Source organism: Variovorax sp. Soil_C_26 (assembly GCF_057657075.1).
The window spans coordinates 443,652-558,994 of the sequence record NZ_JBDGJC010000001.1 but is presented as its reverse complement, the minus strand read 5'-3'; the positions used below and the strand labels follow the sequence as shown (position 1 = coordinate 558,994).

General features: G+C 69.4%; 87 protein-coding genes and 1 tRNA gene (2 of these 88 cut by a window edge). 47 read left to right on the top strand and 41 right to left on the bottom strand.

All coding sequences use genetic code 11. The features are described from left to right. The 7 genes in view from AC3A6G_RS02490 to AC3A6G_RS02460 are tightly spaced (at most 8 nt apart) and all read left to right on the top strand, a layout consistent with a single transcriptional unit that may run on beyond the window. Window positions 1–80: the 3' end of a thioesterase II family protein gene (locus tag AC3A6G_RS02490; protein WP_487863983.1), read on the top strand. 664 nt of this gene lie to the left of the window's left edge; only the last 80 of its 744 coding nucleotides appear in the window; the start codon falls outside the window, past its left edge; the stop codon is at window positions 78–80. Then, window positions 58–759 (top strand): 4'-phosphopantetheinyl transferase family protein, encoded by a 702-nt coding sequence (locus AC3A6G_RS02485; RefSeq protein WP_487863982.1) that lies wholly within the window; start codon window positions 58–60, stop codon window positions 757–759. Before AC3A6G_RS02490 ends, AC3A6G_RS02485 begins: the two co-directional genes overlap by 23 nt. Window positions 760–764: 5 nt before the next feature. Beyond that, window positions 765–6,035: an amino acid adenylation domain-containing protein gene (locus AC3A6G_RS02480; RefSeq protein ID WP_487873251.1), complete on the top strand. Its 5,271-nt coding sequence runs from the start codon at window positions 765–767 to the stop codon at window positions 6,033–6,035. Next, the gene (locus tag AC3A6G_RS02475; RefSeq protein WP_487872967.1) at window positions 6,035–13,084 is read left to right on the top strand and encodes an SDR family NAD(P)-dependent oxidoreductase; all 7,050 of its coding nucleotides are present in this window, start codon (window positions 6,035–6,037) and stop codon (window positions 13,082–13,084) included. Before AC3A6G_RS02480 ends, AC3A6G_RS02475 begins: the two co-directional genes overlap by 1 nt. Window positions 13,085–13,089: 5 nt before the next feature. Then, a complete protein-coding gene (locus AC3A6G_RS02470) occupies window positions 13,090–16,191 on the top strand; it encodes a non-ribosomal peptide synthetase (RefSeq protein WP_487872966.1) in 3,102 nt (1,033 codons plus the stop codon). A gap of 8 nt (window positions 16,192–16,199) precedes the next feature. Further along, window positions 16,200–23,951, top strand: coding sequence for an amino acid adenylation domain-containing protein (locus AC3A6G_RS02465; RefSeq protein WP_487872965.1), 7,752 nt, complete (start codon window positions 16,200–16,202; stop codon window positions 23,949–23,951). Then, a complete protein-coding gene (locus AC3A6G_RS02460) occupies window positions 23,952–31,337 on the top strand; it encodes an amino acid adenylation domain-containing protein (RefSeq protein WP_487872964.1) in 7,386 nt (2,461 codons plus the stop codon). A 78-nt stretch (window positions 31,338–31,415) separates the two neighbouring features. Here AC3A6G_RS02460 and AC3A6G_RS02455 read toward each other — a convergent pair whose 3' ends face one another. The 6 genes from AC3A6G_RS02455 to fhuF form a co-directional block, all read right to left on the bottom strand. After that, window positions 31,416–33,860 carry a TonB-dependent siderophore receptor gene (locus tag AC3A6G_RS02455; protein ID WP_487858114.1) on the bottom strand — a complete coding sequence of 815 codons (2,445 nt, stop codon included), beginning with the start codon at window positions 33,858–33,860 and terminating at the stop codon, window positions 31,416–31,418. A 205-nt stretch (window positions 33,861–34,065) separates the two neighbouring features. Beyond that, complete coding sequence (locus tag AC3A6G_RS02450; RefSeq protein ID WP_487858113.1) at window positions 34,066–35,094, bottom strand: FecR family protein; 1,029 nt, start codon at window positions 35,092–35,094, stop codon at window positions 34,066–34,068. After that, window positions 35,091–35,669 carry an RNA polymerase sigma factor gene (locus AC3A6G_RS02445; protein WP_487858112.1) on the bottom strand — a complete coding sequence of 193 codons (579 nt, stop codon included), beginning with the start codon at window positions 35,667–35,669 and terminating at the stop codon, window positions 35,091–35,093. The genes AC3A6G_RS02450 and AC3A6G_RS02445 overlap by 4 nt, the downstream gene beginning before the upstream one ends. Window positions 35,670–35,828: 159 nt before the next feature. Further along, entirely contained in the window at window positions 35,829–37,157 is a 1,329-nt protein-coding gene (locus tag AC3A6G_RS02440) for a lysine N(6)-hydroxylase/L-ornithine N(5)-oxygenase family protein (protein WP_487872963.1), read from the bottom strand. Continuing rightward, window positions 37,144–38,250, bottom strand: a complete 1,107-nt coding sequence (locus AC3A6G_RS02435; RefSeq protein ID WP_487863975.1) for a GNAT family N-acetyltransferase — start codon at window positions 38,248–38,250, stop codon at window positions 37,144–37,146. The genes AC3A6G_RS02440 and AC3A6G_RS02435 overlap by 14 nt, the downstream gene beginning before the upstream one ends. Before the next feature lie 65 nt (window positions 38,251–38,315). Continuing rightward, window positions 38,316–39,101 carry a siderophore-iron reductase FhuF gene (gene fhuF / locus AC3A6G_RS02430; protein WP_487872962.1) on the bottom strand — a complete coding sequence of 262 codons (786 nt, stop codon included), beginning with the start codon at window positions 39,099–39,101 and terminating at the stop codon, window positions 38,316–38,318. A gap of 168 nt (window positions 39,102–39,269) precedes the next feature. On the opposite strand from fhuF, the gene AC3A6G_RS02425 reads away from it, so the two are divergent. The 5 genes from AC3A6G_RS02425 to AC3A6G_RS02405 all read left to right on the top strand — a co-directional run bounded on the left by AC3A6G_RS02425 (window position 39,270) and on the right by AC3A6G_RS02405 (window position 43,360). Beyond that, window positions 39,270–39,503 (top strand): hypothetical protein, encoded by a 234-nt coding sequence (locus AC3A6G_RS02425; RefSeq protein ID WP_487858108.1) that lies wholly within the window; start codon window positions 39,270–39,272, stop codon window positions 39,501–39,503. Between the two features lie 91 nt (window positions 39,504–39,594). Further along, complete coding sequence (locus AC3A6G_RS02420) at window positions 39,595–41,274, top strand: cyclic peptide export ABC transporter (RefSeq protein ID WP_487872961.1); 1,680 nt, start codon at window positions 39,595–39,597, stop codon at window positions 41,272–41,274. Between the two features lie 169 nt (window positions 41,275–41,443). Next, entirely contained in the window at window positions 41,444–41,641 is a 198-nt protein-coding gene (locus AC3A6G_RS02415; RefSeq protein ID WP_487872960.1) for a CsbD family protein, read from the top strand. A gap of 99 nt (window positions 41,642–41,740) precedes the next feature. Continuing rightward, complete coding sequence (locus tag AC3A6G_RS02410; RefSeq protein ID WP_487858105.1) at window positions 41,741–42,361, top strand: hypothetical protein; 621 nt, start codon at window positions 41,741–41,743, stop codon at window positions 42,359–42,361. 21 nt (window positions 42,362–42,382) lie between these two features. Then, window positions 42,383–43,360 carry a magnesium and cobalt transport protein CorA gene (locus AC3A6G_RS02405; RefSeq protein WP_487858104.1) on the top strand — a complete coding sequence of 326 codons (978 nt, stop codon included), beginning with the start codon at window positions 42,383–42,385 and terminating at the stop codon, window positions 43,358–43,360. 12 nt (window positions 43,361–43,372) lie between these two features. Here the strand turns inward: AC3A6G_RS02405 and AC3A6G_RS02400 are convergent, their stop codons facing one another. From AC3A6G_RS02400 to AC3A6G_RS02370, 7 genes are all read right to left on the bottom strand, one after another. Continuing rightward, entirely contained in the window at window positions 43,373–44,221 is an 849-nt protein-coding gene (locus AC3A6G_RS02400) for a siderophore-interacting protein (protein WP_487872959.1), read from the bottom strand. A gap of 19 nt (window positions 44,222–44,240) precedes the next feature. After that, window positions 44,241–44,849, bottom strand: a complete 609-nt coding sequence (locus tag AC3A6G_RS02395) for a PadR family transcriptional regulator (RefSeq protein WP_487872958.1) — start codon at window positions 44,847–44,849, stop codon at window positions 44,241–44,243. Between the two features lie 94 nt (window positions 44,850–44,943). Continuing rightward, window positions 44,944–46,131, bottom strand: coding sequence for a PrsW family intramembrane metalloprotease (locus tag AC3A6G_RS02390; protein ID WP_487872957.1), 1,188 nt, complete (start codon window positions 46,129–46,131; stop codon window positions 44,944–44,946). Beyond that, window positions 46,128–46,688, bottom strand: a complete 561-nt coding sequence (locus AC3A6G_RS02385) for a hypothetical protein (protein WP_487872956.1) — start codon at window positions 46,686–46,688, stop codon at window positions 46,128–46,130. Before AC3A6G_RS02385 ends, AC3A6G_RS02390 begins: the two co-directional genes overlap by 4 nt. A gap of 63 nt (window positions 46,689–46,751) precedes the next feature. Beyond that, a complete protein-coding gene (locus AC3A6G_RS02380) occupies window positions 46,752–48,068 on the bottom strand; it encodes a sulfatase family protein (protein WP_487872955.1) in 1,317 nt (438 codons plus the stop codon). Between the two features lie 19 nt (window positions 48,069–48,087). After that, the gene (locus AC3A6G_RS02375) at window positions 48,088–49,083 is read right to left on the bottom strand and encodes a Bug family tripartite tricarboxylate transporter substrate binding protein (RefSeq protein WP_487858098.1); all 996 of its coding nucleotides are present in this window, start codon (window positions 49,081–49,083) and stop codon (window positions 48,088–48,090) included. 25 nt (window positions 49,084–49,108) lie between these two features. After that, window positions 49,109–50,104: a Bug family tripartite tricarboxylate transporter substrate binding protein gene (locus AC3A6G_RS02370; protein WP_487858097.1), complete on the bottom strand. Its 996-nt coding sequence runs from the start codon at window positions 50,102–50,104 to the stop codon at window positions 49,109–49,111. Between the two features lie 100 nt (window positions 50,105–50,204). Here AC3A6G_RS02370 and AC3A6G_RS02365 point away from each other — a divergent pair, with 100 nt between their 5' ends. Beyond that, entirely contained in the window at window positions 50,205–50,744 is a 540-nt protein-coding gene (locus tag AC3A6G_RS02365; protein ID WP_487858096.1) for a MarR family winged helix-turn-helix transcriptional regulator, read from the top strand. Here the strand turns inward: AC3A6G_RS02365 and AC3A6G_RS02360 are convergent. Next, window positions 50,716–51,738, bottom strand: a complete 1,023-nt coding sequence (locus AC3A6G_RS02360) for a Bug family tripartite tricarboxylate transporter substrate binding protein (protein WP_487872954.1) — start codon at window positions 51,736–51,738, stop codon at window positions 50,716–50,718. The genes AC3A6G_RS02365 and AC3A6G_RS02360 overlap by 29 nt on opposite strands. A 134-nt stretch (window positions 51,739–51,872) precedes the next feature. Here AC3A6G_RS02360 and AC3A6G_RS02355 point away from each other — a divergent pair, with 134 nt between their 5' ends. Next, window positions 51,873–52,820 (top strand): LysR substrate-binding domain-containing protein, encoded by a 948-nt coding sequence (locus AC3A6G_RS02355; protein WP_487858094.1) that lies wholly within the window; start codon window positions 51,873–51,875, stop codon window positions 52,818–52,820. Continuing rightward, window positions 52,817–53,998 carry a DUF418 domain-containing protein gene (locus AC3A6G_RS02350; protein WP_487872953.1) on the top strand — a complete coding sequence of 394 codons (1,182 nt, stop codon included), beginning with the start codon at window positions 52,817–52,819 and terminating at the stop codon, window positions 53,996–53,998. Before AC3A6G_RS02355 ends, AC3A6G_RS02350 begins: the two co-directional genes overlap by 4 nt. On the opposite strand, the gene AC3A6G_RS02345 is transcribed toward AC3A6G_RS02350, so the two are convergent. From AC3A6G_RS02345 to AC3A6G_RS02335, 3 genes are read right to left on the bottom strand one after another with little or no spacing between them, the layout of a single operon-like run. Next, window positions 53,964–55,043, bottom strand: a complete 1,080-nt coding sequence (locus AC3A6G_RS02345) for a mechanosensitive ion channel family protein (RefSeq protein WP_487858092.1) — start codon at window positions 55,041–55,043, stop codon at window positions 53,964–53,966. The genes AC3A6G_RS02350 and AC3A6G_RS02345 overlap by 35 nt on opposite strands. Then, entirely contained in the window at window positions 55,040–57,286 is a 2,247-nt protein-coding gene (locus tag AC3A6G_RS02340) for an FUSC family protein (protein ID WP_487872952.1), read from the bottom strand. Before AC3A6G_RS02340 ends, AC3A6G_RS02345 begins: the two co-directional genes overlap by 4 nt. Then, window positions 57,286–58,341, bottom strand: coding sequence for an inositol monophosphatase family protein (locus tag AC3A6G_RS02335; RefSeq protein ID WP_487863960.1), 1,056 nt, complete (start codon window positions 58,339–58,341; stop codon window positions 57,286–57,288). The genes AC3A6G_RS02340 and AC3A6G_RS02335 overlap by 1 nt, the downstream gene beginning before the upstream one ends. Window positions 58,342–58,459: 118 nt before the next feature. Between AC3A6G_RS02335 and AC3A6G_RS02330 the strand changes: the two genes are divergently transcribed. Together AC3A6G_RS02330 and cysE are read left to right on the top strand one after the other, a co-directional pair. Beyond that, window positions 58,460–59,212, top strand: a complete 753-nt coding sequence (locus AC3A6G_RS02330; protein ID WP_487863959.1) for an RNA methyltransferase — start codon at window positions 58,460–58,462, stop codon at window positions 59,210–59,212. Then, window positions 59,169–60,023, top strand: coding sequence for a serine O-acetyltransferase (gene cysE / locus AC3A6G_RS02325; protein ID WP_487858620.1), 855 nt, complete (start codon window positions 59,169–59,171; stop codon window positions 60,021–60,023). The genes AC3A6G_RS02330 and cysE overlap by 44 nt, the downstream gene beginning before the upstream one ends. Before the next feature lie 7 nt (window positions 60,024–60,030). Here the strand turns inward: cysE and cadR are convergent, their stop codons facing one another. Continuing rightward, entirely contained in the window at window positions 60,031–60,501 is a 471-nt protein-coding gene (gene cadR, locus AC3A6G_RS02320) for a Cd(II)/Pb(II)-responsive transcriptional regulator (protein ID WP_487858088.1), read from the bottom strand. Between the two features lie 65 nt (window positions 60,502–60,566). On the opposite strand from cadR, the gene AC3A6G_RS02315 reads away from it, so the two are divergent. Continuing rightward, complete coding sequence (locus tag AC3A6G_RS02315) at window positions 60,567–62,813, top strand: heavy metal translocating P-type ATPase (protein ID WP_487858087.1); 2,247 nt, start codon at window positions 60,567–60,569, stop codon at window positions 62,811–62,813. A gap of 10 nt (window positions 62,814–62,823) precedes the next feature. On the opposite strand, the gene AC3A6G_RS02310 is transcribed toward AC3A6G_RS02315, so the two are convergent. Next, window positions 62,824–63,405 carry a carboxymuconolactone decarboxylase family protein gene (locus AC3A6G_RS02310; protein ID WP_487858086.1) on the bottom strand — a complete coding sequence of 194 codons (582 nt, stop codon included), beginning with the start codon at window positions 63,403–63,405 and terminating at the stop codon, window positions 62,824–62,826. A gap of 108 nt (window positions 63,406–63,513) precedes the next feature. On the opposite strand from AC3A6G_RS02310, the gene AC3A6G_RS02305 reads away from it, so the two are divergent. Next, window positions 63,514–63,885: a winged helix-turn-helix transcriptional regulator gene (locus tag AC3A6G_RS02305; protein WP_487872951.1), complete on the top strand. Its 372-nt coding sequence runs from the start codon at window positions 63,514–63,516 to the stop codon at window positions 63,883–63,885. Between the two features lie 41 nt (window positions 63,886–63,926). Continuing rightward, window positions 63,927–65,210 carry a cation:proton antiporter gene (locus tag AC3A6G_RS02300; RefSeq protein ID WP_487872950.1) on the top strand — a complete coding sequence of 428 codons (1,284 nt, stop codon included), beginning with the start codon at window positions 63,927–63,929 and terminating at the stop codon, window positions 65,208–65,210. Here the strand turns inward: AC3A6G_RS02300 and AC3A6G_RS02295 are convergent. Further along, window positions 65,186–65,863 carry a winged helix-turn-helix domain-containing protein gene (locus AC3A6G_RS02295; protein WP_487858619.1) on the bottom strand — a complete coding sequence of 226 codons (678 nt, stop codon included), beginning with the start codon at window positions 65,861–65,863 and terminating at the stop codon, window positions 65,186–65,188. The genes AC3A6G_RS02300 and AC3A6G_RS02295 overlap by 25 nt on opposite strands. Window positions 65,864–66,184: 321 nt before the next feature. On the opposite strand from AC3A6G_RS02295, the gene AC3A6G_RS02290 reads away from it, so the two are divergent. Genes AC3A6G_RS02290 through AC3A6G_RS02275 form a run of 4 tightly spaced genes read left to right on the top strand, consistent with a single transcriptional unit; the run spans window position 66,185 to window position 70,946 of the window. Next, window positions 66,185–67,741 (top strand): glycosyltransferase, encoded by a 1,557-nt coding sequence (locus tag AC3A6G_RS02290; RefSeq protein WP_487872949.1) that lies wholly within the window; start codon window positions 66,185–66,187, stop codon window positions 67,739–67,741. Further along, complete coding sequence (locus AC3A6G_RS02285) at window positions 67,734–68,435, top strand: hypothetical protein (protein WP_487858082.1); 702 nt, start codon at window positions 67,734–67,736, stop codon at window positions 68,433–68,435. Before AC3A6G_RS02290 ends, AC3A6G_RS02285 begins: the two co-directional genes overlap by 8 nt. Continuing rightward, a complete protein-coding gene (locus AC3A6G_RS02280; RefSeq protein WP_487858081.1) occupies window positions 68,432–69,475 on the top strand; it encodes a glycosyltransferase family 2 protein in 1,044 nt (347 codons plus the stop codon). The genes AC3A6G_RS02285 and AC3A6G_RS02280 overlap by 4 nt, the downstream gene beginning before the upstream one ends. Window positions 69,476–69,533: 58 nt before the next feature. Then, entirely contained in the window at window positions 69,534–70,946 is a 1,413-nt protein-coding gene (locus tag AC3A6G_RS02275) for a polysaccharide pyruvyl transferase family protein (RefSeq protein WP_487872948.1), read from the top strand. 49 nt (window positions 70,947–70,995) lie between these two features. Here AC3A6G_RS02275 and mog read toward each other — a convergent pair whose 3' ends face one another. Both mog and yjgA read right to left on the bottom strand, forming a co-directional pair. After that, window positions 70,996–71,586, bottom strand: a complete 591-nt coding sequence (gene mog, locus AC3A6G_RS02270) for a molybdopterin adenylyltransferase (protein WP_487872947.1) — start codon at window positions 71,584–71,586, stop codon at window positions 70,996–70,998. 121 nt (window positions 71,587–71,707) lie between these two features. After that, window positions 71,708–72,364 carry a ribosome biogenesis factor YjgA gene (gene yjgA, locus AC3A6G_RS02265; protein ID WP_487858078.1) on the bottom strand — a complete coding sequence of 219 codons (657 nt, stop codon included), beginning with the start codon at window positions 72,362–72,364 and terminating at the stop codon, window positions 71,708–71,710. A 96-nt stretch (window positions 72,365–72,460) separates the two neighbouring features. On the opposite strand from yjgA, the gene pmbA reads away from it, so the two are divergent. The 5 genes from pmbA (at window position 72,461) to AC3A6G_RS02240 (ending at window position 78,002) form a co-directional block, all read left to right on the top strand. Then, window positions 72,461–73,831, top strand: a complete 1,371-nt coding sequence (gene pmbA / locus AC3A6G_RS02260; RefSeq protein WP_487872946.1) for a metalloprotease PmbA — start codon at window positions 72,461–72,463, stop codon at window positions 73,829–73,831. A gap of 95 nt (window positions 73,832–73,926) precedes the next feature. After that, the gene (locus AC3A6G_RS02255) at window positions 73,927–74,751 is read left to right on the top strand and encodes an SDR family oxidoreductase (protein WP_487872945.1); all 825 of its coding nucleotides are present in this window, start codon (window positions 73,927–73,929) and stop codon (window positions 74,749–74,751) included. A 3-nt stretch (window positions 74,752–74,754) separates the two neighbouring features. Then, window positions 74,755–76,083 carry a flavin-containing monooxygenase gene (locus AC3A6G_RS02250; RefSeq protein ID WP_487872944.1) on the top strand — a complete coding sequence of 443 codons (1,329 nt, stop codon included), beginning with the start codon at window positions 74,755–74,757 and terminating at the stop codon, window positions 76,081–76,083. A 15-nt stretch (window positions 76,084–76,098) separates the two neighbouring features. Next, a complete protein-coding gene (locus tag AC3A6G_RS02245; protein ID WP_487872943.1) occupies window positions 76,099–77,001 on the top strand; it encodes a bile acid:sodium symporter family protein in 903 nt (300 codons plus the stop codon). Continuing rightward, window positions 76,998–78,002, top strand: coding sequence for an SDR family oxidoreductase (locus AC3A6G_RS02240; RefSeq protein ID WP_487872942.1), 1,005 nt, complete (start codon window positions 76,998–77,000; stop codon window positions 78,000–78,002). The genes AC3A6G_RS02245 and AC3A6G_RS02240 overlap by 4 nt, the downstream gene beginning before the upstream one ends. Here AC3A6G_RS02240 and AC3A6G_RS02235 read toward each other — a convergent pair. Then, complete coding sequence (locus AC3A6G_RS02235) at window positions 77,989–78,894, bottom strand: LysR family transcriptional regulator (RefSeq protein WP_487858072.1); 906 nt, start codon at window positions 78,892–78,894, stop codon at window positions 77,989–77,991. The two genes, AC3A6G_RS02240 and AC3A6G_RS02235, sit on opposite strands and share 14 nt — an antisense overlap. Window positions 78,895–78,995: 101 nt before the next feature. On the opposite strand from AC3A6G_RS02235, the gene AC3A6G_RS02230 reads away from it, so the two are divergent. Continuing rightward, window positions 78,996–79,754 (top strand): sulfite exporter TauE/SafE family protein, encoded by a 759-nt coding sequence (locus tag AC3A6G_RS02230; RefSeq protein WP_487863949.1) that lies wholly within the window; start codon window positions 78,996–78,998, stop codon window positions 79,752–79,754. A 13-nt stretch (window positions 79,755–79,767) separates the two neighbouring features. Here the strand turns inward: AC3A6G_RS02230 and AC3A6G_RS02225 are convergent, their stop codons facing one another. From AC3A6G_RS02225 to nirB, 11 genes are all read right to left on the bottom strand, one after another. Then, a complete protein-coding gene (locus AC3A6G_RS02225; RefSeq protein WP_487863948.1) occupies window positions 79,768–80,241 on the bottom strand; it encodes an NUDIX domain-containing protein in 474 nt (157 codons plus the stop codon). A 2-nt stretch (window positions 80,242–80,243) separates the two neighbouring features. Next, on the bottom strand, window positions 80,244–80,693 hold the full coding sequence (locus AC3A6G_RS02220; RefSeq protein WP_487858069.1) for a GatB/YqeY domain-containing protein: 450 nt from the start codon (window positions 80,691–80,693) through the stop codon (window positions 80,244–80,246). Window positions 80,694–80,813: 120 nt separating this feature from the next. Continuing rightward, window positions 80,814–81,026, bottom strand: coding sequence for a 30S ribosomal protein S21 (rpsU, locus tag AC3A6G_RS02215; RefSeq protein ID WP_068628364.1), 213 nt, complete (start codon window positions 81,024–81,026; stop codon window positions 80,814–80,816). Window positions 81,027–81,135: 109 nt separating this feature from the next. Next, entirely contained in the window at window positions 81,136–82,371 is a 1,236-nt protein-coding gene (locus tag AC3A6G_RS02210) for a BaiN/RdsA family NAD(P)/FAD-dependent oxidoreductase (RefSeq protein WP_487863947.1), read from the bottom strand. 5 nt (window positions 82,372–82,376) lie between these two features. Next, on the bottom strand, window positions 82,377–83,162 hold the full coding sequence (locus tag AC3A6G_RS02205) for a YaeF family permuted papain-like enzyme (RefSeq protein ID WP_487858618.1): 786 nt from the start codon (window positions 83,160–83,162) through the stop codon (window positions 82,377–82,379). Continuing rightward, window positions 83,159–84,283, bottom strand: coding sequence for a sterol desaturase family protein (locus AC3A6G_RS02200; RefSeq protein WP_487863946.1), 1,125 nt, complete (start codon window positions 84,281–84,283; stop codon window positions 83,159–83,161). Before AC3A6G_RS02200 ends, AC3A6G_RS02205 begins: the two co-directional genes overlap by 4 nt. Window positions 84,284–84,383: 100 nt before the next feature. Next, on the bottom strand, window positions 84,384–85,199 hold the full coding sequence (gene cobA, locus AC3A6G_RS02195) for a uroporphyrinogen-III C-methyltransferase (protein WP_487872941.1): 816 nt from the start codon (window positions 85,197–85,199) through the stop codon (window positions 84,384–84,386). Beyond that, window positions 85,196–86,101, bottom strand: a complete 906-nt coding sequence (ybiB, locus tag AC3A6G_RS02190; RefSeq protein ID WP_487872940.1) for a DNA-binding protein YbiB — start codon at window positions 86,099–86,101, stop codon at window positions 85,196–85,198. Before ybiB ends, cobA begins: the two co-directional genes overlap by 4 nt. Window positions 86,102–86,148: 47 nt before the next feature. After that, entirely contained in the window at window positions 86,149–88,947 is a 2,799-nt protein-coding gene (locus AC3A6G_RS02185; protein WP_487872939.1) for a nitrate reductase, read from the bottom strand. Window positions 88,948–89,022: 75 nt separating this feature from the next. Beyond that, on the bottom strand, window positions 89,023–89,442 hold the full coding sequence (gene nirD, locus AC3A6G_RS02180; RefSeq protein WP_487872938.1) for a nitrite reductase small subunit NirD: 420 nt from the start codon (window positions 89,440–89,442) through the stop codon (window positions 89,023–89,025). Window positions 89,443–89,455: 13 nt separating this feature from the next. Further along, complete coding sequence (gene nirB / locus AC3A6G_RS02175; protein WP_487873250.1) at window positions 89,456–91,924, bottom strand: nitrite reductase large subunit NirB; 2,469 nt, start codon at window positions 91,922–91,924, stop codon at window positions 89,456–89,458. A 78-nt stretch (window positions 91,925–92,002) separates the two neighbouring features. Between nirB and AC3A6G_RS02170 the strand changes: the two genes are divergently transcribed. Further along, window positions 92,003–93,703 carry a bifunctional protein-serine/threonine kinase/phosphatase gene (locus AC3A6G_RS02170; protein WP_487872937.1) on the top strand — a complete coding sequence of 567 codons (1,701 nt, stop codon included), beginning with the start codon at window positions 92,003–92,005 and terminating at the stop codon, window positions 93,701–93,703. A 20-nt stretch (window positions 93,704–93,723) separates the two neighbouring features. Here AC3A6G_RS02170 and AC3A6G_RS02165 read toward each other — a convergent pair whose 3' ends face one another. After that, complete coding sequence (locus tag AC3A6G_RS02165; protein WP_487858062.1) at window positions 93,724–94,992, bottom strand: MFS transporter; 1,269 nt, start codon at window positions 94,990–94,992, stop codon at window positions 93,724–93,726. Window positions 94,993–95,249: 257 nt separating this feature from the next. Here AC3A6G_RS02165 and AC3A6G_RS02160 point away from each other — a divergent pair, with 257 nt between their 5' ends. Then, window positions 95,250–96,530, top strand: a complete 1,281-nt coding sequence (locus tag AC3A6G_RS02160) for an ANTAR domain-containing protein (RefSeq protein WP_487872936.1) — start codon at window positions 95,250–95,252, stop codon at window positions 96,528–96,530. A 31-nt stretch (window positions 96,531–96,561) separates the two neighbouring features. Here AC3A6G_RS02160 and AC3A6G_RS02155 read toward each other — a convergent pair whose 3' ends face one another. From AC3A6G_RS02155 to AC3A6G_RS02140, 4 genes are all read right to left on the bottom strand, one after another. Continuing rightward, window positions 96,562–97,368 (bottom strand): ABC transporter ATP-binding protein, encoded by an 807-nt coding sequence (locus AC3A6G_RS02155; RefSeq protein WP_487872935.1) that lies wholly within the window; start codon window positions 97,366–97,368, stop codon window positions 96,562–96,564. After that, the gene (ntrB, locus tag AC3A6G_RS02150) at window positions 97,365–98,264 is read right to left on the bottom strand and encodes a nitrate ABC transporter permease (protein WP_487872934.1); all 900 of its coding nucleotides are present in this window, start codon (window positions 98,262–98,264) and stop codon (window positions 97,365–97,367) included. Before ntrB ends, AC3A6G_RS02155 begins: the two co-directional genes overlap by 4 nt. 12 nt (window positions 98,265–98,276) lie before the next feature. Continuing rightward, entirely contained in the window at window positions 98,277–99,521 is a 1,245-nt protein-coding gene (locus tag AC3A6G_RS02145) for a CmpA/NrtA family ABC transporter substrate-binding protein (RefSeq protein ID WP_487872933.1), read from the bottom strand. A 250-nt stretch (window positions 99,522–99,771) separates the two neighbouring features. Continuing rightward, the gene (locus AC3A6G_RS02140) at window positions 99,772–101,052 is read right to left on the bottom strand and encodes a nitrate- and nitrite sensing domain-containing protein (protein ID WP_487872932.1); all 1,281 of its coding nucleotides are present in this window, start codon (window positions 101,050–101,052) and stop codon (window positions 99,772–99,774) included. A 90-nt stretch (window positions 101,053–101,142) separates the two neighbouring features. Here AC3A6G_RS02140 and tsaD point away from each other — a divergent pair, with 90 nt between their 5' ends. Then, window positions 101,143–102,204: a tRNA (adenosine(37)-N6)-threonylcarbamoyltransferase complex transferase subunit TsaD gene (gene tsaD / locus AC3A6G_RS02135; RefSeq protein WP_487863934.1), complete on the top strand. Its 1,062-nt coding sequence runs from the start codon at window positions 101,143–101,145 to the stop codon at window positions 102,202–102,204. On the opposite strand, the gene AC3A6G_RS02130 is transcribed toward tsaD, so the two are convergent. Continuing rightward, on the bottom strand, window positions 102,140–102,895 hold the full coding sequence (locus tag AC3A6G_RS02130; RefSeq protein WP_487863933.1) for an alpha/beta hydrolase-fold protein: 756 nt from the start codon (window positions 102,893–102,895) through the stop codon (window positions 102,140–102,142). The two genes, tsaD and AC3A6G_RS02130, sit on opposite strands and share 65 nt — an antisense overlap. A 251-nt stretch (window positions 102,896–103,146) precedes the next feature. Continuing rightward, window positions 103,147–103,518 (bottom strand): Hsp20/alpha crystallin family protein, encoded by a 372-nt coding sequence (locus AC3A6G_RS02125; RefSeq protein ID WP_487858054.1) that lies wholly within the window; start codon window positions 103,516–103,518, stop codon window positions 103,147–103,149. A 124-nt stretch (window positions 103,519–103,642) separates the two neighbouring features. Between AC3A6G_RS02125 and AC3A6G_RS02120 the strand changes: the two genes are divergently transcribed. The 14 genes from AC3A6G_RS02120 to AC3A6G_RS02055 form a co-directional block, all read left to right on the top strand. Next, on the top strand, window positions 103,643–104,935 hold the full coding sequence (locus AC3A6G_RS02120) for a branched-chain amino acid ABC transporter substrate-binding protein (protein WP_487872931.1): 1,293 nt from the start codon (window positions 103,643–103,645) through the stop codon (window positions 104,933–104,935). Between the two features lie 11 nt (window positions 104,936–104,946). Beyond that, complete coding sequence (locus AC3A6G_RS02115) at window positions 104,947–106,110, top strand: pyridoxal phosphate-dependent aminotransferase (RefSeq protein WP_487872930.1); 1,164 nt, start codon at window positions 104,947–104,949, stop codon at window positions 106,108–106,110. A gap of 10 nt (window positions 106,111–106,120) precedes the next feature. Continuing rightward, window positions 106,121–106,912 carry an AraC family transcriptional regulator gene (locus AC3A6G_RS02110; RefSeq protein WP_487858051.1) on the top strand — a complete coding sequence of 264 codons (792 nt, stop codon included), beginning with the start codon at window positions 106,121–106,123 and terminating at the stop codon, window positions 106,910–106,912. Window positions 106,913–107,007: 95 nt separating this feature from the next. Further along, window positions 107,008–107,937 (top strand): DMT family transporter, encoded by a 930-nt coding sequence (locus AC3A6G_RS02105; RefSeq protein ID WP_487858050.1) that lies wholly within the window; start codon window positions 107,008–107,010, stop codon window positions 107,935–107,937. 92 nt (window positions 107,938–108,029) lie between these two features. Beyond that, the gene (rpsO, locus tag AC3A6G_RS02100) at window positions 108,030–108,296 is read left to right on the top strand and encodes a 30S ribosomal protein S15 (RefSeq protein WP_487858049.1); all 267 of its coding nucleotides are present in this window, start codon (window positions 108,030–108,032) and stop codon (window positions 108,294–108,296) included. Window positions 108,297–108,514: 218 nt separating this feature from the next. After that, entirely contained in the window at window positions 108,515–110,830 is a 2,316-nt protein-coding gene (gene pnp / locus AC3A6G_RS02095) for a polyribonucleotide nucleotidyltransferase (protein ID WP_487858048.1), read from the top strand. Window positions 110,831–110,880: 50 nt separating this feature from the next. After that, window positions 110,881–111,879 (top strand): NAD(P)H-quinone oxidoreductase, encoded by a 999-nt coding sequence (locus AC3A6G_RS02090; RefSeq protein WP_487858047.1) that lies wholly within the window; start codon window positions 110,881–110,883, stop codon window positions 111,877–111,879. Then, complete coding sequence (gene tpiA / locus AC3A6G_RS02085) at window positions 111,873–112,673, top strand: triose-phosphate isomerase (RefSeq protein ID WP_487872929.1); 801 nt, start codon at window positions 111,873–111,875, stop codon at window positions 112,671–112,673. The genes AC3A6G_RS02090 and tpiA overlap by 7 nt, the downstream gene beginning before the upstream one ends. A 38-nt stretch (window positions 112,674–112,711) precedes the next feature. After that, on the top strand, window positions 112,712–113,119 hold the full coding sequence (gene secG, locus AC3A6G_RS02080) for a preprotein translocase subunit SecG (RefSeq protein WP_487858045.1): 408 nt from the start codon (window positions 112,712–112,714) through the stop codon (window positions 113,117–113,119). 120 nt (window positions 113,120–113,239) lie between these two features. Continuing rightward, window positions 113,240–113,324, top strand: a tRNA-Leu gene (locus AC3A6G_RS02075). A 67-nt stretch (window positions 113,325–113,391) separates the two neighbouring features. Beyond that, complete coding sequence (locus AC3A6G_RS02070) at window positions 113,392–113,751, top strand: NADH-quinone oxidoreductase subunit A (RefSeq protein WP_012748607.1); 360 nt, start codon at window positions 113,392–113,394, stop codon at window positions 113,749–113,751. Between the two features lie 15 nt (window positions 113,752–113,766). After that, window positions 113,767–114,246, top strand: a complete 480-nt coding sequence (locus AC3A6G_RS02065) for a NuoB/complex I 20 kDa subunit family protein (protein WP_280815972.1) — start codon at window positions 113,767–113,769, stop codon at window positions 114,244–114,246. A 12-nt stretch (window positions 114,247–114,258) separates the two neighbouring features. Continuing rightward, on the top strand, window positions 114,259–114,870 hold the full coding sequence (locus AC3A6G_RS02060) for an NADH-quinone oxidoreductase subunit C (protein ID WP_487872928.1): 612 nt from the start codon (window positions 114,259–114,261) through the stop codon (window positions 114,868–114,870). Between the two features lies 1 nt (window position 114,871). Next, window positions 114,872–115,343, top strand: partial view of an NADH-quinone oxidoreductase subunit D gene (locus tag AC3A6G_RS02055; protein WP_487858043.1) — the beginning only. It continues 782 nt past the right edge of the window; only the first 472 of its 1,254 coding nucleotides appear in the window; the start codon lies at window positions 114,872–114,874; its stop codon lies off the right edge, out of view.

Here is a 115,343-nt window from a genome sequence, read left to right as displayed (position 1 = left end):
CCGTGCTGGCCGCGCTGGCGCGGCACCTCGCGCCGGCGGTGATGGCGGGAGGCGTCGATGCGGCTCGTGCCCTGGCATGACCCCTTGCCGCAGGGCATCGCGTTGCACCGCATGGACCTGGACCTTGCGGCGGAGGACGGCGATGCCTGGGCCGACCTAACGCCCGACGAGCGCGCACGCGCCCATCGCTTCGCCCGCCGCGCCGACCGCGTGCGCTTCGCCCACACCCGCGCCGCCGTGCGCCGCCTGATCGCGCAGCACCTCGCCTGCCGTCCGGCGGACGTGCCGCTGCGCGCCGACGCGCACGGCAGGCCCTTCGTCGAAGCCGCTGGGGACAACGCCGCACCGCTCTTCAATATCTCCCACGCTGGCGATCACGCGCTCATCGCACTGGCCGATCCGGCACACGTGCGTTGCGTCGGCGTCGACATCGAAGCCTGTGCGCGCGATCTCATGGCCGACGCCGATGCGTTGCTCGCCATGGCCTTCACCGCACGCGAGCAACGCGAAATCCGCAGCGACACCGACCTGCCGCGCGCCTTTTACCGACGCTGGGTCGGCAAGGAGGCCGTGCTCAAGGCGGCAGGCGTCGGCATGGCCGAGCATCTGCAAAGCATCGGCATCCACCCCGAGGCCAACGGCGCGCTCACCGTCGACTGCGCCGTCCCCGCGTGGGCCGGCATCGAAGCGATGGCGCTGGCCGCGCCGCCGGGCTACGCCGCCGCGCTGGCCTGGCGCAACAAGGAACAACCCCTGTGAACCCGATGCATCCCGTGGACTTCGTGACCCATCTGCGCAGCCTCGCCACGCAGCGACCCGACGACGTCGCATTGATCACCATCACCGATCGCGCTGGCAGCGCGCTCGACACGCCCATCAGCTACCGCACGCTCGATGCACGCGTGCGCGGCTTGGCGGCGCACCTGCAGCAGACTTTCGCATCCGGTGGCCGCGCGCTCATCATGTTGGACAACAGCGACGACTACGTTGTCAGCTTCTTCGCCTGCCTCTACGCAGGCCTCGTCGCCGTGCCGGTGTTCCCGCCCGAGTCCACGCGCAAGCGCCACCTGGGCAAGCTCGAAGGCATCGCCGCCGACGCGGGCGCCTGCTGCGTGCTGACCCACGCCACCATCCGCGACGCGGTGGCCGGCGCAGACGCTGCCTTCGCGCAGGCCGTGTTCATCGCCGTCGACGCAATCGACGCCACGGGTGCCGACGCATGGCGCCCGCACACGCCGGCCGCCACCGACATCGCGTTCCTGCAATACACCTCCGGTTCCACCTCGGCGCCCAAGGGCGTCATGGTCACGCATGCGAACCTGATGGCCAATATGCGCGCGATCGAGGAAGGCCTTTCGGTCAGCCCCAGCGACACCTTCGTCACCTGGCTGCCGCTGAACCACGACATGGGCCTCATCGGCGGCCTGCTGCAGCCGATGCATCGCGGCGCGGTCGTGGCGCTGATGTCGCCGCGCTACTTCCTCGAGCGGCCCGTGCGCTGGCTCGAGGCCGTGTCGCGGCTGCGCGCGACCGTCAGCGGCGGGCCCGACTTCGCCTACCGCCTGTGCCTCGACCGCGTGTCCGATGCGCAACTGGCCACGCTCGACCTGTCGTGCTGGCGCCTCGCGTTCTCGGGCGCCGAGCCGGTGCGCGCCGACACGCTGCGCGCGTTCCAGCAACGCTTCGCGCCCGCGGGCTTTCCGGCCGAGGCGGCCTACCCGTGCTACGGCCTCGCCGAGTCGACGCTGTTCGTCACGGGCGGACACCGCGGCACCGGCATGGTCGCGCACAGCTTCGACAAGGCCCGCCTGGCACAGGGAGCCGTGGTGCGCGACGACGAGGGCGCCGTGCTCGTTGGCTGCGGTCGATCGGTGGCGCACCACGCGGTGCGCATCGTCGATCCGGCCACGCTGGCAGTCCGCGCGGAGGGGGGCGTCGGTGAAATATGGGCCTCGGGTCCGAGCCTGGGCAGCGGTTACTGGAACAAGCCCGAGGTGTCGCAGAAGACCTTCGTCGAGCACGAGGGCGCGCGCTGGCTGCGCACCGGCGACCTGGGCTTCGTGCACGAGGGCCAGTTGTATGTGGCCGGACGCATCAAGGACATGGTCATCGTGCGCGGCCACAACCTGTACCCGCAGGACATCGAGCGCGAAGTGGAGCGCGAGGTCGAAGCCGTGCGCAAGGGCCGCGTCGCGGCCTTCGCGGTCGACGGGCCGGAAGGCGAGGGCATCGGCCTGGCGGCCGAGGTGTCGCGCAGAATCCAGAAGCTGGTGCGCCCCGAGGTGCTGGTCGAGGCGCTGAGCGCCGCCGTGAGCGAACAGTGCGGCGAGCCGCTGTCGGTCGTGATGCTGCTCAATCCGGGCGGCTTGCCGAAAACCACGAGCGGCAAGCTGCAGCGCAGCGCCTGCCGCCAGGGCTGGATCGATCGCACGGCCGACGCCTATGCGATCTACGCCCACGGGGCGTTCGTGCTGGGCGGCGGCGCGCCTGCAGTCGACCCTTCCGAAACCTTGCTCGACGATGTCGAGCGGGCCCTGTCCACGATCTGGCACGAGGTGCTGCGCCGCCCCGCCGAACGACCGCTGGCGCGCGACGCGCACTTCTTCACCCACGGCGGCAACTCGCTCGCCGCCACGCAGGCGGCCGCGCGCATCGGCGAGCGCTGGGACATCGACTTTCCGCTGCGCGCGCTGTTCGAGCAACCGCGTCTGGGCGACTTCGCGCGCGAAGTGCGGCGCGTGCTGGCGCTCGGCCAGCGCCGCGTGCACCAGCCGATTCCAGCCCTGCCGGCCAAGCGCCGCGCGGGGTTGCTCGCGCTGTCGCATGCACAGGCGCGCCAGTGGTTCCTGTGGCAGCTCGATCCGAAGAACAGCGCGTACCACGTGGGCGTGGCGCTGCGCCTGTCGGGCGCGTTGCATGCCGATGCACTGAAGGCGGCCCTCGAAGGCCTGCTCGCACGTCACGAGAGCCTGCGCACCGTGTTCCGCACGGCGGCCGACGGCACGGTCGGCCAACAGGTGCTGCCGACCGCACCGCTGGCGCTCACCCGCATCGATCTGCGCGCGTTGCCGGCCGACGACCGCGAAAGCGTGGCCGCTGCGCACACGCGCGGGCTGCAGGCCGAACCTTTCGACCTCGCGGCCGGCCCCGTGCTGCGGGCCGCGTGGCTCCAGCTCGGCGACGAGCGCCACATCCTCGCGATCGTCACGCACCACATCGTGTCCGACGGTGCCTCGCTGCAGCTGCTGCTCGACGAGTTCGGTGCGGCCTATGCCGCACGCGCGAAAGGCGAAACGCCGTCGTTCGCAGCCCCGCGGATCCAGTACGCCGACTACGCCGCCTGGCAACGCGACTGGCTCGCCGCGGGCGAAGCCGAACGCCAACTGACCTACTGGCGCACCCAACTCGGCGACACGCACCCCGTGCTGGCCCTGCCCACGGACCGCCCCCGCCACGCGGTCGCGAACTACCGCGCGGCTTCGCATGCCTTCGAGCTCGACGCGGCCCTCGTCGCGCGCCTGCACGCCACCGCGCAGGCGCATGGCGCCACGCTGTTCATGGTGCTGCTCGCGGGCTTCCAGGCGCTGCTGCACCGCTACACGGGCCAGCCCGATGTGCGCGTTGGCGTGCCCGTCGCCAATCGCCACCGCCCCGAGACCACGGGCCTCATCGGCTTCTTCGTCAACACGCAGGTGCTGCGCGCCACGCTGAGCGGCCGCACCCCGTTCGCGCAACTGCTCGCGCAGACGCGCGAGGCCGCGCTCGGCGCGCAGGCCCACCAGGACCTGCCGTTCGAACAACTCGTGGACGCCCTGCAACCGCAGCGCAGCCTGAGCCACAACCCGCTGTTCCAGGTCATGTTCAACCTGCTGCGCGAAGACGCGGCCGTGCTGCGCGGCCTGCCGGGCCTGGCGGTGGAGGAGTACCGCATGGAGGACAGCGCCGCGCAGTGCGAGCTCGCGCTCGACATCCGCGAGCGCGCCGACGGCGAGGTGCGCGCGGTGCTCACCACCGCAGCCGAGCTGTTCGATGCCGCGACGGTTGCGCGCATGGCTGCGCACTACCACGCGCTGCTCGAGGCGTTGACAACAGACCCGGCCGGTGCTGTCGGCGATGCGCCGTGGCTTGCCGCCGAAGAACAAGCGCAACTGCACACCTGGGGCACGGGAACGTCGCTCGCACCCGCAGCGACGCCCGCACACCGACTCTTCGAAGCGCACGTCCGCCGCGCGCCAGATGCCGTCGCGCTGATTGCCGGCGACACCGAAATCTCCTACGCCGAACTGGACCGTCGCTCCAACCGCCTCGCGCACCGCCTGCTGCGCCACGGCGTGCGCCCCGACACGCTGGTCGCCGTGGCCGTTGATGTCCCGGTCGATCGTGTCGCCAGCCTGCTTGCCGTACTGAAGGCCGGCGGCACCTACCTGCCGATGGACCCGTCGCACCCGCCGCAGCGGCTGTCGCAACTGCTGACCGACAGCAGCGCAGCGCTGCTGCTGACGGGCAGCCAAAGTTCGGTGGGCGAGGGCGATGCCATCGCGCGCCTCGCAATCGATGACGCATCGCTCGGCGACGAGCCGAACGAGGCTCCGAAGGTCGCGCTGCAAGACGGTCACCTGGCCTACGTGATCCATACCTCGGGCACCACCGGCCGTCCCAAGGGCGTGGCGGTCGCACACGGCGCGCTGTCGATGCACCTCCAGGCCATGGCCGACACCTGCGGCTTCACGGTGGACGATCGATCGCTGCAGTTCGCGCTGCCTCACGTCGATGCGGCCATTGAACAGTGCCTGCTGCCGCTGGCCACCGGCGCCGCGCTGGTGCTTCAGCCGCAGTGGTGCTCGCTCGCCAGCGAACTCGACGCCTTGCTGCAACGCCACCGCGTCAGCGTGGTCGACCTGCCGCCGGCCTACGCGCGCCAGCTGCTGCAAGACCGGCCGCCGTTCCAGCACGCCGTGCGTCTCGCGCTCTTTGGCGGGGAAGCCTGGACCGGCGAAGACCTCGCGCTGATCCGACGCGTGCTGCGCCCCGCAAGCGTCGTGAATGCCTATGGCCCAACCGAGGCCGTGATCACGCCGATGCTGTGGTCTGCGCGGTCCGAGGCCATCGTGCAGGGCTACGCCCCCATCGGCCGCCCGGTCGGCCGCCGCACCGCCCATGTGCTCGATGCCGACCTGCAGCCGGTGCCGCACGGTGTTCCCGGCGAGCTGTACCTCGGCGGCGAAGGCCTCGCGCGTGGCTACCTCGGGCGCGCGGCACTCACGGCCGAGCGCTTCGTGGCCGACCCGTTCGATGCCGCAGGCGGGCGGCTGTACCGCACCGGCGACCTCGTGCGATGGCGCGCCGATGGCCAGCTCGACTACCTCGAACGGCTCGACCACCAGGTGAAGGTGCGGGGCTTCCGCATCGAGCTTGGCGAGGTCGAGGCGTGCTTGCGCGAGCAGCCCGACGTGCGCGAGGCGCTGGTATGCCTGCACGAGAGCGTGGCCGGCCCGTCGCTCGTTGCCTACGTCGCGGCGGCCGCGGGCGCATCGCTGGACGCAACCACGCTCAAGACGCGACTGGCGCAGGCGCTGCCCGACTACATGGTGCCTTCGGCGCTGATGGTGCTCGACAGCTTCCCGCTCGCCGCCAACGGCAAGGTCGATCGCCGCGCGTTGCCCGCGCCGGCCGCCGCTGGCACGCAAGCCTACGAAGCGCCCCGGGGCGACGTCGCCCAGACAGTGGCCACGATCTGGGCCGAGCTGCTCAAGGTCGAAAAGGTCGGCCTGCACGACAACTTCTTCGACCTCGGCGGCAACTCGCTGCTCGTGATCCGCATGCACCGGCTGGTGGAAGACCGCCTGCAGCCGGGCCTCGCGGTGGTCGATCTCTTCAAGTACCCGACCGTCGGCGCGCTGGCCCGGCACATCGAACAGCTCGCGCGCGGCCCCGCCGCTGCCAACGACGACGCCGCCGCACTGGCGAAGCAGCGCGCGCAGCAACAGCGCGCGGCCCTGCTGCAGCGCCGCCGACCCACGGAAAGAACCCTCTGATGCACGCGCAAGACGACACCCCGCTTTCCCCCGAAACCACGGGCCTCGAGATCGCCATCGTCGGCATGGCCGGTCGCTTTCCCGGCGCGCCCGACGTGGACGCCTTCTGGCGAAACATCCGCGACGGCGTCGAGTCGGTCACGGCCTTCAGCGACGACGAACTGCGCGCGCGCGGCGTGCCCGAGCGCGCACTGGCCGACCCCGACTACGTGAAGGCCGGTGTGCTGCTCGACGGCTTCGACCGCTTCGACGCCGGCTTCTTCGGCTACTCGCCGCGCGAGGCCGAGCACCTCGATCCGCAGCAGCGCATCTTTCTCGAATGCGCCTGGGAGGCGATGGACCACGCGGGCTGGCCGACTGGCCCGAAGGGCGGGGCGCCGGTCGGCGTCTACGCGGGCGATGGCCCCAACCTCTACCTCATGAAACACCTGCTGCCCGCCTTCGGTGTGGACGCAAGCACGGGCATCGCCGACATGCTGGGCCTCATGAGCGGCAACTCCGCTGGCTCGCTGTGCACGCGCGTGGCCTACAAGCTCGACCTGCGCGGCCCGGCCGTCAGCGTGCAGACCGAATGCTCGACCTCGCTCGTGGCCGTGCACATGGCCTGCCAGGGCCTGCTGAGCCACGACTGCGACATGGCGCTGGCCGGCGGCGTGTGGCTCAACCTGCTGCAAGAGGGCGGCTACCGCTACCAGAACGGCGCCATCCTCTCGCCCGACGGCCACTGCCGCGCCTTCGACGCCCAGGCCGCGGGCACGGTGATCGGCAGCGGCGCGGGCATCGTCGTGCTGCGCCGGTTGGCCGACGCACTGCGTGACGGCGACACCATCCACGCCGTCATCAAGGGCACGGCCGCCAACAACGACGGCGCCGACAAGATCGGCTTCACCGCACCGAGCGTGCAGGGCCAGGCCGGCGCGATCCGCGCGGCGCAGCTGATGGCCGACGTGCCCGCGCACACGGTCGGCTACGTCGAGGCGCACGGCACCGGCACCACGCTGGGCGACCCGATCGAGCTGGCCGCGCTCACGCAGGCCTTCCGTGCGGACGGCGGCGACGGCGGGCGCTGCGGCTACTGCGCCATCGGCTCGGTCAAGACCAACATCGGCCACCTCGATGCGGCGGCCGGCGTGGCCGGGCTCATCAAGGCGACGCTGGCGCTGCGCCATCGCACGCTGCCGCCGAGCCTGCATTTCGAGCAGCCGAATCCGCAGATCGACTTCGCGAACAGCCCGTTTCGTGTGAGCACCGAAGCGCGGCCGTGGCCCGAGGGCGACACGCCGCGCCGTGCGGGCGTCAGCTCGTTCGGCATCGGCGGCACCAACGTGCACGTCGTGCTCGAAGAGGCGCCGCCTGTGGTCGCGACAACCCCTGCGGCTGGCTGGCAGGTGCTGCCACTGTCGACACGCAGCGCGTCCGCCACGCGCCAGGCCGCGCAGCAACTCGCCGAGCACCTGCGCCTGCACCCCGCACTGCCGCTCACCGACATCGCCCACACCTTGCAGGCCGGCCGCCGCGCCTTCGATCACCGCAGCGCGGTCGTGGCCGACCACGTCGAAGGCGCCGTGCAGATGCTCTCGGCAGGCGAAGGCCTGGCTGTGCGCGCCGCGCCGGCGCAGGCGCCCGAGGTGGTCTTCCTCTTCCCCGGCGGCGGCACGCAGCACGCGCAGATGGGTCGCGCGCTCTACGAGGACGATGCCGCTTTCCGCGACGACATCGACCGCTGCTGCGCGCTGCTGGAGCCTGAGCTGGGCTTCGACCTGCGCACCATACTGTTCCCCGCACCCGGGGGCGAAGCCGAGGCCGATGCGCGGCTGTTCGACATCGCGCTCGCGCAAGCCGCGCTGTTCGTCGTCGAATATGCGATGGCGCAGTGGTGGATGCGCCGCGGCGTGCGGCCCGCGGTAATGATGGGCCACAGCCTTGGCGAGTACGTCGCTGCCTGCGTGGCCGGCGTGTTTCGCCTCGAAGACGCGCTGCGGGTCGCGGCCCTGCGCGGCCGCCTGCTGCGGTCGATGCCGCCCGGGGCGATGACCGCCGTGCCGCTGTCGCAGGCCGCGCTCGCGCCGTTCCTGGCACCGGGCTGCGACCTCGCCGCCGCCAACGCCGAGCAGCTGTGCGTGATCTCCGGCCCGCGCGAAGCGGTCGAGGCCGTCGAAGCGCGGCTGCGCGCGGCGGGCCACCTGCCGCGTCGGCTGCATGTGTCGGTCGCCTCGCACTCGGCGATGACCGAGCCGCTGCTCGCGCCGCTCGAGGCGCTCATCGCGTCGGTGCCGCGCCGGCCGCCGACCATTCCCTTCGTCTCCAACGTCACGGGACAGCTCATCACCGCCGAGGAGGCCATGAGCCCCGACTACTGGGCGCGGCACCTGCGCGGCACGGTGCAGTTCGTCGACGGCGTGCGCACCTTGCTGCAGGTGCCGGGCCGCGTGCTGCTCGAAGTCGGTCCCGGCGAAACACTGGCGGGCCTCGCGCGCCAGCATCCGCTGGCCGACACCGCCGCCGGCGTGTTCGCCAGCCAGGCGCACCCGCAGCAGCAGGCGCGCAACGCGCAGCAGATCGCACAGACGCTGGCCCAGCTGTGGGTAGCGGGCGTGGACATCGACTGGGCCGTCTGCCGCGCGGGTGCTGCACGTCGGCGGGTGCCGCTGCCGGCGTATCCGTTCCAGCGCCGCCGCTACTGGGTGGAAGCCCCCGATGGTGCGAAGGCGCCGCAGCGCACCAACCCCGACGCGTTCTATGTGCCCTCGTGGCGGCGCACGGAGCCGCTGGCGCTCGCGTCGTCGGCCGGTGCCAGTGATTGCCTGCTCGTGCTCGGCGACAGCCGCAGCCTCACGGGCCACCTCGTGCGGCAGCTGCGCGCGCAGGGCCGCACGGTGGTGCTCGCCGAGCGCGGCAGCGCCTTCGAACGCACCGGCCATGGCCACTGGACGCTGCGCCCCGGCGCACGCGACGACCACGCCCGTCTGCAGACCGAGATCGCGGCCGACTTCGGCGCCATCGCCGGCATCTACCACCTCTGGAGCCTTGACGAGGCGCTGCCAGCGCAGCAGCCGCAGGCCGAGCTGCTCGAGCGCAGCTTCTTCAGCCTGCTCGCGCTCGTGCAATCGCTCGAAGCCGGCGACCGCACCCTGCCGTTGGCCGTCGTCGCCAATCAGCTCGAAGACGTCACTGGCACCGAGCCGCTGTGCCCCGAGAAGGCGACGCTGCGCGGCATCGGCAAGGTGATCGGGCAGGAATATCCGCGCGTGCATTGCCGCGTGATCGACGTCGTGCTGCCCGCGCCCGAAAGCGATGCCGAAGGCCGGCTGGTCGCGCAGATCGTGGCCGAGGCCGCAGCGCTGCAGGCCGAACCCGGCGAGCCGCTCGTGGCCTGCCGCGGCGCGCACCGCTGGACCAAGACCTACGCGCCCGCGACGCTGGCCGCCGCCGCGCAGCCGCGTCTGCGCCGCGAGGGCGTCTACCTCGTCACCGGCGGCCTCGGCGGCGTCGGCCTGGCACTGGCGAAGCACCTGGCCGTGCAGTGGCAGGCGCGGCTGGTGCTGCTTGGTCGCACCGCGCCGCCGGCGCGCGCCGAATGGCCCGCGCTGATGACGGCCAACAGCACGCCCGCCGCGCTGAAGCTGCGGCTGCAGCAACTGCTCGAACTCGAAGCGCTCGGCGCGCAGGTGCTCACCGTATCGGCCGACGTGTCCGACGCCGACGCGATGCGCGCCGCCGTCGCACAAGCGAACGATCGCTTCGGCCCGCTGCACGGCGTTGTGCATGCGGCCGGTGACGCGGGCGGCGGCATGATGGCCGGGCGCACGCGCGCGCAGGTCGACACCGTGTTCGCGACCAAGGTGCGCGGCACGCGCGTGCTGTTCGATGCGCTGCGCGGCCAGCCGCTGGACTTCGTGCTGCTGTGCTCGTCGATCTCCAGCGTGGCCGGCGGCCTGGGCATGAGCGACTACGCCGCCGCCAACGCCTATCTCGACGCCGTGGCCGTCGCGCATGAGCGGCTCGGCGCGTTCCCCGTGTTCTCGGTCAACTGGGATGCCTGGCGCGGCCTGGGCATGGCCGCGCACATGGACGTGCCCGGCGACATCGGCATGGAAGGCCCCGAGGGCGCACGCGTCTTCGAGCGCATCGTCAACGGCCCGGTGCGCGCACAGACCGTCATCTCGACCGCCGACCTGGCCACGCGCCTGGGCCCGCTCGACAACGGCATGCTCGATCTGCTCGGCGACGAGGCCCCGGCAGCTGCCGCAGGCTCGGTGCATCCCCGGCCGGCGCTGCAGACCCCGTTCGTCGCGCCGCAGGGCGAGGTCGAGACCGCGCTTGCCGTGCTCTGGACCGAGCGCCTGGGCATTGCACCGATCGGCGTGGACGACAACCTGTTCGAACTCGGCGGCGATTCGCTCGTCGCCATCCAGCTGCTGTCGCGCGTGCGCAAGCTCTACGCGACCGAGCTGCATCCCAGCGAGTTCTTCAAGGCGCCGACCATCGCCGGCCTGGCCGCGCGGCTCGGCGTCGCCACGACCACCACCGCGCCGCAGCGCAGCGCGATGGAGATCACGCCCGTCGCGCGCGGCGGTGCGCTGCCGCTGTCGCCGATGCAGCGCCGCCTCTGGCTGGTCGACCGCCTCACCGACGCCGCCAACCGCAGCGGGCGTGCGGCCTACAACATGTCGGCCGGCCTCGCGTTGCACGGCGAGCTCGATATCGATGCGCTGCGCGCCGCCATCGACGCCATCGTGGCGCGCCACGAGGTGCTGCGCACCGTGTTCACCGAAGACGATGAGGGCGAACCCATGGCCTTCGTGCGCCCCGGTGCGCCGCTCGACATTTCAGTGATCGCGCTCGACGATAGCGCGCGCTACGGCCAGCTGTTCGACGAACTGGTGCGCGCACCGCTCGCACTGGCCCAGGGCCCGCTCATCAAGGCCACCGTCGTGCGCATGGCTGCGCGCGAGCATGTGCTGGTGCTCGTGGTGCACCACATCGTGTTCGACGGCTGGTCGATCGCCGTGTTCGCACGCGAGCTGGCCGCGTTCTACGAGCGTGCGCGGCGCGGCCAGCCCCTCCAACTGGCACCGCTGCCCGTGCAGTACGCCGACTACGCCGCCTGGTATGCGCGCGCGCTGGCCTCCGACGGCTTTGCGCCGAAGGCCGCGTTCTGGCGTGAGCGGCTGGCGGGCGCACCGCAGGCCTCGGGCATCAAGCCCGACCACCAGCGCCCGGCCGTGCCCACGCATGCCGGCGATTCGGTGCGGCTCGCGCTGTCGCCCGCGCTGTCGCAATCGCTCTCCGCGCTCGCGCGGGCGTCGGACACGTCGCTGTTCACGCTGCTGCTGTCGTCGTTCTTCCTGTTCTTCCACCAGGCTTCGGGCGCCGACGACATCGTCATCGGCACCGACGTCGCGGGCCGCGGCCACCCGGACCTCGAAGGGCTGCTGGGCTTCTTCGTCAACGTGGTACCGCTGCGCTCGCGTCGCGCGAAGGGAACAACCGATTTTTCGCAATGGCTGGCCGCCACCAAGGCCGACACCCTGGCTGCGATGGACCACCAGGATGTTCCCTTCGACCGCATCGTCGAGCTGTCGGGCGTGCCGCGCGCACGCGACCGCAACCCGCTGGTGCAGGTGCTCTTCGTGCTCCAGAACACACCCGAGATCCGGTTCGCCATCGAAGGCGCCGAGGTCGAGGTGCTGCCCCAGCAGATGAACGAATCCAAGTTCGACCTGGCGGTGTTCGCCAGCGAACACGACGGCGCGCTCACCGCCGAGTGGGTGTTCGCCACCGACCTCTACCGGCGGGAGACCGTCGAAACCTTCACCGCTTCGTGGCACGCGCTGCTGGAGCGGATCGTCGCCACACCCGGCCAGCCCCTCGACGCGCTGGCCCCCATGCCCTTGCAGGAATCCATCGCGATGACCCACGCTCCCAACGCCCGACCGGCTTCGAAACTCGACAAGCTCGACAAGCTCGGCAAACTTGGAAAGCTCGATGCCCTGGGCGCCGGCCGCGCACCCGTGCGCGCCGCTGCGCGACCCGCCGTGCAGACCTCGTTCCTGAAACCCGGCGCCGAGTTTCCCATCGTGCTGCAGGCCACCAGCCCCGAGCTCGACACTGTGGCCTGGGCCAAGGGCCAGGCCGACTACATCGAGATGCTGGTCGCCAGGCACGGCGGCATCCTGTTCCGCGACTTCGGCCTGAAGACCCCGCAGGACTTCGAGGCCTTTGCCGAGGCCATCGAGCCCGAGCTGTACGGTAGCTACGGCGACCTGCCGAAGAAGGAGGGCGGCAAGAAGACCTACCGCTCCACGCCGTACCCCGAGCGCCAGATGATCCTGTTCCACAACGAGAGCGCGCACCTGGACCGCTGGCCGCGCAAGCAGTGGTTCTTCTGCGAGCTGCCGTCGCCCGTGGGCGGCGCCACGCCCATCGTCGACTGCCGCGAGATGCTGCGCCGCCTGCCGGCCGACGTGGCGGCCGAATTCGAGCGCAAGGGCCTGCAGTACGTGCGCACCTTCACGCCCGGCCTGGACGTGAGCTGGCAGGACTTCTACAAGACCGAGCGCCGCGAAGACGTCGAGGCGCGCCTGGCCGCCACCGGCATCGAATGGCGCTGGTTCGACGGCGACACGTTGCAGACGCGCACCCGCTGCCCCGCCGTGATTCGCCATCCGCTGACCGGCGAGCGCGTGTTCTTCAACCAGGTGCAGCTGCACCACGTCGCCTGCCTCGAGGCACAGGTGCGCGAAGACCTGCTGGACATGGGCGGCGTCGAGCGCCTGCCGCGCCACGTGACCTACGGCGACGGTTCGCCCATCGCCGACGACACCATGGCCATCGTCGGCGAAGCCTACGAGGCCTGCGCCGTGCGCTTCGACTGGCGCCAGGGTGACGTCGTGATGCTCGACAACATGCTCGCCGCCCATGCACGCGACCCCTTCGAGGGCCCGCGAAAGATCGTGGTGGCGATGGGCGCGATGTTCGACCGCGCCGCGCTCGACGACGGCGCGCGCAGCGCCGATGCCCGCCTGACCGACGCGCAGGACGCATGACTGAAATGACGACCATGACCGGCCACTTCGACGACATGACCTTCCCGCTGAGCCCCGAACAACGCGCGGTGCCGGCCGATGCGCCGCGCCTGCTGCTGCGCGCCGACATCGAGGGCGCGCTCGACGCAGCGCGCCTGCGCGGCGTGGTGGCGCGCGTGCTGGGTGCGCACGGCGCCCTGTGCAGCGCCATCCGCGCCGTGCCGGGCTACCGCGGCCTGCGCCAGCAGTACACCCCGGGCATGGCACCGCTGGCCTGGGCGAACGCAGACCTGCGCGGTGCGCCTGATGCCGCACTGGCCCAATGGCTGGCGGACATGCAAGCCGCGCCGCTGGACATCGCGCGCGGCGAGATGGTCCATGCCGGGCTCGCACGCACCGGTGGAGCACGCCACACGCTGGCGCTTTGCGTTCACGCCTGGGTTGGCGACCGGGGCAGCCTGCAGCACCTGTTCGACCAGATCGCCACGGCCTTCGCGGACGAACACGCCTTCGATGCCGCCGAGGTGTTCCCGTATGCGCGCTTCGTGACCTGGCGCCAGGACCTGCTCGATGGCGAAGACGCTGCCGAGGGCCGTGCCTACTGGCAGCGCTACCTCGCGCAAGCCGCCACGCTCGCGCCACCGCGCCTCGTCGGTCGACAGGCTGTTGTCTCGCAGCATGCCGCGCGCGTGCAAGCCGAAGAATCCATCGACGCCGCTTTCGCAAGCCGCATCGCCGCCTGCGCCGACACACTGGGCGCACAGCCCGACACGCTGCTGCAGTCCGTCTGGTGGCTGCTGCTCGCGCGCCTGGACGGGACCGGCCGTTTCGCTGCTGGCTGGCAGCACGACTGCCGCCGCGACTACCCGCCGATGCAGGGCGCGGTCGGCGTGTTCGACAAGGTGCTGCCGCTTATCGTCGAGACCGCGTCGGAAACACGCTTTACCGACTGGCTTGAAAACTTCGACGGCACGCTGGCCGCGCACGTCGAGGCGCAGGAGTACTGGGCCGTCGAAGCACCGCCCATCTCCGCGCACCTCGCGGTCGGCTTCGCGTGCCACGAACGCCCGCGTCGCCACGGTGTCGATCCGCAATGGCAACTGGCCGCGCTGCCGGGGCCGCTGCCGGCTTTCGAACTGGCCCTGCAAGTCGCATGGGATGCCGAAAGTGCCGCGCTGTCGGTGCATGCCGACGCCGCGCGCCACAGCGAGGTGGCGGTGCAGCGCCTGCTGATGCAGTACCTCTGCCTGCTGAATGCTGTCGTCGAACGCCCCGACACCACGCTCGGCGCGCTGCCGCTGGTCGGCCCGCGCGAGCGTGAGTTGCTGCTTCGGTCGCAGGAAGCCGTGGCCGATGTCGGCACGCAGACCGTTACGCAACGCATCGCCCACTGGGCCGCCGAGACGCCCGAGGCGCCCGCACTCGAAGCTGGCGACCAACGCCTGAACTACGGCGAACTCGAACACCGCATCGGCCGCGTCGCCCACTGGCTGCAAGGGCACGGCGTGACACCCGGCACCATCGTCGCGCTGAATCTGCCGCGTGCGCTCGACCTGCCGGTCGCGATCCTCGCGGTCTGGCGCGCGGGCGCCGCCTACCTGCCGCTCGACCCGGACTGGCCCGAGGCGCGCCGCGCGGCGGTGCTCGCCGATGCGCAGCCTGTCTTCACCATCGACGCGGCGCTGCCCGATGCGGCAACGTTGCCCGAGGCGCAAGTCGCACCGCACATCGCCGCACCGAGCGACCTCGCCTATGTGCTCTACACCTCCGGCTCCACCGGCGCGCCCAAGGGCGTGGCCGTCGAGCAGGGCGCGCTGCAGAACTACGTGGCGGCCGCTTCTGCGGCGATGCAGCTCGACACCTGCCGCCGCTGGGCGCTCACCAGCTCGGTGGCGGCCGACCTCGGCAACACCGCGCTGTTCGGCGCGTTCTACAACGGCGCCTGCCTCGTCGTGGCGGCGCCGCACGAGGCGAAAGACGCAGAGGCCTTTGCGCGCTTCATGCGCGCGCACGCCATCGACGCGCTGAAGATCGTTCCCTCGCACCTCGAAGCGCTGCTCGAAGGCGCCACGCCCTGCCTGCCGCGCACGCTGGTGCTGGGCGGCGAGGCCGCGCCGCGCGCGCTGGTCGAGCGCATCGCGCGGCTGGCGCCGCAGTGCGCGGTCTACAACCACTACGGGCCGACGGAGGCCACGGTCGGCGTCTTGGTGCATGCCGTCGAGGCCGGTGCGCCCGTGCCCGAGCAGCTGCCGCTGACGCGCGTGCTCGCGAACAACTGCGTGCGCGTGCTCGATGCGACGAGCGGCCTCGTGCCGGCCGGTGGGTTGGGCGAGGTCTACATCGGCGGCGCGCAGCTGTGCCGCGGCTACCTGAACCGCGCGAATGCTGACGTGTTCGTCGCCGACCCGTTCCGCGCCGGTGAGCGGCTCTACCGCACAGGCGATCTCGCCTGGGTGCTGCCCGAAGGCGGGCTGCGGCTTGCGGGGCGTGCCGATCACCAGGTGAAGGTCCACGGCTACCGCGTCGAGCCGGCCGAGGTCGAGGCGGCGCTGCTGGCGCGGCCCGACGTGCGCCAGGCGGTCGTGCTGGCCGTGCCCGACGTGGCCGGTGCAACCACGCTCGCCGCCTTCTTCGTTGGTGACAGCGAGGCGGCCGACGGGCGCGCGCTGCGCGAACAACTGGCCGCGCTGCTGCCCGCGCACATGGTGCCCGCGAGCTGCACGGCCGTGAGCGCGTTCGCGCGCCTGCCGAACGGCAAGATCGACCGGCTCGCGCTGGCGGCATCGGCCCCGGCCGAGGCACCACAACGCCTTATCGCGGCGCCGCGCGATGCGCTCGAAGCGCTGCTCGCCGACGGCATGGCGACGCTGCTGGGCAGCGGGCCGGTCGGCGTGGAAGACGACTTCTTCGAACTCGGCGGCCACTCGCTGCAGGTCATCAAGCTGGTGGCGCGCATCCGAAAGCTGCTGCAGGTCGAGGTGGCGGCCGGCGTGGTGTTCGACCACCCGACGCCCGCGGCGCTCGCTGCCGTGTTGCGCGAGGCCAGCGCAGACGCGGTCGCGCTCGAACAGCTGGCGCAGACACACCGGTGCGACCTGGCGGACGAATCCGTGGGGGAGGCCGCATGAGCATGGCCATGGACGAGATCCCCCGCACCGTGCACGACGGCCAGGCGGTGCCGCTGTCGTATGCGCAGGAGCAGTTGTGCTTCCTGCAGAAGCTCGAGCCAGGGCTCACGGCCTACAACCTGCCGCGCGTGTTCCGGCTGACCGGTGCGCTCGACGCCGAGGCCCTGGCGCGTGCGTTCCGGGCGGTCATTGCGCGCCATGCGATCCTGCGCACGCACTTCGTCGAACACGACGGTGTGCCGATGCAGGTGGTGCAGGCCGAGGTGCCGTTCGCGCTGGAGCGCATCGACCTCTCGGACCAGGGCGCCGACGCGCAGCAAGCCGCGGTCGATGCGCTCGTGCGCCGCACCGCGGCACATGTGTTCGACCTGGGCCGTGCGCCTGCACTGGTGGCCCGACTCGCGAAGCTCGCCGACGATCGGCATGTGCTGGCCGTCTGCCTGCACCACATCGTGTCCGACGCCTGGTCGAACCCGATCCTGGCGCGCGACCTCGGTACGGCCTACGCGCTGGCGCTGCGCAGCGAAGACATGGTGCAGCTGCCGCCGCTGCCCGTGCAGTACGCCGACTTTGCCGTGTGGCAGCGCGGCCGCGTGCAGGGCGGGGCGCTCGCGCCGCAGCTCGCGCACTGGAACCGCCACCTCGGCGACGAGGTGCCGTCGCTCGACCTGCCGACCGACCGTGCGCGCCCCGCGCAGCAGACCTTCGCCGGCACCGCGCTGGCCTTCGAACTGCCGCCGGCTCTGGCGGCGGCGCTGCAGAAGTTCTGTCGCGCCGAACGCTGCACGCCGTTTGTCGTGCTGCTCGCGGCCTGGCAGGTGCTGCTATCGCGCTGCAGCGGGCAGGACGATTTCGCGATCGGCGTGCCCAACGCAGGGCGCCACCGCGAGGAGGTGCAGGACCTGCTGGGCTTCTTCATCACGACGCAGGTGTTCCGCGCGAGGCTCGCGCCCCGGCGCACGCTGCGCGAGGTGTGCCGGCAGGTGCGCGCCGACGCGCTGGCCGCGCTCGACCATGCCGACCTGCCGTTCGAGGTGCTGCTGGCCAGCCGCAAGGACCGCCGCGACCCCGCGCGCAGTCCGCTGTTCCAGGTGATGTTCGGCGTGCAGATGGCCGGCGAGGCCGTGGCGCTCGACTTCGCGGGCGTGCGCGCCGAGCTCGAAGAGTTCGACGACGCAGGCGCCAAGTTCGACCTGTCGCTGGACTTCTACATCGACCCGCGCGGCGTGCGCGGTCGACTCGAATACAACACCGACCTGTTCGAGGCCACGACCGCGCAGCGCCTGGTGCGCGCCTACCAGGGCGTGCTGCAGGCGATGTCGGACGACCCCGAACGCGTGCTCGCGAACCTCGTGCTCACCCACGCGGACGACGAGGCGCGGCTGCGCGCGTGGAGCGAGAACCTGCCGCACCGGCCGTACACGCAGCCCGTGCACCGGCGCATCGAAGCGCAGGCGCGCGAGCGGCCCGAGGCGGTGGCACTGGTGTTCGGCGACACGGTGCTGCGCTATGGCGAACTCGACGCGCGCGCCAACGCGCTCGCGCATCATCTGATCGGCCAGGGTGTGCGGCCCGACATGCCCGTGGGCATCGCCGCCGAGCGCAGCCTCGAGATGGTCGTGGGGCTGCTGGCGATCCTGAAGGCCGGCGGCGCCTACGTGCCGATCGACCCCGAGCTGCCGCGCGAGCGCATCGCCTACATGCTCGAAGACAGCGGCGTGACGCTGCTGCTCACGCAGTCGCATCTGCGCGAAGCGCTGCCGGTGGCGGCGCACGTGCAGTTGCTGGTGCTCGACGCACTCGACCTGTCGGCCGAATCCACCGCCTGCCCGCAGGTCGCGCTGCATGGCGAAAACCTCGCCTACGTGATCTTCACCTCGGGCTCCACGGGCCGTCCCAAGGGCGCGGCCAACCGCCACAACGCCCTCTACAACCGCCTGGCCTGGATGCAGGACGCCTACGCGCTGGGCGACGCCGACACCGTGTTGCAGAAGACGCCGTTCGGCTTCGACGTGTCAGTGTGGGAATTCTTCTGGCCGCTGATGCACGGCGCGCGCCTGGTCGTCGCCGCGCCCGGCGATCACCGCGAGCCGGCACGCTTGGTCGAACTGATCCGCGCGCACGGCGTGACCACGCTGCACTTCGTGCCTTCCATGCTGCAGGCCTTCCTGGCGCACGACGGCATCGAGGCCTGCACCAGCCTGCGGCGCATCGTCTGCAGCGGCGAGGCGCTGCCCGCCGAGGCGCAGGCGAAGGTGTTCGAGCGCCTGCCGGGCGCGGGGCTCTACAACCTCTACGGCCCGACCGAAGCGGCCATCGACGTGACGCACTGGACCTGCCGCGCCGACGGCCTGAACCATGTCGCCATCGGCCGCCCCATCGCGGGCTGCAAGACCTACGTGCTCGACGCGGGATTGAACCCCGTGCCGCCGGGCGCGGGCGGCGAGCTGTACCTGGGCGGCATCGGGCTGGCGCGCGGCTACCTGAACCGGCTGGGCCTCACGGCCGAGCGCTTCGTCGCCGATCCGTTCAGCGACACCGGCGAGCGCCTGTACCGCACGGGCGACCTCGTTCGCTGGCGCGACGACGGGCAGCTGGCCTACCTGGGCCGCATCGACCACCAGGTGAAGGTGCGGGGCTTTCGCATCGAACTGGGCGAGATCGAGGCGCAGCTGCTGGCGCAGCCGCAGGTGAGGGAGGCGGTCGTGGTGGCCGACGAGGGCCCCGGCGGCACGCGGCTGGTCGGCTATGTGTCGCCGCAGCCCGATGCGGCGGTGGATGCGGCTGTGCTCAAGGCGCGGCTGGCCGAGGTGCTGCCCGAGTACATGGTGCCGTCGCTGCTGTGCGTGCTGCTGGCGCTGCCGCTAAACGCCAACGGCAAGATCGACCGCAAGTCGCTGCCAAAGCCCGAGCGCAGCGGGGCACAGGCCTACGAAGTGCCAGAAGGTGCGGTCGAGCAGGCGCTCGCCGCGGTCTGGGCCGAGGTGCTCGGCCTGCCGCGCGTGGGCCGGCAGGACAACTTCTTCGAACTCGGCGGCGATTCGATCCTGAGCCTGCAGATTGTGTCGCGGCTGCGCACGGCGGGCTGGAAGCTCACGCCGCGCCAGGTGTTCGAGCGGCAGACCGTGGCCGGGCAGGCAGCCGTGGCAGAGCCCACAAGCGCAGCGGTGCAGTCTGAACAGACCGAAGCCGAAGGTGCGGTACCGTTGCTGCCGTTCCAGGCTGCGTTCTTCGAGGCCGATATGCCCGAGCGCCATCACTGGAACCAGTCGCTGCTGCTGCAAAGCCGCGAGGCGCTGGAGCTCCCCGCGCTCGAAGCTGCACTGGCGGCCGTGGTGCAGCACCACGATGCGTTTCGCCTGCGCTTCCATCAGGCAAGCGATGGCCGCTGGCAACAAGCCTACGAGGCGCTGCCGGCACGCTGGCGCGAGGAATGGCTCTGGGTGCGCGATGCGGCGAACCCCGCGCAGATCGCCGCGCTGTGCGATGAGGCACAGCGCAGCCTGGACCTCGCGCATGGGCCGCTGCTGCGTCCGCTGGTCATCCGCCTGCCGGGCGGTGACTGGCGCCTGCTGCTGGCGGCGCACCACCTCGTGGTCGATGGCGTGTCGTGGCGCATCGTGCTCGACGACCTGGCCGCCGCGTACACGCAGTGCCGCGACGGCCGGCCCGTTGCGCTGCCGCCGAAGAGTGCCAGCCTGCAGGCCTGGGCGCACGCGCTGCAGGCGCAATCCGCCGCGATGGACGATGAACTCGCGCACTGGCAGGGCTTCGCCGACGTGCCCGTTGCGCTTCCGTGCGCACGGCCCGACGGCGTGAACACCGTGGCGCGCCGTGCCAGTATCGCGTGGCAGCTCGACCGCGAGCGCACGCAGGCGCTGCTCAAGGTGGCACCGGCCGCCTACCGCACGCAAGTCAACGACCTGCTGCTCACGGCGCTCGGGCGCGCGCTGTGTGGCTGGAGCGGCCATGCGCAATTGGCGATCCTGCTCGAAGGCCACGGCCGCGAAGACATCCTGCCGGCGGAGAAGGCACTCGACCTGTCGCGCACCACGGGCTGGTTCACGAGCCTCTTCCCCGTGCGGCTCGATCCGCTGGGGGCGTGGGGTGATGCGATCAAGCGCGTGAAGGAAGACCTGCGCCGCGTGCCGCAACGCGGGCTCAGCCATGGCGTGCTGATGCACCTGGGCACGGACGCACAGCGGCAGGCACTGCGCGCATTGCCGCGTCCGCAGCTGGTCTTCAACTACCTGGGGCAGGTCGACGGTGCGGCTGGGGCTACGTGGTCGCTCGCGCCCGAAGACGCCGGCGAACCCGTCGCGGCGAGTGCGCCGCTGCTGCACGAATTCAGCGTCAATGCGCAGGTGCGCGACGGTGCACTGCAACTGACGGTGGACTTCAGCGCGGCGCGCCATGCGGCCGACGACGTGCAGGGCTGGCTAAATTGCTTCGGCGACGAACTCGAAGCGCTGATCGCGCACTGCACCTCGGGCGCTACCGGTGTCACGCCGTCAGACTTCCCGTTGGCCGGGCTCGACGCCGCGCAGTTCGACGCGCTGCCGTTGCCCGCGGCGCAACTCGAAGACCTCTATCCGCTGTCGCCGATGCAGTCCGGCATGCTGTTCCATAGCCTGGTCGATGCGCAAGGCGAGGCTTACATCAACCAGCTGTGCATGGACATCGACGGTCTCGATGTCGAGCGCTTCCGCGCCGCTTGGCAGCGCGTGCTGGCACGCCACGAGATCCTGCGCAGCGGCTTCCTGGCCGACGGCGCCACGCCGCTGCAATGGGTGGCGCGCAGCGCCGAGATGCCGTGGGTGATGCAAGATCTGCGCGAGAGCGCCGACCTGCCGGGCGCTCTGGCGCGGCTGGCCGAATCGCAGCGCGCGAGCGGCTTCGACCTCGCGCGCCCGCCGCTGATGCGCATCGCGCTGGCCCGCACGCAGGCGCAGCGGCATTGCCTCGTGTGGACCTACCACCACCTGCTGCTCGACGGATGGAGCGTGGCGCAGCTGCTGGCCGAGGTCCTGCGAAGCTACGCGGGACATGCGGTTGAGCCCGCGCCGGGGCGCTTCCGCGACCACATCGCGTGGCTCGCGGCGCGCGACCAACAGGCCGGCGAGGCGCACTGGCGCAGCGTGCTGACCGGCGTGGAAGAACCGACGCGCCTTGCCACAGCGCTGGTGACGCCCGCCGCACCGCGATCCGGAAAGGCCCGCCAGCGGCTGGTCTTCGACACCGAAGCCACGCGCGGCCTGCGCGAAGCCGCGCGCGCCGCGCACGTCACGCTCAACACTGTTGTGCAGGCAGCCTGGGCACTGCTGCTGGGCCAGCGCACGCGCAGCAGCACCGTCGTGTTCGGTGCCACGGTCGCCGGCCGCAGCGCCGAGATGCCGGGCGCCGAGCGCATGCTGGGCCTGTTCATCAACACGCTGCCCGTGGTCGCGCGCCTGCGGCCCGGCCAGCCCGTGGGCGACTGGCTGCGCGAACTGCAGGCGGCACAGGTGACGTCGCGCGAACACGAGCACACGCCGCTGCACGAGATCCAGGCCTGGGCCGGGATGGGCGGGCAGGGCCTGTTCGACACGCTGGTGGTGTTCGAGAACTACCCGGTCGATGCCGCGTTGCGCGACGACGCGGCGGCGGGCCTCCGCTTCGGTGCGGTGCGCACGCAGGAAGAAACCTCGTACCCGCTGACATTGATGGTGCATGACGACGCGGCGCTGCACATCGACCTCGTGCATGCGCTCGACCTGTGCGACGACATGCAGGCCGCAGCGCTCGTGGGCCAGTTGCGCGCGGCGCTGCTGGCGCTTGCCGGCGATGCGACGCAGGCCGTAGGCCAACTGACGCAGGTCGATGCGGCCGAGCGCGAACGGTTGTCGCGCTGGTCGTGCGGTGCGTTCACGCCGGAAACGGTCGTCTCCGTCCACCATCTCATCGAACAGCAGGCCAAGGCCCACCCCGACGCACTGGCGTTGGTCACGGCCGACCATCGCCTCACCTACGCCGCGCTCAACCGCCTCGCGAACCGCTGGGCGCACCGGTTGATCGCACAGGGTGTGCGGCCCGACATGCCGGTCGCGATCGCGGTCGATCGCTCGGCCGAGACTGTCGTGGGCCTGCTCGCCGTGCTCAAGGCCGGTGGTGCGTACGTGCCGCTCGACCCGGCGTTCCCGACCGAGCGGCTGGCCTACATGGTCGAGGACAGCGGCGCCTCGCTGCTGCTCACGCGCCGCGCGCTGATGCCGCGTTTGCCCGACGCAGCGAGCGTGCAGCGGCTGGCCTTCGACCTCGACGCGGCCGACGACGGCATGGCCGCCTGGCCCGACCACGACCCGGCGGTGCCGGTGCATGGCGAGCAGCTGGCCTACGTGCTCTACACCTCGGGCTCCACGGGCCGCCCCAAGGGCGTGGCGATGCGCCACGACGCGGTCGCGCGCCTCATCGCGTGGCAGCTGCAACGCCTGCCGGGCGCGAGCCGCACGCTGCTGTTCGCGTCGCCGTGCTTCGACGTGGCGTTCCAGGAAATGGTCAGCGGGCTGGCCGGCGGCGGCTGCCTCGTGCAGACGACCGATGCGCAGCGGCTCGACCTCGACGCGCTGGAAGAGCTGGTGCATCGCGAGGGCGTTGAGCGCATGTTCCTGACCTTCTCGGTGCTGCAGCACTTCGCCGAGCAGTCGCTGGCCTCGGGCCGGCGGCTGCCAGCGCTGCGCCAGATCGTCACGGCGGGCGAGCAGCTCAAGCGCACGCCCGCACTGGCCGAATGGCTGGCGCGCGAATCGCAGTGCCGGCTCCTCAACCAGTACGGGCCGACCGAGACGCACGTGGTGAGCGAGTTCGTGCTCGACGGTGCAGGCCCTGACGACCTGCCGCCCATCGGCACGCCCGCCTCGAGCGCGCGTCTGTTCGTGCTCGATGCCACCCTGCAGCCCGTTCCCGTCGGCGTGGCCGGCGAGCTGTGCGTGGGCGCCGAGGTGCTGGCGCGCGGCTACCTGCACCGCGCCGGCCTGACGGCGCAGCGCTTCGTTGCGGACCCGTTCGATGGGCACGGCGGGCGGCTCTACCGCACCGGCGACCTCGTGCGCTGGCGCGAGGACGGCCAGCTCGAGTACCTCGGCCGGCTCGACCATCAGGTGAAGGTGCGGGGCTTCCGCATCGAACTCGGCGAGGTCGAGGCGCAACTGCTCGCTCAGCCCGGCGTGCGACAGGCGCTGGTGCTGGCGCAGGAAGGGCCGGGCGGTGCGCGGCTGGTGGCCTATGCGGCCGGCGCCGAAGGCGCGCCGCTGCGCCCCGCGGCGCTGCGTGCGGGGCTGGCGGCGGCGCTGCCCGACTACATGATGCCGAGCGTCATCGTCGCGATGCCGCAGGGGCTGCCGTTGAACGCCAACGGCAAGGTCGACCGCCAGGCCCTGCCGCCGCCGGAAGCGGCGGAAGAACGCGCCCACGTGCCGCCGCAGGGCGCCACCGAAGCTGCTTTGGCGGGTCTGTGGGCGCAGGTGCTGGGGCTGTCGCGCGTGGGGCGTGGCGACAACTTCTTCGAACTCGGCGGGCACTCGCTCGCGGTGCTCAAGCTGCGGCAGCAGGTCAAGGCGCAGATGAGCATCGACCTGCCGCTGCAGCGCTACTTCGAGCTGCCCGACCTGGCGGCGTGTGCGCAGGCGCTCGACGCGCAAGGGCCGGCGCAGGCGCAGCAGGCCGCGCAGGCCGAGAGCGACCTCGATCGCATGGATGAATTGTTGGAAAGTCTGGGGGGTTGAGTGAGAAGTAGCACTGGCAGCAGCGAACGCAGCAGGGCCATCGCCCAACGGCTGGCAGGTTTGCCACCGGCGCGGCAGAAGGAATTCATCGCCGCGCTTCGCGCGCAGGGCATCGATTTCGGCCGCCTGCCGATCGTGCCTGACCCGGCCGCCGTGCCGGGCGCGCCGCGGCCCGCCTCGTACGCGCAGGCGCGCCAGTGGTTCCTCTGGCAGATGGACCCCGAGAGCACGGCGCCGCACATCACGGCCGCGCTCACGCTGCATGGCGCGCTCGACCTCGCGGCGCTGCGTGCGAGCCTGCAGGCGCTGGTGGTACGGCATCCGTCGCTGCGCACGCGCTTCGGCGTGAGCGACGCCGGCGTGCCGCAGCAGACCGTGTCGCCCGAGGCCGTGCTCGATCTGCGTGAGGCCGATCTGCGCGCCTACCCCGCGCAGGTGCGCGACGAGGCCGCGCGCCTTGTGCGCACGCCCTTCGATCTTTCGCGCGCCCCGCTGCTGCGAGTGGGCCTGCTGCGCACCGGCGAGACCGCGCACCTGCTGGTGCTGGTGATGCACCACATCGTGTCCGATGGCTGGTCGATGCAGTTGCTGGTCGACGATTTCGGCGCGCTGTATCAGGCACATCGCCAGGGGCACGACGCTGCCGTGCTCGCCGCGCCGGCACTGCAGTACGCCGACTACGCGGCCTGGCAGCGCAACTGGCTCGAAGCGGGCGAGGGCGAACGCCAGCTCGCCTATTGGACCGAACGGCTCGGCGGCGAGCAGCCGCTGCTGCAATTGCCTGCGGACCGCGCGCGTCCGCCGCAGGGGCCGTACCTGGCTGCACGCCACCGGCTCGATCTGCCGCGAGAACTGGCGCTCGCGCTGCGCCGCCGCGCGAGCGCCGAGGGCGCGACGCTCTTCATGGTGCTGCTGGCCGGCTTCCAGGCGCTGCTGCACCGCTACACGGGCCAGGGCGACATCCGGCTCGGCGTGCCCGTGGCCAACCGCGACCGGCCCGAGACGGCCGGCATCCTCGGCCTGTTCGTCAACACGCAGGTGCTGCGCGCCGAGCTGGCCGGCCACACCACGCTGGCCGAGGCCCTGGCGCAGGCGCGCGAAGCGGCGCTGGGCGCGCAGGCGCACCAGGACCTGCCGTTCGAACAGCTGGTCGAGGCGCTGCAGCCCGAGCGCAGCCTGAGCCACTCGCCGCTGTTCCAGGTGATCTTCAACCACCGGCAGCAGGACCTGGGCGCGCTCGACAGGCTCGAAGGCCTGCGCATCGAACCCTGGGAACTCGACGAGCAGGCGGCACCCTTCGAACTTGCGCTCGACACGCTGGAGCAGGCCGACGGCACGCTCGGGCTTGGCTTCACGTATGCCCGCGCGATCTTCGAGCCGGCGACCATCGAGCGCATGGCCGCGCATTGCGTCGCAGTGCTGCGTCAGCTGGCCGACGACCCCACGCGCACGTTGCGCGAGGTGGCGCTGCTCGGTCCGCAGGAACACGCCCAGCTGCGCGAATGGGGCGAGGGCCAGGACACCGCGTGGGACGAGGTGCCCGTGCACCGACTCGTCGAACGCCACGCCGCGCTGCGGCCCGAGGCCACGGCGCTGATCGTCGACGGCGTGCCGATGAGCTTCCAGGAGTTCGATGTGCGCGCCAACCGGCTCGCGCACGCCCTCATCGCGCAGGGCGTGCGGCCCGAGGAACGCATCGGCCTAGCGGTGGAGCGTTCGCCCGAGATGGTGGTGGCGCTGCTCGGCGTGCTCAAGGCGGGCGCGGCCTACGTGCCGCTCGACCCCGACTACCCGCCCGACCGGCTCGACTTCATGGCGGCCGACAGCGGCGTGCGGTTGCTTCTCACGCAGGCGCGTGTGCGCGATCGGTTGGGCGCGTCGATGCAGGCGCTGCCCGCGTTGCTGCTCGACGGCGGCGTGCTCGACAACGGCCCCGACGGCGCTCCCGATGTCGCGGTGCATCCCGAGCATCTGGCCTATGTCATCTACACCTCGGGCTCCACCGGCCAGCCCAAGGGCGTGGCCGTGGCGCATGGCCCGTTGAGCATGCACATCCAGACCATCGGCCGCGCCTACGGCATGACGCCCGAAGACCGTGAGCTGCAATTCGCCTCGATCAACTTCGACGGCGCGCATGAGCGCATCTGGACGCCGCTGGCTTTCGGCGCCACGCTGATGCCGCGCAGCCAGGAGCTGTGGACCGTGCACCGCAGCCGCGAGGAAATGCGGCGCCACGGCATCACCGTCGCCTGCTTCACGCCGGGCTACCTGCAGCAGATGGCCGATGAACTCGGTGAGGAAGGGCGCGTGCCCACGCTGCGCTCGTACACCGTCGGCGGCGAGGCCATGGGCCGCGTTGCCTGCGAGCGCGTGATGCAGACGCTGCAGCCGCCGCGCCTCATCAACGGCTACGGCCCGACCGAGACGGTGATCACACCGACCATCGCCAAGGCCTATGCCGACACCGCCTTCGACGCGGCCTACCTGCCCATCGGCGCGCCGGTGGGCGATCGCCGCGCCGTGGTGCTCGACACCGACATGAATCTGGTGCCGCCCGGCATGGCCGGCGAGCTGTACCTGGGCGGTGCGGGGCTGGCGCGCGGCTACCTGAACCGCGCCGGCCTGAGCGCCGAGCGCTTCGTGGCCGACCCCTTCGACACCGCGGGTGGTCGCCTGTACCGCACCGGCGATCTCGTGCGCTGGCGCGCCGACGGGCAGCTCGAATACCTGGGGCGCCTCGATCATCAGGTGAAGGTGCGCGGTTTCCGCATCGAACTCGGCGAGGTCGAGGCGCGTCTGCGCGCGCAGCCCGGCGTGCGCGAGGCCGTCGTGGTCGCGCGCCAGCGCGCGGGCGGTGCGCTGCTGCTGGCCTACGTGTCGAGCCTCGATGCGCAGCGCCCGGTCGAGGCCTTCACGCTGCGCGACGGTCTGGCGCAGGTGCTGCCCGAGTACATGGTGCCATCGGCGATCACCGTGCTCGCGGCGTTGCCGCTCAACGCCAACGGCAAGGTCGACCGCGCCGCGCTGCCCGAGCCCTTGTTCGCTGCCGCGGCCGACACCTGGGAGGCACCGCAAGGGGCGGCCGAGGAGGCGATGGCCTCCGTTTGGGCCGACGTGCTCGGCGCGCCGCGCGTGGGCCGAAATGACAACTTCTTCGAACTCGGTGGCCACTCGCTGTTGGCCATGCAGTTGCTCGAACGGCTGCGCCGGCAGGGCTTCGGTGCCCAGGTGCGCACGCTGTTCCAGAACCCGCGCTTCGCCGACTTCGCGCGCGCGACGCTGGAAGCCGGTGCCTCGCCGCGCCCGGCACCGGTGGTGCCCGACAACGCGATTCCCGACGGCTGCACGCGACTCACGCCGCAGATGCTGCCGCTGGTGACGCTCGACGACGCGCAGCTGCGCCGCATCGAATCCGCCGTGCCCGGCGGCGCGGCCAACATCCAGGACATCTACCCGCTCGCGCCGCTGCAGGAAGGCCTGCTGTTCCATCACCTGATGCAGGCCGAGGGCGACGTCTATGTGCAGTCGCTGCAGATGCGCTTCGACAGCGAAGCGCGGTTGAACGCGTTCATGGACTGCCTGAACCGCGTCATCGTGCGCCACGACATGCTGCGCACGGCGGTGATGTGGGAAGGGCTGGCGGAGCCGGTGCAGGTGGTGCACCGTCATGCGCCGGCCGAGGTCGAATGGCTGCCGATCGACGCCGCCGCGGGCGACGTCGCCGCGCAGCTCGAAGCGCATGTGCGCCCCGGCCGCTACCGCCTCGACGTGCGCCGTGCGCCGATGCTGCGCGCCATTGCCACGCACGACGCTGCGGGCGGCGGCTGGCTGCTGCAGCTGCCGAGCCACCACCTGGCGCTCGACCATGTGTCGCGCGACCTGCTGGTCGAGGAGATCACGCTGCTGTTGCAGGGCCGTGCCGATGCACTGCCCTCGCCCGTGCCGTTCCGCAGCTTCGTCGCGCAAGCGCGGCTCGGTGCCGACGTGGCCGAGCAGGAGACGTTCTTCCGCCGCATGCTCGGCGACGTGCGCGAGCCGACCGCGCCCTTCGACCTGTTCGATGCGCGCGGCGACGGTACGGCCGTGGAAGAAGCGCACCTCGAACTCGACGCGGCGCTGGCGCAGGCCGTGCGCACGCAGGCGCAGCGCAGCGGTGTCAGCACAGCCACGCTGTTTCACCTGGCGTGGGCGCTGGTACTGGCCAAGACCACGGGCAAGGACGACGTGGTGTTCGGCACCGTGCTGTTCGGCCGGCTCGCAGGCGGCGAGGGCGCGGGGCGCGCGCTCGGCATGATGATCAACACGCTGCCGCTGCGCGTGACGCTGGGCCGCAGCCACGCGCTGGCCTGCGTGCGCCAGACCCACGCCGCGCTGGCCGGCCTGCTGCACCACGAGCATGCGAGCCTGTCGCTCGCGCAGCGCTGCAGTGCGGTGCCCAAGGGCACGCCGCTGTTTTCGACGTTGCTGAACTACCGATATGTGGCGCAATCGCCCGCTGCGAGCGCCGATGCCGGCGGCTGGGAAGGCATCGAGACGCTCGGCGCGCAGGAACGCTCGAACTACGCCTTCGCGTTGTCGGTGAACGAACGCGCCGACGGCTTCGCGCTGACCGCGCAGGTCGATGCGTCGGTCGGCGCCGCGCGCGTGTGCCAGTACATGCACGACGCGGTGCGCCGCGTGGCCGACGACCTGGCGCAGGCGGCCACGCACCCGGTCGTGGCCTTCGACCTGTACACGGCCGACGAGGCGCAGCGCCTGCGGGCCTGGGGCGTGAACACGCCCGCCTACCAGGACACGGCACCCGTGCATGTGCTGGTCGCACGCCAGGCAGCGTTGCGGCCCGAGGCCACGGCGCTGATCTTTGGCGACCACAAGCTGAGCTACGCCGCGTTGGACGCGCGTGCCAACCGGCTGGCGCACCACCTAGGGCGCGCGGGTGTGCGGCCCGAAGTGCGCGTGGGCCTCGCGGTGCGGCGCTCGGCCGACATGGTCGTGGCGCTGCTCGCGATCCTGAAGGCAGGCGGCGCCTACGTGCCGCTCGACCCGGCCTACCCGCCACAGCGGCTGGCCTACATGGTGGAAGACAGCGGCGTCGCGCTGCTGCTGGCCGACGATGCCGTCGCGCTGGACCGCATCGGAATGCCGGCTGTGAAGGCACTGACGCTCGACACGCTCGATTTGTCGAACGGGCCGGCGCACGCCCCCGGCGTGGCGGTGCATCGCGACCACCTGGCCTACGTGATCTATACCTCGGGCTCGACCGGAAAGCCCAAGGGCGTGGCCGTGGCGCACGGTCCGCTGGCCATGCATGTGCAGTCCATCGGCGAGGCCTACGGCATGACGCCCGAGGACCGCGAGCTGCAGTTCGCGTCGATCAACTTCGACGGCGCGCACGAGCGCACCTGGGTGCCGCTGGCCTTCGGCGCGGCGCTGATGCCGCGCGACGAAGAGGTCTGGCCGGTGGAGCGCACCTGCGCCGAAATTGCGCGCCACGGCATCACCATCGCCTGCTTCACGCCCGGCTACCTGCACCAGATGGCCGAGCTGATGGGCGAGGCTGCGAGCCGGCTGCCCATACGGTCCTACACGGTGGGCGGCGAGGCGATGCCGCGCACCAGCTTCGCGCTGGTGCAGTCGGCGCTGAAGCCGCCGCGCATCGTCAACGGCTACGGGCCGACCGAGACGGTGATCACGCCGATGATCGCCAAGGCCGCGCCGGGCGAGGGCTTCGACGCGGCCTACATGCCCATCGGCCGCCTCGTGGGCGACCGCACGGCCTACGTGCTCGACGGCGCGATGAACCAGGTGCCGCCCGGCGTGGCCGGCGAGCTTTACCTCGGTGGCGACGGCCTGGCGCGCGGCTACCTGCAGCGCGCGGGCTTGAGCGCGGAACGTTTCGTGGCCGACCCCTTCGGCGCGCCGGGCGGCCGGCTCTACCGCACGGGCGACCTCGTGCGCTGGGAGGCCGACGGACAGATGGCGTACCTCGGGCGCATCGACCATCAAGTGAAGATCCGCGGCTTTCGCATCGAGCTCGGCGAAATCGAGGCGCAGCTGCTGGCGCTGCCGCAGGTGCGCGAGGCCGTGGTCGTCGCCAGTCAGGGCGCGGGCGGCGCGCGGCTGGTGGCGTATGTGTCGCCGCTCGCGGGCGAGCGCATCGAAGCTTCGCGGCTGCGTGCGAGCCTTGCGGCGCTGCTGCCCGAGCACATGGTGCCGGCCGTGATCGTGGCGCTCGACACGCTGCCGCTCAACATGAGCGGCAAGGTCGATCGCCATGCGCTGCCCGCGCCGGTGTTCGCCGGCGGCGACGGCTACGACGCGCCGCGCGGCACCACCGAGCACGCGCTAGCGCGCATCTGGTCAGAAGTGCTCGGCGTGGAACGCGTGGGCCGCGACGACAACTTCTTCGAACTCGGCGGCGACTCGCTGCTGAGCCTGAAGGTGATGGCGCAGGCGCGTCGTCTGGGCATGCCGGCGCTCGACCTGAAGTTGCACGACTTCCTGCGCGCGCCGACCATCGCGGGGTTGCTGGGCGGGCGTGCCAATGCGCCGTCGCTGGTCGCCCTGAACGCGGTGATGCCCGGTGCGGCGCCGCTGTTCTGCATGCACGCCGCGCTGGGCACGGTGTACGACTACGCGCCGGTGGCGCGCCGCCTGCAGGGCGTGCGCACCGTGTACGGCCTGCCGTGCCGCATGCTTGCCGACCCCACGCACCGCGACGTGTCGCTGGCGCGCATGGCCGACGACTACGCTCGCATGCTCCGCGGCGTGCAGCCGCAGGGGCCGTACCACCTGCTGGGCTGGTCCCTCGGCGGCGCGCTCGCGGCGGCCGTGGCGGCGCGGCTCGAGGTCGAAGGCCAGGCCGTGGCGTTTCTCGGCCTGGTCGATCCCTATGTGCCCGAGCCTGATGCGCGGATGCAGACGGTGGATGACGACGGCCGGCGTGACTTCGCCGACTTCGTTGCGTCGGCCTGGCCCGCGGCGCGCCTGGAGGGGCTGCTGGACATCGACGACTTCGTCTGCGACGAGGCGACCGTGGCTGCGCTGATCGCACAGGCCCGTGCGCAAGCGCAAGCCCGCGGCGACACGCTCGAGATGCCGGCCTACGCGAATCTGCCCGACGACGAGTTGGCCCGCATCTTCCTCACCGGCCAGCAGCTGAAGGCGATCGAGACCGAAGCCCTCGTGCCGCTGCGCTGCTGCGCCGAGTGCTGGTGGATCGCGCGGCGACCGGCAGCGGACCGGGCCGCGCTCGCGCTGCAGCTGGGTCGGTCGGACCTCGCGAGCGCCCCGGCGCTCGACGAGGACCACCATGCGATCCTGCGCAGCCCGGTGTTGTTGGCACAGTTGGGCGAGCGACTGGGTGAGGCTGAGGCCCTGGCATAGAAAAGCACGACCCGGAAGCCGGGTCGTGCGTCAAGGGCACCCTTCTGCCGGTGCCGCCCTATTTCATGTCGCTGGGTGTCAGAGCTTGTAGCTGAGCTTCAGCCAGGCGTTGCGCGGGTTGCCCTGCGTGTAGCCGTTGTAGCCGCCCAGGCCGTTGTAGTAGCGCTTGTCGCCAGCGTTCTCGATGTGCAGCGAGGCACTCAGGCGGTTGTTGATGTCGTAGCGCGCCATCAAGCCGAACAGCGTCAGGCCGCCTTGCGAGGCGCGGCCGAGTTCGTTGAACTCGTCGTAGTAGATGCCGCTCTGGTAGCTCACGCTGCCGCCGACGGTAAGCTTGCTCCATTCGCCGGGCAGGCGATAGCTGGTGCTCACGCGGAACAGGCGGCGCGGGTACTGCGGGTTGAGCAGCACGCCGTCGGCGTCACGCTTGGCGTGGTAGGTGTAGCCCGCAAGCAACTGCAGGCCCGGCAGCACTTCGCCGGCGGCGGTGAGCTCGAAGCCCTTGCTCTTGGCGCCTTGCACCGCGCGGTACGGAATGCCGCCGTCGGGCAGCAGCGAGCTGGCGCCGGTGTCGATCACGGCCAGGTTGGTTTCGCGCGTCTTGAAGATCGCGGCGCTGGTATTGAGCTTGCCACCGAAGTGTTCGCCCTTCAGGCCCAGTTCGATGTTCTTTCCGCGCTGCGGTGCGATGAGCGAGTTGTTGCGGTCGCGCACCGCATTGGGCTGGAAGATGTCGGTGTAGCTGCCGTACAGCGAGAGCTCCTTGCTCACGTCGAACACCACGCCCAGGTAGGGCGTGACCACGCCGTTTTCGCGCACCGAACCCACGCCGATGCGGCGCCAGGTGGTCCAGTCGAGCGTGGACGAATCGGCCTCGTACCAGGTGCCGCGCGCGCCGATGATGACTGACAGCGGGTCGGCCAGCCGCAGGCGGGTCGAGGCGTAGATGGCCTTCTCGGTGGTGCTCGATGGCGCCGTGTACAGCGGGTACGAGAACGAGGTCGGCTCGGGGAAGCTCTGCAGCTGGTAGAAGTTCAGGGGCCGGCGGTCGATGATGCGCGGCACGGCACCGCGCGTGTGGACCGTGGCGTCGTAGGTGTTGTAGTTCATGCCCACCACGGCTTCGTGCGTCCGGCCGAAGGCTTCGAACGGACCCTTCAGGTGGACGTCGAGGCCTTTGTTGGCGCCTTGGGCGGGGTTTTCGCGGATGTCGATCGTAGATGCGCCGGTCCGCTCGTTGATGGCGCGGTAGATGCTCAGGTCGCCCGAGGCACGCTTGCGCTCGCTCTTGAGGTAGCTTGCATCGACCTTCAGCTGCCAGCCGCCGCCCAGCTGCTGGTCGAGGTTGGCGAACAGCTTGTCGCTGTACATGTCCCAATAGCTCCACGGGGCGCTGGAGTTGAACGAGCGCGGCAGGTTGGTGCGCTGGCCGTTGCTGAAGAACAGCGGGCTCTGGCCGTAGTTGGCGCCGTCGATGGCGGTCTTCTGGTGCTCGAAGCCCACCGAGAGGCGGGAGCCCGCGGCGAGGTCCATTTCAACAATGCCGTAGAGCGCGTCTTCGGTGCGCTTCTTGTTCTCGATGAAGTTCTTGCCGTCGGTGCGCGAGGCCATAAAGCGGCCGCGCACGGTGCCGGCCTCGTTGAGTGGGCCACCCACGTCGATCTCGGCGTTGTAGCGGCTCCAGGAGCCGATGCCGCCCGAGATGTGGCCGGCGAACTCGGAAGTCGGGCGCTTGCGCACGAGGTTGATGGCGCCGCCGGGCGAGCCCACGCCGTTGAGCAGGCCGGCCGCGCCGCGGATCACCTCGACGCGGTCGTAGAAAGCGGTGCTGATCATGCTCGACTCGCCGGCCACGCTGTTGAAGCCCAGCGTGGGCACGCCGTCGACCATGGTGCTCAGCGCGAAGCCGCGCGACGAGAAGGTCACGCGCTCGTCATTGCGGTCGGCCACGATGCCGGGCGTCTGGCGCAGTACGTCGTCCAGGGTGACGAGGTTCTGGTCGTCGATCTGCTGGCGGCCGATGACGCTGATCGACTGCGGCGTTTCGCGCAGCGACAGGTCCATGCGCGTGGCACCCGCGGCGGCGCGCGTGGTGTACGAGCCCGTGCCTTCGGTGGTGCCGTCGGTGGAGACCTGCGCGGCCACGGTCACGGCGGGCAGCGAGGCACTGGCCGCGCTCTGGCGCTGGATGGTGACGCGCGTGGGGCCGTTGCGCACCGCCACGAGGCCGCTGCGGGCCAGCAGGCGGTCGAGCGCCTGCTCGAAGCTAAGGCGGCCCGACACGGCCGGTGCGGCCAGGCCCGAGACCACGTCACCGGCGGCGAGCACCTGCACGCCGGTCTGGCGCGACAGCTCGTTGAGCGCGGCGCCCAGCGGCTGGGCGGGCACGTTGATGTCGCGCGCTTGTGCAGAGGCCTGGTCGGTGCCCTGGGCGGCGACAAGGCCGTTCCAGCTGGCAAAGGCGGTTCCGAAGGCGGCGGCAAGTGCGGCGCTCAGGAGTCGGTGGCGAGGCGAGAAACGCATGGGTGAAGGCTCCAGACAAGTAAATCGGTGCGACATGAAAACGAGGGCGCGCTGCATCCTTCGATCGGATGCGGGGTGCTTCTGCATGTAAGACGTTTGAACTCGAAAAAGAGAGACAGGCCCGTGACACGCCATCGATCGCCGTGTCGATGCGGGTCGAAAAAACGAGAGGAAAAGGAGCGGCGTGCCCACGGGCACGCCCGGGTCAGCGCGCTTGCAGGCTCACGCTGCCGTCGGGCCGGGCGACCGCCACCAGCGGCAGGATGGCGGGCAGTGCGTCGAGCAGGCCGGCCGAGTCGTTGGTGCGAAAGCGGCCCGAGAGTCGCATCGCGTCGATGCGGGCGTCGGCGCCGGTGATGGGCGCGTTGCGGTAGCTGTTGACCGCGGCCAGCGCGTCGCCCAGCGGGGTGTTGTCGAACACCAGCCAGCCGTCGCGCCAGGCCGAGAGGGCGGCGGTGTCGGCCTGGCGCACCGGATCGGCGCGGCCGTCGCGCACCTCGAGCATGTCGCCGGCGCGCAGGTCGACCACCTGGTCGCTGCGTTCGGTGCCGGCCTGGCGCAGCACCTGCACGCGCACATGGCCGTGCTCGACGCCCACGGTGATCGGGCCGCCGCGGTCGCGCACGGTGAAGGCGGTGCCGACCACTTCGATGATGGCCTCGCGCGTGCGCATCACGAAGGGCCGGTCGGCGTCAGGCGCCACGTCGAAGCGGACCTCGCCGCGTGCCATGTAAACCATGCGGCGGCGGCGGTAGAGCGTGACGTCGACGGCGCTTTGCGGGGCGAGGTCGAGGCGGCTGCCGATGCCGCCGGTGGGCTCATCGGCCAGTGTGACCTTCAGCATCCGCGCGTTGGGCGTCCGATACGCCGCCTGGAACACGGGCTGCTGCCAGTACCACTGCACGCCGCGCCCGGCGACCACGCCGGCGCCGAGCAGCCCGGCGATCGACAGCAGCAGCTTGCGGCGCGAGGGACTGCGCGGCACCGGTGCGGGTGTGGGCTCGTCGAAGTGCGCACGCAGGTCGTCGGCCATGCCGCCCAAGGCTTTCCAGCGCTCGCGCGCCTCGCGCACGGCGGCGGCGTGTTCGGGCGAGCGGGTTCGCCACTGGTCGAGCGCGAGCCGGGCGCTGTTGGCGGCCGGGCTCGGCGGCGCGATCTCGTCTTCGACGATGAGCGCGAGCGCGCGTTCGATCAGCCGTTCACGCGAGACGACCTCGGCAGCCGCGCCGCTCATGAAAAATCTTCAGCCAGTGCCGTGTCGAAACCCGCGTGGCTGTTCAGCGCCTGCGGCTCGATCAATTCCTGGCGCAGCTCGGCGAACACGCGCGAGCAGTCGATGGTGGCGCGCAGCAGGTGCTTGGCGACCGCCATCTCGGTGATGTTCAGACGCTGCGCGATTTCAGCGCGCGAGTGGCCGTAGGCGCGGAACAGCAGGAACACCTCGCGCCGGCGCGGCGGCAGCTGTTCCATGGTTTCGACCACGCGGTGCAGCACGCGGTGCTGGGCCACGACATATTCGGACGACGGGGCCGTGAGGTGCGTGCCCACGACGGCATGCGAGACGGCCCAGTCCTGCGCCACCTTGCGATGGCGCGCTTCGTCGATGCACAGGTTGCGCGCCACGCGGAACAGCAGGGCGCGCGGCGACTCGATGGCGGCGCCGTCTCGCAGGCTGAGCGTGTGCGTGTACACGCGCTCGAAGCTCGACTGCGCAATGTCGGCCGCATGGTGCGGGTCGCGCAGGTCGCGCGTGAGCTGCCGGCGCAAGTCCGCGTAGTGAGACACAAGTTCCTGGACGAGGTCGCGCATCCGGTCGCCTTCTCGCAAGCATCGACAAAAGACCCCTGGGCCGATGGCTGGAGCGCGCCGGTGAAGAGGAGGCGAGGGCGCTGGCTTCGGTGACCCCGGGATGGGGTGAATAAGAACTATTCTTATTGAGTGTAGCACCGAAGCGTTGCGTTCCCGTGGCTAACCCACGGGCGCGGCGTGGGCGGGGCGCTCTGCGGCCGGCGCCTGCAGAGGCTGCGGAGCCTGCGCCGCGTGCCGTGGCGTGGCGTTGAGCAGCGCCTGCCCGATCTCGTCGGAACGGATGGCGGTGACCGACAGCAGCGTGTCGCTCAGGCCGTGGCTGGTCTCGCAGGCGCCCTGCAAGAAGATGCCCGGGCGCAGCGCCGGCGTGCCCTGCATGCGGTAGTCACGATCGACCGAGAAATCGCCCAGGTAGTGCGCCAGCGGCGCCAGCAGTGTGCGGTGCGCGTCGCGCGCGTAACCGGTGGCAAGCACCACGGCGTCGTAGGCTTTGTCGAGGCGCGCACCGGTGTTCAGGTCGTGCAGCGACAGGTGGATGCCGTCCTGCGCGGCATGCACGGCCGACACCTCGTGCCGCCGCAGGAAGCTGTGGCGCGTCGAGCCGGCCACGCGCTGGCGGTAGAACACGTTGAAGATCTGCTGGATCAACTCCAGGTCGGGCGCGGCGTAGTTGGTGTGCCAGAACTCCTCGAGCAGCTCGGCACGCTCGTTCACCGAGCGGTTGAACACGAAATCGGTGAAGTCGGTGTTGAAGATCTCGTTCACGAACGGGCTGTCGTCCGAGGGCTTGATGGAGCGTGCACGCATGATCAGGTCGACCTGCGGTTTCGCGGGGTGCGACTGCAGGTCCATGAAGATCTCGGCCGCGCTCTGGCCGGCGCCCACGATGGCGATGCGGTCGGCGCCGGGATGGCGGGCAATGGCTTCGAGGTAGGTGCTCGAATGGAACACCCGGCCGTCGTCCTTCAGCGGCTGGAAGCGCGCCGGAATGTTGGCGACCCCGCCCACGCTCACCACCAGGTTGCGCGCCAGGCGCTCGCGCACCGCACCGTCGGCATCGCGCGAACGCACGCGCAGCAGCGAGACCTCGCCGCCCTTCATCTCGGGCGCCACCTCGAACACGGCCTCGCCGTAAGCGCAGCGGTCTTCGAACTGCGCCGCGGCCCAGCCGAGATAGTCGTTGAACTCGTGGCGGCTCGGGAAGAAGCTCTTGAGGTTGATGAAGTCCTGCAAGCGCTCTTTCTCGTGCAGGTAGTTCAAAAAGGTGAAGCGGCTCGACGGATTGCGCAGCGTGGCCAGGTCCTTCAGGAACGAGATCTGCATGTGCGCGTTGTCCAGCAGCATGTTGCGGTGCCAGACGAAGCCCGGCTGCTTCTCGATGAACAGCGAGTCGACGAAGTGGCCCTTCTGGCGCTTCTCGTCGAGTGCGATGGCCAGTGCGATGTTGGACGGGCCGAAGCCGACGCCGATCAGGTCATGGATTTGCATGGATGTCCTCCAGGGATGGCTCGTGTCGACGAGCCGGGGCCGGCGAAGCGGCGGTGGGGTCGGCGCGCGGAATCCACAGCGCCTCGCCGAAGAAACGCTCGCGCCACAGCATGCCCAGCAGGGCGCGCTTGTGCGGAAAGTCGAACTCCTTCACGTGGGCGTAGCCGCAGCGGCCCAGGCTCCGGATCATTTTTTCGTTGTCGGCGCGCGGCTCGATCACCAGGCGCTGCGTGCGCGGGTCGTCCAGGAAGAGGTAGTGCGACACCGACGGCATCCAGGCCGTGAGAAAGGGCTTGCCGCGAAAGCGCGCCTCGCCCACCAGCGCGTGCCAGCCGCGGTCGTGGTCGGCGGCGTCATAGAACGGCGCGATGCGGTCTTCCTTCGCCCAGTAGGCCTCGAAGTAGCCGAAGGGCTCGCCGTCGAAACGGCCGACGAGGCCCGTCACGCGCGGGTCGGCCGCAATGCCTTCGAGGTACTGGCGGTGGCGTGCGAGGTCGCCTTCCTCTTCCCAGAAATGGGCGACCACGGGGTCGTTCATCCAGCGGTTGAAAACCGGCAGGTCGCGTTCGATGTCGACCGTGTCGAGCGTTAGCGTCTGGCCCAGCCACGGGATGTGGCGGCGGTACACGGTGCCTTGCGGCTTGGCAGGGCGCAGCGGGTGGCGCTTGCCTTGCGTGACAACGAAGCGCTGCGCGAAAGGCTCGCGCGGTTGCGGCAGCCATGCGCGCGGCCATTGCCAGAAGGCCTCGCGCGCGACGGTGGGCAGCGCGCCCTCGGCCGGCGCGACGATGCCCGCGTTCACGAGCCGCGTGCCGCTCGGCAACGGCGATTGCAGCGCCAGGTGCCGTGCGGTCGGGTGGCGCTGAAAGACCGCCTCGATCGCCGCCAGCAGGTGCGCTTCGTCCGGCTCGCCCGCGCACGCGCCCAACCATTCGAGGCGTGGCTTGCCGGGCTGCTCGCGCAGGGCCCAGGTGCTGCTGTGGCGGTCGCCGTCGTGCGGCGTCACCTTGAGCGCCGTGCCTTCCAGTCGGACGTCCAGCACCCGGCCTTCGGGATGCGCGTGAAAGCGCCATGCAGTGTCGTGGGCGGCCAAGGAAAACCTCCGTGCTGTGGTCGATGTGGGGATGCAGAAGGAAGACGCGGGCTGCGGCCGGATGTTTAGTCGGCGGTGCTGGCACAGCGCTCGCGTTCGAACTCCGGCGAGAGCGGGCACGCGCCGCAGTAGCCCAGACGCGGCACGAGGTAATAGAGGCAGCACTGCCGATACAGCGTGACCGGCGGCGCGCTGCGGTCGGTCACGCGCACCCCGCGGCGCGGGGGCATGAACATCGGGTTGTCGCGCAATTCACCGCACGGTTGCGGCCAGGTCGGGCGATGCAGCAGATGCTTGAGGTCGGCGGCCACGGCGGGCGACTGGCCGCTTATGCGCAGGCTTTCCTCGAGCACGGGCTCGAGGTAGCGCGCGGCGTTGCCCCACAGGATCTTGGGTGCCAGCCGCGTGAGCTGCGTCAGCAGTGCGAACAGCGGCGCGAGGTGCATCCACAGCAGCACGTCGTAGCGCGCAGCCGTGTCGGTGCCGGGGCGGGGCGTGCCGAGGTCGGTGATGTGGAAGCTCTCCGGGTCGCCGTCTGCTTTGTCGAGGCTAACCCAGACCTGCTCGGGACTTACCGGAAAGCCGTGCTGCAGCAGGCTCGCGGCCGCGGCCACGGGCGGCAGCAGCGCATGCAGGTAGTTCATGCTCCAGGCGGACGCGACTGCGCGCAGGTCGCGCTCCGGCATGTTCAGCGTGCGCGCCTTGAGGCGCAGCAGCGCCAGCAGGCGCGGCGGGTCGGCCAGCAGGTCGGCCACGCGCACGGACTCCGGCGGCGGGTGCGCGGCGCAAGCCAGCGTTTCGCCGTACGGCGCCCACTCGCCCTGGAAGATCGGCGCGAGCAGGGGGATCACGGGGCGAGGCCGAAGGCGGCGTGGAAAGCTTGAAAAAGGCACGAGGGCATGAAGCAGAAGACGCGCCGACGGACCGGAAATTTAGTCCTCCGTGGTGCCGCGCCTAAACAGCGTGCGCCACGCAGCGTCTACTCACTCATCGACAGCAGTGCAGGCGTGCGAATCCCAATGAGCTTCCCGAGACACCGCCCCTCCGACCCGGCCTTCAGCATGGCCTGGCGGCTTTTTCGCGAGCTGCACGACGCGCCGTCGCCCGAGCGCGCCGAGCAAATCGTGGCCTGGCTCGGCCAGGACCCGAGCCACGTGCGCGCGCTCGACGAGGTCCTGACGCTGTGGGCGCTGGCCGGCGCCTCGGTGGTGGAGGCCGCGCGCGAGGCGGGGGCGGAGCCGCTGCTGCAATAGGCGGCGCGCCCGCCTTCTTCTCTAAACAAGCGGCTGCGCCGAACGTCATTGCAAGGAGCCCGACTCCTCTTTGCAACGAACCGTCCGCCGCATGAACATCACACCCGCCAGCGCCCCCGCGTCTGAACTCGTCCGGCTGTTGCGGCCCTACTTCCCGTGGATCGCGCTGTCGACCGTGACCGGCATCGGCGCGGGCGTTGCGACCGTCGCGCTGCTGGCGACTATCAACCAGGTGCTGCACCGCCCCGGCGGCCTGGCTGGTGGACTGCTGCTGAGCTTCATCGGCCTGTGCATGGTGGCGCTGGTCGGACGCGCCGCCTCCGACATGTCGAACAACGTGGTCGGCCAGCGGCTCGTGGCGCAGGTGCGCAAGAGTCTGGCGCTGAAGATTCTTGCGGCGCCGATCGATGCGCTCGAACGCTACCGCATGCATCGCCTGATGCCCGTGCTCACGCAAGACGTCGACATGATCAGCGACGTGGCCTTCATGCTGGCCTCGACCATGATCGCGCTGGCTGTTTCCTTCGGTTGCCTCGGCTACCTGGCGTGGCTCTCGCCGCCGCTGTTCGGCCTGCTGCTGGCGGCCCTGCTCGTGGGCATCACCGTGCAGAGCCTGGCGCATGCGCGCGGCATCTCGGGCTTCTTCAAGGCGCGCGAGCAGGAAGAGGCGCTGCACAAGGCCTACCGCGGCATCAGCGAAGGCGCGAAAGAACTGCGCATGCACCGCGCGCGCCGCGCCAAGGTGTACGAACAGCAGGTGGCGCACACGGTGGAGCGCATCCACGACATCAATCGGCGCGCCATCAACATCTTCGTGCTCGCCTCTTCCTTTGGCTCGGCGCTGTTTTTCTTGTTGATTGCGCTGATCCTCGGCTGGGCCGCGTTCCGCGACACCGCGCCGGTCGTGCTCAGCGGCTTCGTGCTGGTGCTGCTGTTCCTGAAGGGGCCGCTCGACCAGGTGGTGGCGGCGCTGCCGCACCTGGGGCGCGCAAAGGTGGCCTTCGAGCGCATCGGCGACCTGTCGGCGCGCTTTGCCACGCCGGAGCCGCACCTCGACCTGCACGCGCCGCCCGCCACGCCGGTGCTGCACGGCGCGATCGAGCTGCGCGGCGCGCGCTATGCGTTCCCGGCCGTCGAGGGCGCGGAGCCCTTCGTGCTCGGCCCGGTCGATCTGCGCATCGGGCGCCGAGAGATCGTCTTCATCGTCGGCGACAACGGCTCGGGCAAGACCACGCTCATCAAGTTGCTGCTGGGCCTGTATGCGCCGGTGGCGGGCGAGCTGCTGCTCGACGGCAAGGCCGTGACGCCCGAGACGCGCGACGACTACCGCCAGTTGTTCACCACCGTGTTCTCGGACTTCTATCTGTTCGAAGACCTCGTGGCCGGCGAAGAGGGCGGCCATCAGGCGCTGCCCGAGACGGCCTTGCCCTACCTGCAGCGTCTGGAGATCGCGCACAAGGTGTCGGTGAAGGACGGTGCCTTCAGCACCACCGACCTGTCGACCGGTCAGCGCAAGCGGCTGGCGCTGGTGCATGCGTACCTGGAAGGCCGACCGGTGCTGGTGTTCGACGAATGGGCGGCCGACCAGGACCCGGCGTTCCGCCACTTGTTCTACACCGAGCTGCTGCCCGAGCTGCGCGCCAAGGGGCATTCGCTGGTGGTCATCTCGCACGACGACCGCTACTTCCATGTGGCCGACCGCGTCGTTCACATGAAGGCCGGGCGCATCGCGCAGGCCACCGACGCGCCGGCGCCGAGCCTCGCGGCTTGACGGACTGGCACGTGAAGAGCACGCGGCGCCCGCGTGTGCGCTTCGATCACGAGCAGCGGCCGGGACATGGGAAGGCTTCCCAAGCTTTTCGGCGCTTCGTCCGACACCTGCGCCTTTACCGCAGAACCAATGTCATCGTGGCATTTCGCCATGCAACCAAGGATGTGCGATGAACAAGGATCAGGCCAAGGGTTCGCTCGAAAAAGCAAAGGGTAGCGTCAAGCAAACCGTGGGCAAGGCGGTCGGGAGCGAGAAGATGCAAGTTGAGGGCACCGTTGACAAGGCTGCTGGTACGACGCGGAAGGCAGTCGGCGACGTGAAAGAGGCAGGGAAAGACGCGGTGAGAACCTCAAACGAAAAGCCATGAGCGGGAGGCATCCCAGCGATTGAATTCGGACCGAAAGGCATGTTGGCAGCCCTCTAAAATCCACCGGCGCAACCCCGCGTGGAGATAAAAAAGGCGCCCATGGCTCACCCGGATGAATTCAAAGGTCCCGACGCGGACATGCTGCCGGACACTGCGACCTTGCCCGCCGACCTCGCCGCGCTGTATCTGTGCATGTCGCCAGCCCAGCTTGCGGACCTGCGCAAGCCCTCGCGGCCGGGCAACGCTTCGAGCGTCATCAGGCCCGTCGAGGGCGGCGCTGCGGGGCCGAAGGATCCGGCGCGATACCGGCTCGGCACCCTGCGCGACCATGCAAAGGCACACGCGGCTCCCTGCGCGTTCGATGCCGCGTTGAAGACGGGCCTGCCGAGCTGGCTGACGGTCAAGCTCCCGTTCTTCGCGGAGCGCGAGCCACGCGTCAAGCGCGGCCGGCGCGTGCTGATCGGCGGCGCCTGGGACCGGGCGGACCCACTGCGCGAGAAGCGCTTCGTGGCGCTGGCAAAGGGCCACATCCGCTTCACGTCGCTTACCTGCGCCGAAGCCGCGGCGAGCCTGTGGGCCGACCTGGCCAGTCATCGCGCGCTTGCCGAAACGGGACTCGCCTTGCTCAACCGCGAGACGCAGGCCATCGAATCGTCGCTGGCGGACACCGCGCACCTGGCCGAGGCTTCGCATGCCGACGCGGCGGACCCGGCCCCCTGAACCGCGCATGGACGCAAGCCGATGCTGATCAATTGCGTGGCCTATGAAAACGGCGTCAAGCTCGCCGAAGTTCCGGTCGAGGACATCAGCGAGTACATCCAGCGGCCCGGATGTTTCGTCTGGGTGGCGCTCGGCGATGCCACGCCCGAGGAACTGGACGAGATGCAAAAGGAGTTCGACCTGCATCCGCTTGCCGTCGAAGACGCGCACCACGGCCACCAGCGGCCCAAGGTGGAGGAATACGGCGACTCGCTCTTCGTGGTGATGCACCTGGTCGAGCCCTCGCCCGAAGGCGAGCACTGCGCGAACGTGGGCGAGGTGAACGTGTTCGTCGGCACCAACTACGTGCTGTCGGTGCGCAACCGCAGCCAGCAGGGCTTTCTCGACGTGCGCGAGCGCTGCGAGCGCGAACCGGAACTGATGCGCAACGGCCCGGGCTTCGTGCTCTATGCGTTGATGGACGCGGTGGTCGACCGCTACTTTCCCGTCATCGATGCGCTCGAGGTGGAGCTCGAATCCATCGAGCAGCAGATCTTCACCCAGGGCGGCGCGGCGCGCGACAAGATCAAGCAGCTCTACGACCTGAAGCGGCGCAGCATGGTGCTCAAGCGCGCGGTGGCGCCGCTGGTGGAAGCCGCGGGCAAGCTGCACGGCGGGCGGGTGCCGCACATCTGCCTGAGTTCGCACGAGTACTTTCGCGACGTGGCCGACCACCTGGGGCGCATCAACGGCTCGATCGACGCCATGCGCGACACCATCGGCACGGCGATCTCGGTGAATCTTTCGATGGTCACGATCGAGGAGAGCGAAGTCACGAAGCGGTTGGCTGCCTGGGCCAGCATCTTCGCGGTCTGCACCGCCTTCGCGGGCATCTGGGGCATGAATTTCGAGCACATGCCCGAACTGAAATTCCGCTATGGCTATGCGGCGGCGCTGGCGCTCATGGCGGGCACCTGCGGCTATCTCTACTACCGCTTCAGGCGCGCCGGCTGGATCTGACGGGTTGGCGCGTCAGGCGTCGTGCGTGTCGTGCGTCGCCGCCGTGCCGCGGCGCCAGTAGCCCGAGGCGCGGGTCCACTTTGGGTTGGCGCCGCGCTCGCCCACCAAATGCGCGCGCAGCGCCTTGGCGATGGCCGACTCGCAGGCGACCCAGGCATGGAAGTCGCCAGCCGGCAGCGTCATGGCGGCCAGGGCGTCGAGCAGCGCGGGGCTCAGGCCGGGCGCGGTGCCTTGGCGGTACACCCACTGCAGCGTGACTTCCGCGCGGGTGTTGTCGAATGCGATGCGGTCGGCCTCACTGTCCACTTCGGCCAGCACCACGGCGCGTGCGCCGGCCGGCAGTTCCGCGAGACGGCGGCCGATGGCGGGCAGGGCCGTGTCGTCGCCGATCAGCAGGTGCCAGTCGAAGCCGGTCGGCACGATGAACGATCCGCGCGGCCCGCCCACACCGAGGATGTCGCCGGGCTTGGCCTGCAGCGCCCATTGCGTGGCAGGGCCGGCGTCGTGCAGCGCGAAGTCGATCTCGAGCGTGCCGGCGGCCGGGTCGTGGTGGCGCGGCGTGTAGTCGCGCATGGCGGGCCGTTCGCCCGCTGGCCACACCGGGCCGTCGGGTCCGACGGTGGGCAGCGTGAGCTGGCCAGTCGCCGGGTCGGGGAAGAAGAGCTTGGCGTGGTCGTCGAAGCCCGGGCTCGTGAAGCCCGCCAGCTCATCGCCCGCGAGCATGATGCGGATCATGTGCGGCGTCAGGTGCTGCACGGACTGGACGGTGAGCCGGCGAAAGCGCAGTTCGTGGCGCACGCGCTGCGGCATGCGATCGAGGGCAGAGGGGGAGGCCGGGGTGGTGGTGGAGAGGTCGGTCATCGGTAGGTAAGTGGTGGTGTCAGAGGCGTTCGATCTGCTGTGCGGCGTGGTCGAGCACAGTGGCGAAATCGTGGGCTTGTTGTTCTGTCAAGGGAGCGCCCGAGAGCCGCAGGCGCATGGCGAGCTTGAGGTTCTCGATGGCGCGCGCGACCTGCGGCGGGCGTTCGCTGCGCAGGCCCGCGGCGTCGACGCCATCCTTCATGCGCGCCATCATGGCGTCGGCCGTGTCGCGGTTGGCAGCCAGAAAGACCATGCCGCGCGCGGTGATGGTGTAGCGCTTGCGGTTGCTGGTGCCCTCGGCCGCCACCGTGAGGTAGCCCATCTCCTCGAGCATGGTGAGCGTGGGGTAGACCACGCCCGGGCTCGGCGCATAGCGCCCGCCGAGGCGGTCGCCGATGGCCTTGATGAGCTCGTAGCCATGCGAGGGCTTGTCGGAAATGAGCCGCAGCAGCACGAAGCGCAACCCGCCATGGCCGAAGACGCGTCCGCCGCCACGGCCGCCGCGGCCTGCGGAGATGTCGTCTTCGGGCGCGGGCTTGGCGTCGCCGCCCGCGATGCCGTCGTCATGCTCGCTGCGCGACGCACGGCAGGCGTGGCGATGGTGAAAGCCGGAATCGCAATGGCGCATGGCGGTGTCCTTTTCGATGTATATCGAATATATTTTAGATATATCTAAATAGGAGTCAAACCGATGCCGACAGAAGGCCTTGCAGCCGCAGGGGTCAGGCGGGCGGGACGGTCAGCGCATCGAGCGCGGCACGGGTTCGCCGTATCGCCATTTCATGCGGCAGCGTCTGCGGCCCGCGCCCATGGATGCCGGCCTTGCGGATCAGCCGCAGCTGCTCGCGCTGCAGCCGGGTCTTCAAGCGTCTGGCGCGCCGTCCGAAGCGTCTGCCGATGTCGCGCCGCACCTTGTAGCGCAACAGCGGCGCCCCGATGCGCAGCCATTCGTCGTCGCGGATCAGCTCGCGCTCGGGCACGAACGACGCCGCGAGCGCATGCAGGTAGGCCCCGTTCTCGCGCGCCGCCACGCGCCAGAACAGCGCGGCCGCGATCAGCGCGGGCACGCCCTTGACGGCGAGCAGGATCGCCATTTCGCCGTAGCCGCCGTCGAACAGTTCTTCGAGCAGCGGCGAGTTCCAGGTGAAGTGCATGGCCCACGCGAGTGCGAAACACAGCAGCGCGAAAGCCACGCGCGCCCCCATCGGTCGCTCGGGGTGCAGCAGGAACCAGGCGACGCCGAAGGACGCGATCATGGTGTAGGCCGCATGGCTCCACAGCCCGCTCATCAGCCCGCGCGTGAGCAGGTTGAGCAGCACCGGGTAGACCTGGTTCTCGAGCGGGAAGTGGATCGCGGCATTGACCGTGTAGCTCAGGTTCTCGACCACCTGGAAGCCCAGCCCCGTCATCGCGCCGACGATCAGCACCGAGAGGTAGGTCTGGAACTGGTTGCGCGCCACCAGCACCAGCAGCACCACGCCCGCGAGCTTGAGGAACTCCTCGGTGATCGGCCCCGCGACCGCGGGCCCCCAGGCCGCGACGAACTCGGGCGACACCAGCTTGGCGCACAGGCTCTGGATCGCGATGTTGGCCGGCGCGGCGAAGTACACGGCGCCCATGCCGCCCCAGGCGAAAGCCAGCACGAAGGCCTCGGGTGGATGCTGCTCGAGAAGGTCGAGCGTGCGGAACGCGAGCACGAAGGCCAGGGTGTAGCCGGTCCACACCAGCAGGCCCAACAAGGCGGTGACCGGCACCACGCGCACGCCGATCGCGAACAGGTGGACGATGTAGAAAAGCCCGTTGACGATCAGCGCCGCGAGCAGCCAGAAGGCCGCGCGCCGCGGCTGGAAGAACGAGTCGGTGCCGATCGGCCAGAGGGCCTGGTCGCCGTCGACGCGCGCCGTGCTCACAGCGGGGCTTCCAGGTCCATGGATTCGAGCATCGCGCGGGCTTCGGGCAAGACCTCGTTGAGCCCGTCGGTGCTGCCGTAGAAGTCGATCTGCACGAGCGACTTGCGCCGCACGTCCACGACCTGCCAGAACCGGCCGGCCAGCTTCGGCCCGTAATAGGCGAAGGTCTTGCCCTGCAGTCCCCAGGTGGTGATGAAGTCGGACACGTCGCCGTCGAGCTGCAGGCCCTGTCCGCGCGCCATGAGCCGCTGCTGCCGCGTCAGCGGGCCGTCGCGCCCGCCCGCCCAGCGGCCCGCGGTCACGACGAACTTGTGGCCGCCCTTGAAGAGCATCAGGGACTGGCCCGCCTTCGAGCGCGCAACGTCCATCTCCCATCCCTCGGCGGGAACGAACCGCGCGGGGCCGATTTCCACCGTCTCGCCTTCGGGCAGGGGGCGGTTGCCCGGCGTGCGGCGGTCCCAGAGGACGACGCCGCCCACGTAGGCGGCAATGGCCAGCAGCACCGCGAGGGCGCCCGGCCAGGTGCGGTAGGGAACGCGGCGGGAAGGCTCGAGCATGCGTCGATCGTGCCATACGCGCATGGCACGAAGCGCTCGTTCGCTGGCGTCGACCCAGCGGCGCTAGCGCTGCGGCATGTCCTTGACGGAATACCCGAGGCTCACCGTCGCATCCGCCGGGATCGGCGGCATCGTGGCATTCCAGGCGAGCCAGTCCTCGCGCATCGCGGCCAGGCGCTCGGGCTCCTTCTTCGCGAGGTTCGCGCGCTCGCGCTCGTCGGCCGGGATGTTGAACAAATACTCGTTGCCGTCGACCTTGAGGTACTTCCAGTCGCCGTCGCGCAGCGCTTCCTGGCCGCGGTGGTTCATGCGCCAGTGCAGCGGCCGGCGGAAGCCGTGCGCGGCGTCTTTCAGCACCGGCATCAGCGACACGCCGTCGAGCGGGAAGGCCGGGTCGGCCGCGGCGCCGGCCGCGTCGAGCATGGTGGCCGACCAGTCCATCGTCATGCACAGCTGGCGGCTCTCGCCGCCCTTGGCGATGACAGCGGGCCAGTGCGCGATCCAGGGCACGCGGATGCCGCCTTCGGTCAGGTCCATCTTGCCGCCGACCAGCGGCCAGTTGTCGGAGAAGCGCTCGCCGCCGTTGTCGCTCGTGAAGACCACCAGCGTGTTGTCGGCGATGCCGTGCTTCTCGAGCGCGGCCATGATCCAGCCGATGCCCTCGTCCATGTGATGGATCATGCGGCGGTAGACGTGGATGTTGCCGCCGGCCAGATCGAACAGGTTGTCCTTCACGAGCGGGGCCTTGTCGGCGTCGTCGCGCGTTTCCCACGGCCAGTGCGGCGCGGTGTAGTGCAGGCTCAGGAAGAACGGGGCGTCCTGCGCCGCCATGCGCTCCACGTAGTCGACCGCGCGTTTCGAAAGCACGTCGGTGAGATAGCCCTCTTCGTTGCGCTCTTCCTCGCCGAACCACAGGTCGTGGCGGCCTGCGGAATCGCAGTGCGTGAAGTAGTCGACGCCGCCCGACATCGGGCCGAAGAACTCGTCGTAGCCCGAGCGCAGCGGGCCGAAACTCGGCGGATAGCCGAGGTGCCACTTGCCGATCAGCGCGGTGCTGTAGCCGCTCTTCTTCAGCAGCGAGGGCAGCGTGGGATGGTCGGTCGGCAGGCCGAGCGTGGTGCTGCCACGGCTCTTGCTGTTGATGGGCTCCTCGGCCGCGCCGCGCAGGCGGTACTGGTAGCGCGCGGTGATCATCGCGAAGCGCGTGGGCGAGCACACGGGCGAGTTCGAGTAGCCCTGCGTGAGCTTCAGCCCGTTGGCCGCGAGCCCGTCGAGCACGGGCGACACCGGGCCGAACGCGGCGTCGCGGCCGCCGTAGCAGCCGAGGTCCGCATAGCCGAGGTCGTCGGCGACGATGAAGATGATGTTGGGTCGGGTCATGTCACTTTCTTGCAATGGCTCAAGGCTGATAGCCGGATTTCTGTACCACTGGGGCCCATTGCGCGCGATAGGCTTTCAGCATCGCAACGGTCTGCGCCTGCGTGCTCACCACCGGCACCATGCTCGCGTCCTTGAACTTGCGCTGGGTGTCCGGGTCCTTCATGACCTCGTGGATGGCCGCGGCAAGGCGCTCGACCTTGTCCTTGGGCATGCTCGTGGGCGCGAAGAAGGTGTTCCAGCCGCTCGCGGCCAGGTCGAGGCCGGCTTCCTTGAAGGTGGGAATGTTCGGTGCGAACGGCGAACGCTCGCTGCCCGACAGCGCCAGGATCCGCAGCTTGCCGGCCTCGTGCTGCGGCAGCACCACGTCGGCGGTGTCGACCGCGATCGGGATCTGGCCGCCGAGCAGGTCGTTCAAGAGCGGCGCCGAGCCGCGGTAGCCGATCACCTGCGTCTGCACCTTGGCCTTCTCGCCCATCATGAGGCCGAAGAAGTGCGGCAGGCTGCCGGTGGCCGGCACGCCCACGTTGGCCTGCGAGGGGTTGGCGCGCATCCAGGCGAGCAGGTGGTTGAGCTCGCGCACGGGCAGCGTGGGCGACACCGACAGCGCGAAGTCGTAGGCGTTGACGTGCGACACCGGCACGAAGTCGCGCTCGGGGTCGTAGCCGCTGTCCTTGAACACCAGCGGCGCCACCACCATCACGGCGGGGTTGGCGAGCATCAGCACGTTCTGGTTGGCGGGCGTGGCCTTGACCTGCTGCGCGGCGAGCCGGCCGCCGGCGCCGGGCTTGTTGTCGACGATCACGGTCACGCCGAGCTTGGCGCCGAGCTTGTCGCCCACGATGCGCGCGACGCGGTCGGTGGCGCCGCCGGGCGCATAGCCCACGACGATGCGCAGCGGGGCGTCGGGCGCCTGCGCCGCCGCTGGCAACGCGGCCGCGGCAACGAGGCCGGCCGCGGCGAGCATGACCGCAAGGCGGCGGGTGAGGGGGTTGTTGTTTGTGCGTGTTGTCGTCATGGAATCCTCCTTGGTTATTTGTTGTCTAGTCTTGAGCCTGGAAATTGGCGGCCTTCATGATGCTCGCCCAGCGCACCGTGTCCTCGCGCATGGTCTTCAGCAGCGCCTCGGGGCCGTCGCCCACAGGGTACATGCCGTTCTGCAGCAGCAGCTGGCGGACCTCGCGCGAGTTGACGGCGCGGGTGAATTCGGCCCGCAGCCGGTCGACGGTCGCACTCGGCGTCTTCGCCGGCGCGTAGAAGGAGAACCAGGCGGTGGCCACCACGTCCTTGTAGCCGGCTTCCACGAAGCTCGGCAGGTCGGGCATGAGGGGCGAGCGCTTTTCGCCGCTCGTGGCCAGCACCTTCACGCGGCCGGTGGTCAGCATCTGCTGCGCGCCGCCGACAGTGTCGAAGTAGACCGGCACGGTGCCGCCCATCACGTCCTGGCGCGCGGGCGTGGAGCCGCGGTAGGGCACGTGCACCATCTTCAGGCCGGCTGCGCGGTTGAGCATCTCGCCCAGGAAGTGCGAGGGCGTGCCCGCGCCATAGGACGCGAAGCTCACCTTGTCGCCCTGCGCGCGGGCCCAGGCGATGAACTCGGCCAGCGTGTTCGCGGGCACGTCCTTGTGCACCACCAATGCCACCTCGAAGCGCGCCGCCAGGACGATCGGCACGAAGTCCTTGATCGGGTCGTACGAGAGGCTGCGGTAGGCACTCGGGTACATGGTCATCATGCTCGCGGTGCCGAGCAGCAGGGTGTGGCCGTCGGGGGCCGCGGTCTTGACGGCCTCGACCGCGATGCGGCCCGCCGCGCCGGAGCGGTTGTCGACGAGAAGCGGCCCGAGCGAGTCGCGCACCTGCTGCGCGATTGCGCGCGTCAGCACGTCCTGCGTGCCGCCGGCGGGCACGCCGATCAGCACCTTGATAGGCTGGCCCGGCGTGAAGGCCTGGCCGCGCGCGAGCGATGGCGCGAGTGCGACGCTGCCCAGGGCAGCAAAGGCGGCGAGGGCCTGGCGTCGGTCGATGGCGGGGCGTGTCATGTGGGGGTGTCTCCGGGTTCTCGTGTGGTGGCGACGACTGTAGAGACGCTACAGTCGATTGATCTAATCAACCATCCTCCGGGCTAACCCCGAATTCCCGATGACCGCCTCGCCGCGCCGCCCGCTCGACGACCTGCTGCTGTACCGGCTGACGCGGCTGTTGTCGGTGGCGGGCAGCATGGTGATCCGGCTTTGCGAGGGGCGTTTCGGCATCACGCGGCGCGAGTGGCGACTCATCGCCACGCTCGCGAGCCGCGGCGAACTGAGCTCCTCGGAACTCGCCGAACATGCGCAGCTCGACCGGGCGCGCACCTCGAAGGCGGTCGGCTCGCTGGTGATCAAGCAGCTGGTCTCGCGGGCCACGCGCGCGGGCGACCGGCGGCAGGTGCGGCTCTGCCTCACCGAGGCAGGGCAGGCGCTGTACGAAGCGCTGTTCCCGCTCGTCACGCGCATCAATGCCGACCTGATGGGCGCGCTCGACGCCGACGATGCGCAGCGCTTCGATGCCTCGCTGCAGAAGCTGCAGGCCCGGGCCGAACGCATGGTCGAAGAGGCCGTGCTGCCCAAGGCCGACCGGGGCCGCCGCGGCGCTGCTGCGGGCGCCGGCGCGCTCAATCCACCTTCATCCCGGTCGCCTTGACGATGCGCCCGTATCGCGCGTGGTTCGCGGCGAGGCGATCGGAGGCCGCGGCCCCGCTTTCGCCGAGCGGCACCATGTCGAGCGTTGCCAACCGGGCCTTGACCTCGGGCTGCGCGAGCGCCTTGGCGAGCGCCTTCTGCAGCGTCTGCATCACGGGCGCGGGCGTGGCGGCGGGCACCATCGCGAGGTAGAGCACCTCGAACTCCATGTCCTTCAGTCCCAGCTCGCCCACGGCAGGCACCTGGGGCAGCAGCGGCGAGCGCTGGCGGCCGGTCACGGCCAGTGCGCGGAGCTTGCCCGCCTGCACCTGCGGCAGCAGGCCCGGCGTGGCGAGGATGCCGGCCTGCACCTCGCCGGCCATCAGCGCCAGCACCGCGGGCGCGTTGCCCTTGTAGGGCACGTGCGTGATCTTCGCGCCGGTGGCACCGGCAAAGATCTCGGCCGCGATGTGGCCCGGGCTGCCGTTGCCGGCCGAGCTGAAGGTGGCGGGCTCGGTCTTCGCCCGCGCGACGAACTCGGGCAGCGTCTTCGCCTTCACGCCCTGCGACACGCCGAAGCTCAGGCCCGACGAGCTGAAGATCATCAGCGGCTTCAGGTCCTTGGGCGCGAAGGGCATCGATGCATAGAGGTGCGGATTGATCGTGAACGTGCTGTCGATGCTCAGCAGCAGCGTGTAGCCGTCGGCCGCGCTCTTCGCCACCACGTCGGCCCCGATGTTGCCGCCCGCGCCGGGGCGGTTGTCGACCACGAAGGGCTGCTGGAGGTCTTTCTGCAGCACGTCGCCGAGCGCGCGGCCGAGGATGTCGAGCGGTCCGCCGGCAGGGAAGTTGGTGACGAACTTCACCGGCTTGGCGGGATAGGCCGCGTCGGCCTGCGCGGCGGTGGTGGTGGCGAGGGCGCCGAGGCCCAGCACGGCGCAGGCGGCAGCCAGCGCCACGCGGCGGCGCGCGCGGCCTGTGCTTGCGTCTGCGATCTTCGAAAAGCGGGTGGTCATGCTTCGGTCCTTGTCTCCGTATCGGTCCACTTTAGGAGCGTGCCGGTGCACGCACAACTGAAAGCTATTCCGCCAGCTATTCCTGTTGGTTATATTTGGAGTTGCCCGTTTTCCTTTGAGGAGGCATGCCAGCCATGAACTTTGCGCGCCTGAAGCTGCGCCACCTGCAGTGCCTCGTGATGGTGGCGCAGGAGCGCAACCTCGTGCGCGCGGCGCGCGCGCTGTCGCTCACCCAGCCCGCGGTGTCGAAGACCATCGCCGAACTCGAGGAGATCGTCGGGCGCAGGCTGCTCGTGCGCCGGCGCCGCGGCGTCGAGCTCACGCCCGCGGCGGAGGTGCTGGTGCGGCATGGCGTGGCGGCCCTGCGCAGCCTGCGCGAGGGCCTGGGCCTGGCGATGGACCAGCCCGAGGGCGACCAGGTGCAGGTGGCGGTGGGCGCGCTGCCCAACATGGCCGGTAGCCTGTTGCCCGAGGCCGTGGCGGCGCTGCAGGCCGCGCACCCCGCGCTGCACGTGCGGGTGGCGAGCGGCACCAATGCGCAGCTCATGACCCAATTGCGCCAGGGCGAGATCGACATGGTGCTTGGGCGGCTCGCGCAGGCATCGTCGATGGCCGACCTCGCCTTCGAGCAGCTCTATGCCGAGCCGCTGCTGATGGTGGCTCGGCCCGGCCACCCGCTGGCCGCGCGCAGGCATCCGCTGCTCGATGCGCTGGCGAACCATCCGCTGGTGCTGCCGGTACAGGGCACGTTGATCCGGCATACCGCCGATGCCTTCCTGATTGCAGCGGGCATGGCGCTGCCGAAGCAGGTGGTCGAGGCCACGGACACCAGCTTCGTGGTCGGGCTGCTGCTGCGCAGCGATGCGGTGTGGTTTGCGCCGCAGGGAGCCGTCGAAGGCTTTCTCGCGCGGCGCGACCTGGCGCGGCTGGCCTACGACACGGCTGGCACCGAGGGGCCGGTGGGCATCACGGTGCGCCGCAACGCCGAACCGGGCGAAGGCGCGCGGCTGCTGCTCGACGCGATCGCGCACATCGTGCGGTCGCGCGCCGGCCGAACGGCGCCGGCAGAAAGCGGCGCATGACGACCAGCGAAGACCGCCAGGCCACCGTCGATGCGCTGCGCGGCTTTGCGTTGCTCGGCATCGTCGTGGTCAACATCGCGACCTTCTCCTCGGCCCATTACGGCGCGGGGCTGCCCGATCCGCTCGCGACCTCCTTCGCCGACCGCTGCGCGGTGCTGGTGAGGACCTTCGCGTTCGAAGCCAAGTTCTACCTGCTGTTCTCGTTCCTGTTCGGCTACAGCTTCACGCTGCAGATGCAGGCGGCCGAACGCGCCGGCGCATCGTTCGCCGCGCGCATGGCGCGGCGGCTAGCCATGCTGTGGCTGCTCGGCGTGCTGCATGCGGTGCTGCTCTACCAGGGCGACATCCTCGCCACCTACGCCGTGATCGGGGCGGTGCTGCTGATGCTGCGGCGGCGCAGCGATGCCTTTTTGCTGCGCGGCGCGTGTCTGCTGGTGCTCGCCACGGCGTCGCTCTGGGCCGGCTTCAGCCTGCTGCTGTCGCATTCGCTGGGCGGCGCGATGCTCGACCTGCGCGGTGCCCATGCGCAGGCGGCCGCGGCGCTCTCGGCCTACCGCGGCACGCCTGCGACGGTGGTGGCGCAGCATCTGCGCGACCTGGGGCAGATCTGGTGGATCACGGTGCTGGTGCAGGCGCCGACCGCGCTGGCGATGTTCTTCGTCGGCTGCGTGGCCGGCCGGCGGCGGCTGCTGGCCGACCCCGCCGCGCATGCGGCGCTGTGGCGGCGCGTGTGCGCCTGGGGCTTGGCGGTGGGCCTGCCCGGGGCGGCTTTCTACACGGTGTTCACGCTGCGCGAGGAAGACGCGGTGCGCAGCTTCCAGGGGCTCGCGGCCACGCTGCTCACTGCGCCATTCCTGAGCGCGGGCTACGCGGCCGGGCTGGTGCTGCTGTTCGGCACGCAGCGCGGGCGCGTGCTCGAAGCCTGGCTCGCGCCCGCGGGCCGCATGGCGCTGTCGAACTACCTGCTGCAGTCGCTGGTGTGCGCCTGGATCTTCCTGGCCTACGGGCTGCGCTGGATCGGCACGACCGGGCCGCTCGCTGCAATGGCAATCGCGTTCGCGATCTTCGCCTGCCAGTTGCCGCTCAGCCGCTGGTGGATGCGCCGCTTTGCGTACGGCCCGTTCGAGTGGCTGCTGCGCGCGGTCACGAACCTGCAGCTTCCGCCGCTGCGCCGCTAGCCTTGCCGCCGCCGTCGTCGAAGCGCATCTTGGGCAGAAACTGCGGGTACTCGCGCTGCACGAAGTCGATCAGCCCCTCGCGCACGGTGCAGCGCAGGTCGAAGGCGAGGCCCGAGGTGGCGGCGGTGCAGAGCACGCGGACCTGCATCGTGCGCTCGGTGGTGTCGGTGACGCGCAGATTGAAGAAGCGGCCGTCCCATTCCGGCGCGGCCTTCACGATGCGCTCGGCCTCTTCGCGCAGCGGCGCTAGCGGCATGCCGTAGTCGAGGTGGACGAAGACCGAGCCGAGCAGTTGCGCCGAATGGCGCGTCCAGTTCTGGAACGGCTTCTCGATGAAGTAGGTGAGCGGCAGGATCAGCCGCCGGTCGTCCCAGATCTTGAGCACCACGAAGGTGCCGGTGATCTCCTCGACACGGCCCCATTCGCCTTCGACCACCAGCACGTCGTCGATGCGGATCGGCTGTGCGAGCGCGATCTGCAGGCCCGCGATCAGGTTGCTGAACACCGGCTTGGCCGCCAGGCCGGCCACGATGCCGATCACGCCGGCCGACGCCAGCAGGCTCGCGCCGACCTGGCGCGCGCCCGGAAAGGTCATGAGCATCATCGCGGCGCCGGCCACCAGCACGATGCTGATGGCGGTGCGCGAGAGCACGCGCGTCTGCGTAAGCACGCGGCGCGCCTGCAGGTTGTCGGCCACGTCGTACGGGTTCTTCGCGAGCACGCCGTCGGCGAAGCCGCTGATGGCTCGCACCGCGAGCCAGGTGACGGCGGCGATCAGCAGCAGGCCGCTGAAGTGGCGCACCGTGCCGATGAAGCGCAGGTCGTCCGGGGCGGCCTGAAACACGAGCTGCAAGGCGATCAGCGGCAGCACCAGGCGCGCCGGCGCGTGGCAGCTGAGCACCATTGAATGCACCGTGGGCGCCGGGCGGGTGATGCGCCTGAGGACCATGCCGCCGATGCGGTGGATCAGGAGAGCGAGCGGGACGGCAATGAAAACGGCAATCCAGGTGCCGAGCCAGGGGTGGTCGAGGATCTCTTGGGTCATCGGGCGGGTGGCGTCTTTGGGTCTGTTGTCTCGTTCAGGTGTTGAAGAATGCGCGCCGCGTCGTCGCGCAGCTGCGTCGCGAGTGCCGTGGCCAGGTCGAGCCGGCGCAGCAGCCAGGGGCTGATGTCGTTCTCGAACGGATCGGGCAGGGGGGGGATCGGGCCGCCGACGGCCGTGGAGCCTGGGCTCTCCGGCTGGGCCGGCCCGGTCTTGGGCAGGGTCCCGATGGCGGCGGCGATGCGTTCGGCGGTTCGGCTGATCGGCCCTTCGATCTCGTTCGGCGTGAGCCGGTCGCGCCGCAGCACGAGCATCGACTTGACCGCGCTGAGTTGCGCGAGCAGCTGGTAGCTGTGCGCTTGCAGGTGCTCGAGCGGCTCGACCGGCGGCTGCACCGCGCGCGGCTCGGACAGCGAGCGTTGCGTGGCCTGCACCAGCGCCGAGAGGCTGTCGAAGGCCTCGCGGCGCGCGAGCCGCCATTCGAGTTCGGGGCTGCTGTCGATCGCTTGCAGCTGCCCCAGGCCGAGCGCCAGCCGGGCATGGCGCGCCTGCGCGGTGAGCACCCGTGCCACCAGCGCCGGGATCTGCCCGCGCTCCCACGAGGGCAGCACATAGCAGAAGCCCCAGGCCAGCGCGGCGCCGATCAGGGTGTCGGCGATGCGTTCGAACAGCGCGAAGATCGGCGCGGTGCCGGTGTTGAGCATGTGCGCCTGCACCAAGCCGAGCACCGTGGCGGCCACCGCGGTGATCAGGTAGCGCCGCACCGCGAAGCTGTGCGCGATCGCCTGAGAGACCGTGACGATGACCAGCAGCGCGAGCGGCGATGGATGCGCCGCCAAGAGCACGACCGCGAGCACGCTGCCCAGCAGCGTGCCGGCGACCCGGCTGTTGCGCCGCTCCAGCGTCTGCGACAGGCTGCCGCGCAGCACCACGACGATGGTCAGCAGGATCCAGTAGTCGTGCGATACCCAGGGCAGCGAGACCGCGATGATGTAGCCGGCTGCGATGGCGAGCGCGGCGCGGATCGCATGCCGCAGCGGCGGCGCGTCCCAGCGCCAGAGCGCGAGGAACGGCAGGATCGACCAGTCGGTCGGGCTCACGAACAGCTGCCAGTTGGCCCGCACCACCGCCAGGTCGGGCTCGGCATCGCCGCGCGCCATGGCCGACAGGCGCAGCACTTCGTCGTTGATGTGGCCGATGCGGCTCGCGAGGCCGCGCGCGAGCATGGCGGCATTCGGCCCGGGCAGGCCGTGGCCGGGCGCGTGGTCCTCGCCCGGCAGGTGGATCGCCGCGAGCCGCGGCCGGCGGTCGGACAGCGCCTCGGGCTGGCGGCCCAGCAGCAGTGCGTCGCCGAGCGCCGCGGTGTCGTCGGCGAGCCCTTCGAGCACGCGCCGCATCTCGATGAGTGCCTCGGCATGGTCGGGGTGGCTCTTGAGCGCATCGAGGTCGAGCTCGCTCGCGAGCAGCTGGTCGCGCATCTCGAGCACGATCACCAGCATCGAGGCCAGCCGCTGGCGCCGCGGCGTTCGCGGCGACTCGAGCACGATGTCGCGCGTGGCCTGCAGCTGGTCGGCCAGCGCCGCCTGTTCGCGCAGCAGCCGCCCCAGCAGCGGCGCGGGGGTGTCGCGCACGTCACGGGTGTCGTCGCGCGGCATGAACTGGCTGGCTTCGGTGCGCATTAGCGCGGCCAGCGAATACAGCACGTCCGAGATCGACTGGACCCGAAAGCGCCAGTTCAGCGCCTGGTTGGCGAGCGTGGCCCAGACCACGTAGAGCGCGGCACCGAGGCCGAAGTGCCAGGTGCGCTCGAGCGCCTCGGCAATGCCGCTCGGCGCGGGCGTGGCCATCGAGAAGACCATCGAGAACATCACCGCGATCGCGATCGGGATGCCCCGCTTGCCCCAGGCCATGGCCAGGAAGGCGACGAAGGTGGCGGGCACGAGCACCAGCCCGAGGCGGATCGGCGCGGCGTGCAGCAGCTGCACCAGAAAGAACAGCGGCAGCCCGAGCAGCGGTGCCGGCAGCATCTGGAAGAACTTGCCGCGGCGCGGGCCGGGCAGGTCGGGCGGCGCGGTGACGATCACGCCGACCGCGGCGGTCGAGGCCGCGACGGCGCCCAGCCAGAGGTGCACGCCGCCCGAGATCAGCAGCAGGCCGACAGCGACGGTGAGCCCGCTCGCGACGTACTGGCCCAGCGCGGTGCGCAGCGCCTCGCGCGCCTGGGTCGCGGCGGCCGGCCCCGCCATCACTGCGCGGGTGCGTCGCCTTCGGCGGCGGGCGCCTCGCGCTTGACGCGGGTGAGCTTGCGGGGCGCCGCCGGCGCGGCGGGCGCCGCTGCCGCGGGGACTTCGCCGTCCTCGAGGGGGGCGGCGGTCTCGTCGGTGACGGTGCTGCGGGCGTAGAGGTCGGCCGAGGCATCGTCGGGGCGCGTGCGGGTCGAAGCCGAGACCGCGCGCACGCGGTCGCTCGCGCGCAGCTTGTCGTCCACGCTCGCGAACTTCGAGTACTTGGCGAGCAACGGCACCAGTTGGCCGTAGATGCGCGGCGCGCCGGCCAGGCATTCGCGCTGCTCGAGGAAGTCGGGCTCGCCCGTGAAGTTGCCGATCAGGCCGCCGGCCTCGGTGACCAGCAGCGAGCCCGCGGCCACGTCCCAGGGGTTGAGCCCGGTCTCGAAGAAGCCGTCGGTGAAGCCCGCGGCCACGTAGGCCAGGTCGAGCGCCGCGGCGCCCGGGCGGCGCAGGCCCGCCATGCGCGGCATCATGTCGGCCATGATCGCGAGGTACTGCTTGAAGTTGTCGCCGCTGCGGAACGGAAAACCGGTGGAGACCAGGCACTCGCTGAGCTTGGTGCGCTTGGACACGCGGATGCGGCGCTCGTTCATGTAGGCGCCGCGGCCCTTGGTGGCGGTGAACAGGTCATTGCGGCTCGGGTCGTAGATGACCGCCTGCTCGATCTTGCCGCGCACCGACAGCGCGATCGAGACGCAGTAGACCGGGAAGCCGTGGATGAAGTTGGTGGTGCCGTCGAGCGGATCGATGATCCAGACGAACTCGGAATCCTTGGCACCGTGTTCGGTGCCCGATTCCTCGGCCAGGATGCCGTGCCCCGGGTACGCGCCAAGCAGCGTTTCGATGATGACCTGCTCGCTGGCGTGGTCGACTTCGGTGACGAAGTCGTTGACCTGCTTCTGCGAGATGCGCACGGCCTCGACGTCGAGGGCGGCTCGGTTGATGATCGCGCCGGCGGCGCGTGCGGCCTTGACGGCCACATTGAGCATGGGATGCAGGTTGGGGGACGACATTGGATTGTGGAAGAACGGCGTAAGGAGCGGCAGGTGCCCCGGTGGGCGGCCCGGCGATGCGGGCGGCGAGAATCGGGGATTTTACCGGCTCCGCCATTTTCGTGCCCCTTCGACCGCCATGCGCACCCGCTTCATCCTGATCCAGACCAGCCATGCCGGCAACGTGGGCGCCGCCGCGCGCGCCATGAAGACCATGGGTTTCGACGACCTCGTGCTGGTGGCGCCGCGCTGGCCCAACGTGCTGCGCCGCGAGGAAACTATCCAGCGCGCGAGCGGCGCGCTCGACGTGCTGGCCAACGCCCGCATCGTCGAAACGCTCGACGAGGCGCTCGACGGCATCACCCACCTGTGCGCCACCGCCATGGTGCCGCGCGACTTCGGCCCGCCCACCCGCACGCCGCGCGAACACCTGGCGCCACTCGCGGCCGAGGGCGACCCGCACGTCGCCTTCCTGTTCGGCTCCGAGCGTTTCGGCATGCGGAACGAAGACGTCTACCGCTGCCATGTGGCGCTGACCATCCCGACCGATCCGAAGTTCGGCTCCCTGAACCTCGGCGCTGCGATCCAGGTGATCGCCTACGAATGGCGGCTCGCGCTGGGCGGCTACGCGGTGCGCGACGCCACCGCGCCCGTGCAGGCGGCCGATGCGAAGGCCGTGGCCGGCATGCTCGAACACTGGGAGCGCTCGCTGGTGGCCGTCGGCTTTCTCGACCCCGAGGCGCCGAAGAAGCTCATGCCGCGGCTGCAACAGCTCTTCAACCGGGCCCAGCCCACGCCCGAGGAGATCCACATCCTGCGCGGCATCGCCAAGGCCATGGCGGACGCGGCTGTCAAAACCCCATCGGCCGTGCGCGAAGAACCCCGGCCTTAGACTGCCCGGCCCTATCGATATAACGACAACAAAGGCAGCGATGTTCTCTCGGTTGCGCGCCGACATCCGGTGCATTCTCGAACGCGACCCCGCCGCGCGCAGCGCCTGGGAAGTGATCACGGTCTACCCGGGATTCCACGCCGTGGTGCTGCACCGCTGGGCGCACGCCTGCTGGACCCATGGCTTCAAGTGGCCCGCACGCTTCATCGCCCATGTCGCGCGCTGGCTCACCGGCATCGAGATCCACCCCGCGGCCAAGATCGGCGAGCGGGTCTTCTTCGACCATGCGATGGGCGTGGTGGTGGGCGAGACCGCCGAGATCGGCGACGGTTGCACCATCTACCAGGGTGTGACGCTGGGCGGCACCTCGCTCTACAAGGGCACCAAGCGGCATCCCACGCTCGGGCGCAATGTGGTCGTGAGCGCGGGCGCCAAGGTGCTCGGCGGTTTCGAGGTGGGCGACGGCGCCAAGATCGGCAGCAATGCGGTGGTCATCAAGCCGGTGCCCGCGGGCGCAACGGCGGTGGGCATTCCGGCGCGGATCATTCCATCGAAGGCCGGCGAGAGCGCCGACGTGGCCGCGCCGCAGAAGTTCTCGGCCTACGGCATCACGCAGGAAGACGATCCGCTGAGCCAGGCGATGCGCGGCCTGATCGACAACGCCGCGGGCCAGGAACACCAGATCGCGCTGCTGTGGCAGGCGATCGAGAAGCTGTCGGCCCAGCCCGGCAACAAGGATTGCGTACCCGGCGATGCGCAGCGGAACGAGAGCTTCCAGGCCGAGAAGCTGACGCAGTTGATCGGGAAGTAGGGCCGGCTCAGGCGGGCCGCTTCGGTCCCGCGTGCAAGGCGCCATGCACATGGCCCGCATGCTGGCCGAAGGGCTCGGACGCCAGCGCAGCGGTGTCCAGCTCGTGCAGGATGCCGCAGTGCAGGGCCGATTCGGCACCGCCGCATTGCTCGCGCAGCGCCTTCAGCTGCTTCTCGAGCGTCTTGAGCTCTGCGATGCGCGCGGCCACATGGCCGATGTGGTCGTCGAGCAGCTGGTTGACCTCGCCGCAGTCTTCGCCGGGCGCATCGCGAAAGCGCAGCAGCACGCGGATCTCGTCGAGCGTCATGTCGAGCGAGCGGCAGCGCCGGATGAAACCCAGGCGCTGCGCATGCGCGTCGTCGTAGATGCGGTAGTTGCCGTCGGTGCGGGCCGGCGCGGGCAGCAGTTGCTCGCGCTCGTAGTAGCGAATGGTTTCGACCGGCGTCTTGGCGGCGCGGGCCAGTTCTCCGATTTTCATGGGCTTCGAAGGGAATCAGCAGGGGTGTTTGACTCTACACCTGCTTCAGGGTTTCCAATGAGGCCATGACGAATTCCAACACCCTGAACCCGCCTGAAACCACGTCGTGCTGCGGCAGCGGCTGCGGCGCGGAAGCCATTGCAGCGCCCGACGTGGCGGCGGCAGCGCTGCCTGCTGGCGCACGGCTATTTCGCATACCGACCATGGATTGCGCTGTGGAGGAGTCCGAGATCCGCCGCGCGCTCGAGCCCGTGGCGGGCGTTTCGGGCCTGCGCTTCCGGCTCGGCGAGCGCACCATGGCGATCACGGCCGAGGGCGCCGCGCTGTCCGAGGCGCTCGCGGCCATCCGCAAGGCCGGGTTCAAGCCCGAGGCGCTCGAAATCCCCGCGGCCGGCAGCAGTTCGGCACCGGTCGCGCCGGCGAGCGCCACCGGTTTCGCCAGCGCCGGCTTGTGGCGCTTGGTGGCCGCGCTGGCGCTGGCCATCGCGGCCGAGACGGTGGCGTTCTTCGCGCCGGAGGGCGCAGGAACCACCGCGGTGGAGATGGGCCTGGCGCTCGCAGCCATCGCGCTCGCGGGCCTCGACACCTACAAGAAGGGCTTTGCCGCGCTCGTGCACGGGCGCCTGAACATCAACGCATTGATGGCCGTGGCGGTCACGGGTGCCTTTCTGATCGGCCAGTGGCCCGAAGCGGCGATGGTGATGGCGCTCTATGCGATCGCCGAACTGATCGAGGCGCGCGCGGTCGACCGCGCGCGCAACGCGATCCAGGGGCTGCTCGCGCTCGCGCCCGAGATGGCGGAGGTCCGGCAAGCCGATGGCGCCTGGAAGACGCACAAGGCCGACACGGTGGCGCTCGACGCGGTCGTGCGCATCCGGCCCGGCGAACGCGTGCCGCTCGACGGCGTGGTCACCGAGGGCACGAGCGCGATCGACCAGGCACCGGTCACCGGCGAAAGCATCCCCGTGGACAAGACGGTGGGCGACCCGGTGTTCGCGGGCACCATCAACCACACGGCGGCGCTTGAATTCCGAGTGACGGCAGTGGCGGCCAACACCACGCTCGCGCGAATCATCCATGCCGTCGAGGAAGCGCAGGCCACGCGCGCCCCGACCCAGCGCTTCGTCGACCGCTTCGCGGCCGTCTACACGCCGGCGGTGTTCGTGGCGGCCATCGCCGTGGCGGTGCTCACGCCCTGGCTCATGGACTGGACCTGGCTCGAGGCTCTCTACAAGGCGCTGGTGCTGCTGGTGATCGCATGCCCCTGCGCGCTCGTGATCTCCACGCCGGTCACCGTGGTGAGCGCGCTGGCCTCGGCGGCGCGGCGCGGCATCCTGATCAAGGGCGGCACCTACCTCGAAGAGGCGCGCAAGCTCAAGGCGGTGGCGCTCGACAAGACCGGCACCTTGACCGAAGGCAAGCCGAAGCTGGTCGCGTCGCGCCTGCTCGGGTCCGCGGCGGACGAAGAGGCGGTGCTGGCCATTGCCGCCGGCCTCGCGGGCCGATCGGACCACCCCGTGTCGAAGGCCATTGCCGCGGGCCTGGCGCAGGCGCCGCAGCCGGTCGGCGACTTCAAGGCCCTGCCTGGGCGCGGCGTGCAGGCCACGCACGAAGGCCGCACCTATGTGCTCGGGAACCACCGGCTGATCGAGGAGCAGAGGCTGTGCAGCCCCGCGCTCGAGGCCGAATTGAAGACGCACGAGGAAGCCGGGCGCACCGTCACGCTGCTGGCCTCGGGCGAGGCCGTGCTGGCGCTGTTCGCGGTGGCCGACACCATCAAGCCCTCATCGAAGCAGGCCTTGGCCGAACTGCGCGCGCTCGGCGTGACCCCGGTGATGCTGACCGGCGACAACGCCGCCACCGCGCGGGCCATCGGCGACCAGGCGGGCATCGACGACGTGCGCGGCAACCTGCTGCCCGACGAAAAGCGCGAAGCGGTCAAGGCGCTGCAGCAGCGCTACGGCATGGCTGGCATGGCGGGCGACGGCATCAACGATGCGCCCGCGCTCGCGCAGGCCGACATCGGCTTCGCCATGGGCGGCGCCGGCACCGACACGGCGATGGAAGCTGCCGACGTGGTCATCATGAACGACGACCTGCGGCGCCTGCCCGAGACCATCCGCCTCTCGCGTCGCGCGCATTCGGTGCTGTGGCAGAACATCACGCTGGCGCTGGGCATCAAGGGCGTCTTCTTCGTGCTCGCGGTGTTCGGCAGCGCGACCATGTGGATGGCGGTGTTCGCCGACATGGGCGCCAGCCTGCTCGTGGTGGCCAACGGGCTGCGCCTGATGCGCGCGCCGAAGGGCGGCTGAGCCCGTTCGTTCACCAGCGCACCCCCCAGGTCTCGAGCGGCACGCGCGCGGCGTTGCAGACGTAGCTCACGGTGCGGTACCAGCCTGCGAGCACCAGCAGTTCGATCAATTGCGGGGCGCTCCAGTGCGCGCCGAGCGCCTCCCACAGCGCGTCGTCCACGCTGGAGGTATCGTGCAGCTGGTCGACCATCGACACCAGCAGCCGGTCGCGCGGGGCGAGCTGCTGCAGGTCGCTGGCCGGCGAAGCGATCGCCTGCCGCTCGGCCGCGCTGAAACCCGCCGCATCGCCGAAGGCCGCAATGTGCACGCCCCATTCGTATTCGGCACCGCAGCGGGCGCAGGCGCGTGTGATCACCACTTCGCGCTCGCGCAGGCCGATCGCGGCCCCGCGGCCGAGCAGGTGGCGCCCGAGCCCCAGCATGCGCTCGGCGAGTTCCGGGTGGACCGCCAGCACGCGGAATAGCGCAAGAATCTCGGACCGGCCCGGCGGGTTCATGCGCGCGAGCAGGTCGGCAATGGGCGCGGGGTAGGGCGGCGCGAGCGGGGGGATGCGCGGCGGCAGGGGCGCGCTCGTGGCAGGGGGCATCGTCATCGCGGGTTCCTTTCCATAGAATGCGAATCGATCGCTACGAAATGCGTAGCGAAAAGCCAGTTTATCGCTACGCATTCCGTAGCGCAAGAAGGCCTTGGGCCGCACCCGATGGAAGCCACCCGCATGGAAGACGCAGGAACGACGCCGAACGAGCAGGCCGCCCCGCCAGCATCGCGCCGGCCGGTGATGCGGCTGCTCGAGCAGCTGGGCCGCAAGGGCACGCTGCGCGTCCTCTGGGAGTTGCGCGACGGTCTGCCGCAGAGCTTCAGGGTCTTGCGCGCGAGCACGGACTACATGTCGCCGTCGGTTCTCAACGACCGGCTCAAGGAGCTGCGTGCGGGCGGCATCGTGGCGCTGGCCGATGCGGGCTACGTGCTCACCGCATCGGGCGTCGAGCTGGTCAAGCGGCTGAAGCCGCTCAACCAGTGGGCCGACCGCTGGTTCGATGCGCCGGTGCCGGACGATCGCGCGCCGCCCTAAGATTGCGGGCCCCAACGCTGCCCACCGCCTGCGCCCCTGCCATGTCCGCCACCTCCCCGCTGCTCCAACTGATCGTCATCCTGGGCACCGCGCGCGCTTGCGGCTGGGTGCTGCGCCACGTCGGCCAGCCCAGCGTGGTCGGCGAGATGGCGGCGGGGCTGATGCTCGGGCCCGCGGTCATGGGGGCGCTGTTTCCCGATCTGCACGCGCAGCTTTTCTCGAAGAGCCACCTCGATGGCCTCTCGTCGCTCTCGACCGTGGGCCTGGTGCTGTTCATGTTCGTGGTCGGTCTCGAGCTGCGTTCGACCGGCGGGGTGCGCGCGCAGCTCAAGGCCGCGGGCTATGTCGGGGCGCTCAGCGTCGCGGTGCCTATGGTGCTGGGCATTGCGATCGCGCCGGTATTGCATCCGGCGCTGGCACCGGTGGGCACGGGCTTCTGGCCGTTCGCGCTGTTCATGGCGGCGGCGCTGTCGATCACCGCCTTTCCGGTGATGGCGCGCATCCTCAAGGACCGCGGGCTCACGCGCACGCCATTCGGCCAGCTGTCGCTGGGCGCGGCGGCCGTGGTCGACGTGTTCGCGTGGATCCTGCTGGCGCTCGTGGTGGCCATGGCCGGCGCGGGCGAGGGCTACATCGGCCTCGTCAAGATCACGGCAGGCGTAGCCGTGCTGCTGGCGGTGCTGTTCCTCGGCATCAAGCCGGCCTACGCGTGGCTGCTGCGCAGGCGCGCGCCCGACGGCGAGCCCTCGATCACCGAGATGGCTTCGCTCATGATCGGCCTCTTGGCCTGCGCGCTCGCGACCGAATGGCTGCACCTGCATGCGGTGTTCGGCGCTTTCCTGTTCGGTGCCTGCCTGCCGCGCGACGACCGCCTGCTGCGCTCGCTCACCGAGCGCATCGAGCCGATCTCGATCGTGGTGCTGATGCCGCTGTTCTTCGCGCTCGCGGGGCTCGGCACCACGGCCGATGCGTTTTCGGGTGCGAGCGTCGGCGCCATGCTGCTGATCGTCGCGGTCGCCACCATCGGCAAGCTCGCGGGCGGTGCCATCGGCGCGCGCATGGCCGGCTATGGCTGGCGCGACAGCCTGGCCACCGGTTCGCTGATGAATGCGCGCGGGCTGATGGAGCTCATCGTGATGAAGATCGGGCTGGACGCCGGCCTGATCGGCCCCGAGCTCTTCACCATGCTGCTGGTGATGGCGCTCGCCACCACCGCGATGACGGGTCCGCTGATCAACCTGGTGATGGGTCGTGCGAAGCCGGCGGCCGCTGCGACGGCGGCTGCCGCTGCTGCTGCGGTTCAGGAGCGGTCTTCGAGCACGTAGCCCTGGCCGCGCACGGTGTGCAGCAGCTTGCGCGCGAACGGCTCGTCGACCTTGCTGCGCAGCCTGCGGATGGCGACCTCGATCGCGTTGGTGGTGTCGCTGTCGAGCTTGCCGTCCCAGACCTGCTCGGCCAGGTGTGCGCGTGACAGCACCTGCCCCCGGGCGCGCAGCAGCACCGCGAGCAGCGCGAATTCCTGGCCGGTCAGATCGATGCGCGCTCGGCTGCGTGTGCAGGTGCGGCTGGCTTCGTCAAGTTCCAGGTCCGCGAGTTGGAGCACCTCGGCCACCGGCATCTGCCCGCCGCGCTGAAGCAGCGCCTGCACGCAGGCGAGAAGTTCGGCATCGGCGAAGGGCTTCACGAGGTAGTCGTCGGCCCCGAATTGCAGGCCCAGGACGCGGTCTTGGACACGGTCGCGCTCTGTCAGCACCAGCACCGGCACGTTGCTGCGCTTGCGTATGGCGCGCAGCATCGAAACACCCTCCACTGCCAGCGGCGGCATGTCCAGCAGGATCAGCGCGTGGCGCCCACCAGTTGCGACGGCGCGGCCCTCGACGTCGTAGCGTGCCATCTCGACTGTGTGTCCGTTCTCTTCCAGCGCGTTCTTCAGCGATTTGCCACGTTGGGCGCCGCTCTCAATGACCATGATCCGCATCGAAAGATCGTAGCCCATGGCCGCGCAACGCGGACGGCGCATCGGGTGCGAAGAAGGACGGGATGCTTACGCGTCCAGCAGGGCGGCCGCGCTGCGTTCGCCTGCGGCTGAAGGCGCTGGGCGTATCGAGAGAAGCGCCGGCGAATGGCTGGCAGATTAAATAATATTCAATTCCATACCAAATTTGACAATTAATATGGTTTTGATTTGATGTATGAATAAGGTTATTTTACTTAAATCTTGGGTCATCTCTTTTCAATATTGCTATTTGTATTGGCATACACTGGCAAGCGACGGACGTCGAGGCGCACAAGGGAAGAAATGAAATCGAGTAATGAAATAATACCCATCAATTCGATACTTCATAAAAGACAAAAAAGCTCTCAGGGGGCTCAAGTTCGGGAGGCAGTTCTTCAGCGGGAAATTGCCTATCTGCTTCAGGAGCATGAAATCTTTCGTGCCCAGGTGGAAGCACTCGGTGACGCGGTCGAGGCGGAAAAAGCCAGGTATCGAAGTTTGCTGCACGAGGTTGCTTACCGCGAGCACGTCATCTCCGTCATCTATGCATCGCGATCCTGGCAAAGCACCCGGCTGTTGCGGCGTGTCGCGAACATTGTCAGAAAATGCATGGGCAAGCGCGTCGGCGATCCGCCAAGCTTCACACCGATCGGCCAAGCGTCGAGCGACATCCCGGCGCAGCTACTGACCCGCGATGCGAACTCACCACTGGCACGGTCAAGATCCAGGGTGCACCGAAGAATTCTGGTCGCCTCGGATTTTCTGCCGTTGCACGACCAGCAATCCGGCGGGCTCCGTCTGAAAACGTTGATTGGTCTGATGGGTGAGGCCGGCTGGTCGGTGACCTTCGCGTCGATGGCAGAGATTACCGATTTGCCGGGCATCCTTGGAACGCATGAGGGGCGCCAACGCTACGAAAATGTGCTCAGCGGCGTTGGCGTGGACAGGTTTCTTTACGGCGTCCAGGAGATCGATGCCTATCTGGCCGAGATGGGGCGTGATCTCGACTGGGCCTTTCTTTCCTTCCCGGCGACGGCCGAGCAACTGATGCCGCTGGTTCGCAGTCGCTGCCCATTGGCACGCATCGCTTACGACATGGTGGACTTCCACGGTCTTCGCATGGCACGCGAAGCGGCTCTGCTGGGCGACACCGACCTGCTCCGGCGGGCCGACCATCAGCGCGATATCGAACTGGCGTGCGCAAAGGCGGCTGACGTGACCTTGGCCATCAATGAAGAAGAGAAGGGCACGTTGCTCTCGATGGTGCCTCAGGCGGTTGTGGAGGTCATTCCCAACGTGTTCGAAATGCCTTCAGGCGCCGCGCCGCCCGTCGATGGGCGCGACGGCTTGCTGTTTGTTGGGGGCTTTTGGCACAAGCCCAATGGGGATGCGATCTGCTGGTTCGTCGAAAAGATATGGCCGTTGATTCGCCGCGAAAAGCCCGGCGCCGTTCTGCGCATCGTGGGAAGCAACCCGACCGATGAGGTGCTGGCGCTGGGGGCGCAACCGGGAATCGAGGTGCTCGGCTTCGTTCCCGACCTTGCCCCCCTCATCGACAGGAGTCGCGTCTCGGTTGCGCCGTTGCGGTATGGAGCGGGCTCGAAGGGGAAGGTCGGACAGGCTCTTGCACACGGGCTGCCTGTGGTCGCCACGCAGGTTGGTGCAGAAGGCATGTTCCTGCAGGACGGTGTTCACGCGCTCGTAGCTGACGACGAGCAGGCATTGGCGGCCCACGTGGTTCGGCTGCTCACGGACAACGCACTGTGGACCCGGCTCTCGATCAACGGACGCAGGCACATGCAGAGTTCATTCTCGACCGAGGTGGTGAAGAGACAATTGCTGGAGGCGCTCGATGGCTAAGGTTCTCGTGGCCGGTGTCTACATGGCGGCCAAGCCGAATTCCGCAGCGCACGTCATCCACGAACTGGCCGGCAGCACCGACCACCAAGTCTCCCAGCGGTGGATCGCGTTGGCACCGGGGGGAAAAGGCAGCTTCGACCTGCCGTGCACGTGGAAGGTAGTGACAGAAGTCACCCCGAAGTTTTCACTTCTGGATGAGCTGACCGAAGACGCGGTCGACTTTGATTGGGTGCTGCTTTGCGATGATGACATCGAGCTCGGCCCTGGCTTCCTGGACTCGCTGATCCATCTGTCGGACAAGCACGATTTTGCGGTCTCCCAGCCAGCCAGGACCTCTGACAGCTTCATCGATCACCCCATTGTCCAGGTGATTCCCGGCATTGCCGCGAGACAGACCCGCTTCGTCGAGATCGGTCCCGTGGTTTGTCTTCGCAAGGACGCATGCCAATTGCTCCTTCCGTTCGGTACGGAGGCTGGAATGGGTTGGGGGCTTGACTTCGTCTGGCCCGTCGAGCTGGAAAAGCATGGCTTGCGCATGGGCATCGTGGACGCGGCGCCGGTTGCGCATCGGCTCCGGGCGCAAGCCGTTTCCTACAACTGCTTGGCAGCGCACCTGAGCATGGCGGATCTGCTGGCGCGGAACGTTCACCTTGCGAGGGACGATGCCTTCACCGTGATTGAAGCCTATCCATGACAGTCGAAATCAGTGCACTCCTGACAACCCGCAACCGGGCGCACCTGCTGCCGATGGTCCTGGCGGCCCTGGAGCGCCAGACGATCGACTCGCATCGCTTCGAGGTGATTGCCATTGATGACGGCTCGACCGATGCGACGCCTGCCGTATTGGCCTCATGGAACGACCGACTGCCGATGCGCATCGTGCGACTCAATCACGCCGGGCTCTCGGCAGCCAAAAATCTTGGCGTGTTCATGGCGCGGGCCCCCGTGGTGGTTTTTCTGGATGACGACGATGTTGCCGATCCGGAGCTTCTGGCCGCGCACCTGTCTGCGCACATCGCGAACCCGGACCGCGCCATCGCCATACTGGGCAAGACGCAATTGGCGCCGGAAGTGGCGAGCTCACCGCTGATGCACTACGTGACCGAGGTGGGTTGTCAGCTGTTCAGCTATGGGTGGATGAAGCCAGGGCAGTTGCTAAGCCACAGGGAGTTCTGGGGAGGACGCAGTTCGTGCAAGCGCGAGTTGCTGGTCAGGAACGGTGTGTTCCGGCCCGAATTCCGCTTCGGCTGCGAAGACATCGAACTTGGATGGCGGCTGGCCGGGCAGGGGCTGCGCGTGATCTATGAGCCCCGAGCGCTGACGACAATGATTCGTGCGATCGATTTCGACCAGTTCTGCGAACGCTCGTACCGCCAGGGGCTGTCGCAGCGTGTGTTTGCCAGCTTTCACGATGACCCTGCTGTGCGCGCCTACTGCGAGATCGATGTGGCATTGAAAGCGTGGGGTAATGAGCGTACCAGGTACACCGCGCATCTGCGCTGGACACGCCAACTCGAGCATCTGATGGCAACGCGCACAGAGGGTGGAATGCCGACCCAGCCAGTGCTGAGAGAAACGCTGGACCGCGCCTACGGGGAGGCATTCTTCCTGTCCCGTGCCAAGGGCATTGCCGACATGGAGCGGCGAATGCGCTATCGCCAGCCGGCTCGACCGTCGACGGGCCGTCGGTCACTGTTCGAGTTCGGGCTATCGAACGAATCGGCGCCGGCTTGAGCTGCTCGCTCCTGGTTGCGGTGGTTCGTCCCCTGCCGAGGCATCCTGGATCTATTTCTTGAAGAATCTCCGAGAAACTTCCCAGGCCTTGGCAACGCTTCGCCGCGATGTCCAGGCGTACCTCGAACAGTTCCGCGGAAAGCGCGTGCTGTTCTTGCCGAACCCCGGGAACGGCGGGGACTCTCTGATATCTGCAGCAACGATGCAGGCTTTCGCGCGTGCGGGCGTCGATTGCACGGTCATCGAGGTCGACGCTGAGGTGCAGGGCGAGATTGTCTTCCTGGGCGGGGGCGGCAACCTCATCCCTTTGTATGGCGATATTCGAACGGCCTTCCAGCGATTTCTCGGGCGGGCTCGGAAGATCGTGCTGTTGCCGCACACCGTTCGGGGCAACGAGGAACTGCTCCGTGAGTTGGACGGCAACTGCATCTTGTTCGTTCGCGACCGGGAGAGCCTCCTGCACGTACAGCGGGTCAACTCCGCCGTCGATGTCCGCCTTGCGCATGACATGGCGTTCCACCTGGATGCGAAGGCCTTCCTCGAGGACCAGTCCCTCATCAGCCCCGGTTCGGCGCTGTTGCAAACCAAACTCGCAAGCGTTGGGCACTCCTTGGACGCCCTGCATGCATGGCCGAGCGTCGATATGTTGCGATTGGATCAGGAGTCCACCTCCGACGCCCCGGAGTCCGATGTCGACATCTCTGACCTGTTCATGCTGGGGGTCGGGCCGCATGAGGGTCCGCTGGCCGCCTGGTGCTTTCTAAGGTCGATCGCCGGCGCGCGCCATATCAATACCGATCGTCTTCATGTCGGGATCGGCAGTGCGCTGCTCGGGGTGCCATGCACTCTGCGCGACAACTCCTATGGCAAGAACGCCGCGGTGTTTCGGCAAAGTCTGCAGGGCTTTTCGAACCTCCGGTTCATCGCGCGGCGACCGGAAAAAGCATCGCATGCGCGGTCACTCGCGCGGGCCGATGAGCTGGCTGCGCAACTCGAGGCGAGGCAAGGTGAGCTCTCTCGCATGGCGGCGGCGCTCTCTGATGCGTATCTTGACAACAAGCGATTTCGTGCCGAGCTCGCAGAATGCGGGTGCCGAAGCAAAACGGCACGCGCAGCGCTCCTTGCCGCGGAGCGGAACATCGCCGCACTCGAACTGGAGCGCGAGCTGTCGCGACAGGTACACGCGGAGCTCCTTGCCCGATGCGAGACCTTGGTCTCTGCCATCGCCACCTTGCGCGCCCTGGTCGCGCGCAGCGATTCTGTGCAGGCTGAAGCCGCCCGACTCAGGGAGATGCACGGAAGGCTCGCTTTGGACCATGCCCGTCAGGACGAAGCGCTCAGCGCCGCAGTCAATGAGCTGGCCTCGCTGCGATCGAACCTGTTGGCGCAGGAAGAGCGCATCAGGGAACAGCTGGCGTCATGGTCGTGGTGGGTCACCCAGCCGCTGCGTTGGATTCGCCGCAAGCCATGAGCGCCGAGTGCAACAGCGAACGCCTCCGTCGGTGCCGACCCACTGGGTGTCAGCGCCCCGGCCGGACCGCCGACTTCGGCCGGAAGGCCTTGCAGACCGCGTCGTCGGTCTCGAGGTAGGGCCCGCCGATCAGGTCGATGCAGTAGGGCACGGCCGCGAAGATGCCGGGCACGGCCTGCGTGCCGTCGGGGTTCTTCAGCCCCTCGAGCGTCTCGGCGATCGATTTCGGCTGGCCGGGCAGGTTGATGATCAGGCTCTTGTCGCGGATCACCGCCACCTGGCGCGAGAGGATCGCGGTCGGCACGAAGCGCAGGCTGATTTGGCGCATCTGCTCGCCGAAGCCCGGCATTTCCTTGTGCGCGACGGCGAGCGTGGCCTCGGGCGTCACGTCGCGCGGCGCGGGGCCGGTGCCGCCGGTGGTGAGCACCAGCGCGCAGCCGGCATCGACCAGTTCGACCAGCGTGGCGCTGATGAGCGCCGCCTCGTCGGGGATCAGCCGGGCCTCGAAGGTGACGGGGTTCTTCAGCGCCCGGCCGAGCCAGTCCTTCAGCGCGGGCAGCCCCTTGTCTTCGTAGGTGCCGCTCGAGGCGCGGTCGCTGACCGAGACGATGCCGATGCGAACGGGGTCGAGTGCGTTCATGGTTTTGCTCCTTCCCCTTCCGGGGGAAGGTTGGGATGGGGACGCGCAGAGCGCCCGGTGCATGCGCCGCGTGCCCCCACCCCGGCCCTCCCCCGGAAGGGGAGGGAGAAAAACAATGCGTTCATGCGTCTTCCTCTCGGTCTTGCGCGGCCGCTGCCGCGGCGTGGTCGTCGCCGCCATGCACCGCGAGCTGCGCGCGCACCAGCTGGAAGATCTCGCGGTAGGCCTTGCCCTGGCGCGGCGCTTCGCCGGGCGGGCCGGCCTTCAGGTCTTTGCGCGCCTGGCGCACCAGCGCACGCAGCTGTTGCGAATCGGTCGCCGGGTGGGTCTCGATCCAGCCGCCCAGCGCGTCGTCGTCGGCAATGAGCCGATCGCGCCAGCGCTCGGCCTCGTGCAGCGCGGCGGCCTCGGCCGCGGGCACGCTGTTCTGCTCCTGCAAGGCCGAGCGGACCGCCTCGAGCACCTCGGGTTCGAGGCCGCGCATCAGCTTGCCGATGAACTGCATCTGCCGCCGCTTGCCTTCGAAGTTGGTGATGCGCTTGGCATCGGCGATCGCGTCGACCAGCTTGTCGCCCAGCGGCAGCGCGTCGAACAGCCCGGCGCGCAGGCCGAGCAGCTCTTCGCCGAGCTTCTGGAGTTCGGCGCTTTCGCGCTTGAGATCGGTTCGGCTCGCCTCGTCGGTGCCCTTGAGCTCGCGCTTGAGCTCCAGGTCGAGTTCGCTGCCCTCGGCGACGAACTGGCCGCGGACGAAATAGCCTTTTTTGGGTTTGCGGGACATGGGGTGGATTCTGGGCCGCGCCGGGCGGCGCTGCAACGCGCCTTGCAAAGGCGAGGGAAACGGAGGAATGGGGTGCGCAAGTATCATAGCCATCACATGACGACATCTTCTTCGCGCGCCGATTCCGGCTTCGCCTACAGCCGCTCCTTCTTCGAAAACCTGGTCGACACGGCCCTGGCGCACGCCAGGAAGCTCGGTGCGACCGACGCCGGCGCCGAGGCGTCCGAAGGCTGCGGCCTCAGCGTCTCGGTCCGCAAGGGCGAACTCGAGAACGTCGAGCGCAACCGCGACAAGTCGCTCGGCATCACGGTCTACGTGGGGCATCGCCGCGGCAATGCCAGCACGTCCGACTTCTCCGAGGCGGCCATCGCCCAGACCGTGCAGGCGGCCTACGACATCGCACGCTTCACGGCCGAAGACCCGGTCAGCGGCCTTCCCGACGAGGACGACATCGCCAAGGTGCATCCCGAACTCGACCTGTTCCATCCGTGGGAAGTGACCAGCGAGGAGGCCGCGCGGCTGGCGCTCGAATGCGAGGAGGCCGCGCTGTCGACCGACAGGCGCATCACCAACAGCGAGGGCGCGGGCGTCTCGGCGCAGCAGAGCCATTTCTTCAGTGCGCACACCCATGGCTTTCGCGGCGGCTATGCGAGCTCGCGGCATTCGATCTCGGTAGCGCCGATCGCGGGCAAGGGCGACGGCATGCAGCGCGACGCCTGGTACAGCTCGATGCGCTCGGCCGCGGAGCTCGCGAGCCCGCAGTCGGTGGGCCGCTATGCCGCCGAGCGGGCGCTGAGCCGCCTGAAGGCGCGCAAGATCAAGACCGTCGAATGCCCGGTGCTGTTTGAGTCGCCGCTCGCCGTGGGGCTGCTGGGCGGCCTGGTGCAGGCCGTCAGCGGCGGCGCGCTGTACCGCAAGAGCAGCTTCCTGCTCGATTCGCTCGGCAAGCCGGTGCTGCCCAAGCACGTGGACATTGCCGAAGACCCGCACATCCTGCGCGGCAAGGGCAGCTCGCCGTTCGACGACGAAGGCGTGGTGACGCGCGCGCGCAAGGTGGTCGACGCGGGCCGGCTCGAAGGCTATTTCCTCTCGACCTACTCGGCGCGCAAGCTCGGCATGAAGACCACCGGCAATGCCGGCGGCTCGCACAACCTGACGCTCAGCTCGCGCCTCACGCGGGCCGGCGACGACCTCGACGCCATGCTCGCCAAGCTCGGCACGGGCCTGTTCGTGATCGAGCTCATGGGCCAGGGCGTGAACTACGTGACCGGCGACTACTCGCGCGGCGCGAGCGGCTTCTGGGTCGAGAAGGGCCGCATCGCCTTTCCGGTCCAGGAGATCACGATCGCCGGCAACCTGCGTGAGATGCTGATGGGCATCGAGGCCATCGGGGCCGACGCCTACACCTTCGGCGCCAAGACCACGGGCTCGATCCTAGTCAACCGCATGAAGGTGGCCGGCAGCTGACTGAGACGCTGCGAGCGCAAGGGGAAACGCGGGGGAGCGAATGCTTGCGCCCCGGCTAAAGTGGGCCGGTTTTTCCGACCGGAGCCACTGCCTCGATGTCCCTGCCGTTTCGCAATGTGGTCCTCACCGGCGCCTGTGGGGGACTCGGCCAGGCACTGGCCCGTGAACTGATCGGCGGTGGCGCGCGGGTGGCGCTGGTCGGCCTCGATGCCGCAAGGCTCGATGCACTCGTGGCGCTGGCGCCCGAGCGCTGCGTGGCTTACAGGCCCGACGTGTCGGACGCGCCCGCGATGCAGGCGATGGCGGCCGACTGGATGGCTCGCAGCGGCGTGCCCGATCTTGTGATCGCCAATGCCGGCGTCGCGGGCGGCTTCGACACCGCCGAGGCCGCGGACATCGCCGTGCTGCGCCGCATGCTCGAGATCAACCTGCTCGGCGCCGCCATCACCTTTCATCCTTTCGTGGCCGCCCTGCGTGCGCAGCGGCGCGGCGCGCTGGTCGGCGTTGCCAGCATCGCGGGCTGGCGCGGCATGCCCGGCAACGGCGCCTATTGCGCGAGCAAGGCGGGCCTGATCCGCTACCTCGAAAGCCTGCGCGCCGAACTGCGCGGCACCGGCGTCAGGGTGCACACCGTGAGCCCCGGCTACATCCGCACGGCGCTCATCGCGGGCAATCGCTTCGCGATGCCGGGCCTGCTCGAGGCCGACGTCGCCGCGCAGCAGTTGCTTGCGGGCGTGCGCGCGGGGCGCGAACGCATCGTGCTGCCAAGGCGCATCGGCTGGCTCTCGTCGCTGCTGAACCTGCTGCCCGACAGGCTGCAAGACCGGGTGCTGCTCGCGCAGCCGCGCAAGCCGCGTGTCGGCGAATCCGGCGCCACCGCCATTCCGGGCCTGAGCGAGCCGAAACCACCCGCCAACTAGCCGATGCCCGACGACATCCCCACCCACGAGAAAATCGCGCTGATCGGCGCCGGCCCGTCGGGCCTGGCGGCGGCGCGCAACCTGCAGAAGCACGGTGTACCGTTCCAGGGCTTCGAGGCGCACACCGACGTGGGCGGCCTCTGGGACATCGACAACCCGCGCTCCACCGTCTACGAATCGGCGCACCTGATCTCGAGCAAGACGACCACCGAGTTCGCGGAGTTTCCGATGGCCGAGACGGTGGCCGACTATCCGAGCCACCGTGAGCTGCGCCGCTACTTCAGCGACTTCGCCGACCATTTCGGCCTGCGGCCGCACTTCCGCTTCGGCACGCGCGTGGTCCGGGTCGCGCCGGTGAGCGACGCGCCCGACACGCGCTGGCGCGTGAGCGTCGATGCCGGCGACGGACGCAGCGAGACCGCCGAATACAGGGGCGTGGTCATTGCCAACGGCACGCTCGCCGAGCCCAGGCGGCCGCAGTTCGAGGGCCGCTTCGACGGGGAGCTGCTGCACACCAGCGACTACAAGCACCCGCGCATCTTCCAGGCCAAGCGCGTGCTGATCGTCGGCGCGGGCAACTCGGGCTGCGACATCGCGGTCGATGCGGTGCACCATGCCGCGAGCGTCGACATCTCGGTGCGGCGCGGCTACTACTTCGTGCCCAAGTACGTGTTCGGAAAGCCCGCCGACACGCTCGGCGGCAAGCGCCCGCTGCCGCCATGGCTCAAGCAGAAGATCGATGCGACCGTGCTCAAGTGGTTCACGGGCGACCCGGTGCGCTTCGGCTTCCCCAAGCCCGACTACAAGATGTACGAGTCGCACCCGATCGTGAACTCGCTGATCCTCTACCACGCGGGCCACGGCGACATCGGTGTGCGGGCCGACGTGGCGCGGCTCGACGGACGCACCGTGCATTTCAAGGATGGCAGCGCGCGCGACTACGACCTGGTGCTGGCCGCCACCGGCTATGCGCTGCACTACCCGTTCATCGACCGCGAACTGCTCGACTGGCAGGGCATGGCGCCGCGGCTCCACCTGAACATCTTCTCGCCGCGCTTCGAGACCCTCGCGGTGCTCGGCATGATCGAGGCGAGCGGCATCGGCTGGCAGGGGCGCTACGAGCAGGCCGAACTGGTGGCGCGCTACCTTCGCGCCGCCGCCATGGGCGCGCCTTCGGCCGCGGCGCTGCGACGGGCGGTGCAGGGCCCGCTGCCTGACCTGTCGGGCGGTTTCAAGTACCTGCAGCTCGAGCGCATGGCGTATTACGTGCACAAGGACACCTACCGCGCAGCGGTGCGCAGCGCGTCTGCGGCGCTGGCCGATCCATCCTGAGCGAGAACGCCCCCTATGCTCCCCGTCGACGAAATCAGGCTCAACTTCAATCCCGCGTCGCTGGTGGCGCTCAACGTGGTGCTGGGCTTCCTGATGTTCGGCATTGCGCTGGACACGCGCATCGACGACTTCCGCCGCGTGGCGCGCATGCCGGGCGCCATGGCGGTGGGCATCGGGGCGCAGTTCATCGTGTTGCCGGCCGTGACCTTCGCGCTCACGCTCTCCCTGAACCCGGGGCCGAGCGTCGCGCTCGGCATGATCCTGGTGGCCTGCTGTCCGCCGGGCAACATCTCGCAGATCCTCACCCACCGCGCGGGCGGCAACGTGGCGCTGTCGGTGTCGATGACGGCCATCTCCAATGCGCTCTCCATCGTGCTGATGCCGCTGAACTTCGCGTTCTGGGGCGGGCTGCATCCGACCGCGTCGGCGCTGCTCAAGTCGATTGCGCTCGATCCGCTCGACATGCTGGGCCATATCGTGATGATCATCGGCATCCCGTTCGTGCTGGGGGTTGCCTGCGCGCACCGGCTGCCGCGGCTCACCGCGCGCATCAAGAAGCCCGCGCGCATCCTGAGCTTCGCGGCGCTGGTGGCGTTCATCATCGGCGCGATCGCGGGCAACTGGCGCTACTTCCTCGACTATGTGGGCCTGGTGCTCGTGGCCGTGGTGATCCACGATGCGCTCGCCTTCGGCACCGGCTATCTCTGTGCGCGCCTCTCGGGCCTGGCCGACTACGACCGCCGCGCCGTGGCCATCGAGGTGGGCATTCGCAACGCGGGGCTCGGGCTGGTGCTGATCTTCAGCTTCTTCGGCGGCCTCGGCGGCATGGCCGTGGTAGCCGGCGTGTGGGGCTTCTGGGACATCATCGCGGGCCTGGCGCTCGCGAGCTGGTGGGGGCGCAGGCCCGCGCGGCCATGAGCGCGGCAAGCAACGTGAGTGGCGTGACGGCGCGGCGCGTGCTCGTCACGGGCGCCGACGGGTTCCTGGGGCGCGGTGTCGTGTCCGCGCTGTCGGCGCAGGCGCTCGACGAAATCGTGGCGCTCGACGTGCGCGACGTGCCTCGTGAACGGCGGCTGCCTGGTGTGGTCTATCGCCGGCAGGACGTGCGCGAGAGCGGCATCGCCGAGACCATCGCAGAGTACGCCATCGACACCGTGGTGCACCTGGCATCGATCGTCACGCCTGGCCGGGGCTCGAACCGCGCCTTCGAACATTCGGTGGACGTGGGCGGCACGCGCAACGTGCTCGAGGCCTGCATGGCCGCGGGCGTTCGGCACCTCGTGGTGTCGTCGAGCGGTGCTGCCTACGGCTACCACGCCGACAACCCGGCGTGGATCACCGAGGAGCAGCCGCTGCGTGGCAACGTGGTCTTCGCCTATGCCGACCACAAGCGGCAGGTCGAGGAGATGCTCGCCGAACATCGCGCGCGGCATCCCGCGCTGGCGCAGACGGTGCTGCGCATCGGCACCATCCTCGGCGAAGGCGTCGACAACCAGATCACCGCCCTGTTCGAGAAGAAGCGGCTCATCGCCATCCGCGGCAGCGCAAGCCCGTTCGTCTTCGTGTGGGACGAGGACGTGACCGGCGCTATCGCGCACGCACTGGCTGGCGCGCCGCCCGGCTGCTACAACCTCGCCGGCGACGGCGCGCTCACCCTCCACGAGATCGCGGCGCGCCTGGGCAAGAAGACCGTCGACTGGCCCGCAGGCGTGCTCAAGGCGGCGCTGGCGGTCGGCTCCGCGCTCGGCGTGAGCCGCTACGGGCCGGAGCAGCTCGACTTTCTGCGCTACCGCCCCGTGCTGCTGAACACCGCATTGAAAGCGCGCTTCGGCTACCTGCCGCGCAAGACCAGCAGCGAAGCCTTCGATGCGTTCGTCGCGGCACGCGCGCGGAAGGGGCGGCCGGTCACCTTGCGCTAGCCTCCGGCGCCGGTGCCACCAGGTGCTCGAGCATGCGCCGCGCATTGAGCGGCAGTTCATGCGACGAGCGCACGCACGCCATCAGCGTGCGCTCGGCCCACGGATCGCCGAGTGCGGCCAGCGCGATCTTCATCGAGCGGGCGCAGCGCTCGGCTGCGGTCTGCGGCACGATGCCCACGCCGATGCCATGCGACACCATCCGGCACACCGCCTCGAAGTTGCCCACGCGCACGCGGTAGGCGAGATGGCGGCCGAGCGCACGCGCGTGTTGCGTCAGCAGCTGCTGCAGCGCGCTGTCGGCAGGCAGGCCGACAAATTCGCTGTCGACCGCTTCGGCCAGCATCACGCGGCGGCGCCGGGCCAGTGCATGGCCGCGCGGCAGCACCAGCACGAGGTCGTCGCGGCGGAACGGATGGCATTCGAGGCCCTCGGTGTCGACGGCGTCCGAGACGATGCCGATATCGCAGCGCCCGCCGCGCAGCGCGTCGGCGGTCTCGGGGCTCGGGCGCTCCTCGAGGTCGACCGAAATGCGCGGATGCTGGATGAGAAAGCGGCTCAGCACCTCCGGCAGGTGCTCGGTCAGCGCCGAGGTGCCGCACATGAAGCGCACGTGCCCCTTGAGGCCCTGGCCGTACTCGCCGAGTTCGCCGCGCAGCCGCTCCATCTGCTGCAGCACGACGCGCGCATGGTGCGCGAGCGTGCGGCCGGCCTCGGTGGGGCGCACACCCTGCGCATGGCGCGTGAGCAGCGGGCTGCCGAGCGCGTCTTCCATGCCGCGCACGCGCTGGCTGGCCGAGGCGAGCGTCATGTGCGAGCGCGCCGCGCCGGCCGTGAGGCTGCCGGCCTCCACCACATGGAGAAAGAGCCGCAGGTCGGTGAGATCGAATCGCATGGTGGGGTGCAAGGTAGCACGGGCGCCTCAGTTTCTGCCTGAGGCCGGCTGCGCGAGCGCCGCATTCCCATGGGCCGTGCGCGCCGGCAGACTTCACCGCCATGACGACGATCCCGAATGAACTGGCAGGCCATGGGTGGGCGGCCGCCGCGGTCTTTTTGCTGGCCGGCGTGGTCAAGGGCGTGATCGGGCTCGGCCTGCCGACGGTGTCGATGGCGCTGCTTGCGCTCTGGATGCCGCCGGTGCGCGCGGCGGCGCTGCTGATCGCGCCGTCGTTGGTCACCAATCTCTGGCAGCTCGGTCCGCGCACCACCTTCTGGCCGGTGCTGCGCCGCATCGGCGGCCTGCAGGCGGGCATCGTGGCGGGCAGCCTGGGCGGCGCGCTGTGGCTCGGCGTGCCCGCGGGCACCTGGGCCTCGGTGGCGCTCGGGGTGGCACTGGTCGCGTATGGCCTGTGGGGGCTGGCGGGCCGGCAGCTGCAGGTGCCGGCGGCGCACGAGCGCTGGCTCGCGCCCGTCGTAGGGGCGGCGACGGGGCTGGTGACGGCGGCGACCGGCGTGTTCGTGGTGCCGGCCGTGCCCTACCTGCAGGCGCTGGGCCTGCAGCGCGACGCGCTGATCCAGGCGATGGGCATCTCGTTCACCACCTCGACCGTGGTGCTCGCGATCGGGCTCGCGGGCAACGGGGGCTATCCGGTGGCGGCGGCGGGCGGCTCGCTCGCGATGCTGGTGCCGGCCCTGGGCGGCATGGCGCTCGGCACCTGGTTGCGCAAGCGCCTGCCGGTGGTGGTGTTCCGGCGCTGCTTCCTTGGCGGGCTGGCGCTGCTGGGCCTCTACATGGTGGTTCGCGCGCTGGCCTGACGCGCGGCATGCGTCAGGCGGTGGTCAGGGCCGCGCGGACGCGCTCGATGGTCTGGCGGTAGGGTGGCGTGAAGTGGCCGATGTCGTCGCCGGCCGCCAGCCAGCTGAACGAGAAGACGAGGCCGTCTTCCTCGGGACTGCCCATCGCCACATGGTCGAAGGTTTCGGGCAGCGGGCCGTCGGCGCGCATCAGGAACAGGTGCCAGAGCTGCGCGTGGCGCAGCGTGTTTCCCTCGATGCCGGCCTCGCAGTCGCGCTGCAGCGTGCCGAGCGGCTCCAGGGCGCCGAGATGGTCGATGCCCGATTCCTCGAGCAGTTCGCGCCGCGCGGCAATCTCGGGCGATTCGCCGGGCTCGATGGTGCCCTTGGGCAGCTGCATGTTGCCGTCGCCGGGGTGGCGGAACACCAGCAGCCGCCCACCGGCGTCCACCAGGCAGGCGCAGGCCTTCAGCACGACCTTGTCCGAGTCGGCGCAGCTGCCGTGCATGCTCAGGCGCCCGCGAGGGCGGCCTTGACCGCCGCGCTCACCTGGCCCATGTCGGCCTTGCCGGCGAGGCGGGTCTTGACCGCGCCCATCACCTTGCCCATGTCGCCCGGGCCCTTGGCGCCCAGCTCGGCCACGATGGCCTTCACTTCGGCGGCCACTTCGTCGGCGCTCATGCGTTGCGGCAGGTAGACCTCGAGCACCTTGATCTCGGCGGCTTCCTTGTCGGCCAGGTCGGTGCGTCCGCCGGTGGTGAACGCGGCGATCGAGTCCTTGCGCTGCTTGACCATCTTGTCGACGATGGCGACGACCATGGCGTCGTCGAGCTCGACGCGCTCGTCGACTTCCTTCTGCTTCAGCGCCGACAGCAGCAGGCGGATGGTGCCGAGGCGCTCCGAATCCTTGGCGCGCATCGCGGTCTTCATGTCTTCGGTGATCTGTTCCTTGAGCGTCATGCGAGAGATCCTTTGGCAAAAAAACAAAAGCCGCGGCAGGTTTCCCTGGCGCGGCTGCGGCAACTGTGCGTTGGCGGTGACGGTGTCGCTGGCCAACGGTCCGGGTTGCCCCGGCGTTGCTTAGAACAGCTTCTTGGGCAGCTGCATGCTGCGCACGCGCTTGTAGTGGCGCTTGACTGCCGCTGCCTTCTTGCGCTTGCGCTCGGCCGTCGGCTTCTCGTAGAACTCGCGGGCACGCAGGTCGGTCAGCAGGCCGAGCTTTTCGATGGTGCGCTTGAAGCGGCGCAGGGCGACGTCGAAAGGCTCGTTTTCTTTAACGCGGATGGTGGTCATTGATGAATCGTTGAACTGAATTTGGCCTGGGGAGATCGAGGCCCCGGGCCGGGGTTCCTCAACTGAAAGTATGTGCGGCCGTTGAGGGAAGGCCAAAGTTAGCCCGCGATTATAACGCGGTTGCGCACGCATGTGCACTCGCCCAGGCCCACTGGAAGTTGTACCCGCCCAACCAGCCCGTCACATCGACCACTTCGCCGATGAAATAGAGCCCGGGCTGCTTCGATTCCATGGTCTGGGACGAGAGATCCCGGGTGTCGACCCCGCCGGCCGTGACCTCGGCCTTCTTGTAGCCCTCGGTGCCGCTCGGAACGATCTGCCAGCGCGCGATGCGCTCGGCCAGCGTGGCCAGCGCCTTGTCGGCGGCTTCGTTGACTGGGCGCTGCAGGGCAGGGTCCTGGCCGACCCAGGCGTCTGCCAGCCGCGATGGCACCAGCGCGGCCAGTTCGTTGGCGATGCGCTTCTTCGAGGACCGGCGCTTGGCCTCGCCCAGCGCCTCGGCCACGTCCACGCCGGGCGCGAAATCGAGCGTGAGCGGCGCGCCCGGCTTCCAGTAGCTCGAGATCTGCAGCACCGCCGGGCCCGACAGGCCGCGGTGCGTGAACAGCAGGTCTTCGAGGAAGGCGATCTTTTCCTTCTTCGTCCCGGTTTCGATGCGCACCGGCAGCGCCAGCCCCGCCAGTTCGGCATAAGGCGCCCAGGCGTCGCCGCCGAAGGTCAGCGGCACCAGCGCCGGGCGCGGGGTGACCACGCGCAGCCCGAACTGTGCCGCCAGCCGGTAGCCGAAGTCGCTCGCGCCGATCTGCGGAATCGACAAGCCGCCGGTGGCGACCACCAGCCGGGGCGTCTCGATCGGCCCCTTGCTGCTATCGATCCGGTAGCAGCCCGGCGCGGCGGGGTCGTCGCTGGCGGGCGTGAACCCGATGTTCCCGAGCTTGCACGGCTGCCAGCGCGTGACCTGGCCCGCATCGCACTCGGCCAGCAGCATGTCGACGATCTGCTGCGACGAGCCGTCGCAGAACAGCTGCCCCTTGTGCTTCTCGTGGAAGGCGATGCCGTGCTTCTGCACCAGCTCGATGAACTGCTGCGGTGCATAGCGCGACAGTGCCGAGCGGCAGAAATTGGGGTTCTCGCCGATGAAGTGGCGCTGCGGCGCACGCACGTCGAGGTCGCGGTTGGTGAAGTTGGCGCGGCCGCCGCCCGAGATGCGGATCTTCTCGCCGACCTTCTCGCTGTGGTCCACCAGCAGCACCTTCAGCCCGCGCTGGCCCGCCACGCCGGCGCAGAAGAGGCCGGCCGCACCGGCGCCGACCACCACGACATCGAATCGGGAAGGCGTGCTCAAACCGGTCAGGGCCCGTCGGCCGCCAGCAGCGGCGGCGGGTTGTACTTGAGGTGGCCCACGTAGCGCAGCGGCTGCGTGGCCGCGATGGAGGGCACGTCGCCCTCGCGCATGTGCAGCAGGTCGGCGGGGCTGACCCAGCGCGGATCGGCCTCGGTGACCGGCACGCCGGCCTGCCGATAGGCCTCGAGCACGAACTGCGAGCAGAAGAACTGGTCGTCGCGGCTCGCGCCCAGCTGGACCATCGCCATGCCGCTGATGCAGTAGTGGCTGACGGCGGACGGGATCAGCGGCAGTTCGCAGAGCCTCCGGTTCAGCACGAAAGGCGCGTTCAGCAGCACGCCGGCGGTGTTGTAGCGCGTGCCCACCTGCGCATTGGCCCAGGTGCGGATCTTCTCGACGTCGGCCGCCTGCAGCCCCGGCACGCGGAACGCGACGACCATCTGTTCCTCGTCGATCACGTCGGCGAGCCGGCGCGCGCGCACGCCGCTGCCGACCGCCTCGGCAATCAGCCCGTCGCCGAGGTACAGCACCGCATGGCTCACGGGCGAGAAGGTGCCGAGCCGGATGCCGAACGAGTTGACCGTGGCGATGGAGGTCAGCAGGATGTCGCCGGCCTGCAATGCATCGGCCGCGACGAGTTCACCGCCGTTGCCCGGCGCGATGACCGAGCTCTGCACGCGCAGGCGCAGGCCGGCGTCCTTCGACGGCAGCTCGATGCGGCTGGCGCAGGCCGACAGCAGCAGCATCGCGGCGGCAGCACCGGCGGCCGCGAGAAAGGCGCGCCGCATCATCCCTTCCACGTGAACGGGAACTTCAGCTGCCTGAAGAAGCCGTTGGGCACGTAGTCGCCGAGCACGCCGTACTTCTCGGGCCAGAGCTTGGTGCTCTTGACCGCGGTGCCGAACAGGTGGTCGAGGAAGGCGTAGTGCGCCGCGTAGTTCTTGTCGAGCGCTTCCACGTCCTGGCTGTGGTGCCAATGGTGGAAGTTGGGCGTGACGATCACATAGCGCAGAGGGCCGAGCCGCACGCTCACGTTGCAGTGGTTGAACACCGCCTGGAAGCCCACCACCACGATGTAGGCGTCGATCACTTCCTTCGAGAAGCCGAGCACGTAGATCGGCGCGAGCACCAGCGTGCGCGTGATCAGCAGCTCCAGGATGTGCTGGCGCGAGCCCGCCATCCAGTCCATGCTCTTGACGCTGTGGTGCACCGCATGCAGGCGCCAGAGCACCGGCACCTCGTGGTAGGCCCGGTGCGTCCAGTACTGCACCAGGTCGGCCACCAGGACGATCAGCAGCAGCCCGGCCCAGAACGGCAGGCCGCCGACCCAGCCGCGGATGCCGTCGTAGGCGGCCCAGCCGAAGAACTTGTGCACCATCAGGTTGGTGGCCAGCAGCACGAAGCCCACGATCATGTGGTTGACCACGAAATGGTGGAAGTCGGTCTGCCATTCGGCGCGGAACACCGGCTGGTCCTTGCGCAGCGCGAACAGCTTCTCGATGAAGATGAAGATCAGCGCCGAACCCAGCAGGTCGAGGATGAACCAGTCGAGCCCGATGTACGGCGTGTTGTCCGCGAAGTCGTTCACCGGCACCTTGTGGCCGCCCAGCAGCGCCGCCGCGACCACCAGCAGGAAGGCCGCCGACGAGAGCCAGCGCGAACGGTTGAAGATGATGTTGACGAGCGCCAGCCCGCCCGACACGACGAGGGCCACGAGCAGCACGATGCGCATCAGGTCCACGTCGTAGCTCTTGCGCAGCTCGGGCGTCGTGAGGTACTGCGGAAAGTGGAAGGCCAGCACGCCGAGAAAGCAGAGGATGCCGAGCGCGAGCGCAATGGTGCCCGTGACGAGACCGCGGCCGGGGCGCAGTTCGCCGTGGCTTTCGGTGAATTCGTTGAGTCTTTCGAGCATTTCCGCCTCAGTCGTGCTGTGTTTTTGTGGAGCGCGATTCTAGGCGGGCGTAGGAAAAATCTCACGCGCCCGGAGCGCGGGCGCGATGCGCAGCGCGGTTTCAGGTGCCGAAGCGGCCCGCGTCGGTACCCGCGGGCAGCACGGCGGCCGCCAGCCCCTGCAACACGTGGCCGACCACGATGACCGCCGGACTCGCGAGTCCGGCTTCGGCGATGCCGGCCTGCAGCCGGCCCAGCGTGGTGACGGTGTGGCGCTGCTGCGGCAGGCTCGCATGCTGCACCACCGCCACCGGCGTGTCGGCCGGCAGCCCGTGCAGCAGCTCGCGTTCGATGTGGGCCGCGCCCGCCACGCCCATGTAGATCACGAGCGTGAGCCGGGCGCTGTGCGCCGTGGCGGCGAGTGCGCGCCAGTCGGTGGCGTCCTCGTGCGCGCTGGCGCCGGTCTTGGCATGGCCGGTGACGAACACCACGCCCTGCGCATGGTCGCGGTGCGTCAGCGGCACGCCGAGCGAGGTCACGGCGGCCAGGCCCGCGGTGACACCGTTCACCACCGTGCATTCGATGCCCGCCGCGCGCAGGTGCTCGACCTCCTCGCCGCCGCGCCCGAAGATGAACGGGTCGCCACCCTTGAGGCGGACGACCGTCTCGCCCTCCTGTACCGCGGTGACCATCAGGCGTTCGATGAAGGCCTGCGGCGTGCTCTTGCAGCCGCCGCGCTTGCCGACGTGCACGATGCGTGCGCCGGGCCGCGCATAGGCGGCGAGGATGCCCTCGTTCACGAGGTCGTCCACCAGCAGCACGGTCGCGGCCTGGATCGCCTTGATGGCCTTGAGCGTCAGCAGCTCGGGGTCGCCGGGACCGGCGCCCACCAGCGTGCAGCTTCCGGGGGCAGAGGAGGAACGGGAGGTGGTGGTCATGCGTGGGATGCCAGTTGGATGATGTGTCCGACCTGCGCGGCGATCGCGTCCGGCACGGGAAGTTCGCCCTGGAGGACCCGGCGCGTGTAGTCGGCCGTGGTCGCGACGTCGATTTCCTTCGGCAGGCCCGGCACCTCGCTCGCGGTGCCGCTGGCCTGCGCCTGCATTTCGCTGCGCACGCCGCGCACGAAGCCGTCGATCTGCGCCGTGCGCCGCGGGTCGGACACCACTTCGCCCTCGAGCCCGCGCGAGAGCAGGGCGGTGGTCCCCATCAGCTCGAAGGTCTCGCCCATGGTGCGCGCATATTCGGGATGGGTGTAGCTCGCCACGACCACGGCCGGGCCGGTGGTCGGCTGCATCAGCTTGACCACGCTGTGGCCCGGGTTGCGCAGGCCCACGACGCGGCGCACGTCGAGCAGCCGCTTGAGCGCGGGATTGAGCAGTTCGGTCGGTGCGAAGGCCACCTCGCCCGAAGGGATCGCGCGGACCGCCGGGAGCTCCGGCACGCCGAGCGCCTGCAGCACGTTCGACGCCAGCACGCGCGTGGTTTCGCTGGCGCTGCCGTGCACCAGCACCGGGAGGCCTTCGCGCGCGAGCAGAAAGGCCAGCAGCGGCGTGAGCACCGGCAGCTTGCGCGCGCCGTTGTAGCTGGGCAGCACGACGAGCGGCCGCTCGCCGGCGGGCACATGCGCAAGCCGCGCGTGGGTGGCGTCGAGGAAACCGGCCATCTCCTCGGGCGTCTCGCCCTTGATGCGCATGGCCAGGCAGAAGCCGCCGATTTCGAGGTCGGTGACCGCGCCGTCCAGCACCTGGCCGAACAAGTCCGCGGCCTGCTCGCGCGAGAGCGGCCTGGCGCCGCGCGCGCCGCGGCCGATTTCCTTGATGTAGTGACTGATTCCCATGGGTGCGCCGATTGTCCTGCAATGCTTATGCCGGAATGCGGGTCGGCTTATGCCCCCGCGACCAGGTCGGCCGTGGACGTGGCGCGCACCATGCGCTGGAGCTCCGGGATGCACGAGCCGCAGTTTGTGCCGCATTTCAGTGCGCCTTGCAGCGCGACGAGCCGCTCGCCGGGCGTGCCGCTGCAGCGGCCCAGTTCGGCCTGGATCGCCAGGTCGGTCACGTTGAAGCAGGTGCAGACGGGCTTGCCGCGCGACTGCAACGCCACCGGCGCGCGCGCGCCCGGCGACAGCAGCAGCCGGCCGTAGCTCTGCGCCGGCATCTCCTCGCGCAGCAGCGTGCCGATCCAGGCCTCGGCGCTGGTGTCGCCGCCGAGCAAGAAGGCCTCGAGCCCGGCGTTGCCGTCGGCGCGCCGCACCAGCCGTGCCACGCGGCGCTGGCCGCGGCGCCGGTCGGCGTAGCGCAGCACGTCGCCGTCGCCCAGGCCAAGCAGGCCTTCGAGGCGATCGATCAGCGCGTCTTCCGGCGCGTCGTGGGCGGCCGCGCGAAACAGCACGCCGCTGCGTTCCTCGCCGGCGGCGCTGCCCGCGAACGGCACGCAGGCCGCGAACGGGAACAGCGCCATCAGCGGCTTGAGCGCCGTGTGCGCGGCGAGCGCCGCATCGGGTGGCAGCCAGGCCATGGCGAGCAGCGCCCAGGGCAGCTCGGCCTTCAAGATCTTCACCGGCGTGTGCTTGAGTTCCGGCTGCTTCGAGGTCGGGCAGAAGGCCGGGCTCGTCAGCGCGTTGATGCCGGCGAGCCGCGTGCCCGTCGACGAACAGCCGCTCAGGTATTCCTCGCCCCAGTGCATGCCGACGAAGGCCTGGCTCAGGCCGATCTCCGCGCTGGCGCGCGCGGGCAGCAGGATCGAGCCGCGCTTCGAGGTCAGGTGCACGAGGTCGCCGTCGCGAATGAGCCGGCGTGCCATGTCCTGCGCGTTCATCTGCACCACGGGCTCGGCCACGTGGCCGAACAGCCGCCCGACCGTGCCGGTGCGGCTCATGCCGTGCCACTGGTCGCGCAGGCGCCCGGTGTTGAGCGAGAACGGGTAGCGCGCCTCGCGCGCCTCGGCCACGGGCTTGTAGACGGTGTCGACGAAGCGCGCGCGGCCGTCGGGCGTGGGGAACACGCCGTCCTCGTAGAGACGCGCGCGGCCCGTGGCCTCGCCTTCCTTCAGCGGCCACTGCTGCGGGCCCGCGGTGTCGAGCATCGCGTAGCTCAGGCCGGTGATGTCGAGGTCGCGCCCGCGCGTCGATTCGCGGTGCTCGTTCCAGACCTGTTCGGCCGTGCCGTACGCAAACAGCGTGGGCTCGGTGCGGCCCAGGCGTGCTTCGAGCCGCCGCGCGAAGTCGACCGCGATCGACCAGTCGTGGCGTGCCTCGCCGGGCGCCGGCACCGCGGGGCGCACGCGCGAGATGCGGCGCTCGCTGTTGGTCACGGTGCCTTCCTTCTCGCCCCAGGTGGTCGCAGGCAGCAGCAGGTCGGCGAAGGCGCAGGTGGCGGTGGTCGAGAAGGCTTCCTGCACCACCACGAACTCCGCGCGCTCGAGTGCGCGGCGCACGGTCGCCTGGTCGGGCATCGACTGCGCGGGGTTGGTGCAGGCGATCCAAAGCGCGCGGATCTCGCCGTCGGCCGCGGCCTGGAACATCTCGACCGCAGTCTTGCCGGGCTTCTCGGGCACCGACGGCACTTGCCACAGCGCCGCCACCTCGGCGCGGTGCGCGGGATCGGCCAGATCGCGGTGCGCGCTCAGCAGGTTGGCGAGCCCGCCCACTTCGCGCCCGCCCATCGCGTTGGGTTGCCCGGTGAGCGAGAACGGGCCGGCGCCGGGCTTGCCGATCTGGCCGGTCGCAAGATGCAGGTTGATCAGCGCCGCGTTCTTCGCGGTGCCGCTCGACGACTGGTTGAGGCCCTGGCAATAGAGGCTCAAGGTGGCGGGCGAGGTCGCGAAGAGTCGCGCCGCCGCGAGCAGGTCGTCCTTCGTGATGCCGCAGACCTGCGCGACCTTGTCGGGCGTGCATTCGCGCACCGTGGCCTTCAGCGCGTCGAAGTCATTCGTGTGCGCGGCAATGTAGGCGGCATCGGTCCAGCCCTCCCACAGCATCAGGTGCAGCATGCCGTTGAACAGCATCACGTCGGTGCCGGGCTGCAGCGGCAGGAACAGGTCGGCGATCTCCACCGTGTCGGTGCGGCGCGGATCGGCCACGATGATCTTCAGCGCCGGATTCGCGGCCTTCGCGTCCTCGATGCGGCGGAACAGCACCGGATGCGCCCAGGCCGCATTGCTGCCCACGATGAAGAGGCACTGCGCATGCTTCAGGTCGTCGTAGCAGGCGGGCGGCGCGTCGGCACCCAGCGTCTGCTTGTAGCCGGCCACCGCGCTGCTCATGCACAGGCGCGAATTGGTGTCGATGTTGTTGGTGCCGACGAGGCCCTTGGCGAGCTTGTTGAAGACGTAGTAGTCCTCGGTGAGCAGCTGGCCCGAGACGTAGAAGCCGACCGCATCGGGGCCATGGTCGCGGACGATCTGCGCGAACCTGTCGGCCGCGCCGTCGAGCGCGATGTCCCAGCCCACCGGCGCCGGATCGCCCCCGCGCGCCGCGCGCTGCATCGGCTGCAGAAGCCGGGTCTGGCGCGTGACCGCGGCGCTGGCGGTGAGGTGCAGCGTCGAGCCCTTGGTGCACAGGCGGCCGAAGTTGGCCGGGTGGTCGGGGTCGCCCCGCACGCCGGTGATCTGCGCGCCATCGGATTCGATGACGACGCCGCAGCCCACGCCGCAATAGGGGCAGGTGGATCGTGTCTCCCGCATCACTCCCTCTCCCTCTGGGAGAGGGAGGGGGTGAGGGCCGGCGGCGCCGACGGTGTGCACGCTGCTGCCCTCACCCTAGCCCTCTCCCAGAGGGAGAGGGGACAAGACCGCGAAAGGCTTCGGGCCGGCGACAGGGCGCGGCAGGTCGATCGCGTGGGTGGAGAGCTCGGCCGCATCGAGATGCACCACGCCGCCTTCCACCTTCACCGCGAACTTCGGCGTGCAGCCCTCGTCGGGCGACTTCGCGCAGCCGTCGTCGAGCCCGATGGCCCAGTTGTGCAGCGGGCAGGCCACGCTCGTGCCGAAGACAATGCCCTGGCTCAGCGGGCCGCCCTTGTGCGGGCAGCGGTCGAGCAGGGCGAAGACCTGGTCCTCGGCGTTGCGGAACACTGCCACGTCGACGCCCACCGGGCGCGTCACCCGGCGTGCGCCGAGCCTCGGTATGTCGTCCACGCAGCAGATCGCCTGCCATTCGATGCGGATGTTGTCGTTCATCGTGCTGTTCCTTTCAGGCGGCTTGCGCCGCACCTTCGACCACCGCCACCGGCGTGAACTGCCGCACGTCCACTTGCGCCTCGGCCGAAGCGAACCACGGATCGGGCTCGCCGTCGAGCGCGAACTGCAGCCGCTCCCAGAGCGCCTGGCGCCCGGCCTCGTCCTCCACGATCTTCTTCTTCACGTAGTCCAGCCCCACGCGGCCGATGTAGTGCACCGTGCGCTCGAGGTACCAGCCTTCCTCGCGGTACAGCTGCAGGAACGCGCCCGAATAGGCCATCACTTCCTCCGGCGTCTTGACCTTCACGAGGAACTGCGCCACTTCGGTCTTGATGCCGCCGTTGCCGCCCACGTACAGCTCCCAGCCCGAGTCGACCCCGATCACACCCACGTCCTTGATGCCGGCCTCGGCGCAATTGCGCGGGCAGCCCGAGACCGCCAGCTTCACCTTGTGCGGCGCATACATCGCCCAGAGCGCGCGCTCCAGGTCCTTGCCCATCTGCGTGGAGTCCTGCGTGCCGAAGCGGCACCACTCGCTGCCCACGCAGGTCTTCACCGTGCGCAGGCTCTTCGCATAGGCAAAGCCCGAGGGCATGCCGATGTCCTTCCAGACATTGGCGAGGTCCTCCTTCTTCACGCCCAGCAGGTCGATGCGCTGGCCGCCCGTGACCTTCACCGTCGGGATCTTGTACTTGTCGGCCGCGTCCGCGATGCGGCGCAGCTCGTCGGGCGTGGTGTGGCCGCCCCACATGCGCGGGATCACCGAATAGGTGCCGTCGCGCTGGATGTTGGCGTGGCTGCGCTCGTTGATGAAGCGGCTCTGCGGATCGTCCTTCGCCTCCTTGGGCCAGGTCGAGATCAGGTAGTAGTTGATCGCCGGGCGGCAGGTGGCGCAGCCGTCGGGCGTGCGCCAGCCCATGCCGCGGTACACCGCCTCGTGCGTGAGCCAGTGTTCGCGCCGGATCGCCTCGCGCACGTCCTGGTGGCTCGCGTCGGTGCAGCCGCACACCGCCTTCTTCTTGGGCGTGGCCGAGTAGTCGCCGCCCGCGGTGAACATCAGGATCTGCTCGACCAGGCCGGTGCACGAGCCGCAGCTCGCGCTCGCCTTGGTGTGCTTCTTGACCTCGTCGAGCGTGAACAGGCCCTTTTCCTTGATCGCCTTGCAGATCGTGCCCTTGGTCACGCCGTTGCAGCCGCACACCTCGGCCTCGTCGGGCATGCTCGCGGCCTTGCTGTGACCCTCGTGGCCGGTGTCGCCGATGTTCGACTCGCCGAACATCAGCTTGTCGCGGATGTCGCCCACGCTGCGGCCGTCGCGCAGCAGCTTGAAGTACCAGCTGCCGTCCACGGTGTCGCCGTACAGGCACGCACCCACGAGCTTGTCGTCCTTGATGACGAGCTTCTTGTAGACGCCGCCGAAGGGGTCGCTCATCACGATCTCCTCGGTGCCTTCGCCGCCCATGAACTCGCCGGCCGAGAACAGGTCGATGCCGGTGACCTTGAGCTTGGTCGAGGTCAGCGAGCCCAGGTAGCGGCCGATGCCGAACTGCGCGAGGTGGTTGGCCGCGACCTTGGCCTGCTCGAACAGCGGGGCCACGAGGCCGTAGGCGATGCCGCGGTGCGCCGCGCATTCGCCGACCGAGTAGATGCGCGCGTCGGTCACCGTTTGCATGGTGTCGGTCACGACGATGCCGCGGTTGCAATGCAGCCGCATCTTCTCGGCCAGTTCGGTATTGGGCCGGATGCCCACGGCCATGACGACCAGGTCGGCCGCCACCTCGGTGCCGTCCTTGAAGCGGATCGCTTTGACCCGTCCATCCTCACCGCCGAGGAGCGCCTCGGTCTGCGCGCCCATCATGAACTTGAGCCCGCGGTCTTCCAGCGACTTCTGCAGCAGCTTGCCGGCCACGTCGTCGAGCTGGCGCTCCATGAGCCAGGGCATCACATGCACCACTGTCACGTTCATGCCGCGCAGCATCAGGCCATTGGCCGCCTCCAGGCCCAGCAGGCCACCGCCGATGACGACCGCATTCTTGTGGGTGCGCGCGGTCTCGATCATGTAGTCGGTGTCGGAAATGTCGCGGTAGGCGATGACGCCTTTCAGCGCCTTGCCTGGCACGGGCAGCATGAACGGGTTGGAGCCGGTGCACATCAGCAGGCGGTCGTAGGCGGCCTCGGTGACGGCGCCTTCGGCATCGACGGCGCGCACGATGCGCTTCACGCGGTCGACCTCGACCACCTTCTTGCCCGCGTGCAGCGTGATGCCGTTGTCCGAATACCACTCCCAGCTGTTGAGCACGATCTCGTCGACCGTCTGCTCGCCCGCGAGCACGGGCGACAACAGGATGCGGTTGTAGTTCGGATGCGGCTCGGCACCGAAGACGGTGATGTCGTAGAGCTCGGGCGCGAGCTTCAGCAGCTCTTCCAGCGTGCGCACGCCGGCCATGCCGTTGCCGACCATCACGAGCTTGAGTTTCTTCATCATGGGGAGGGCCTTTCAACCAATCGAACGAACGGGGATGCGCGATGCGCGCAGGAAAAGCCCATGGACAATCGCGCCATGAGCTTCGAAGTGGACATCGGCTATGCCAGCCAGCGCGGACCGCGCGAGGTGAACGAGGATTTCGCCGGCGCCGTGCATGCACCGCCGGGGGACGAATCGCGCGGGCTGATCGCGGCCATCGCCGACGGCGTGTCCACCGGTGGCCGCGGCCTGGAGGCGGCGCAGACCACGGTGATGGGCCTGCTGGCCGACTACTTCGCCACGCCCGCCACCTGGGAGCCGACCGCCGCGCTCGACCGGCTGGTCGCCGCGCAGAACGCCTGGCTGGCCGACCACAACCGGCGTCGCCAGGGCGGCGCCACCGCGCTCACCACGCTGACCGCGCTGGTGCTGCACGGCCAGAGCTACACGCTGGCGCACGTGGGCGACACGCGTGCATGGCGCGTGCGCAGCGACGGCGAAGCGGCACTGCCGCTCACGCAGGACCATGCCTTCGAGCATCCCGACCTGCGCAGTCGCCTCACGCGCGCCATCGGCCTCGACGACCAGGTGCGCGTGGACTACACGCAGGGCGACGTGCGCGTCGGCGACTGCTTCGTGCTCACCTCCGACGGCGTGCACGGCGTGCTCAAGCCGCAGCGGCTTGCCGCGCTGGCCCTCGGCGGCAGCGCCCGCGAGGCGGGCGAGGCGCTGGTGCAGGCCGCGCTCGAGGCGGGCACGCGCGACAACGCGACCGCGCTGGTGATCCGCGTGGTCGGCCTCGATGCGCGGCAGCTCGACGACGAGCTCGGCGACGGCCGCCGGCTCGCGCCGCCGCCGCGCCTGAAGGTGGGCGACGTGCTCGACGGCCATGCCATCACCGCGCTCGTGGCCGACACCGGCGTCCACCTGCTCTACCAGGCGCGCCACATCGCCACGCGCGAACTGGTGGCGATCAAGACGCTGCATCCCTCGCGCGCGAGCGACCCGCAGGAGCGCGCGATGCTCGCCCACGAAGCATGGCTCGGGTTGCGCGTCGGCAGCAACGGCTTCGTGCGCGTGCATCCGCGCGGCAGCGACGCGAGCGCGCTCTACCTCGTCTTCGACTGGCATGGCGGGCGTACGCTCGAACAGATTCGGAAGTCGACCGCGCGCGGTGGCGTGGCCGAGGTGGTCGCGGCCGCCATCGAGATCGCCAAGGCGCTCGGCCGGCTGCACCGCCACGGCGTGGTGCATCGCGACATCAAGCCCGGCAACCTGCATCTCGGAGACGACGGCCGGTGGCGCGTTCTCGATCTCGGCGTGGCGCTGTCCGGCCGCGAAGGCGCGGCCCAGCGCGAACTGCATGCCGGCACGCCGAGCTATATCAATCCCGAGCAGTGGGAGGGCGCCCACGCCGATGCCGGCAGCGACCTGTTCGCGCTCGGCGTCACGCTCTACCAGTGGCTCGGCGGGCATCTGCCCTACGGCGAGATCGAGCCCTACCAGGTGGCCCGCTACCGGCGCGACCCGGTCGCGCTGTCGCGCCTGCGGCCCGACGTGCCGGTGTGGCTCGACCATCTGGTGCGCAAGGCCGTGGCGCGCGATCCGCGCGAGCGCTTCGAGACTGCCGAGGAGATGCTGCTGGCGCTCGAGCGCGGCGCGTCCCGTCCCGTCGCCTCGCCCGCTGCCACGCCGCTGATCCGCCGCGATCCCGTCGCGCTTTGGAAGATCGCGCTGGGCGTGTCGCTGCTGTTCAACCTGCTGCTCGTGCTGTGGCTTCTCTTCTTGCCACGCTGAGGCCGACGCCGGGATGAGGTTCATGGCCGGGCCGCCTTGCGTGGCACGGCGTACGCTGCCGCGTCGGCTGGCGCCGGCGTGGTGCGCGCGCGACCACCTTTCTCGGCCCAGGTGCGGGTCCAGCGGATCTGCATCACGCGCATGACACCGAGCATTACCAGCGACAGCACGGCGAAGAACACGAAGCCCCAGACGTAGCTGCCGAGGTACTGCTTCGACAAACCCATGGCGTTGGGCACGAGCCCGCCGCCGAGTGCACCGATCTCGCCGATCATCGAGCCGGCCACGGCGGTGCTCGCGGGCCAGCGCAGCGGCACCAGCTGGAACAGCGCGCCGTTGCCGGCGCCCAGGGCGGCGAAGCACACGATCAAGAGCAGCGTGGTGAGCACGAGCGACGACGACGAGACACCCACCAGCGCCAGCCCCACGGCCACCGCAAGCAGCACCACCGTGAGCGTGTTGACGCCGCCCCAGCGATCGGAGAGCCAGCCGCCGACGATGCGCACTGCCGCACCCATGAAGGCCGCCAGCATCGTGAGCTGCCCGGCCTCGACCTTGCTGACGCCGAACTGCTCGTAGTAGTACGAAGGCAGGAAGGTGATGAGCCCGATGAAGCCGCCGAAGGTCACGCCGTAGATCAGGCTGAAGACCCAGCCGTCTTTCTCGAACAGGCAGGCGATGTGGGCGCGAAAGCTCGCATGGCTGTCGACGTCGGGCGGTTCCTTGGCGAACACCACCATCACCACCATCGGCAGCAGGATCGCCGCGGCGGCAACCGCATACACGCTCTGCCAGCCGAGCCACTGTGCGAGCGGCGGTGCCACCAGCACCGACACCGCGGTGCCCACGTTGCCGGCGCCCACGAGCCCCATCGCCAGGCCCTTGTGCTGCGGCGGGAACCAGCCTGAACCGAGCGACAGCGCCACGCCGAAGCTCGCGCCGGCAATGCCCAGCAGCACGCCCATCGCCAGCAGGTCGTTGAAGCTCTCGACGAAGAAGAAGCCGAACAACATCGCCACCGCGATCAGGCCCATCTCGACCAGCGTCGCGTTCTTGCGGCCGATGTACTGCGACAGGATGCCGAGCGGAAAGCGCATCAGCGCGCCCGCGATGATCGGCACCGACAGCATCAGGCCCTTCTGCGCCGGCGAAAGGTCGAAGCTCTCGCCGATGAAGGGCGCCATCGCGCCGTTGAGCACCCAGATGCAGCAGGAGAACGAGAAGTACAGGAAGGCCGCGAACAGCGTGGGGCTGTGGCCGGACTGCAAGAAGCTCTTGAAACTCGACATGGCTTTCAACGATGCAGTAAACCGCGGACGCGGCCTGCAAAGGCCGCGTCGCGGACGGGTTGGGGGGCGGGGGGCCGGCAGCGCGTGCTGTCGGCGGGGCGGTGCTTCCCGGCCTGTGCATGACCGGAACGGATGCAGGAACCTGCAGCCTCACCAAAGCGGTGCTTCGTTACACCGCGCTGTGTTCGATGCAAGAGCCGTGCCCGCCTTTCCGGGCGTGCGTCGCCTATGCTTCCAGTGCCTTCCCACACGCCGCCATGACTTCCGTTCTTCTCGTCGCCCCCCATGAATGGGATGAATCCGCGCCCTTGCCCGAGCTGCTGCGGCAGGGGTTGGAAGACGCCGGCGCGACCGTGCGCGGGCGCACCATCTGCCGCATGCTGGTGCATCAGGTGGCCGCGCTGGCACCGCAACAGGTGCTGGTCTGGCTCGACGACGCGGCGGCCGTGCAGGCGCTCGCCGACGCGATGCAGGGCTGGCACGGCGTGCCGCCCTGCGCGGTGAGCGTGACCGGTGCGGCGTTGCCGAGCGAGGCACATGCGGCGCTGGTCGCGCTGGGCATGCACGCCTGGGCGCCACTCGACGCGGCCTTGCTGCCCGGGCTGCTGGTCCGCGCGCAGGCGCGCTTCGCGCGCGAGGCGGCGCTGCGCACCGAACTGGAAAACCTGCGCACCCGCATGGACGAGCGCAAATGGGTCGACCGGGCCAAGGGCCTGCTGATGTCGGCGCGCGGCATCGGCGAGGACGAGGCCTTCGGCCTGCTGCGCGGCGCCGCGATGCATGCCAACCTGCGGCTCGGCGAGGTGTCGCGCTCGGTCATCGAGGCGGCGCAGTGGGCCGAGGCGATCAACCGCGCCGGGCAGTTGCGGATGCTGTCGCAGCGGCTGGTGCGCGTGGCCGCGCAACTGGTCGGCGGCGTCGAGGCGCAGCGCGCGCGCGTGCTGCGTACGCAGTCGGCCGAACGGGTGCAGCAGAACCTCGATCACCTCGCGGCCCTCGAGCTGGCCGGTGCGGGCGCGCAGGCGCTGGCGGAGGTGCAGGCGGCCTGGTCCGGGCTGTCCACGGCACTGGTCGCGCGCGCGACGGCGGCGGGGCTGGCCGAGATCGACGGCCGCGCCGAGATGCTGCTGGCCGCGGCCGAGGCGCTCACCGAGGCGCTCGAAGCCTCGGGCGCGCGGCGCGCGCTGCGCATCGTCAACATCTGCGGGCGACAGCGCATGCGGGCGCAGCGCCTGGCGAAGGACGCGCTGCTGGCGTCGGTGCTCGGGCAGCCGGGCGCCAACGCACGGCTTGCGCCCACGATGGACGAGTTCGAGGCCGCGCTCGTCGAACTGGAGCGCGCGCCGCTCAGCACCGCCGAGATCCGCACCGCGCTCGCGAGCGCACGCGACGAGTGGCTGCGGCTGGTGGGCGGCGTGCGCACGATCGACAGCCCCGAGGGACGCGCCACGCTGGTGCGTGCCAGCGAAGCGCTGGTCGATACGTTCGAGCGCCTGACCGCGTCGTACGAGCACAGCCTGCAGGTCATCATGTCCTGAGGGCGCCTGGCGCGAAGGCGTGCGGTCGCCTTCAGGCCACCGCCTTCTCCACATGCGCCTGGCGCGTGTACAGAAAGTCGATGACCGCCTTGCGCGCCTGCACGTAGGCCGGGTCTTCGGCCAGTTCGACGCGGCTGCGCGGACGGGCGATGCCGACCTTCAGCACTTCGCCGATGGTCGCGGCCGGGCCGTTGGTGAGCATCACGATGCGATCGCTCAGCAGCACCGCCTCATCGACGTCGTGTGTGACCATGACGACCGTGCTCCGGGTCTTCTGCACGATCGCGAGCAGCTCGTCCTGCAGCCTGGCGCGCGTGAGCGCGTCGAGCGCGCCGAAGGGCTCGTCCATCAGCAGCACCTTGGGCTCCATCGAGAGTGCGCGTGCGATGCCCACGCGCTGCTTCATGCCGCCCGAGATCTCGCCGGGGCGCTTCTGCGCGGCGGCCGCGAGCCCCACCATGGCGAGCGCCGCATCGGTGCGCGCGCGCAGCTGCGCCTTGGTCTCGGCGGCGGCGAAGACGCGCTCGACCGCGAGGTACACGTTCTCGAAGCAGGTGAGCCAGGGCAGCAGCGAATGGTTCTGGAACACCACCGCGCGCTCCGGCCCGGGACCGCTGATCTCCTTGTCGGCGCACAGCAGCACGCCCTGCGTGGGCGTGGTCAGCCCGGCAATGAGGTTCAGGAGCGTCGACTTGCCGCAGCCCGAGTGGCCGATCAGGGTGACGAATTCGCCCTTGGCCACGTTCAGGTTCACGCCCTGCAGCGCGACGAAGCGGCCCTTCGGTGTCTTGAACGCCTGCTCGACGTCATGGACCTCAATGTACTTCGTTTCATTCATGACTTCACCTCTTCGAACGTGAATGCGGTGGCGAGCTTGATCAGCGTGAACTCCAGCACCAGGCCCACGATGCCGATCACGAAGATCGCGATGATGATGTTGGCGACGTTGAGGTTGTTCCACTCGTCCCACACCCAGAAGCCGATGCCGACGCCGCCGGTCAGCATCTCGGCCGCGACGATCACGAGCCAGGCGGTGCCCACCGCGAGGCGCACCCCCGTGAGCATGTAGGGGAGCACGGCGGGGAACAGGATCCGCGTGAAGATCTTCCACTCCGAAAGGTTCAGCACGCGCGCCACGTTCATGTAGTCGCTGGGCACGCGCTGCACGCCGACCGCGGTGTTGATGATCATCGGCCAGATCGAGCAGATGAAGATGGTCCAGATCGCGGCCGGGTTGGCGCCCTTGAACACCAGCAGTCCGATCGGCAGCCAGGCCAGCGGCGACACCGGACGCAGCAGGCTGATCAACGGGTTGAACATGCGCGAGAGAAACTCGAAGCGGCCGATCGCGAAGCCCGCGGGAATGCCGACGGCGGCCGCGAGCCCGAAGCCCAGCGCCACGCGCTGCAGCGACGAGAGCACGTTCCAGCCCACGCCCTGGTCGTTCGGCCCGTTGCTGTAGAACGGATCGCTGAACACCGTGAGCGCCTGCTGCCAGGTAGCGAGCGGCGAGGGGAAACCGGTGGTGCTGCTCATCGCGACCAGTTCCCAGACCAGCACCAGCAGGCCGAAGCCCGCCAGCGGCGGCAGCACGCGCAGCCAGAACGCGCGCAGGTCGAGGGGTGTGCGGGGCTTGTTCTCTTTCTTCTCCTTTTTGGGAAGAGCAGCGTGGGGGTGAGGGTGCGGGGCAGCCTCTGCGCGGGGCAGGGGCGAATGAAAGACGGCGCTGACCATGGTGCGTGCTCCTCAGGCGTGCAGCTTGAAGGAATCGGCGTACTTCTTCGGGTCCTTGCCGTCCCAGACCACGCCGTCGAGCAGCTTGCTGCTGCGCATCGGGTCCTTCGGCAGGCTGACCTTCATCGCGCCGGCAACGTCCTTGTACATGTCGATCTGGTTGATCTGCTTCGCCACGGCGAGGTAGTCGGGATGCTCCTTCAGCAAGCCCCAGCGCTTGTACTGCGTGAGGAACCACATGCCGTCGGAGAGGTAGGGGAAGTTCACCGCGCCGTCGTCGAAGAACTTCATGTGGTTGGGATCGTCCCAGGTCTTGCCCATGCCGTTGTTGTAGCGCCCGAGGATGCGCTGGTTGATCGCATCGGCACTGGTGTTGATATAGCTCTTCTGCGCCACGGTGTCGGCCATCCGGGCCTTGTTCTGAAGGTTGGCGTCGATCCATTTGCCGGCCTCCATGACGGCCATCATCACGGCGCGGCAGGTGTTCGGGTTGGTCTTGACGAACTCGGCGCGCGTGCCGAGCACCTTCTCCGGATGATCCTTCCAGATGTCCTGCGTGGTGATGGCCGTGACGCCGATCTTGTCGATGATGGCGCGCTGATTCCAGGGCTCGCCCACGCAGAAGCCGTCCATGTTGCCCACGCGCATGTTCGCCACCATCTGCGGCGGCGGCACCACGATCACCTTGGCGTCGGCCACGGGGCTGATGCCTGCCGAGGCCAGCCAGTAGTTCAGCCACATCGTGTGCGTGCTGGTGGGAAAGGTGCCGGCAAAGGTGTACTCGCGCTTTTCCTTCGCCATGACTTTGGCGAGCGAAGGGCCGTCGACCGCGCCCTTGTCGGCCAGCGCCTTCGACAGCGTGATGGCCTGGCCATTGCGATTCAGCCCCATGAGCACGGCCATGTCCTTCTTGGGGCCGCCGACGCCCACGTGCACGCCGTACACCAGCCCGTAGAGCACATGGGCCATGTCGAGTTCGCCGTTCACCAGCTTGTCGCGCACGCCGGCCCAGCTGGCTTCCTTGCTCGACACGATCTTCACGCCGTATTTCTTGTCGAAGCCGAGCACCGAGGCCATCACCACGCTGGCGCAGTCGGTCAGCGGAATGAAGCCGATCTTCACTTCTTCCTTCTCGGGCTTGTCGGAGCCCTGGGCCCAGACGGCGGCGCGCAGCGCGGGGTCGATGCCCACGGCGCCGAGGGCGGCGGCTTGCAGTACGCGGCGGCGGCTGAGACGGGTTTTCAGCAGGTCGGTCATGGGGCGGGCTCCGGTTGAAGAACAGGCAGTCGATGGAAGACGGAACAAAAACGAAGAAGGCGTCCGCACCACGCAAGGGCCGCTCGAGAACGAGCCCTTTCGGGGTGGGGACGCCTTTGTCCGGTGACGGCAGCCGCTCCCGCCATTGGGTGCGCCCGCCTCGGACCTGAAGGTCCATGGGCTGGTCTTGCAAGCCGTGTGCCAGCTTTTCTGCACAGATGTTGTGCATGCGCGCGCCGCGGCGCGCCGGTCATCGGCGCCGGGGCGTCGCGTCGGACAGGTAGTCGGCCATCGCGAGCATCGACTCGGCCACGTCGACCAGGCGCCGCTTCTGGTTCATCGCGGTCTGCAGCAGCATCTTGTGGGCCTCGTTCTCGCTCATGCGGCGGTGGGCCATCAGCAGGCCCTTGGCGCGTTCGACGAGCTTGCGCTCGTTGAGCGAGGCCCGCACGGTTTCGAGTTCGTCGCCCATGGCCTGCAGCCGTAGCGACTGCTCCTGCACCATGTCGAGCACCGAACGCTCGAGTTGCCGGCCATAGGGCGCGGGCTCGGTGGTTCGGGTGTCGGCGTCGTCGAAGAAAGCCGCGCCCTCGGCTTGCGGCGCGAGGCTGCCGAGCACCGCCTCGCAGGCCTGCAACTCACTGCGCGCCTGCGCGATCTTCTGGGCGCAGAGCGCGCGCAGGTCGGCGGCGAGCCGGTCTTCCACCGCTTTCATCGCATCGATGCGGCGCGAGCAGCAGTCGAACCAGGCCTGGCTCAGCCGCGCGTCGGGAGCGGCGGCAGGGGACGCCTGGGCGCTCAGGCTCGCGCGGCGCAGGCGCTCGATCTCGGCCATGGCCGCATCGGCCTCGCTGCGGTGCCACAGCGCGAGCACTTCGCCGCGCGAGAATTCGGTGAAGACCTGGAAGCAGCGCTCCTGCAGCGCGATCAGGTGCATCCATTGCTGGCGCTGCTGCGGCTCGCCGCTGCGGCCCACCGCCAGCGTGGCGGCGCCGAAGGCACGCTCCTGGCCGGCGAATTCCTTGCCCTGCATGAAATTGAACATCGCGACCAGCAGGCGCGAGATCTCGGGATCGGTGGCGCCATCGGCCGCCTCGAACACCACGGCCAGCAGCCCGGCGACGAGCTTCGCGAAGGCCGCGGTGGCCTGCGCGGGGGTGAGCTCGAGGGCGCCGACACGGCGGCGCAGTTCGGCCAATCCGTCGAGGCCCGGCAGCACCCAGGCGATCCGGCTGAAGAGGCGCGCGCTGTTGCCCGCCGTGGCGCCGGGGCGGGCCTCGTTCTCGAGCTGGTCGAAACCGGCGCGCACCACCTGCTCGAGCGCGAGGCATTCGGCGCTCTGCGCGCCGCGCTCGGTGGTGAAGCGCTCCCCGCCTGCGGCGAGGAACACGTTCGAAAGGCCGCGCTCGCGCTGCAGCGCATGGACCAGCCGTGCGATCAGCCCGACCAGTTCGCTGGTGCGCGCGAGCTGGTCCAGCTCGTCGATTTCGCACTTTCTCGCGGCAATGAGGAAGCTGAGGCTGGATTTCATCTTCAACGCCTGCTGCAACATCTGTGCCGCCGAACGGCGCGGACGTCCCCGCATCCACCCCGTGATTGGCCCGGCGCCTAAACTCACCCCATGCTCTTGTTGGGAATCGAATCCTCCTGCGACGAGACCGGCGTGGCGCTGGTCGAGACGCACGGCCACGCGCTGCCGCAGTTGAAGGCGCATGCGCTGCACAGCCAGATCGCCATGCACCAGGCCTACGGCGGGGTGGTGCCTGAACTGGCGAGCCGCGACCACATCCGCCGCGTGCTGCCGCTGACCGAAGCGGTCATGAAGGAAGCGGGGCGCACGCTCGCCGAGCTCGACGTGGTGGCCTACACGCGCGGGCCCGGGCTCGCGGGCGCCTTGCTCGTCGGTGCCGGCGTCGCCTGTGCGCTGGGCGCGGCGCTCGGCAAGCCGGTGCTCGGCGTGCATCACCTCGAAGGTCATCTGCTGTCGCCGTTCCTGAGCGCCGATCCACCCGAGTTCCCGTTCGTCGCGCTGCTGGTTTCGGGCGGCCACACGCAGCTGATGCGCGTGGACGGCGTGGGCCGCTACGAACTGCTTGGCGAAACCATCGACGACGCGGCCGGCGAGGCTTTCGACAAGAGCGCCAAGCTCATGGGCCTGCCGTACCCGGGCGGGCCCTGGCTCGCCAAGCTCGCGGAATCAGGCAATGCCACCGCGTTCAAGCTGCCGCGCCCGCTGCTGCACAGCGGCGACCTCGATTTCTCGTTCGCGGGCCTCAAGACCGCGGTGCTCACGCAGGCCCGAAAGCTCGGCGACGGCCTGGAGGCGAACAAGGCCGATTTGGCCGCTTCGACGCAGGCCGCGATCGTCGAGGTGCTGCTGAAGAAATCGCTCGCTGCGCTCGAGCGCACGGGGCTCCAGAGGCTGGTGGTGGCGGGCGGCGTGGGCGCGAACCGCAGCCTGCGCGAGCAGCTCGATGCCGCCTGTGCGAAGCGCGGCGTGCGCGTGCACTATCCCGAACTGCACCTGTGCACCGACAACGGCGCGATGATTGCAATGGCCGCCGCGATGCGGCTGCAGTCGGGGCTGGCACAGGCCAGCACGCGCTATGCCTTCGACGTCAAGCCGCGATGGCCCATGGCTTCGCTGTCGGCGCCGGCAGCAGCTGCGCAGGTGCCGGCATAGGGGCCGAGCGCGCGCGGCCGAGCGAGGGCAGCGGCAGCACGTCGAGCACGTTGCGCCAGAGCTGGCGCCACTGCGGCCAGTCGTGGCCGCCTTCGGTTGTGAAGACGCGGCCTGCGGGCAGGGCGTCGGCGAGTAGCTTGTGGTTGCTCGCGAAGCGGTCGCTGAGGCCGAAACCCAGGTAGAGCTGCGGCAGGTTGCGCGACTTCTGCGCATCGAGGTACTGCTGGAACCAGGGCCAGAGCTTGCGGTCGGGTTCTTCGTCGGGCAACGGACCGACGGGCGCCTGCCAGGTGCGCAGGCCGCCGGCCTTGAGAATCTCGGCACCGAGCACACGCCGGCCGAGGTAGGGCGCCAACGCGACGATGCCGTCGACCGAACCGGGCTTGGAGAGTTCGTGGATCAACGCACCGAAGCCGCCGATCGAGATGCCCACGAGCCAGATCGACTTGTAGCCCAGCGCGCGCTGCGGCGCGATGACGTCGGCATGCAGCCGCTCGCTGAGGGTCTGGTCGTAGTAGTAGGAGACGTCGGCATCCACGAGCAGGGCGTCCGCGGCCAGATGGCGCTCGCGCACCGCGCTGATGAATCCTTCGCGTTCGAACTCGTCCGGTTTGAGGTAGGCGCCGGGCAGGAAGATCAGGAGCGTGTCGGACCGTTCATTGTCTTTGGCTGACTTGAGGTGCGTGATCATGGCGTGCCTTGAAGGGCACCCGAATCCGCACCGTCATGAATGCGCCATGAATGCGGTGCGCATGCGAGCCGCCCACGAAAGAGGAAAGGACAATGTGAAAACATCACATGATGTGACGTTCCCAGCGCTTCTATTGTGATGAGCGAACCAGTTCAAAGTCAAAAACAATAGTTAACGCACTTTCCTGCCGTGGGCATTGCAGCCGCGTGTCAAGGGCATGACACGCGGCGCGCAATTCCGCCAGCCGCTCCTTACTTGATCTGCAGCGGCGTGACCTGGCTCACCGGTACGCGCTTGCCAAGCTTGAGCGTGAGCACGCCGTTCTCGAGCGTGGCCTCGCTGGCGCCGGCGTCGATGTCCAGCGGCAGCTCGTAGGCAGCCTTGAACTGGCGCTTGGCGTCGGCCTTGCTGTCGATGCGGACCACGGCACCTTCGATGCCGATGTGGAGGTCTTCGCGCGAGAGGCCGGGCACGTCGATCGAGAGCGTCCAGCTCTTGTCGTCCTGCTCGACCAGCGGCGAGCGGGGCAAGCCCGAGAAGGCGTCGGCGACGAAGCGCTCGAAGGCACGGTCGTGCGAGCGCGGTGCGTAGCGGGCGGTGCGGAGGGCGGGGGCGAAAAACATCTGAGGCTCCTGAATGATGATCACAACGGGGACAAGGAATGTGTGTCCCTTACACTGCGCGGCCATTCCATCCCGGGTGCCGCTTGAGACCTCATCTAGGCCCAGCCGCACCCGTTTCAAGACAATGAACCCCAGCTTTATTTGGCGCCGCAAGGCCTTGAAATTCGCGGCGCTGGCGCTATGCACGCCGGCCCTCGCGGTGCAGGCGCAGACGCCGCCCGCACCCATCCGCCTGGCGCTGATCGAGAGCATGAGCGGACCGTTCGCCAATACCGGCGAGGCCGTCTTCCGCAACCTGCTGTGGGCCGTCGAACGCGTGAACGCGCGCGGCGGCATTCGCCTGCCCGGCGCCGCAGGCGGCGCGCGGCCGCTGCAGCTCGACCGCTACGACAGCAAGGGGCAGAACGAGGAGGCGCTCTCGGCACTGCGCGCGGCTATCGACGACGGTGCGCGCATCGTGCTGCAGGGCAATTCGTCGGCGACCGCCGCGGCGCTCGTCGACGCGATCGAGAAGAACAACGAGCGCGACCCCACGCGGCGCGTGATCTTCCTCAACTACGCGGCGGTCGATCCGGCGCTGACCAACGAGCGCTGCAGCTTCTGGCACTTCCGCTTCGATGCGCATGCCGACATGCGCGTGGCCGCGCTGATGGAAGTGGTGAAGGACGATGCGGCGCTGCGGCGGGCCTACCTCATCGGCCAGGACTACAGCTTCGGCCAGGCGGTGTTGCGCGAGTCGAAGCGCCAGCTCGGCGTGCAGCGGCCCGATGTCGAGATCGTCGGCGAGGAGCTCCATCCGATGGGCAAGGTGAAGGACTTCGCACCGTATGCCGGCAAGATCATCGCCAGTGGCGCCCAAGCGGTCTTCACCGGCAACTGGGGCAACGACCTCACGCTGCTCGTCAAGGCCGCGCGCGAGGGCGGCTTCAACGGCACCTTCTATACCTTCTACGGCAATGCGCTCGGCGCGCCTGCCGCCATCGGCGACGCCGGCATCGGCCGCGTGATTGCTGTGGCCGACTGGCTGCCGAACGTGCAGACCGCGCAATCGGAGGCCTTCTATCGCGCCTTCCGCACGCGCTTTCCGAGGCCCGCGGACGACTACGTGCACATGCGCATGCAGTTGCTCGTCGAATCGCTCGCACAGGCGCTCGAGCGCGCCGGCAGCGTGGACGCCGTGGCCGTGGCGCGCGCGCTCGAGCAGGCCGACGTGAGCCTGCACGGACAACGCGGCCGGATGCGCGCGGCGGACCACCAGTTCCAGCAGCAGCTGGTGGTCGGCATGATGGACAAGCAGGGCCGCCCGGGCGTGCAGTTCGACGTCGAAGGCTCGGGCTACGGATTTCGGGTGGTGAAGACCATCGCGCCCGAACGGGCCGAACTGCCGACCACCTGCAAAATGAAAAGGCCTTCCTAGGAATCGACAACATGCGTGAAGCCATCCAGAACCTCGAAGCCTCCAAGATCCGTGAAGTGGCCAATGCCGGACTCGGCCGTGACGACGTGCTCGCCTTCTGGTTCGGCGAGAGCGACGAGGTCACGCCCGAGGTGGTGCGCCAGGCGGCCATCGATTCGCTGCAGCGCGGCGAGACTTTCTATGCGCACAACTTGGGCCTGCCCGAGCTGCGCGCGGCCATCGCGCGCTACACCAGCGCGCTGCACCCGCCGGTCGATGCCTCGCGCATCGCCGTGACCTCGGGCGGCGTGAGCGCGCTGATGCTCGCGGTGCAGGCGCTGGTCGATGCCGGCGACGAGGTGGTTGCGGTCACGCCCGTGTGGCCCAACCTCACGGCGCAGCCCGCGATCCTCGGTGCCCGGGTGCGCACGGTGCCGCTGGTGCCTTCTGGCGGCGAATGGACGCTCGACCTCGCCGCGCTGCGCCGGGCGGTCACTGCAGCGACGAAGCTGCTGATCGTCAATGCGCCCAACAACCCGACGGGCTGGACCATGACGCGCGAAGAGCAGCAGGCCGTGCTCGACCACTGCCGCGCCACGGGCACCTGGATCCTGGCGGACGAGGTGTACGAGCGGCTGTATTTCGAGCCCACGCCCAATGGCTGCGCGCCGAGCTTTCTCGACATCTCGAGGCCCGACGATCGGCTCGTGGTGACGCACAGCTTCTCGAAGAGCTTCCTCATGACCGGCTGGCGCCTTGGCTGGCTCGTGCTGCCGCCGGCCCTGGTCGATGGCATCGGCAAGCTGATCGAGTTCAACACCTCCTGCGCGAGCGTCTTCACGCAGCGCGCGGCCATTGCGGCGATCGACCACACCGCGGAGATCACGCCCCGCGTCGTCGCGCATCTCAAGCTGTGCCGCGACACCCTCGTTCCCCTGTTGGCCGGGTTGCCCGGCGTGCAGGTGGCCCCGGCCAAAGGCGGCATGTACGCCTTCTTTCGTCTCGACGGGTTCGGCGACTCCCTCGTGCTCGCCAAGCGCCTTGTCGTCGAAGCCGGCCTCGGCCTCGCCCCCGGCAACGCCTTCGCCCCCGAGGCCCAGGGCTGGCTGCGCTGGTGCTTCGCGTCGAAAGACCCGCAGCGGCTGGTGCAAGGGGTGGAGCGGCTGCGCAAGTGGCTCGCGGCGCAGGATGGATGAGGCGAGACGCATGCCGTCGAGGGCCGCGCTGATCGATGCGGTGCGTGTGCGCGGCTCGGCATTGCCCGGCCTGCAGGCGGTGGCGGCCGAGTCGGCGCGCAGTTTCCCGCGCCACACGCACGATGTGTTCGGCATCGGCGTGATCGACCGCGGGGGGCAACGCTCGGCCAGCGCGCGGGGCGCGGTCGAGGCGGTGCGTGGCGACGTCATCACGGTCAACCCGGGCGAGGTGCACGATGGCGTGGCGCTGCACGGCGAAACGCGCGCCTGGCGCATGCTGCACCTGGCGCCTGCGCTGTTCGGTGATGCAGCGCCCGGGTGCGAACTCACCCGGCCCGTGCTGAACGATCCGGCCCTGCGTTCGGGTGTGGACCGGTTGTTCGCCGCCGTCGCGCGCGGCGATGAGGCGCTGGCGCTGGAGCAGGGCGTGCTGCAGCTGCTGAGCCGTGCCCCCGGCATGTTGGCGCCGGAGCCCGCGCCGCGCGAGGCTTTGGCATCGCTGGAGCGCGCGCGCGCACGCATCGCCGATGACTGCGCCCATGCGCCCACGCTCGCCGAGCTCGCGGCCGAGGCGGGCCTGAGCCGCTTCCAGCTGCTGCGCGGCTTTGCTGCCGCCTTCGGCCTGCCGCCGCACGCCTGGCTCCAGCAATGCCGGTTGTCGCGCGCCCGCCGTCTCATCGCGCAGGGGCAGTCGCTGGCCGAAGCCGCGGCTGGCGCGGGCTTTGCCGACCAGAGCCACATGACGCGCGCCTTCGTGCGTTTCCTGGGCTTCACGCCGGGGGCCTTCGCCGGCGCACGCTGAACGCAGGCCGGGCCGCTGCAATTTCGTTCAAGACCGCAGCACCCCTGGCGGGAGACGCTCGCTGCTTCTCAACGGAATCAGCGAAAGGCGCGACGATGTCGGAACGAAGCAAGGGAATGTGGCTGTGCGCGCTGGCCATGGTCACGGTCGGCAGCACGGTGGTCGCAAGCAAGGTGATCGCACACGACCTGCCGCCGTTCACGGCCACGGCCTTGCGCTTCGCGCTGGCGCTGCCGGTGTTCGTGCTGCTGATGCGGCTCACGCGCACGCCGTGGCCCCGGCCTGGCCGGCGCGACTTGTACTTGCTGCTGTGCCAGGCCGGCCTGGGCAGCGTCGGCTACACAGTGCTGCTGATCATGGGCGTGCGGCTGGCACCGGCCGCGAGCGCGGGCGTCGTGGCCGGCACGCTGCCGGCCGTGGCTGCGCTCGTGGCCGTGGTGGCGTTGCGCGAGCGGCCCGGGCGGTACCTGGTCGGCAGCATCGCGCTGGCAACGGCGGGTGTGCTCGCGATCAGCTGGGCGGGGGGTGGCGGGGCGGGGGACTCAAAATCCCCTGCCGTCCTGGCAGGCAATCTGCTCGTGCTGGGGGCCGTGGGGTGCGAGGCGGCGTTCATCTTGCTCAACAAGCGCCTGCGCGTACCCGTGCGGCCGTTGGCGCTGTCGACGCTGATGACGGCTTTCGGGCTGGCCCTGGCGCTGGTCCCGGCGCTGTTCGAGCGGGCCTGGACCGCGCCGCTGCCGCCGGCCGCGCTGGGCGGCGTGGCCTACTATGCGCTGGTGCCGACGGTGCTCGGCTTCGTGCTGTGGTTTGCGGGGGCGTCGCGGCTCACCGGCGCCGAGGCGGCGCTGTTCACGGCGATCCTGCCGGTGTCGGCGCTGATACTCGCCGCGGCCTGGCTGGGCGAAAGTATCAGTCTGGCGCAGGTCGGTGGCGCGGTCTGCGTGCTGGGCGCAGTAGCGCTCGCCTCGCTCGATGGCCGGCGCGCGAAAAGGCTTGAAAGGCCTCGCAAGGCGCTCGGTCTATAATCCCAGAGCTTTGCATGCCGCAAGGCGCACGGTGAGGGCAGTTCCAGCGCTCACCGCAAGTCAAACATCCCGGAACACGCAAGGAATTTCAAATGATCGCAGCCTCCATCAAGGCCGAAGTCGTCAAGGACAACGCCCGCGACGCCAACGACACCGGCAGCCCCGAAGTCCAGGTCGCACTGCTGACCGCCCGCATCAACGAGCTCACCCCCCACTTCAAGACGCATGCCAAGGACCACCACGGTCGTCGCGGCCTGCTGCGCATGGTGAGCCGCCGCCGCAAGCTCCTGGACTACCTCAAGTCCAAGGACGCCGACCGTTACACCGCGCTGATCGCCAAGCTGGGTCTGCGCAAGTAAACCGAATCGCATGAAGAAACGCCTGGGTTAGTCCGCTAGCTCAGGCGTTTTTTACTTCGCGATCCACATTCGGAGTGCCTAAACAGAGCGAAGCTGTGTCATTCCACTGAAGTTCTCCCCCTCGAGCTTCGCTGGAATGGCATCGTGTTCTGAGAAGCCTCCTCCCCCGCGGAACCTGCAGCCTCTGCAGGTCGGCCGCTATCAAAATAGGAGCAAACATGAGCCTCTTCAACAAAGTCACCAAGTCCTTCCAATGGGGCGACAAGACCGTCGTCATGGAAACGGGCGAGATCGCCCGCCAGGCCAGTGGCGCTGTGGTGGTCGACATCGACGGCACCGTGATCCTTGCGACCGTGGTCGCCTCCAAGTCGGCCAAGCCCGGCCAGGACTTCTTCCCGCTGACCGTCGACTACATCGAGAAGACCTATGCCGCGGGCAAGATTCCCGGCAGCTTCTTCAAGCGCGAAGCCAAGCCCAGCGAGCACGAGACGCTGACCAGCCGCCTGATCGACCGTCCGATCCGCCCGCTGTTCCCCGAAGGCTTCCTGAACGAAGTGCACGTGGTCATCCACACGCTGTCGCTCAACCCCGAAGTCGACGCCGACATCGCCGCCATGATCGGCGTGAGCGCCGCACTGTCGATTTCCGGCATTCCGTTCAGCGGCCCGATCGGTGCTGCGCGCGTGGGCTACGTCAATGGCCAGTACGTGCTGAACCCGGGCCAGACGGCCCGCAAGGATTCGCAGATGGACCTCATCGTGGCCGGCACCGAAGCCGCCGTGCTGATGGTCGAGTCCGAAGCGCTGCAGCTCAGCGAAGAGATCATGCTGGGCGGCGTGGTGTACGGCCACGAACAGGCGCGCGTTGCGATCAATGCGATCCATGAACTCGTGCGCGACGCCGGCAAGCCGGTGTGGGACTGGCAGCCGCCCGCCGAAGACGAAGCCTTCGTCGCCAAGGTCAAGGGCCTGGCCGAAGAGAAGCTGCGCGCGGTCTACCAGATCCGCAGCAAGCAGGCCCGCACGCAGGCCCTGCGCGAAGCCAACGCCAGCGTGATGAGCGCGCTGAAGGAAAGCGGCGAGCCCTTCGATGCCGGCAAGGTCAACGACCTGCTGTTCTCGATCGAAGCCAGGATCGTTCGCAGCCAGATCCTCTCGGGCGAGCCGCGCATCGACGGCCGCGACACGCGCACCGTGCGCCCCATCGAGATCCGCAATTCGGTGCTGCCCCGCACCCACGGTTCGGCGCTGTTCACGCGCGGCGAGACGCAGGGCCTGGTCGTGACCACGCTCGGCACCGAGCGCGATGCGCAGCGCATCGACGCGCTGGCCGGCGAGTACGAAGACCGCTTCCTGTTCCACTACAACATGCCTCCGTTCGCCACCGGCGAAGTGGGCCGCATGGGCTCGACCAAGCGCCGCGAAATTGGCCACGGCCGCCTCGCCAAGCGCGCGCTCGTCGCCGTGCTGCCGACGAAGGAAGAATTCCCGTACACCATCCGCGTGGTGTCGGAGATCACCGAATCGAACGGCTCGTCGTCGATGGCCTCGGTGTGCGGCGGCTGCCTCTCGATGATGGACGCCGGCGTGCCGATGAAGGCCCATGTGGCCGGCATCGCCATGGGCCTCATCAAGGAAGACAACCGTTTCGCAGTGCTGACCGACATCCTGGGCGATGAAGATCACCTGGGCGACATGGACTTCAAGGTGGCCGGCACGACCAACGGCATCACCGCGCTGCAGATGGACATCAAGATCCAGGGCATCACCAAGGAAATCATGCAGGTCGCACTGGCCCAGGCCAAGGAAGCGCGCATGCATATCCTCGGCAAAATGCAGGAAGCCATGGGCGAAGCGAAGACCGAGGTCTCGCAGTTCGCACCGCGCCTGACCACGCTGAAGATCAATCCCGAGAAGATCCGCGACGTGATCGGCAAGGGCGGCGCGGTCATCCGCGGCCTGCAGGAAGAAACCGGCACCACGATCAACATCGACGAAGACGGCACCATCACCATTGCGTCGACCGATCCGGAAAAGGCCGAGTTCGCCAAGAAGCGCATCGAGCAGATCACCGCCGAAGTCGAAATCGGCAAGGTCTACGAAGGCCCGGTCACCAAGATCCTGGACTTCGGCGCGCTCATCAACCTGCTGCCCGGCAAGGACGGCCTGCTGCACATCAGCCAGATCGCGCACGAGCGCGTCGAGAAGGTGACCGACTACCTGAGCGAAGGCCAGATCGTCAAGGTCAAGGTGCTTGAGACCGACGAAAAGGGTCGCGTGAAGCTGTCGATGAAGGCCCTGACCGAGCGTCCGGCCGGCATGGAGTACAGCGAGCGTGCGCCGCGTGAAGACCGCGGCGATCGCGGTGACCGAGGTGGCGACCGCGGCGGTGAACGCCGCGAGCGCTCGGACCGCGGCGACCGCGGTGGCGAGCGTGCGCCGCGCTTCAACGGCGAGCAGCAGCCCCCGCGCAGCGAGCAGCCGCAGCAGGCCGCTCCGGCCGGCGAGCAGCCTTTCACGCCGCGCGAAGAGTAAGCGGAACCTCCCAACCAAGCCCGCGCAGGCGGGCGTTGCAGGCCAGGATCATGAAAGCCATTGAAATCACTTCGTACGGCGCCCCCGAGGTGCTGCGTGCCGTGGAGCGCCCCGATCCGGTGGCCGGGGCGGGCGAGCTGCTGATCCGCGTTGCGGCCAGCGGCATCAACCGCCCCGACGTGCTGCAGCGCAAGGGGCACTACCCGGTGCCGCCGGGCGCTTCCGACCTGCCGGGCCTCGAGGTGGCCGGTGAGATCGTGTCGGGCGACGCCGCGGCGCTGGCCGAGGCGGGGCTCAAGGTCGGCGACAGGGTCTGCGCGCTCGTCGCGGGCGGCGGCTATGCCGAACTGTGCGTGGCGCCGGTGGCGCAATGCCTGCCGGTGCCGAAGGGCTGGAGCGACGTCGAGGCGGCTTCGCTGCCCGAGACCTTCTTCACTGTCTGGAGCAACGTGTTCGATCGCGGCCGGCTGCAGAAGGGCGAGACCCTGCTCATCCAGGGCGGCACGAGCGGCATCGGCGTGACGGCGATCCAGATCGCCAAGGCCATGGGTGCCACAGTGATCGCCACCGCCGGAAGCGACGACAAGTGCGAGGCCTGCAGGAAGCTCGGCGCCGACCACGCCATCAACTACCGCACGAGCGACTTCGTCGAAGAGGCGAAGAAGCTCACGGGCGGCAAAGGCGTGGACGTGATCCTCGACATGGTCGCGGGCGACTACGTGGCGCGCGAGATCGAGTGCATGGCCGAAGACGGCCGGCTCGTGATCATCGCGGTGCAGGGCGGGATCAAGAGCGAGTTCAATGCGGGGCTGGTGCTGCGCAGACGGCTCGTGATCACCGGCTCCACGCTGCGGCCGCGGCCGATCGCATTCAAGGGCGAGATCGCCCGCGCGCTGCGCGAGAAGGTCTGGCCGCTGCTCGAAAGCGGCGCGGTCAAGCCCGTGATCCACAGCACCTTCGCAGCGAGTGGCGAGCCGAGCGGCGCGGCCCAGGCGCATGCGCTGATGGAATCCAACCAGCACATCGGCAAGATCGTGCTGACATGGTGACGACGAGCGAGCAACAGACGACGATGACGACGACGACCAAGAAGAAGCTGATTGCCGGCAACTGGAAGATGAACGGCAGCCTGGCTGCCAACGAGGCGCTCGTGAAGGCCCTGCAGCAGGGTCTCGCCGCGGCGCCGGCCGGCTGCGATGTCGCGCTGTGCGCGCCGGCGCCGTATTTCGCGCAGCTGCAGTCGCTGCTGGCCGCAACGCCTGCCCTGGCGCTGGGCGCGCAGGACATCTCGGCGCATCCGCAGGGTGCGTTCACGGGCGAGCAGTCGGCCGCCATGCTGAAGGACTTCGGCGTGCGCTATGCGATCGTCGGCCATTCCGAGCGCCGCCAGTACCATGCCGAATCCGACGAGGCGGTGGCCGCCAAGGCGGCGGCCGCGCTGGCGAACGGCATTACGCCGATCGTCTGCGTGGGCGAGACGCTGGCCGAACGCGAAGCAGGGCACACCGAAGAAGTGGTCAAGCGCCAGCTGGCCGCGGTGATCCACGTCAACGGCCATTGCATCAGCGAGATCGTCGTGGCCTACGAGCCCGTCTGGGCCATCGGCACCGGCAAGACCGCCACGCCCGAGCAGGCGCAGGCGGTGCATGCCGTGCTGCGCGCGCAACTGCACCATGCCGCGAGCGAGCACGCAGCGGGCATCCGCATCCTCTATGGCGGCAGCATGAACGCGGCGAACGCCGCCGAGCTGCTGGCCCAGCCCGACATCGACGGCGGGCTCATCGGCGGCGCATCGCTCAAGGCCCCCGATTTCCTGCAGATCATTTCGGCTGCCGCACGCTGAACGCGGCGCGAGCAGTCATCAATTAGGAGTAAGAACGAATGAACCTGGTCCTCAATCTTTTGGTCGGCGTGCAGATGCTGACGGCGCTGGTCATGATCGGGTTGATCCTGATCCAGCACGGCAAGGGCGCCGACATGGGCGCGGCCTTCGGCAGCGGCAGTGCCGGCAGCCTGTTCGGTGCCAGCGGCAGCGCCAATTTCCTGTCGCGCACCACTGCGGTGCTGGCGGCGGTGTTCTTTGCCTCCACGCTGCTGTTGGCCTACTTCAGCCATGCGCGGCCCGCGGGCGGCGGCAACAGCCTGCTGGAGCGCGCGGCCATCGGCGTGCCGGCCACGCCTGCTTCGGGCGCGGCAGGGCAGATTCCCGCTGGCGCAGCCCCGGCTGGTGCAGCTGCATCGGCGCCGGCCGCACCCGCTCCGGGCGCCGGCGAGATCCCGAGCAAATAATCAAGTTGTTTTCATTGAGCAGGTCGCTGAAAACGACTTCATTTCAGGGTAAACTCTAAAGCTGTTCGGAAAGCCAAACACCTTCACAGGTACCTCATGCCATCCGGACAAGTCAAAACCGCGGTCGTGGTGAAATTGGTAGACACGCTATCTTGAGGGGGTAGTGGCGAAAGCTGTGCGAGTTCGAGTCTCGCCGACCGCACCAAATCTCACCGGCAGAAAGCCTCTTTCAGAGCGTTCTTCTGCCGGTGGCAAGCGGTGAAAAATTCCCGATGAACCTCGATTCCTATCTCCCCGTCCTTTTGTTCATTCTGGTCGGTGTCGGTGTAGGCGTCGCGCCACAGGTCATCGGCTACATCCTGGGGCCCAACCGGCCCGACGCAGCGAAGAATGCACCTTACGAGTGCGGCTTCGAGGCCTTCGAGGATGCGCGCATGAAATTCGACGTGCGCTATTACCTCGTCGCGATTCTCTTCATCCTGTTCGATCTCGAGATCGCCTTCCTGTTTCCGTGGGCCATTGCGCTCAAGGAAATCGGCGCCGTCGGCTTCTGGGCCATGATGATCTTTCTCGCCATCCTCGTTGTGGGCTTCGCCTACGAGTGGAAAAAAGGCGCGCTCGACTGGGAATGACAAGGAAGCTACAAAATGGCCATTGAAGGCGTCATGAAAGAAGGCTTCGTCACCACCACCTACGACACGGTGGTGAATTGGGCGAAGACCGGATCACTTTGGCCGATGACTTTCGGCCTCGCATGCTGTGCCGTCGAGATGATGCACGCGGGCGCGGCCCGCTACGACATCGATCGCTTCGGCATGCTGTTTCGTCCGAGCCCACGCCAGTCCGATCTGATGATCGTGGCCGGCACGTTGTGCAACAAGATGGCGCCGGCGCTGCGCAAGGTCTACGACCAGATGCCCGAGCCGCGCTGGGTGCTGTCGATGGGCTCGTGCGCCAATGGCGGCGGCTACTACCACTACAGCTACTCGGTGGTGCGCGGCTGCGACCGCATCGTGCCCGTCGACGTCTATGTGCCGGGCTGCCCGCCGACGGCCGAGGCGCTGCTCTACGGGATCATCCAGTTGCAGCAGAAGATCCGCCGCACCAACACCATTGCGCGCGCCTGAGGAACTGCCCTGATGACCGACTTTGCGATTTCTCCAGAGGCGCTCCAGGCGACTCTGGTGCAGACCCTGGGTGCCAAGGCCAAGCGCGTGACGGTTGCGCTCGGCGAGGTGACGGTGGTCGTGGCCGCCGCCGACTACATCGACGCCGCACTGCTGCTGCGCGACGCGCCCGGCTGCCGTTTCGAGCAGCTGATCGACCTCTGCGGCATGGACTATTCGGACTACCGCGAAGGCGAGTGGGAGGGCGCGCGCTTTTGCGTTGTCACCCACCTGCTTTCGGTGAGCCTCAACCAGCGTGTGCGGCTCAAGGTGTTCGCCGAGAGCGACGACCTGCCGGTCGTCGATTCGTTGCAGCCGGTGTGGAGTGCCACCACCTGGTTCGAACGCGAGGCCTTCGACCTCTACGGCATCGTGTTCGAGGGGCATGACGACCTGCGCCGCATCCTGACCGACTATGGCTTCATCGGCCATCCGTTCCGCAAGGATTTCCCGGTGTCGGGCCACGTCGAGATGCGCTACGACGAAGAACAGAAGCGCGTGGTCTACCAGCCGGTGTCGATCGAGCCGCGAGAGATCACGCCGCGCGTGATCCGCGAAGACAACTACGGCGCCGGACTCCACTGACATGGCCGAAATCAAGAACTACACCCTCAACTTCGGTCCCCAGCATCCCGCGGCACACGGCGTGCTGCGCCTCGTGCTGGAGCTCGACGGCGAAGTGATCCAGCGCGCCGATCCGCACATCGGCCTGTTGCACCGTGCGACCGAGAAGCTGGCCGAATCGCGCACCTTCATCCAGTCGCTGCCGTACATGGACCGTCTCGACTACGTGTCGATGATGAGCAACGAGCACGCCTACTGCCTTGCCATCGAGCGGATGATGGGCCTCGATGTGCCGGAGCGCGCGCAGTACATCCGTGTGATGTTCGCCGAGATCACCCGCCTGCTCAACCACCTGCTGTGGCTCGGCGCGCACGGGCTCGACTGCGGTGCGATGAACATGCTCATCTACTGCTTCCGCGAGCGCGAGGACCTGTTCGACATGTACGAGGCGGTTTCGGGCGCGCGCATGCATGCGGCCTACTTCCGTCCGGGCG

Bases quoted from the DNA above. Each gene is read 5' to 3' on its own strand.
- AC3A6G_RS02470 (WP_487872966.1), top strand. From the start codon at position 13,090: ATGACGACCATGACCGGCCACTTCGACGACATGACCTTCCCGCTGAGC.
- AC3A6G_RS02445 (WP_487858112.1), bottom strand. From the start codon at position 35,669: ATGCGCGACCTCGTCCAGGAACTTGTGTCTCACTACGCGGACTTGCGC.
- AC3A6G_RS02155 (WP_487872935.1), bottom strand. From the start codon at position 97,368: ATGAATGAAACGAAGTACATTGAGGTCCATGACGTCGAGCAGGCGTTC.
- AC3A6G_RS02205 (WP_487858618.1), bottom strand. From the start codon at position 83,162: ATGATGCGGCGCGCCTTTCTCGCGGCCGCCGGTGCTGCCGCCGCGATG.
- AC3A6G_RS02440 (WP_487872963.1), bottom strand. From the start codon at position 37,157: ATGCAAATCCATGACCTGATCGGCGTCGGCTTCGGCCCGTCCAACATC.
- ntrB (WP_487872934.1), bottom strand. From the start codon at position 98,264: ATGGTCAGCGCCGTCTTTCATTCGCCCCTGCCCCGCGCAGAGGCTGCC.
- nirD (WP_487872938.1), bottom strand. From the start codon at position 89,442: ATGAACGACAACATCCGCATCGAATGGCAGGCGATCTGCTGCGTGGAC.
- rpsU (WP_068628364.1), bottom strand. From the start codon at position 81,026: ATGACCACCATCCGCGTTAAAGAAAACGAGCCTTTCGACGTCGCCCTG.
- AC3A6G_RS02305 (WP_487872951.1), top strand. From the start codon at position 63,514: ATGGAAGCCACCCGCATGGAAGACGCAGGAACGACGCCGAACGAGCAG.
- AC3A6G_RS02285 (WP_487858082.1), top strand. From the start codon at position 67,734: ATGGCTAAGGTTCTCGTGGCCGGTGTCTACATGGCGGCCAAGCCGAAT.
- AC3A6G_RS02370 (WP_487858097.1), bottom strand. From the start codon at position 50,104: ATGACACGCCCCGCCATCGACCGACGCCAGGCCCTCGCCGCCTTTGCT.
- AC3A6G_RS02465 (WP_487872965.1), top strand. From the start codon at position 16,200: ATGGACGAGATCCCCCGCACCGTGCACGACGGCCAGGCGGTGCCGCTG.
- AC3A6G_RS02235 (WP_487858072.1), bottom strand. From the start codon at position 78,894: ATGCGATTCGATCTCACCGACCTGCGGCTCTTTCTCCATGTGGTGGAG.
- AC3A6G_RS02385 (WP_487872956.1), bottom strand. From the start codon at position 46,688: ATGCTCGAGCCTTCCCGCCGCGTTCCCTACCGCACCTGGCCGGGCGCC.
- nirB (WP_487873250.1), bottom strand. From the start codon at position 91,924: ATGAAGAAACTCAAGCTCGTGATGGTCGGCAACGGCATGGCCGGCGTG.
- AC3A6G_RS02090 (WP_487858047.1), top strand. From the start codon at position 110,881: ATGAAAGCCATTGAAATCACTTCGTACGGCGCCCCCGAGGTGCTGCGT.
- AC3A6G_RS02255 (WP_487872945.1), top strand. From the start codon at position 73,927: ATGTCCCTGCCGTTTCGCAATGTGGTCCTCACCGGCGCCTGTGGGGGA.
- secG (WP_487858045.1), top strand. From the start codon at position 112,712: ATGAACCTGGTCCTCAATCTTTTGGTCGGCGTGCAGATGCTGACGGCG.
- AC3A6G_RS02290 (WP_487872949.1), top strand. From the start codon at position 66,185: ATGAAATCGAGTAATGAAATAATACCCATCAATTCGATACTTCATAAA.
- AC3A6G_RS02315 (WP_487858087.1), top strand. From the start codon at position 60,567: ATGACGAATTCCAACACCCTGAACCCGCCTGAAACCACGTCGTGCTGC.
- AC3A6G_RS02105 (WP_487858050.1), top strand. From the start codon at position 107,008: ATGTCGGAACGAAGCAAGGGAATGTGGCTGTGCGCGCTGGCCATGGTC.
- AC3A6G_RS02070 (WP_012748607.1), top strand. From the start codon at position 113,392: ATGAACCTCGATTCCTATCTCCCCGTCCTTTTGTTCATTCTGGTCGGT.
- rpsO (WP_487858049.1), top strand. From the start codon at position 108,030: ATGATCGCAGCCTCCATCAAGGCCGAAGTCGTCAAGGACAACGCCCGC.
- AC3A6G_RS02170 (WP_487872937.1), top strand. From the start codon at position 92,003: ATGAGCTTCGAAGTGGACATCGGCTATGCCAGCCAGCGCGGACCGCGC.
- AC3A6G_RS02310 (WP_487858086.1), bottom strand. From the start codon at position 63,405: ATGACGATGCCCCCTGCCACGAGCGCGCCCCTGCCGCCGCGCATCCCC.
- AC3A6G_RS02425 (WP_487858108.1), top strand. From the start codon at position 39,270: ATGAGCTTCCCGAGACACCGCCCCTCCGACCCGGCCTTCAGCATGGCC.
- cobA (WP_487872941.1), bottom strand. From the start codon at position 85,199: ATGACCACCACCTCCCGTTCCTCCTCTGCCCCCGGAAGCTGCACGCTG.
- mog (WP_487872947.1), bottom strand. From the start codon at position 71,586: ATGAACGCACTCGACCCCGTTCGCATCGGCATCGTCTCGGTCAGCGAC.
- AC3A6G_RS02405 (WP_487858104.1), top strand. From the start codon at position 42,383: ATGCTGATCAATTGCGTGGCCTATGAAAACGGCGTCAAGCTCGCCGAA.
- AC3A6G_RS02475 (WP_487872967.1), top strand. From the start codon at position 6,035: ATGCACGCGCAAGACGACACCCCGCTTTCCCCCGAAACCACGGGCCTC.
- tpiA (WP_487872929.1), top strand. From the start codon at position 111,873: ATGGTGACGACGAGCGAGCAACAGACGACGATGACGACGACGACCAAG.
- AC3A6G_RS02225 (WP_487863948.1), bottom strand. From the start codon at position 80,241: ATGCACGGCAGCTGCGCCGACTCGGACAAGGTCGTGCTGAAGGCCTGC.
- AC3A6G_RS02395 (WP_487872958.1), bottom strand. From the start codon at position 44,849: ATGCGCCATTGCGATTCCGGCTTTCACCATCGCCACGCCTGCCGTGCG.
- AC3A6G_RS02200 (WP_487863946.1), bottom strand. From the start codon at position 84,283: ATGCTCGAAAGACTCAACGAATTCACCGAAAGCCACGGCGAACTGCGC.
- AC3A6G_RS02185 (WP_487872939.1), bottom strand. From the start codon at position 88,947: ATGCGGGAGACACGATCCACCTGCCCCTATTGCGGCGTGGGCTGCGGC.
- AC3A6G_RS02110 (WP_487858051.1), top strand. From the start codon at position 106,121: ATGCCGTCGAGGGCCGCGCTGATCGATGCGGTGCGTGTGCGCGGCTCG.
- pmbA (WP_487872946.1), top strand. From the start codon at position 72,461: ATGACGACATCTTCTTCGCGCGCCGATTCCGGCTTCGCCTACAGCCGC.
- AC3A6G_RS02485 (WP_487863982.1), top strand. From the start codon at position 58: ATGCGGCTCGTGCCCTGGCATGACCCCTTGCCGCAGGGCATCGCGTTG.
- AC3A6G_RS02480 (WP_487873251.1), top strand. From the start codon at position 765: ATGCATCCCGTGGACTTCGTGACCCATCTGCGCAGCCTCGCCACGCAG.
- yjgA (WP_487858078.1), bottom strand. From the start codon at position 72,364: ATGTCCCGCAAACCCAAAAAAGGCTATTTCGTCCGCGGCCAGTTCGTC.
- AC3A6G_RS02415 (WP_487872960.1), top strand. From the start codon at position 41,444: ATGAACAAGGATCAGGCCAAGGGTTCGCTCGAAAAAGCAAAGGGTAGC.
- AC3A6G_RS02160 (WP_487872936.1), top strand. From the start codon at position 95,250: ATGACTTCCGTTCTTCTCGTCGCCCCCCATGAATGGGATGAATCCGCG.
- ybiB (WP_487872940.1), bottom strand. From the start codon at position 86,101: ATGGGAATCAGTCACTACATCAAGGAAATCGGCCGCGGCGCGCGCGGC.
- AC3A6G_RS02145 (WP_487872933.1), bottom strand. From the start codon at position 99,521: ATGACCGACCTGCTGAAAACCCGTCTCAGCCGCCGCCGCGTACTGCAA.
- AC3A6G_RS02380 (WP_487872955.1), bottom strand. From the start codon at position 48,068: ATGACCCGACCCAACATCATCTTCATCGTCGCCGACGACCTCGGCTAT.
- AC3A6G_RS02220 (WP_487858069.1), bottom strand. From the start codon at position 80,693: ATGACGCTCAAGGAACAGATCACCGAAGACATGAAGACCGCGATGCGC.
- AC3A6G_RS02345 (WP_487858092.1), bottom strand. From the start codon at position 55,043: ATGACCCAAGAGATCCTCGACCACCCCTGGCTCGGCACCTGGATTGCC.
- AC3A6G_RS02365 (WP_487858096.1), top strand. From the start codon at position 50,205: ATGACCGCCTCGCCGCGCCGCCCGCTCGACGACCTGCTGCTGTACCGG.
- AC3A6G_RS02165 (WP_487858062.1), bottom strand. From the start codon at position 94,992: ATGTCGAGTTTCAAGAGCTTCTTGCAGTCCGGCCACAGCCCCACGCTG.
- pnp (WP_487858048.1), top strand. From the start codon at position 108,515: ATGAGCCTCTTCAACAAAGTCACCAAGTCCTTCCAATGGGGCGACAAG.
- AC3A6G_RS02125 (WP_487858054.1), bottom strand. From the start codon at position 103,518: ATGTTTTTCGCCCCCGCCCTCCGCACCGCCCGCTACGCACCGCGCTCG.
- AC3A6G_RS02400 (WP_487872959.1), bottom strand. From the start codon at position 44,221: ATGACCGACCTCTCCACCACCACCCCGGCCTCCCCCTCTGCCCTCGAT.
- cadR (WP_487858088.1), bottom strand. From the start codon at position 60,501: ATGAAAATCGGAGAACTGGCCCGCGCCGCCAAGACGCCGGTCGAAACC.
- AC3A6G_RS02420 (WP_487872961.1), top strand. From the start codon at position 39,595: ATGAACATCACACCCGCCAGCGCCCCCGCGTCTGAACTCGTCCGGCTG.
- AC3A6G_RS02065 (WP_280815972.1), top strand. From the start codon at position 113,767: ATGGCCATTGAAGGCGTCATGAAAGAAGGCTTCGTCACCACCACCTAC.
- AC3A6G_RS02340 (WP_487872952.1), bottom strand. From the start codon at position 57,286: ATGGCGGGGCCGGCCGCCGCGACCCAGGCGCGCGAGGCGCTGCGCACC.
- AC3A6G_RS02130 (WP_487863933.1), bottom strand. From the start codon at position 102,895: ATGATCACGCACCTCAAGTCAGCCAAAGACAATGAACGGTCCGACACG.
- AC3A6G_RS02140 (WP_487872932.1), bottom strand. From the start codon at position 101,052: ATGAAATCCAGCCTCAGCTTCCTCATTGCCGCGAGAAAGTGCGAAATC.
- AC3A6G_RS02300 (WP_487872950.1), top strand. From the start codon at position 63,927: ATGTCCGCCACCTCCCCGCTGCTCCAACTGATCGTCATCCTGGGCACC.
- AC3A6G_RS02350 (WP_487872953.1), top strand. From the start codon at position 52,817: ATGACGACCAGCGAAGACCGCCAGGCCACCGTCGATGCGCTGCGCGGC.
- AC3A6G_RS02245 (WP_487872943.1), top strand. From the start codon at position 76,099: ATGCTCCCCGTCGACGAAATCAGGCTCAACTTCAATCCCGCGTCGCTG.
- AC3A6G_RS02330 (WP_487863959.1), top strand. From the start codon at position 58,460: ATGCGCACCCGCTTCATCCTGATCCAGACCAGCCATGCCGGCAACGTG.
- AC3A6G_RS02335 (WP_487863960.1), bottom strand. From the start codon at position 58,341: ATGTCGTCCCCCAACCTGCATCCCATGCTCAATGTGGCCGTCAAGGCC.
- AC3A6G_RS02230 (WP_487863949.1), top strand. From the start codon at position 78,996: ATGACGACGATCCCGAATGAACTGGCAGGCCATGGGTGGGCGGCCGCC.
- AC3A6G_RS02410 (WP_487858105.1), top strand. From the start codon at position 41,741: ATGGCTCACCCGGATGAATTCAAAGGTCCCGACGCGGACATGCTGCCG.
- AC3A6G_RS02360 (WP_487872954.1), bottom strand. From the start codon at position 51,738: ATGACCACCCGCTTTTCGAAGATCGCAGACGCAAGCACAGGCCGCGCG.
- AC3A6G_RS02455 (WP_487858114.1), bottom strand. From the start codon at position 33,860: ATGCGTTTCTCGCCTCGCCACCGACTCCTGAGCGCCGCACTTGCCGCC.
- AC3A6G_RS02295 (WP_487858619.1), bottom strand. From the start codon at position 65,863: ATGCGGATCATGGTCATTGAGAGCGGCGCCCAACGTGGCAAATCGCTG.
- tsaD (WP_487863934.1), top strand. From the start codon at position 101,143: ATGCTCTTGTTGGGAATCGAATCCTCCTGCGACGAGACCGGCGTGGCG.
- AC3A6G_RS02250 (WP_487872944.1), top strand. From the start codon at position 74,755: ATGCCCGACGACATCCCCACCCACGAGAAAATCGCGCTGATCGGCGCC.
- AC3A6G_RS02240 (WP_487872942.1), top strand. From the start codon at position 76,998: ATGAGCGCGGCAAGCAACGTGAGTGGCGTGACGGCGCGGCGCGTGCTC.
- AC3A6G_RS02060 (WP_487872928.1), top strand. From the start codon at position 114,259: ATGACCGACTTTGCGATTTCTCCAGAGGCGCTCCAGGCGACTCTGGTG.
- AC3A6G_RS02355 (WP_487858094.1), top strand. From the start codon at position 51,873: ATGAACTTTGCGCGCCTGAAGCTGCGCCACCTGCAGTGCCTCGTGATG.
- AC3A6G_RS02450 (WP_487858113.1), bottom strand. From the start codon at position 35,094: ATGAGCGGCGCGGCTGCCGAGGTCGTCTCGCGTGAACGGCTGATCGAA.
- AC3A6G_RS02375 (WP_487858098.1), bottom strand. From the start codon at position 49,083: ATGACGACAACACGCACAAACAACAACCCCCTCACCCGCCGCCTTGCG.
- AC3A6G_RS02120 (WP_487872931.1), top strand. From the start codon at position 103,643: ATGAACCCCAGCTTTATTTGGCGCCGCAAGGCCTTGAAATTCGCGGCG.
- AC3A6G_RS02280 (WP_487858081.1), top strand. From the start codon at position 68,432: ATGACAGTCGAAATCAGTGCACTCCTGACAACCCGCAACCGGGCGCAC.
- AC3A6G_RS02115 (WP_487872930.1), top strand. From the start codon at position 104,947: ATGCGTGAAGCCATCCAGAACCTCGAAGCCTCCAAGATCCGTGAAGTG.